The organism is Falsiroseomonas bella (genome assembly GCF_003173615.1).
In the GTDB taxonomy this organism is placed as follows: Bacteria; Pseudomonadota; Alphaproteobacteria; order Acetobacterales; family Acetobacteraceae; genus Falsiroseomonas; species Falsiroseomonas bella.
Genome location: NZ_QGNA01000008.1, coordinates 55,833 through 166,696, shown reverse-complemented (window position 1 = coordinate 166,696; position 110,864 = coordinate 55,833). Strand labels below are relative to the sequence as shown.

108 protein-coding genes (2 of these 108 cut by a window edge) are annotated in these 110,864 nt (G+C 71.9%); 38 read left to right on the top strand and 70 right to left on the bottom strand.

Annotated elements, in window-relative coordinates; genetic code table 11:
• On the bottom strand, positions 1-850 hold the beginning of the coding sequence (aroB, locus tag DFH01_RS26835; RefSeq protein ID WP_332903300.1) for a 3-dehydroquinate synthase. 878 nt of this gene lie to the left of the window's left edge; 850 of the gene's 1,728 nt are visible here — the first part of the coding sequence; its start codon is at positions 848-850; its stop codon lies off the left edge, out of view.
• A gap of 49 nt (positions 851-899) precedes the next feature.
• On the opposite strand from aroB, the gene DFH01_RS28575 reads away from it, so the two are divergent.
• The 5 genes from DFH01_RS28575 (at position 900) to DFH01_RS26815 (ending at position 5,152) form a co-directional block, all read left to right on the top strand.
• On the top strand, positions 900-1,049 hold the full coding sequence (locus DFH01_RS28575; protein ID WP_199231431.1) for a hypothetical protein: 150 nt from the start codon (positions 900-902) through the stop codon (positions 1,047-1,049).
• A 17-nt stretch (positions 1,050-1,066) separates the two neighbouring features.
• On the top strand, positions 1,067-1,957 hold the full coding sequence (locus DFH01_RS26830; RefSeq protein WP_109873609.1) for a site-specific tyrosine recombinase XerD: 891 nt from the start codon (positions 1,067-1,069) through the stop codon (positions 1,955-1,957).
• 302 nt (positions 1,958-2,259) lie between these two features.
• Complete coding sequence (locus DFH01_RS26825) at positions 2,260-2,991, top strand: gluconate 2-dehydrogenase subunit 3 family protein (RefSeq protein WP_109873608.1); 732 nt, start codon at positions 2,260-2,262, stop codon at positions 2,989-2,991.
• Positions 2,992-3,006: 15 nt separating this feature from the next.
• Positions 3,007-4,779, top strand: coding sequence for a GMC family oxidoreductase (locus DFH01_RS26820; protein WP_109873607.1), 1,773 nt, complete (start codon positions 3,007-3,009; stop codon positions 4,777-4,779).
• Positions 4,780-4,798: 19 nt separating this feature from the next.
• Positions 4,799-5,152 (top strand): c-type cytochrome, encoded by a 354-nt coding sequence (locus tag DFH01_RS26815; RefSeq protein ID WP_233256310.1) that lies wholly within the window; start codon positions 4,799-4,801, stop codon positions 5,150-5,152.
• 59 nt (positions 5,153-5,211) lie between these two features.
• Here the strand turns inward: DFH01_RS26815 and DFH01_RS26810 are convergent, their stop codons facing one another.
• Complete coding sequence (locus DFH01_RS26810) at positions 5,212-5,937, bottom strand: M48 family metallopeptidase (protein ID WP_109873632.1); 726 nt, start codon at positions 5,935-5,937, stop codon at positions 5,212-5,214.
• An 87-nt stretch (positions 5,938-6,024) separates the two neighbouring features.
• On the opposite strand from DFH01_RS26810, the gene DFH01_RS26805 reads away from it, so the two are divergent.
• Entirely contained in the window at positions 6,025-6,906 is an 882-nt protein-coding gene (locus DFH01_RS26805; RefSeq protein ID WP_158287921.1) for a DMT family transporter, read from the top strand.
• Here the strand turns inward: DFH01_RS26805 and DFH01_RS26800 are convergent.
• The 4 genes from DFH01_RS26800 to DFH01_RS26785 all read right to left on the bottom strand — a co-directional run bounded on the left by DFH01_RS26800 (position 6,896) and on the right by DFH01_RS26785 (position 9,371).
• Complete coding sequence (locus DFH01_RS26800; RefSeq protein ID WP_109873604.1) at positions 6,896-7,216, bottom strand: cupin domain-containing protein; 321 nt, start codon at positions 7,214-7,216, stop codon at positions 6,896-6,898. The two genes, DFH01_RS26805 and DFH01_RS26800, sit on opposite strands and share 11 nt — an antisense overlap.
• A gap of 62 nt (positions 7,217-7,278) precedes the next feature.
• On the bottom strand, positions 7,279-8,217 hold the full coding sequence (locus DFH01_RS26795; RefSeq protein ID WP_109873603.1) for a dihydrodipicolinate synthase family protein: 939 nt from the start codon (positions 8,215-8,217) through the stop codon (positions 7,279-7,281).
• Positions 8,214-8,726: a YcgN family cysteine cluster protein gene (locus DFH01_RS26790; protein WP_109873602.1), complete on the bottom strand. Its 513-nt coding sequence runs from the start codon at positions 8,724-8,726 to the stop codon at positions 8,214-8,216. Before DFH01_RS26790 ends, DFH01_RS26795 begins: the two co-directional genes overlap by 4 nt.
• A gap of 27 nt (positions 8,727-8,753) precedes the next feature.
• Positions 8,754-9,371, bottom strand: a complete 618-nt coding sequence (locus DFH01_RS26785; protein WP_109873601.1) for a phosphohydrolase — start codon at positions 9,369-9,371, stop codon at positions 8,754-8,756.
• Between the two features lie 83 nt (positions 9,372-9,454).
• Here DFH01_RS26785 and DFH01_RS28570 point away from each other — a divergent pair, with 83 nt between their 5' ends.
• The 4 genes from DFH01_RS28570 (at position 9,455) to DFH01_RS26765 (ending at position 18,045) form a co-directional block, all read left to right on the top strand.
• The gene (locus tag DFH01_RS28570) at positions 9,455-10,678 is read left to right on the top strand and encodes a metallophosphoesterase family protein (protein ID WP_199231430.1); all 1,224 of its coding nucleotides are present in this window, start codon (positions 9,455-9,457) and stop codon (positions 10,676-10,678) included.
• Positions 10,675-14,139, top strand: coding sequence for an AAA family ATPase (locus DFH01_RS26775; RefSeq protein ID WP_109873600.1), 3,465 nt, complete (start codon positions 10,675-10,677; stop codon positions 14,137-14,139). Before DFH01_RS28570 ends, DFH01_RS26775 begins: the two co-directional genes overlap by 4 nt.
• Positions 14,140-14,179: 40 nt before the next feature.
• Positions 14,180-15,712, top strand: coding sequence for a UxaA family hydrolase (locus DFH01_RS26770; RefSeq protein ID WP_109873599.1), 1,533 nt, complete (start codon positions 14,180-14,182; stop codon positions 15,710-15,712).
• Between the two features lie 131 nt (positions 15,713-15,843).
• On the top strand, positions 15,844-18,045 hold the full coding sequence (locus DFH01_RS26765) for an esterase-like activity of phytase family protein (RefSeq protein WP_109873598.1): 2,202 nt from the start codon (positions 15,844-15,846) through the stop codon (positions 18,043-18,045).
• Between the two features lie 53 nt (positions 18,046-18,098).
• Here the strand turns inward: DFH01_RS26765 and DFH01_RS26760 are convergent, their stop codons facing one another.
• The 8 genes from DFH01_RS26760 to DFH01_RS26725 are packed head-to-tail and all read right to left on the bottom strand — an operon-like array spanning position 18,099 to position 24,579.
• Positions 18,099-18,470, bottom strand: a complete 372-nt coding sequence (locus DFH01_RS26760) for a HesB/IscA family protein (RefSeq protein ID WP_109873597.1) — start codon at positions 18,468-18,470, stop codon at positions 18,099-18,101.
• Positions 18,471-18,486: 16 nt separating this feature from the next.
• The gene (locus tag DFH01_RS26755; RefSeq protein WP_109873631.1) at positions 18,487-18,903 is read right to left on the bottom strand and encodes an SUF system Fe-S cluster assembly protein; all 417 of its coding nucleotides are present in this window, start codon (positions 18,901-18,903) and stop codon (positions 18,487-18,489) included.
• Positions 18,863-19,336 (bottom strand): Fe-S cluster assembly sulfur transfer protein SufU, encoded by a 474-nt coding sequence (gene sufU / locus DFH01_RS26750; protein ID WP_109873596.1) that lies wholly within the window; start codon positions 19,334-19,336, stop codon positions 18,863-18,865. The genes DFH01_RS26755 and sufU overlap by 41 nt, the downstream gene beginning before the upstream one ends.
• Positions 19,333-20,571, bottom strand: coding sequence for an aminotransferase class V-fold PLP-dependent enzyme (locus DFH01_RS26745; protein WP_109873595.1), 1,239 nt, complete (start codon positions 20,569-20,571; stop codon positions 19,333-19,335). The genes sufU and DFH01_RS26745 overlap by 4 nt, the downstream gene beginning before the upstream one ends.
• Positions 20,571-21,866 carry a Fe-S cluster assembly protein SufD gene (gene sufD, locus DFH01_RS26740; protein WP_109873594.1) on the bottom strand — a complete coding sequence of 432 codons (1,296 nt, stop codon included), beginning with the start codon at positions 21,864-21,866 and terminating at the stop codon, positions 20,571-20,573. Before sufD ends, DFH01_RS26745 begins: the two co-directional genes overlap by 1 nt.
• Positions 21,863-22,609, bottom strand: a complete 747-nt coding sequence (gene sufC / locus DFH01_RS26735) for a Fe-S cluster assembly ATPase SufC (RefSeq protein ID WP_109873593.1) — start codon at positions 22,607-22,609, stop codon at positions 21,863-21,865. The genes sufD and sufC overlap by 4 nt, the downstream gene beginning before the upstream one ends.
• 15 nt (positions 22,610-22,624) lie before the next feature.
• Positions 22,625-24,124: a Fe-S cluster assembly protein SufB gene (gene sufB / locus DFH01_RS26730; RefSeq protein ID WP_109873592.1), complete on the bottom strand. Its 1,500-nt coding sequence runs from the start codon at positions 24,122-24,124 to the stop codon at positions 22,625-22,627.
• A 14-nt stretch (positions 24,125-24,138) separates the two neighbouring features.
• Positions 24,139-24,579: an SUF system Fe-S cluster assembly regulator gene (locus DFH01_RS26725; RefSeq protein WP_109873591.1), complete on the bottom strand. Its 441-nt coding sequence runs from the start codon at positions 24,577-24,579 to the stop codon at positions 24,139-24,141.
• Positions 24,580-24,739: 160 nt separating this feature from the next.
• Between DFH01_RS26725 and DFH01_RS26720 the strand changes: the two genes are divergently transcribed.
• Entirely contained in the window at positions 24,740-25,627 is an 888-nt protein-coding gene (locus tag DFH01_RS26720) for an alpha/beta fold hydrolase (RefSeq protein WP_109873590.1), read from the top strand.
• 37 nt (positions 25,628-25,664) lie between these two features.
• Here DFH01_RS26720 and DFH01_RS26715 read toward each other — a convergent pair whose 3' ends face one another.
• The gene (locus DFH01_RS26715) at positions 25,665-26,453 is read right to left on the bottom strand and encodes an SDR family NAD(P)-dependent oxidoreductase (RefSeq protein WP_109873589.1); all 789 of its coding nucleotides are present in this window, start codon (positions 26,451-26,453) and stop codon (positions 25,665-25,667) included.
• A gap of 353 nt (positions 26,454-26,806) precedes the next feature.
• Here DFH01_RS26715 and DFH01_RS26710 point away from each other — a divergent pair, with 353 nt between their 5' ends.
• Complete coding sequence (locus tag DFH01_RS26710) at positions 26,807-27,595, top strand: PEP-CTERM sorting domain-containing protein (protein WP_233256308.1); 789 nt, start codon at positions 26,807-26,809, stop codon at positions 27,593-27,595.
• A gap of 42 nt (positions 27,596-27,637) precedes the next feature.
• Here DFH01_RS26710 and DFH01_RS26705 read toward each other — a convergent pair whose 3' ends face one another.
• The 4 genes from DFH01_RS26705 to DFH01_RS26690 form a co-directional block, all read right to left on the bottom strand.
• Positions 27,638-28,375 (bottom strand): TlyA family RNA methyltransferase, encoded by a 738-nt coding sequence (locus tag DFH01_RS26705; RefSeq protein ID WP_109873588.1) that lies wholly within the window; start codon positions 28,373-28,375, stop codon positions 27,638-27,640.
• The gene (locus DFH01_RS26700; RefSeq protein WP_109873587.1) at positions 28,372-29,508 is read right to left on the bottom strand and encodes a mandelate racemase/muconate lactonizing enzyme family protein; all 1,137 of its coding nucleotides are present in this window, start codon (positions 29,506-29,508) and stop codon (positions 28,372-28,374) included. Before DFH01_RS26700 ends, DFH01_RS26705 begins: the two co-directional genes overlap by 4 nt.
• Positions 29,509-29,631: 123 nt before the next feature.
• On the bottom strand, positions 29,632-30,660 hold the full coding sequence (gene pdxA / locus DFH01_RS26695) for a 4-hydroxythreonine-4-phosphate dehydrogenase PdxA (protein ID WP_109873586.1): 1,029 nt from the start codon (positions 30,658-30,660) through the stop codon (positions 29,632-29,634).
• Positions 30,657-31,706: a four-carbon acid sugar kinase family protein gene (locus DFH01_RS26690; RefSeq protein ID WP_109873585.1), complete on the bottom strand. Its 1,050-nt coding sequence runs from the start codon at positions 31,704-31,706 to the stop codon at positions 30,657-30,659. The genes pdxA and DFH01_RS26690 overlap by 4 nt, the downstream gene beginning before the upstream one ends.
• A gap of 513 nt (positions 31,707-32,219) precedes the next feature.
• On the opposite strand from DFH01_RS26690, the gene DFH01_RS26685 reads away from it, so the two are divergent.
• Positions 32,220-40,496 carry a calcium-binding protein gene (locus tag DFH01_RS26685; RefSeq protein WP_109873584.1) on the top strand — a complete coding sequence of 2,759 codons (8,277 nt, stop codon included), beginning with the start codon at positions 32,220-32,222 and terminating at the stop codon, positions 40,494-40,496.
• A gap of 12 nt (positions 40,497-40,508) precedes the next feature.
• Here the strand turns inward: DFH01_RS26685 and dxs are convergent, their stop codons facing one another.
• The 6 genes from dxs to DFH01_RS26655 form a co-directional block, all read right to left on the bottom strand.
• A complete protein-coding gene (dxs, locus tag DFH01_RS26680; RefSeq protein WP_109873583.1) occupies positions 40,509-42,428 on the bottom strand; it encodes a 1-deoxy-D-xylulose-5-phosphate synthase in 1,920 nt (639 codons plus the stop codon).
• A gap of 2 nt (positions 42,429-42,430) precedes the next feature.
• Complete coding sequence (locus DFH01_RS26675; RefSeq protein WP_109873582.1) at positions 42,431-43,345, bottom strand: polyprenyl synthetase family protein; 915 nt, start codon at positions 43,343-43,345, stop codon at positions 42,431-42,433.
• The gene (locus DFH01_RS26670) at positions 43,345-43,596 is read right to left on the bottom strand and encodes an exodeoxyribonuclease VII small subunit (protein ID WP_109873629.1); all 252 of its coding nucleotides are present in this window, start codon (positions 43,594-43,596) and stop codon (positions 43,345-43,347) included. Before DFH01_RS26670 ends, DFH01_RS26675 begins: the two co-directional genes overlap by 1 nt.
• A 311-nt stretch (positions 43,597-43,907) precedes the next feature.
• The gene (locus DFH01_RS26665) at positions 43,908-44,177 is read right to left on the bottom strand and encodes a hypothetical protein (RefSeq protein ID WP_109873581.1); all 270 of its coding nucleotides are present in this window, start codon (positions 44,175-44,177) and stop codon (positions 43,908-43,910) included.
• Between the two features lie 83 nt (positions 44,178-44,260).
• Complete coding sequence (locus tag DFH01_RS26660; RefSeq protein WP_109873580.1) at positions 44,261-45,190, bottom strand: histone deacetylase family protein; 930 nt, start codon at positions 45,188-45,190, stop codon at positions 44,261-44,263.
• The gene (locus DFH01_RS26655) at positions 45,187-45,423 is read right to left on the bottom strand and encodes a sulfurtransferase TusA family protein (protein WP_109873579.1); all 237 of its coding nucleotides are present in this window, start codon (positions 45,421-45,423) and stop codon (positions 45,187-45,189) included. The genes DFH01_RS26660 and DFH01_RS26655 overlap by 4 nt, the downstream gene beginning before the upstream one ends.
• 76 nt (positions 45,424-45,499) lie before the next feature.
• Between DFH01_RS26655 and DFH01_RS26650 the strand changes: the two genes are divergently transcribed.
• Genes DFH01_RS26650 through DFH01_RS26635 form a run of 4 tightly spaced genes read left to right on the top strand, consistent with a single transcriptional unit; the run spans position 45,500 to position 48,356 of the window.
• On the top strand, positions 45,500-46,411 hold the full coding sequence (locus tag DFH01_RS26650; protein WP_109873578.1) for an ROK family protein: 912 nt from the start codon (positions 45,500-45,502) through the stop codon (positions 46,409-46,411).
• The gene (locus tag DFH01_RS26645) at positions 46,408-46,797 is read left to right on the top strand and encodes a hypothetical protein (RefSeq protein ID WP_146217157.1); all 390 of its coding nucleotides are present in this window, start codon (positions 46,408-46,410) and stop codon (positions 46,795-46,797) included. The genes DFH01_RS26650 and DFH01_RS26645 overlap by 4 nt, the downstream gene beginning before the upstream one ends.
• Before the next feature lies 1 nt (position 46,798).
• Entirely contained in the window at positions 46,799-47,083 is a 285-nt protein-coding gene (locus DFH01_RS26640; RefSeq protein WP_109873576.1) for a hypothetical protein, read from the top strand.
• Between the two features lies 1 nt (position 47,084).
• Entirely contained in the window at positions 47,085-48,356 is a 1,272-nt protein-coding gene (locus DFH01_RS26635) for a DNA polymerase IV (RefSeq protein WP_109873575.1), read from the top strand.
• On the opposite strand, the gene DFH01_RS26630 is transcribed toward DFH01_RS26635, so the two are convergent.
• The 11 genes from DFH01_RS26630 to DFH01_RS26585 all read right to left on the bottom strand — a co-directional run bounded on the left by DFH01_RS26630 (position 48,348) and on the right by DFH01_RS26585 (position 57,218).
• Positions 48,348-49,046 (bottom strand): tetratricopeptide repeat protein, encoded by a 699-nt coding sequence (locus tag DFH01_RS26630; RefSeq protein ID WP_109873574.1) that lies wholly within the window; start codon positions 49,044-49,046, stop codon positions 48,348-48,350. The two genes, DFH01_RS26635 and DFH01_RS26630, sit on opposite strands and share 9 nt — an antisense overlap.
• A complete protein-coding gene (locus DFH01_RS26625) occupies positions 49,043-49,969 on the bottom strand; it encodes a type II secretion system F family protein (RefSeq protein ID WP_109873573.1) in 927 nt (308 codons plus the stop codon). The genes DFH01_RS26630 and DFH01_RS26625 overlap by 4 nt, the downstream gene beginning before the upstream one ends.
• Positions 49,966-50,142 carry a hypothetical protein gene (locus tag DFH01_RS28365; protein WP_158287920.1) on the bottom strand — a complete coding sequence of 59 codons (177 nt, stop codon included), beginning with the start codon at positions 50,140-50,142 and terminating at the stop codon, positions 49,966-49,968. Before DFH01_RS28365 ends, DFH01_RS26625 begins: the two co-directional genes overlap by 4 nt.
• Complete coding sequence (locus tag DFH01_RS26620; RefSeq protein WP_109873572.1) at positions 50,139-51,083, bottom strand: type II secretion system F family protein; 945 nt, start codon at positions 51,081-51,083, stop codon at positions 50,139-50,141. Before DFH01_RS26620 ends, DFH01_RS28365 begins: the two co-directional genes overlap by 4 nt.
• A complete protein-coding gene (locus tag DFH01_RS26615) occupies positions 51,080-52,441 on the bottom strand; it encodes a TadA family conjugal transfer-associated ATPase (protein ID WP_109873571.1) in 1,362 nt (453 codons plus the stop codon). Before DFH01_RS26615 ends, DFH01_RS26620 begins: the two co-directional genes overlap by 4 nt.
• Positions 52,438-53,655: a CpaE/TadZ family protein gene (locus DFH01_RS26610; protein ID WP_109873570.1), complete on the bottom strand. Its 1,218-nt coding sequence runs from the start codon at positions 53,653-53,655 to the stop codon at positions 52,438-52,440. The genes DFH01_RS26615 and DFH01_RS26610 overlap by 4 nt, the downstream gene beginning before the upstream one ends.
• Positions 53,642-53,992, bottom strand: a complete 351-nt coding sequence (locus DFH01_RS26605; RefSeq protein ID WP_109873569.1) for a hypothetical protein — start codon at positions 53,990-53,992, stop codon at positions 53,642-53,644. The genes DFH01_RS26610 and DFH01_RS26605 overlap by 14 nt, the downstream gene beginning before the upstream one ends.
• Positions 53,993-54,006: 14 nt before the next feature.
• Positions 54,007-55,632 carry a type II and III secretion system protein family protein gene (locus DFH01_RS26600; protein WP_109873568.1) on the bottom strand — a complete coding sequence of 542 codons (1,626 nt, stop codon included), beginning with the start codon at positions 55,630-55,632 and terminating at the stop codon, positions 54,007-54,009.
• Positions 55,629-56,471, bottom strand: a complete 843-nt coding sequence (cpaB, locus tag DFH01_RS26595) for a Flp pilus assembly protein CpaB (RefSeq protein ID WP_109873567.1) — start codon at positions 56,469-56,471, stop codon at positions 55,629-55,631. The genes DFH01_RS26600 and cpaB overlap by 4 nt, the downstream gene beginning before the upstream one ends.
• A 4-nt stretch (positions 56,472-56,475) precedes the next feature.
• Positions 56,476-56,961 (bottom strand): A24 family peptidase, encoded by a 486-nt coding sequence (locus DFH01_RS26590; RefSeq protein WP_109873566.1) that lies wholly within the window; start codon positions 56,959-56,961, stop codon positions 56,476-56,478.
• 77 nt (positions 56,962-57,038) lie between these two features.
• Positions 57,039-57,218, bottom strand: coding sequence for a Flp family type IVb pilin (locus tag DFH01_RS26585; RefSeq protein WP_109873565.1), 180 nt, complete (start codon positions 57,216-57,218; stop codon positions 57,039-57,041).
• A gap of 464 nt (positions 57,219-57,682) precedes the next feature.
• On the opposite strand from DFH01_RS26585, the gene DFH01_RS26580 reads away from it, so the two are divergent.
• Positions 57,683-58,954 (top strand): pilus assembly protein TadG-related protein, encoded by a 1,272-nt coding sequence (locus DFH01_RS26580; protein ID WP_158287919.1) that lies wholly within the window; start codon positions 57,683-57,685, stop codon positions 58,952-58,954.
• A gap of 189 nt (positions 58,955-59,143) precedes the next feature.
• Here the strand turns inward: DFH01_RS26580 and DFH01_RS26575 are convergent, their stop codons facing one another.
• Positions 59,144-59,323, bottom strand: coding sequence for a Flp family type IVb pilin (locus tag DFH01_RS26575; protein WP_109873563.1), 180 nt, complete (start codon positions 59,321-59,323; stop codon positions 59,144-59,146).
• A gap of 354 nt (positions 59,324-59,677) precedes the next feature.
• Between DFH01_RS26575 and DFH01_RS26570 the strand changes: the two genes are divergently transcribed.
• The 7 genes from DFH01_RS26570 (at position 59,678) to DFH01_RS26540 (ending at position 65,492) form a co-directional block, all read left to right on the top strand.
• The gene (locus DFH01_RS26570) at positions 59,678-60,925 is read left to right on the top strand and encodes a pilus assembly protein TadG-related protein (RefSeq protein WP_158287918.1); all 1,248 of its coding nucleotides are present in this window, start codon (positions 59,678-59,680) and stop codon (positions 60,923-60,925) included.
• A 143-nt stretch (positions 60,926-61,068) separates the two neighbouring features.
• On the top strand, positions 61,069-62,379 hold the full coding sequence (locus tag DFH01_RS26565) for a Tad domain-containing protein (RefSeq protein WP_109873561.1): 1,311 nt from the start codon (positions 61,069-61,071) through the stop codon (positions 62,377-62,379).
• The gene (locus tag DFH01_RS26560) at positions 62,376-62,792 is read left to right on the top strand and encodes a TadE family protein (RefSeq protein WP_109873560.1); all 417 of its coding nucleotides are present in this window, start codon (positions 62,376-62,378) and stop codon (positions 62,790-62,792) included. Before DFH01_RS26565 ends, DFH01_RS26560 begins: the two co-directional genes overlap by 4 nt.
• Positions 62,770-63,150, top strand: coding sequence for a TadE/TadG family type IV pilus assembly protein (locus DFH01_RS26555; RefSeq protein WP_109873559.1), 381 nt, complete (start codon positions 62,770-62,772; stop codon positions 63,148-63,150). The genes DFH01_RS26560 and DFH01_RS26555 overlap by 23 nt, the downstream gene beginning before the upstream one ends.
• 50 nt (positions 63,151-63,200) lie before the next feature.
• A complete protein-coding gene (locus tag DFH01_RS26550; protein WP_158287917.1) occupies positions 63,201-63,935 on the top strand; it encodes a sensor histidine kinase in 735 nt (244 codons plus the stop codon).
• Between the two features lie 95 nt (positions 63,936-64,030).
• Entirely contained in the window at positions 64,031-64,759 is a 729-nt protein-coding gene (locus DFH01_RS26545) for a response regulator transcription factor (RefSeq protein WP_109873557.1), read from the top strand.
• Between the two features lie 22 nt (positions 64,760-64,781).
• Positions 64,782-65,492, top strand: a complete 711-nt coding sequence (locus DFH01_RS26540; protein WP_109873556.1) for a response regulator — start codon at positions 64,782-64,784, stop codon at positions 65,490-65,492.
• 51 nt (positions 65,493-65,543) lie between these two features.
• Here the strand turns inward: DFH01_RS26540 and DFH01_RS26535 are convergent, their stop codons facing one another.
• The 6 genes from DFH01_RS26535 to DFH01_RS26510 all read right to left on the bottom strand — a co-directional run bounded on the left by DFH01_RS26535 (position 65,544) and on the right by DFH01_RS26510 (position 73,535).
• Positions 65,544-68,759: a PAS domain S-box protein gene (locus DFH01_RS26535; protein ID WP_109873555.1), complete on the bottom strand. Its 3,216-nt coding sequence runs from the start codon at positions 68,757-68,759 to the stop codon at positions 65,544-65,546.
• Between the two features lie 185 nt (positions 68,760-68,944).
• Positions 68,945-70,075, bottom strand: a complete 1,131-nt coding sequence (locus tag DFH01_RS26530) for a DegT/DnrJ/EryC1/StrS family aminotransferase (RefSeq protein ID WP_109873554.1) — start codon at positions 70,073-70,075, stop codon at positions 68,945-68,947.
• A gap of 10 nt (positions 70,076-70,085) precedes the next feature.
• Positions 70,086-71,075, bottom strand: coding sequence for an NAD-dependent epimerase/dehydratase family protein (locus DFH01_RS26525; protein ID WP_109873553.1), 990 nt, complete (start codon positions 71,073-71,075; stop codon positions 70,086-70,088).
• A gap of 1 nt (position 71,076) precedes the next feature.
• Entirely contained in the window at positions 71,077-72,132 is a 1,056-nt protein-coding gene (rfbB, locus tag DFH01_RS26520) for a dTDP-glucose 4,6-dehydratase (RefSeq protein ID WP_109873552.1), read from the bottom strand.
• A gap of 78 nt (positions 72,133-72,210) precedes the next feature.
• Positions 72,211-73,137, bottom strand: a complete 927-nt coding sequence (locus tag DFH01_RS26515; protein ID WP_146217156.1) for a potassium channel family protein — start codon at positions 73,135-73,137, stop codon at positions 72,211-72,213.
• A 44-nt stretch (positions 73,138-73,181) separates the two neighbouring features.
• Positions 73,182-73,535 carry a RidA family protein gene (locus DFH01_RS26510; protein WP_109873550.1) on the bottom strand — a complete coding sequence of 118 codons (354 nt, stop codon included), beginning with the start codon at positions 73,533-73,535 and terminating at the stop codon, positions 73,182-73,184.
• A gap of 52 nt (positions 73,536-73,587) precedes the next feature.
• Between DFH01_RS26510 and DFH01_RS26505 the strand changes: the two genes are divergently transcribed.
• Positions 73,588-74,085 carry a YqhA family protein gene (locus DFH01_RS26505; RefSeq protein ID WP_158287916.1) on the top strand — a complete coding sequence of 166 codons (498 nt, stop codon included), beginning with the start codon at positions 73,588-73,590 and terminating at the stop codon, positions 74,083-74,085.
• Between the two features lie 12 nt (positions 74,086-74,097).
• On the opposite strand, the gene DFH01_RS26500 is transcribed toward DFH01_RS26505, so the two are convergent.
• From DFH01_RS26500 to DFH01_RS29095, 3 genes are all read right to left on the bottom strand, one after another.
• On the bottom strand, positions 74,098-74,964 hold the full coding sequence (locus tag DFH01_RS26500; RefSeq protein WP_109873548.1) for a metal ABC transporter permease: 867 nt from the start codon (positions 74,962-74,964) through the stop codon (positions 74,098-74,100).
• 145 nt (positions 74,965-75,109) lie between these two features.
• Positions 75,110-75,880, bottom strand: a complete 771-nt coding sequence (locus tag DFH01_RS26495; protein WP_233256307.1) for a metal ABC transporter ATP-binding protein — start codon at positions 75,878-75,880, stop codon at positions 75,110-75,112.
• Positions 75,877-76,002 (bottom strand): hypothetical protein, encoded by a 126-nt coding sequence (locus DFH01_RS29095; protein WP_269846298.1) that lies wholly within the window; start codon positions 76,000-76,002, stop codon positions 75,877-75,879. Before DFH01_RS29095 ends, DFH01_RS26495 begins: the two co-directional genes overlap by 4 nt.
• Positions 76,003-76,099: 97 nt before the next feature.
• Here DFH01_RS29095 and DFH01_RS26490 point away from each other — a divergent pair, with 97 nt between their 5' ends.
• From DFH01_RS26490 to DFH01_RS26470, 5 genes are all read left to right on the top strand, one after another.
• A complete protein-coding gene (locus tag DFH01_RS26490) occupies positions 76,100-77,395 on the top strand; it encodes a DUF445 domain-containing protein (RefSeq protein ID WP_109873547.1) in 1,296 nt (431 codons plus the stop codon).
• Between the two features lie 97 nt (positions 77,396-77,492).
• Positions 77,493-78,524: a permease gene (locus tag DFH01_RS26485; RefSeq protein WP_109873546.1), complete on the top strand. Its 1,032-nt coding sequence runs from the start codon at positions 77,493-77,495 to the stop codon at positions 78,522-78,524.
• Between the two features lie 13 nt (positions 78,525-78,537).
• On the top strand, positions 78,538-78,777 hold the full coding sequence (locus tag DFH01_RS26480; RefSeq protein WP_199231429.1) for a thioredoxin family protein: 240 nt from the start codon (positions 78,538-78,540) through the stop codon (positions 78,775-78,777).
• A 158-nt stretch (positions 78,778-78,935) separates the two neighbouring features.
• The gene (locus DFH01_RS26475; protein ID WP_109873544.1) at positions 78,936-80,162 is read left to right on the top strand and encodes a patatin-like phospholipase family protein; all 1,227 of its coding nucleotides are present in this window, start codon (positions 78,936-78,938) and stop codon (positions 80,160-80,162) included.
• Between the two features lie 37 nt (positions 80,163-80,199).
• Positions 80,200-82,635: an AsmA family protein gene (locus DFH01_RS26470; protein ID WP_158287915.1), complete on the top strand. Its 2,436-nt coding sequence runs from the start codon at positions 80,200-80,202 to the stop codon at positions 82,633-82,635.
• Positions 82,636-82,753: 118 nt separating this feature from the next.
• Here DFH01_RS26470 and DFH01_RS26465 read toward each other — a convergent pair whose 3' ends face one another.
• Complete coding sequence (locus DFH01_RS26465; RefSeq protein WP_109873542.1) at positions 82,754-83,230, bottom strand: nucleoside deaminase; 477 nt, start codon at positions 83,228-83,230, stop codon at positions 82,754-82,756.
• 61 nt (positions 83,231-83,291) lie between these two features.
• Between DFH01_RS26465 and DFH01_RS26460 the strand changes: the two genes are divergently transcribed.
• Positions 83,292-84,323: an LLM class flavin-dependent oxidoreductase gene (locus DFH01_RS26460; RefSeq protein ID WP_109873541.1), complete on the top strand. Its 1,032-nt coding sequence runs from the start codon at positions 83,292-83,294 to the stop codon at positions 84,321-84,323.
• A 78-nt stretch (positions 84,324-84,401) separates the two neighbouring features.
• Here the strand turns inward: DFH01_RS26460 and DFH01_RS26455 are convergent, their stop codons facing one another.
• The 7 genes from DFH01_RS26455 to DFH01_RS26425 all read right to left on the bottom strand — a co-directional run bounded on the left by DFH01_RS26455 (position 84,402) and on the right by DFH01_RS26425 (position 91,242).
• The gene (locus DFH01_RS26455) at positions 84,402-84,713 is read right to left on the bottom strand and encodes a hypothetical protein (RefSeq protein WP_109873540.1); all 312 of its coding nucleotides are present in this window, start codon (positions 84,711-84,713) and stop codon (positions 84,402-84,404) included.
• A 23-nt stretch (positions 84,714-84,736) separates the two neighbouring features.
• Positions 84,737-85,048, bottom strand: a complete 312-nt coding sequence (locus DFH01_RS26450; protein WP_233256306.1) for a hypothetical protein — start codon at positions 85,046-85,048, stop codon at positions 84,737-84,739.
• A 68-nt stretch (positions 85,049-85,116) separates the two neighbouring features.
• Positions 85,117-86,907: a single-stranded-DNA-specific exonuclease RecJ gene (gene recJ, locus DFH01_RS26445; RefSeq protein WP_109873539.1), complete on the bottom strand. Its 1,791-nt coding sequence runs from the start codon at positions 86,905-86,907 to the stop codon at positions 85,117-85,119.
• The gene (gene glpX, locus DFH01_RS26440; protein ID WP_109873538.1) at positions 86,904-87,902 is read right to left on the bottom strand and encodes a class II fructose-bisphosphatase; all 999 of its coding nucleotides are present in this window, start codon (positions 87,900-87,902) and stop codon (positions 86,904-86,906) included. Before glpX ends, recJ begins: the two co-directional genes overlap by 4 nt.
• A 17-nt stretch (positions 87,903-87,919) precedes the next feature.
• Positions 87,920-89,215: a homoserine dehydrogenase gene (locus DFH01_RS26435; RefSeq protein ID WP_109873537.1), complete on the bottom strand. Its 1,296-nt coding sequence runs from the start codon at positions 89,213-89,215 to the stop codon at positions 87,920-87,922.
• A gap of 163 nt (positions 89,216-89,378) precedes the next feature.
• Positions 89,379-90,599 carry an LL-diaminopimelate aminotransferase gene (locus DFH01_RS26430; RefSeq protein WP_109873536.1) on the bottom strand — a complete coding sequence of 407 codons (1,221 nt, stop codon included), beginning with the start codon at positions 90,597-90,599 and terminating at the stop codon, positions 89,379-89,381.
• 43 nt (positions 90,600-90,642) lie between these two features.
• On the bottom strand, positions 90,643-91,242 hold the full coding sequence (locus DFH01_RS26425) for a hypothetical protein (RefSeq protein ID WP_109873535.1): 600 nt from the start codon (positions 91,240-91,242) through the stop codon (positions 90,643-90,645).
• 206 nt (positions 91,243-91,448) lie between these two features.
• Here DFH01_RS26425 and DFH01_RS26420 point away from each other — a divergent pair, with 206 nt between their 5' ends.
• Complete coding sequence (locus DFH01_RS26420) at positions 91,449-93,263, top strand: PHA/PHB synthase family protein (RefSeq protein WP_199231428.1); 1,815 nt, start codon at positions 91,449-91,451, stop codon at positions 93,261-93,263.
• Here the strand turns inward: DFH01_RS26420 and DFH01_RS26415 are convergent.
• On the bottom strand, positions 93,236-94,894 hold the full coding sequence (locus DFH01_RS26415; protein WP_146217155.1) for a glycosyltransferase family protein: 1,659 nt from the start codon (positions 94,892-94,894) through the stop codon (positions 93,236-93,238). The genes DFH01_RS26420 and DFH01_RS26415 overlap by 28 nt on opposite strands.
• Positions 94,895-95,181: 287 nt before the next feature.
• Between DFH01_RS26415 and DFH01_RS26410 the strand changes: the two genes are divergently transcribed.
• Positions 95,182-95,919 (top strand): PEP-CTERM sorting domain-containing protein, encoded by a 738-nt coding sequence (locus DFH01_RS26410; protein ID WP_199231427.1) that lies wholly within the window; start codon positions 95,182-95,184, stop codon positions 95,917-95,919.
• An 81-nt stretch (positions 95,920-96,000) separates the two neighbouring features.
• On the opposite strand, the gene DFH01_RS26405 is transcribed toward DFH01_RS26410, so the two are convergent.
• The 9 genes from DFH01_RS26405 to rplM all read right to left on the bottom strand — a co-directional run bounded on the left by DFH01_RS26405 (position 96,001) and on the right by rplM (position 101,763).
• On the bottom strand, positions 96,001-96,651 hold the full coding sequence (locus DFH01_RS26405) for a hypothetical protein (protein ID WP_109873531.1): 651 nt from the start codon (positions 96,649-96,651) through the stop codon (positions 96,001-96,003).
• Between the two features lie 53 nt (positions 96,652-96,704).
• On the bottom strand, positions 96,705-97,265 hold the full coding sequence (locus DFH01_RS26400) for a hypothetical protein (RefSeq protein ID WP_233256305.1): 561 nt from the start codon (positions 97,263-97,265) through the stop codon (positions 96,705-96,707).
• On the bottom strand, positions 97,256-97,831 hold the full coding sequence (locus DFH01_RS26395) for a hypothetical protein (RefSeq protein WP_109873529.1): 576 nt from the start codon (positions 97,829-97,831) through the stop codon (positions 97,256-97,258). The genes DFH01_RS26400 and DFH01_RS26395 overlap by 10 nt, the downstream gene beginning before the upstream one ends.
• Before the next feature lie 50 nt (positions 97,832-97,881).
• The gene (locus DFH01_RS26390) at positions 97,882-98,451 is read right to left on the bottom strand and encodes a hypothetical protein (RefSeq protein WP_109873528.1); all 570 of its coding nucleotides are present in this window, start codon (positions 98,449-98,451) and stop codon (positions 97,882-97,884) included.
• Between the two features lie 130 nt (positions 98,452-98,581).
• Positions 98,582-99,133 carry a hypothetical protein gene (locus tag DFH01_RS26385; RefSeq protein ID WP_109873527.1) on the bottom strand — a complete coding sequence of 184 codons (552 nt, stop codon included), beginning with the start codon at positions 99,131-99,133 and terminating at the stop codon, positions 98,582-98,584.
• Complete coding sequence (locus DFH01_RS26380) at positions 99,130-99,678, bottom strand: gamma carbonic anhydrase family protein (RefSeq protein ID WP_109873526.1); 549 nt, start codon at positions 99,676-99,678, stop codon at positions 99,130-99,132. Before DFH01_RS26380 ends, DFH01_RS26385 begins: the two co-directional genes overlap by 4 nt.
• A 12-nt stretch (positions 99,679-99,690) precedes the next feature.
• A complete protein-coding gene (argC, locus tag DFH01_RS26375) occupies positions 99,691-100,653 on the bottom strand; it encodes an N-acetyl-gamma-glutamyl-phosphate reductase (RefSeq protein ID WP_109873525.1) in 963 nt (320 codons plus the stop codon).
• 131 nt (positions 100,654-100,784) lie between these two features.
• Positions 100,785-101,288, bottom strand: a complete 504-nt coding sequence (rpsI, locus tag DFH01_RS26370; protein WP_109873524.1) for a 30S ribosomal protein S9 — start codon at positions 101,286-101,288, stop codon at positions 100,785-100,787.
• Between the two features lie 4 nt (positions 101,289-101,292).
• Entirely contained in the window at positions 101,293-101,763 is a 471-nt protein-coding gene (gene rplM, locus DFH01_RS26365) for a 50S ribosomal protein L13 (RefSeq protein ID WP_109873523.1), read from the bottom strand.
• Between the two features lie 178 nt (positions 101,764-101,941).
• On the opposite strand from rplM, the gene DFH01_RS26360 reads away from it, so the two are divergent.
• From DFH01_RS26360 to DFH01_RS26345, 4 genes are read left to right on the top strand one after another with little or no spacing between them, the layout of a single operon-like run.
• On the top strand, positions 101,942-102,337 hold the full coding sequence (locus DFH01_RS26360; RefSeq protein ID WP_109873522.1) for a VOC family protein: 396 nt from the start codon (positions 101,942-101,944) through the stop codon (positions 102,335-102,337).
• A gap of 31 nt (positions 102,338-102,368) precedes the next feature.
• Positions 102,369-104,075: a dihydroxy-acid dehydratase gene (locus DFH01_RS26355; RefSeq protein WP_109873521.1), complete on the top strand. Its 1,707-nt coding sequence runs from the start codon at positions 102,369-102,371 to the stop codon at positions 104,073-104,075.
• 47 nt (positions 104,076-104,122) lie between these two features.
• Positions 104,123-105,301: a M20 aminoacylase family protein gene (locus DFH01_RS26350; protein WP_109873520.1), complete on the top strand. Its 1,179-nt coding sequence runs from the start codon at positions 104,123-104,125 to the stop codon at positions 105,299-105,301.
• A 5-nt stretch (positions 105,302-105,306) separates the two neighbouring features.
• Positions 105,307-105,966 (top strand): invasion associated locus B family protein, encoded by a 660-nt coding sequence (locus DFH01_RS26345; protein ID WP_146217154.1) that lies wholly within the window; start codon positions 105,307-105,309, stop codon positions 105,964-105,966.
• A gap of 110 nt (positions 105,967-106,076) precedes the next feature.
• Here DFH01_RS26345 and DFH01_RS26340 read toward each other — a convergent pair whose 3' ends face one another.
• From DFH01_RS26340 to DFH01_RS26315, 6 genes are all read right to left on the bottom strand, one after another.
• Positions 106,077-106,697, bottom strand: a complete 621-nt coding sequence (locus DFH01_RS26340; protein WP_109873518.1) for a MarC family protein — start codon at positions 106,695-106,697, stop codon at positions 106,077-106,079.
• Between the two features lie 152 nt (positions 106,698-106,849).
• Complete coding sequence (locus DFH01_RS26335; protein WP_109873517.1) at positions 106,850-107,662, bottom strand: aspartate dehydrogenase; 813 nt, start codon at positions 107,660-107,662, stop codon at positions 106,850-106,852.
• A 157-nt stretch (positions 107,663-107,819) separates the two neighbouring features.
• The gene (gene cynS / locus DFH01_RS26330; RefSeq protein WP_109873516.1) at positions 107,820-108,302 is read right to left on the bottom strand and encodes a cyanase; all 483 of its coding nucleotides are present in this window, start codon (positions 108,300-108,302) and stop codon (positions 107,820-107,822) included.
• A gap of 33 nt (positions 108,303-108,335) precedes the next feature.
• Positions 108,336-109,205 (bottom strand): ABC transporter ATP-binding protein, encoded by an 870-nt coding sequence (locus DFH01_RS26325; protein WP_109873515.1) that lies wholly within the window; start codon positions 109,203-109,205, stop codon positions 108,336-108,338.
• A 4-nt stretch (positions 109,206-109,209) separates the two neighbouring features.
• Positions 109,210-110,061, bottom strand: a complete 852-nt coding sequence (gene ntrB, locus DFH01_RS26320; RefSeq protein ID WP_109873514.1) for a nitrate ABC transporter permease — start codon at positions 110,059-110,061, stop codon at positions 109,210-109,212.
• A 7-nt stretch (positions 110,062-110,068) separates the two neighbouring features.
• A protein-coding gene (locus DFH01_RS26315) for a CmpA/NrtA family ABC transporter substrate-binding protein (protein ID WP_109873513.1) crosses the window boundary here: on the bottom strand, positions 110,069-110,864 show its 3' portion. The gene runs 572 nt beyond the window's last position; the window shows 796 of its 1,368 coding nt (coding positions 573-1,368); its start codon lies off the right edge, out of view; its stop codon occupies positions 110,069-110,071.

Genomic DNA, 110,864 nt, shown 5'->3' with positions numbered 1-110,864 from the left:
CGAAGCATTTCGTCTTCTCGCCCGGCGGCACCAGGTGCTCGGCCAGGATGGCGAAGCCGGCTTCCCGCAGGCCCTCGCGCAGCGCGGGCAGGTGCAGCGGCGCCACGTCGGAATCGCTGATGATCGCCACGCGCCGCGTCGGCAGCACCGGCGCCAGCAGCGCGCCCGCGCGTGCCAGCAGGCCCGTGCCCACCAGGATGTCGTAGCCGCGCTCGCCGAGCCCGACGGGCAGGGTCTGCGGCGCGCGATGCGCGGCGACGGCTTCGGCGACGCGGCGCGTCGTGACCTCGGGTGGTTCGTCGGTGCAGTCCACGATGATGTCGGCCTCGGCGAAAAGCGGGTGTCGCGCGGCGATCAGGCGCTCCAGCACCGCGCGCGGATCGGCGTTGAGGAACATCGGCCGGTGCTCGCGCCCGGCGACGCGGCGCAGCAGCGTCGGCAGGCCGCAGCGCAGCCAGACGGAGAGCGCGCCGGAGTCGCGCACCGCGGCGCGGGTGCGGGCATCGGCGAAGGCGCCGCCGCCGGTCGCCAGCACCAGGGGCGGGCCGGCCAGCAGCCGCGTGATCACGCGCCGCTCGCCGTCGCGGAAATAGGGCTCGCCGTAGCGGGCGAAGATTTCCGTGATGGGCAGGCCGGCCGCCGCCTCGATCTCGGCATCGGCGTCCACGAAGGGCAGGCCGAGCCGGGCCGCCAGCCGGCGCCCGATCGAGGATTTCCCGGCACCCGGCATGCCGACGAGCACGACCGCCCGCCGCGCCAGGGTCTCTGGGACCGCGGGGGGCGCGGGCAGGGGGCTGTCCAGGTCGGGCGGCGCCTCATCGGAGGCAACCAGGGCGGAGTTGCGTGACACGATCCCCAAGGCTAGCACAGCCCCAGCCCGACGAGGATCCGCCCCGCCGATGTTCCGCAACCCCGTGCTGCTGCTCGTCGCCGTCCTGCTTGGCGTGCTGCTGCTCGGGCTGCTCGTCATCGGCGCCTTCCCGCCCTCGGTCACGCCGCAGCCGACCGAGCGCGCGATTCCCGCCGAGCGCTTCGCGCCGCGCAACTAGGCCGCGGCCTGCTCGCGGTGGACCACCAGGTCGAGGCCTTCCTCGAGATGCTGGCCGCCGAGCGCGGCGCGGCGCGCAACACGCTCCACGCCTATCGCGCCGACCTCGAGGATTTCGCCGCCCATGCGCGCGCCCGCGGCGTGCCGCCCGCCGAGGCGCGTGCCGAGCTGGTGCAGGGCTATCTGCGGGCGCTCTCCGATGCCGGGCTGTCGGCGCGCACCGCGGCGCGGCGGCTCTCCGCGCTCCGGCAGTTCTTCCGCTTCCTGGTGCGGGAGGGCGCGCGCACCGACGACCCGACCGTGCTCGCGGAAAGCCCGAAGCTGCCCGCGAGCCTGCCGAAGGCGCTGAGCGAAGCGGAGGTGGAGGCGCTGCTCGAAGGCGCGGCGCGGCTGCCGCTGAAGCGCGGCCCGCTCGCCGTCGCGCTGGTGGAGCTGCTCTATTCCTCGGGGCTGCGCGTCAGCGAGCTCACCGCGCTGCATGCCGGCGCGCTGCGCGCCGATGCGCCGCTCGTCGCCGTGTTGGGCAAGGGCGGCAAGGAGAGGCTGGTGCCGATCTCGCTGCGCGCGCGCGAAGCCGCGCTCGCCGCGCGCGGCGAGCCGCGCAAGCCCTCACGCTGGCTGTTCCCCTCCCGCGCGGCGGAGGGCCACATCACACGCCAGGCGGTGGGCGCGGTGCTGAAGGACGCCGCACTCGCCGCCGGGCTCGATCCCGCGCGCGTCAGCCCGCATGTGCTGCGCCACAGCTTCGCGACGCATCTGCTCTCGCGCGGCGCCGACCTGCGCAGCCTGCAGATCCTGCTCGGCCATGCCGACATCGCGACGACGCAGATCTACACCAAGGTGCTGGACGAGCGGCTGCGGCGCGTGGTGGAGGAGCATCACCCGCTGGCCGGCGGCGCGACGGCCTGAGGACGACGTGCCGCGCTCGCGGCAGTGCAACATGTTGCTGCTGCAATCCGCCGGACAGGCGCTTTCGCGGGCCGTGCGGTTTCGCAAGGGCTTTGGTCACCGCGCATGGTCATGTTGCGTTGCAAACGCGTTCCGAAGCCGCATGGCAGCCGCGCCGCAAAATCATGTCGCCGCGACCTGCGCTTAGGTTCCGATACGAGCTGTCCGCACGACCCGTGACGGACGGGGAGGAACGCTTCGCGCCAGGCGTGAGCCGGCCTCGGTCGGCGTGACGATGGCGGCGCGTTCCGGGAGGAAAGCGCATGTCCAAGGACCCAGGTCTGCAACGCCGCGTCTTCCTGAAGGGAGCGGCGGCTGGCGGCGCGGCCGCCTCCACCATCGGCGCGGCGGCGCCCGCCGCGGCGCAGAGCGCCACGCCACCGCCATCCGCGGCGCCGCCGCCGCAGGCCGCCGCCGCGCCGGGCTACATGGTCCTCCGCCCCGAGGAGGCCGCCTTCGTCGAAGCGCTGGTGGACACGATGATCCCGGCCGACGAGCTCTCGCCCAAGGGCACCGACATCGGGATCAACGTCTTCATCGATCGTGCGCTGGCGTCCGGCTGGGGCAAGGGCGACCGGCTGTACCTCCAGGGCCCCTGGAAGGAAGGCACGCCGCAGCAGGGCTACCAGCTCTCGCTGACCCCCGCGCAGCTCTGGCGCGCCGGGATCGAGGCGACCAACGCGCATTGCGAGAAGGCGCATGGCAAGGCCTTCGACCAGCTCGACGCCGCGCAGCGCAACGCGGTGCTGACCGATCTCGACCGCGGCCGCGTCACTTTCGACAACGGGCTGTCGGCGCGCGCCTTCTGGTCCATGGCCTATCAGAACGTGATGGAGGGCATGTTCTCCGACCCGATCTATGGCGGGAACCAGGGGAAGGCCGGTTGGAAGCTGGTCGGCTTCCCCGGCGTGATCGAGAACAACCGCGGCCGCGTCGTCTCCAGCCGCGACAAGCGATTCGAGGCCGACCCGGTCTCGATCGCCGACATGTCGTGAGGGGAGGGGACGCAGATGGCACGCAGACTTCCTGACGTCGATGTCGTGATCGTCGGTCTCGGCTGGACCGGCGGCATCATGGCCAAGGAGCTCGCCGAGGCGGGGCTCAAGGTGGTCGCGCTGGAGCGCGGGCAGATGCGCACGCCGGAGGAGGACTTCACCGTCCCGCGCATCCGCGACGAGCTGCGCTTCGCGAACCGCACCGACCTGATGATGAACACGCAGCAGGACACGCTGACGATCCGCAACAACCCCGACCAGGAAGCGCTGCCGATGCGGCGCCTCGGCAGCTTCCTGCCCGGCGAGGGCGTGGGCGGCGCGGGCAGCCACTGGAACGGCGTGACCTGGCGCTGGGGCGACATGGAGCTGCAGATCCGCAGCCGCTACGAGGAGAAATACGGCAAGGCCTTCATCCCCGAGGACATGACGATCCAGGACTGGGGCGTCACCTATGCCGAGCTCGAGCCGTTCTACGACAAGTTCGAGAAGGTCGCCGGCGTCTCCGGCAAGGCCGGCAACCTGCGCGGGCGGAAGATCGCGGGCGGCAACGTCTTCGAGGATCCACGCGCCAACGAGTATCCTCTGCCGCCGCTCGAGGATCCGCTGTCGGGCGTGATGTTCGCCTCGGCGGCGAAGGAGATGGGCTACCACCCGCATCCGCGCCCCTCGGCCAATGCCTCGCAGCCCTATGTGAACCCGGACGGCGCGCGCATCGGCGCCTGCCAGTATTGCGGCTTCTGCGAGCGCTTCGGCTGCGAGAGCAACGCGAAGGGCAGCCCGAACATCACGGTGATCCCGGCGGCGATGCGCAGCCCGAACTTCACGCTCCGCACCAATGCCTGGGTGACGAAGGTCAACAAGGACAGCGATGGCCGCAAGGCCACCGGCGTGACCTATGTGAACCTGCTGAACGGCGAGGAGCTGGAGCAGCCGGCGGGCATGGTGATCCTGGCCGCCTACGGGCTGAACAACGCGGCGCTGCTGATGTGGTCCGGCATCGGGGAGGTCTACGACCCGCGCACCGGCCAGGGGCTGGTGGGCAAGAACTACTGCTACCAGACCGGCACCGGCGCGACGCTGTTCTTCGAGGACAAGTTCTTCAACCCCTTCATCGCCAGCGGCGCCTGGGGCCAGAACATCGACGACTTCAACACGAACTGGGAGTTCGACCGGCGTCCGCACAACTACATCGGCGGCAGCACCATCGCCGCCGGCGGCTCCAACGGCCGCCCGATCGGCTATCGTCCCGTGCCGGCGGGCACGCCGCGCTGGGGCACCGAATGGAAGCGCGCCACGCGGCAATGGTACCAGGGTGCCATGGGCATCGGCGCCTCCGGCAGCGTGATGCCGCACCGCGCCAACTTCCTCGACCTCGACCCCACCTACCGCAACGTCTTCGGCCAGCCCCTGATGCGCATGACCTTCGACTACAAGCCGAACGAGGTGCGGCTCACGGAGCACATCGCCGGCGTGATCAACCGGATCGCTGACACGATGGGCGCGAAGCACGTGAGCCGCGCGGGGCCGCGGCGCAGCTGGACCTCGGTGCCGTACCAGAGCACGCACAACACGGGCGGCACCATCATGGGCAGCAACCCGCGCGAGAGCGTGGTGAACAAGTATCTGCAGCACTGGCAGCTCAGCAACATGTTCATCCTCGGCGCCGGCGTCTTCCCGCACAACGCCGCCTACAACCCGACCGGCCCGGTCGGCGCGCTGGCCTATTGGGCGGCGGATGCGATCAGGACGAAGTACCTGCGCGCGCCCGGCCCGCTGGTGCAGGCCTGAGGCACGCATGATCGCGCGCATGACGATGGCCGCGGCCCTGGCATGGGCCGCGGCGGGCGGGGCGCAGGCGGCGGATGCACAACGCGGCCGCCAGCTCTTCGCCGCCTGCCAGGCCTGCCACACCGTGGATGGCGAGAACGGTGTCGGCCCCACGCTGAAGGGCGTGGTCGGACGCCGCGCCGGCACGGTGGAGGATTTCCGCTACTCGCCGGCGATGCGGCGCTCGACCGTGGTGTGGAACGCCGCCACGCTCGAGCGCTTCATGGCCGATCCGCAGCAGGTGGTGCGCGGCAACCGCATGCCCTTCGAAGGCGTGGCCGACGAGACGGACAGGGCCGACATCACCGCCTTCCTGGAGCAGGACGCGAAGTAGGCGGCGCGCCGGGTCCGATCCCCGGCGCTGCAGCCGCCCCGCCCGGTCGGCGAAGCCCGCTATCCCACGCGCAACAGCGCCGGCCCCTCTGCCCGCAGCCATTCCACGGCGGCCTCGCGATGCGGCGTGCGGCTTTCCACCAGCGCCCAGAACCGCGCCGAGTGGTTCAGCTCCCGCAGATGCGCGACCTCATGCGCCACGACGTAGTCCGTCACCCATTCGGGCGCCATGACCAGCCGCCAGGAGAAGGCGAGCGTGCCGTCGGGCGCGCAGCTGCCCCAGCGGCTGCGCGTGTCCTTCACGCGGATCGTGCGCGGCTTCACGCCGAGCGCCGCGGCATGCGGCGCGGCCAGCACGGCGATGCGGCGCTTCGCCTCGGCGCGCAGGAAATCCACCGTGCGGCGGCGCAGGAACTCGCGTGCGCCGGTGACGACGAGCTGCGCGCCTTCGAGGAAGGCACCGCCGCGCGCCCGCGGCTCGTGCCGGATCTCATGCGGCGCGCCGCCGAGCAGGAAGGATGCGCCCGGCGCGAACTCGATCGCCGGCGTCAGCGCCGCCAGGCGTTCCACCACCCAGGCCTCGTGCTCGCGGATCAGCGCGAGGCCGGCGCGACGGCCGCTACGCGGCGGCAGCGTCACCACCACCGCGCCCTCGCGCGGGCAGATGCGCAGCGAGACGCGGCGCGCCCGCGTGGAAGGACGCCAGCGCACCGGGATCTCCGTGGCAGGCGCCAGCGCGCCGCGCGCCGGTGGCAGGATCACGATTTCCGACTCGGGCAGCGGCATGCTGCCATCATCGCGCGACGCGCTCCCGTTCTGCAACGGCTTGACAGCGCGGCGCGCTTGCACGCGCTTGTCCGCATGCCGCGCCTGATGACGCATGTCCTCGCGATGCTGATCGTCGGCGCGATCTGGGCGCTGACGCCGGCGCTCGCCAAGCTCGCGATGCAGCAGGGCATGCGCCCGCTCGGCGTCGCCGCCGTCACCGCGGCGGTGGCGGCGGTGGTGCTGCTCGCGGCGGGCGCGGCGCGGGGGCAGCTTCCGCCGGTGGATCGCGCGCATCTGCTGCAATACGCGGCGGGCGGCACGATCGGGCTCGCGCTGGCGAATCTCTTCGCCTTCACCGGGCTGCAGCGCGCGCCGGCGGGGCTCTTCGCGTTGATGGTGCCGCTGTCCGGCCTGCTGACCGTGATGTTCTTCGCGCTGGCGCGGGTGGAGCGCGCGGGATTGTGGCGTTCGATCGGTGCGCTGGTCGGGATGTGCGGCGTGGGGCTGGCGATGGCGCCGGGTGCCGCGCTGCCCGACGCCGCGATGCTGCCCTGGGCCGCGCTGATGCTGCTCACGCCGCTGTGCTACGCGCTGGCCAACCTGCTGTCCGTGAAGCTTGCCACGCGCGGCACGCCGCCGTTGGCGCAGGCGGCGGGCACGGTGGTCTGCGCCACCGCTGCCGCCGCGCTGCTCGCCTGGCCGCTCGGCCATCTCGGCCTGCCGCCGACGCCGTTGCTCGCGGGGCTGCTGCTGATGCAGGGCGCCCTCACGGGCCTCGCGTACCTGCTCTACTTCCACCTGCTGGTGCATGCGGGTGGCGTGTTCACAAGCCAGATCGCCTATGTGATCACGCTGGCGGGGCTCTTCTGGGGCTTCCTGCTGTTCGGCGAAGTGCCGGGACCGCTCACGATCCCGGCCGCGCTGCTGATCTTCGGCGGCCTGGCGCTGGTGACCTTCGCGCCGAGGCCGCCGCCCTTCAGCCGCTGAAGTGCTTCATCTCGATCTCGACGAAGCTCAGCGGCGCGCTGCCGCCATTCACCACGTTGTGCTCCACGCCGAAGGGTCGCGCATAGGAGATGCCGGCCTTCAGATCGGCGGTCTGCGTCGCGCCGCCCGGCAGTTCCAGGTGCAGCCTGCCGTCGGTCACCGGCACGACCACATAGGCCATGCCATGCCGGTGCCAGCCGGTCTCCGCGCCGGGGTCGAAATCCCAGCGCGTGACGCGGACCTTGTCGTCATCCACCTGCACCGTGGCGATGGCCGGCGCGCGGCAGCGCAAAGGCTCGGCTTCTCGCATCGGATTCAGACCTCCGGTGCTCGCCTGCTGCGCAGGCTCCGCCCTGCGGTCATCCGATGCGCTCATTCCGCCGCGGCCTTCATCCCGAGGCCCGGCAGCGGCAGCGCGCCGGCGGCCTGCATCGCCTCCCACGCCTTCTGCCCCTGCTCGGCCGAGAGCGGCAGGTGCGGCGGGCGGATGGTGCGCCAGCCATCATGGCCGGTGGCGCGCGCGATGATCTCGCGCAGGCCCGGGATCAGCGGCACGGCGGTCGCCGCCTTGCGCGTGGCGTTCAGCACCGCCTGCGCCGCATCGGCCTCCGCACCCGTGCGCTTCTGGTAGACCACCTGGCCGAAGCGCGCATTCACGTTGGAGGCCGCGGTGATGCAGCCCGCGCCGCCATCGGCCAGGATGCGCTGCACGAACTCGTCGCTGCCCGAATAGACCTCGAACCCGTCCTTGGCGAAGTGGTCGATCATCGCCTTCATGTTGGCGTAGTCGCCGGAGGAATCCTTCACGCCCTTGATCACGCCGGGGAAGGCCTTCAGCAGCCGCCCGATCAGGTCCAGGCTGAAGGGCACCGCGCTCTGCTGCGGGAAGTGATAGAGATAGATCGCGATGCCGCCGCCGACGCGGTTCACCACCTCGCTGAACCAGGCGAACAGCCCGTCATCGCTCGGACCCTTGTAGTAGAAGGGCGGCAGCACCAGCACGCCGCGGCAGCCCTGGGCCTTGGCGTGCTTCGTCAGCTCCACCGTGTCGGTCAGGCTGGCGCAGCCGGTGCCGGGCATCAGCACGGAAGCCGGCACGCCGCGCGCCAGGATGCCTTCCAGGATCTCCTTGCGCTCGTCGAAGCCGAAGCTGTTCGCCTCGCCGGTCGTGCCGAGGATGCCGAGGCCGTTGCACCCATTCGCCAGCAGCCACTTGCAGTGCCCGGCGAAGCGGTCGAGGTCGGGCGAGAAATCGGGCTTCATCGCCGTCAGCGCGGCGGCGTTCACGCCGCCGAACAGCGCATCCTTCATGGTGTCTGGCTCCTTCCTTCGGTCTTGTTCGTGGATCGGTCGCTGCGCGGGCGCGCGGCGCGCGGCGTGCGGCCCGGCCAGGCGACCAGATGGTCTTCCAGCGGGCCCGCGTCGCGCTCGCGGATCGCCTTGCCGCGCACGCTGACGCCGGCCTGCACCACCGTCTCCGGATCGCCGGAGACCAGCGGATGCCACCAGGGCAGGTCCTGCCCCTCGGCCAGCAGCCGATAGGCGCAGGTGGGCGGCAGCCAGTCGATGCCGGCGAGCTTCTTCGGCGTCAGCTTCACGCAATCCGGCACGCGGGCGCGGCGGTTGGCGTAGTCGCTGCAACGCGCCGTGCCGAGGTCGAGCAGCCGGCACGCCACGTTCGTCCAGCCGAGCTCGCCCGTATCCTCGTCGCGCAGCTTGTGCAGGCAGCAGCGGCCGCAGCCGTCGCACAGGCTTTCCCACTCGGCGCGCGTCATCTCGCCGAGTGTCTTCGTCCGCCAGAAGGGCTCGCCCGCCGCCATGGCGCTTCTCTAGCCGCTGCGGCCGCCTCAGGCCAGCCGCGCCAGGGCGGCGAGGAAGCGCGCCGCCGCCACCTCCGGCGGCCAGGGCTCCCAGGGCGTGCCGCCGAACTCGGCGACCAGCGGATCGGTCTCCATCACGGCCGCGCGGATGCCGAGCGTCGCGCGCACCTCTGCCTGCGACCAGCCCGCGACATACACCGCCTCGGCCGCGGCCATGGCGATGTCGCATTTCTTGTGGAGCTTCTTCTCTTCCGCGCTCCAGGGCGGCAGCGCATATCGCGTCGCGACCACGCCGGCCAGGCTCTCCTGCAGCGCGCGGAACCCTTCGCCGAGGAAGGGCTTGAGCGGCGAGATGCAGTCGAAGTTGATCAGCCCCTCCTCGGCGTCGTGCAGCAATTCGCGCCGCAGTTGCGCGCGCGTCGCTGCCGGCTTCGCCGCGCGGCGCAGCGCCAGCACCGCCAGCGAATGCTGCGCGACGGAGAGCGGCGCCGGCCAGATGGAATGCCCGCCCCAGCGGAAGGTGCGCGCCAGCCCGGTGGCGAGGTCCTCGTCGGTCCAGTCGAAGGGCGTCGGCGCCAGCAGGTCGAGCCGGCGGCCGGAGGGCAGGCGTATCCAGGCGCGCGTCGCCTTCGTTGCAGTCGTCATGCGCGCCAGATGCCGCCCGCGCCCGGTGGCGTAAAGGGATGCCGGGCGTTGCCTCGGCCGCGCCGCCCCCGCATCCTGTTCCCATGAAGTTCCTGCACGCCGCCGACATCCACCTGGACAGTCCGCTTTCCGGCCTGCAGGCGCGCACCGACCGGCCGCCCGAGGAGCTCGGCCGCTGCACGCGGCTCGCCTTCGCCAATCTGGTGGACCTGGCGATCGAGGAGGATGTCGCCTTCCTCGTCATCGCGGGCGATCTCTATGACGGCGACTGGAAGGATTTCTCCACCGGCCTGTTCTTCGCGGCGGAGATGCAGCGCCTCGGCCGGCCGTGCTTCCTGCTGCGCGGCAACCATGACGCGCATTCGCAGATCACGCGACGTCTGAAGCTGCCGGCGAATGTGCGCGAGTTCTCCGCCCGCCGCCCGGAAAGCTTCGTGCTGCGCGATCTCGGCGTCGCGCTGCACGGCCAGTCCTTCCCCGACCGCGCGGTGCCGGAGGACCTCTCCGTCACCTATCCCGATCCTGTGGCCGGGTTGCTGAACATCGGCGTGCTGCACACCTCGGCCGACGATCCGGGGGAGCATGCCACCTACGCCCCCTGCACGCCGGACCGCCTGCGCGACAAGGGCTACGACTACTGGGCGCTCGGCCATGTCCATATGCGTCGCGTGCTGCACGAGCGCCCCTGGATCGTCTTCCCCGGCAACCTGCAGGGCCGCCACGCGAAGGAGACGGGCGCCAAGGGCTGCACCCTGGTCACGGCGGAGGAAGGCCGCATCGTCGCGGTGGAGCACCGAAGCCTTGATGTGCTGCGCTGGGCCGCGCTGGAGGTGGATGCGACGGAGGCCGAGGACTCCGAGCTCCTCGACCGCATCGCGGAGGCGGTGCGCGCCGCCCTCGCCGCCGCGGAGGAGCGGCCCCTGCTCGCGCGCCTCACCCTCACCGGAGAGACGGAGCTGCATGCCGGCCTGCCCGACCGGGCGGAGGAATTCGCCGCGCATGCCGCCGGCGCCGCCATCGAGGCCGGCGGCCGGCTCTGGATCGAGAAGCTGCAGCTGCGCACCCGCGCGCCGGCGCGGCTTGCCGCCGATGCGCTGGAGCCGCTGCGCCGCGCCTTCCTCGACGCCTTGGCGGACCGCGCCGTCGCCGATCCGTTGCGCGCGGAGCTGGAGGCGCTGCGCCAGCGCGTGCCTCAGCCCGCGCGGGCGGAAGCCGACATCCCGGCCGATGCGCTCGGCCTCGCGCGCCTTGGCGACGAGGCCTGGGATGCGGTGCTCACCGCGCTGGCGGCCGAGGGCGGGCGATGAGGCTGCTCGCCCTCGACCTGCTGCGCTACGGCCACCTGACGGATGTGCGCCTGCGCTTCGCGCCTTCGGCGGGGCTGCATGTGGTGCTCGGCGGCAACGAGGCGGGCAAGTCCACCGCGCTCTGCGCGATCGGCGACGCGTTGTTCGGCTTCCCCCACAGGACCGATTTCGCCTTCCTGCACGACAGCGCGCAGCTGCGCATCGGCTTCGAGCTTGCCGCGCGGGACGGCACGCGCGCCGCCTTCATCCGCCGCAAGGGGCGGCAGAACACGCTGCTCGACGCCGCCGAGGCGCCGCTGCCCGAGGCGGCGCTGCAGCGCTTCCTGGGCGGCGCCGGGCGCGACCTGTTCGAGACGGCCTTCGGCCTGAACGCCGCGACGCTCCGCGCAGGCGCCGCCTCGCTGATCGAAGGCGGCGGCGCGGCGGGCGAGGGGCTGCTCGCCGGCATGGGCCTGCCGCATCTGCGCCGCGCGCTCGAGCGGCTGGAGAAGGCCGCGGACGAGCTGCACGGCACGAAGCACCGCGTTCGCAGGCTCCCCGCCGCCGCCGAGGCCTGGCAGGCCGCGCAGCGCAACCTCGACCATGCCGCGGTGAAGCCCAAGGAATGGGCCGATGCGCAGGAGGCGCTGGAGCGCACCGCTCGCGACCAGGCGCGGATCGCCGCCGAGGCCGATGCCCTGAAGCGGGAGGAGCTGCGCCTGCGCCGCGCCCGCGCGGTGCGGCGCCCGCTGCTCGAACTCGCGCGGCTGCGGGCGGAGCTGGCGGAGACGGGCGATGCGCCCGCCCTGCCGCCGCAGGCCGGGGCGATGCTGGCGCGGATCACTGCGGATCTCGACAAGGCCGCGCAGGACGTGGCGCGGGAGGAGGCGGCGTTGGAGCGCCTGGCCGGCGAATGCGCGGCCCTGCCGCGCGATCCGGCGATCCTGGCGCTGCAGGATGCGGTGGATGCGCTCGCCCCCCTGCGCATGACGGCGCAGGGCGCGGAACAGGACCTGCCCGAGCTGCGCCGCCAGGCCGGGGCGCAGCGCGAGCGGATCGCGGCCGCCGCCGCGCGGCTGGGCCTGGATGCGACGCCGGAGGCCGTGCGCGAGAGGCTGCCGCAGGAGCGTGAGCGCCTTGCGGCGCAGCGGCTGATCCGCGGCCGCACCGCGCTGCAGACCAGGCTGCAGGCAGCGGTGGAGGCGCTGCACCTCGCGGAGCGCCGGCACGCGCGCGCCGTCGCCTCGCTGGCCGCTGCGGAGCTGCCCGCGCCCGCCGCCCCGCTGCGCCGCGCGATCGAGGCGGCGCGCGCGGAAGGGCGGTTGGACCAGGACTTGGCCAGGGCCGAACGCGACCTGGCGGAGGCGGCGCAGCGCGCGGCGGCGGCGCTCGCCGCGCTGGACAACTGGTCCGGCGACGCCGCGGCGCTCGCCTCCTGCCGCCTGCCGCTGCCGGCAATCTGCGAGGAGGCGGCCCGTCGGCTGGACGCTGCGGGCAGCGCCGCGGAAGCCGCGCGCCGGACGCTGGACGACATCGCGGCGGAGATCGCCACGCTGGAGGTCGACCTCGCCCGCCTCGCCGGCGCGGGCGTCGTGGCGACGCGCGAGACGGTCGCCGCGGCACGCGAGCGGCGCGACGCCGCCTGGCGGGACATCCGCCGCCGCCTTTCGGGCGAGCCCGCCGAGGCCGCGCCCCACACCTTCGAGGCGCTGCGGGACGAGGCGGACCGGCTGGCCGATGCGCGCGCCGACGATGCGCAGCGCGTGAACGCCTTCTCCGTGAAGTCCGAGCGCCTTGCCCAGCTGCGTGCAGCGCAGGCCGAGGCGATACGGGCGCAGGCGGCCGCCGCCGCCGCGCTGGCCGCGGCCGAGCACGACTGGCGCGCGCTCTGGGCGCACGCCGGCGTCACGGTGCTGTCGCCGCAGGCCATGCGCGAGTGGCGCGCGGAGCGCGACAAGGTGCTGGAGCTGCAGGCGCGCGCGGCCGCGCTGCGCCAGCACCGCGACGAGCTGCACGCGCGCCGCGACGCGGCCTGCGCGCTCCTGCAGGCGCACCTGCCCCCGCCGCATCCCCCCGCCCTCGCCGCGCTGCTCGCCGCGGCGGAGACCGCCTGCACCGCCCTTGAGGAGGCCGAGGCGGCGTATCGCCGCCTCCGCGAGGGCGCGACAAAGGCGGAGGAGGAGGCGGAAGCCGCGCGGACGCGGCACGAGGCCGCGGCCGCCGAGCACGATGCCGGCGCCGAGGCCTGGCGCCCCGCCGTCCGGCTGCTCGGCCTGCCCGACACGGCCGAGCCGGAGGAGGTGGAGACGGCCCTCTCGGCCTGGGGCGGCATCGCCGAAGCCGCCGCGGCCTGGCGCGACGCCGAGGCACGGATCGGGCAGATGGAAGGCGCCCTGGCCGCTCTCGCGCAGGCCGTCGCTGGGGTTGCGGAGCGGCTTGGCGAGGCCGCGCGCGGGGAGCCGCCGGCCGCGACGGCGGCGCGCCTCGCCCGCCGGCTGGAGGCGGCGCGCGCGCTGGAGATCCAGGCCGAGGCGCTGGGACGCCAGGCCGAGACCCGCCGCGCCGAGGCCGAGGCGGCGCGGGAGGCGCATCGCGCGGCCGAGGCCGAGCTCGCGCGGATGCACGCCCTTGCCGGCACCGCGGATCTGTCCGCGCTGAGCGCCGCAGTGGAGCGCGCGACGCGCCGCGCCGACCTGCAGGCTTGCATCGCCGCCGAGGACGCCAAGCTGCGCGAGCAGGGCGACGGCATCGCCGAGGCCGAGCTGCGCACCGAGCTGGATGGCTTCGACCCGGACCGCGCCGCGGCACGGCTGGCCGAGATCGAGGCGCGGCAACAGGAGCTGAACGAGGAGCGCACGCGCCTCGGCGGCGAGCGCCAGCGCGTGGAGGCGGCGATCGCGACGCTCGAGGCAGGGCGCGACGCGGCGGCCATCGCGCAGGATGCCCGCCAGGCGCTGGCCGACGCTCAGGCCGCCGCCGAGCGCTACGCCAGGCTGCACGTCGCGCGCACGCTGCTGAAGGCGGCGATCGAGCGGCTGCGCCAGGGCCAGCAGGGCCCGATGCTGCAGGCCGCCACGCGCCACTTCGCGCTGCTCACCGGCGGCCGCTACGCGCGGCTGGACACCGACGAGGACGCGGACCCGCCGGTGCTGCGGGCGCTGCACGCGGACGGCACCGCCTGCCCGATGCACCAGCTCAGCGAGGGGGCGCGCGACCAGCTCTACCTGGCGCTGCGCGTGGCGGCGTTGGAGATCCAGGCGGAGGCGGCGGAGCCGCTGCCCTTCATCGCCGATGACCTGCTGGCCAGCTTCGACGAGACCCGCGCGCTGGCGGCCCTGCGCCTGCTGGCCGGGCTGGGGCAGCGCGTACAGGTGATCCTCTTCACCCACCACGCCCATGTCGCGGAGCTTGCCGCCGGGGTGGCCGGCGCCGCCGTGCTGCGTCTGCCTTCCGATGCGGCGGCGGCCCTTCCGGCGGCCTGAGCCCCCGTCCTAGATTGTGCGGGAAGGAAGGAACGCCGCCATGGACGCCCGCACGCTGCCACCCGTGATCCGCCTCTCGCCCGAGGACGGCGTGGTCATCGCCCGCATCGCCATCCCCGAAGCCACGACCGTGGCGGAGGGCGTGACCACGAATCGCCGCATCCCACCCGGCCACAAGATCGCGACCCGCGCCCATGTGAAGGGCGAGGCGATCCGCCGCTACGGCCAGATCATCGGCTTCGCCACCGATGCGATCGCGCCCGGCGACTGGGTGCACACGCACAACTGCGCCATGGGCGACTTCGCCAAGGACTATGCCTGGGGCGTGGATGCCAGGCCGACGCCGATGATCACGCCGGCTGCGACCTTCATGGGGATCCGCCGCGCCGACGGCCGCGTCGCCACGCGCAACTACATCGGCATCGTGACAAGCGTGAACTGCAGCGCGCATGTCGCGGACCTGATCGCCGACGCCTTCAAGCGCAACCCCTTCACCGGCCAGGACCCGCTCGCCGAATTCCCGAACGTGGACGGCGTCGTCGCACTCACCCACAAGACCGGCTGCGGCATGACGATGGGCGAGCCGCTGCGCCTGCTCCGCCGCACCCTCGCGGGCTTCGCCCGGCACGTGAATTTTTCGCACGTCATCGCCATCGGCCTCGGCTGCGAGGTGAATCAGCTCGGCCCGATGCTGGAGGAGCAGAAGCTCGCCGGCCGGCTGCGCAACATGGACATCCAGGAGATGGGCGGCACGCGCAAGACGGTCGAAGCCGGCATCGCCTTCGTGAAGGAGGTGCTGGCCGAGGCCAACCGCGTGCAGCGCGAGCCCGTGCCTGCTTCCGAACTGATCGTCGCGCTGCAATGCGGCGGGTCGGACGGCTATTCGGGCATCACCGCGAACCCCGCACTCGGCGCGGCCTCCGACCTGGTGGTGCGCCACGGCGGCACGGTGATCCTGTCGGAGACGCCCGAGACCTACGGCGCCGAACATCTCCTCACCCGCCGCGCGGTGAGCCGCGAGGTCGGCGAGAAGCTGGTGGCGAAGATGCGCTGGTGGGAGGAATACACGGCGCGCGAGGGCGCCGAGATGAACGCCAACCCCTCGCCGGGCAACAAGGCGGGCGGTCTCACCACGATCCTGGAGAAGTCGCTCGGCGCCATGGCCAAGGGCGGCACCACGAACCTCACCGCCGTCTACGACTACGCCGAGCCGGTCACCGCCAAGGGCTTCACCTTCATGGACACGCCCGGCTACGACCCGGTCGGCGCCACGGGCCAGGTGGCGGGCGGCGCCAACCTGCTCTGCTTCACGACGGGCCGCGGCAGCGTCTTCGGCATGAAGCCCACGCCCTCCATCAAGCTCGCCACCAACACCGCGATGTATGAGCGCATGGTGGACGACATGGACGTGAATTGCGGCACCATCCTCACGGGCGAGGAGAGTGTCGCGCAATGCGGCGAGCGCATCTTCCAGCTCATGCTGCGGGTTGCCAGCGGCGAACGGACGAAGAGCGAGGGCTACGATTTCGGCAGCTCCGAATTCGCACCCTGGACCCTTGGCGCCACGATGTAGCGCGATGGCGCCGCTCCAGTCGCGTTACGAAACCGAGGCGTCCCGGTGAAGCTTTTCTGACAGCGTTCCGCGCCCGTTGCGGCGCGACCGCTGCGGCGTCTAGCTCCGCCCCGCATCACCGGGGTTCCTCCATGCGATCGAGCTTGCGCATCGCCTTTCTCGCGAGCGTCTTCGCGCTGCCTGCCTCGGCGCAGGCGCCGCAGGTCTTCCACCGCATCGCCACGATCGAGGCGCAGCGCATGCTGCCCGCGGATCGCGACCGCGCCCGCCGCTCCATCGCGGAGATCGTCGCCGCCACGCCGGACGGAAACACGCTGGTCTATGTGGATGGTGACCAGCGCGGAATCGGCTTCGTGGACATCACCGATCCCGCCGCGCCCCGTCCCGCCGGCTTCGTGCCGCTGGAAGGCGACCCGACCTCCGTCACGGTGCGCGGCGGCCAGGCCTTCGCCGTCGCGGACACCTCGCCCGACAAGGCCAATCCCTCCGGCATCGTCGCCGTCGTGGACATCGCCGCGCGCCGCGTCACGCAAAGCTGCGCGCTCGGCGGCCAGCCGGATTCGACGGCAATGAGCCGCGACGGCCGCTTCCTCGCCGTGGTGATCGAGAACGAGCGCAACGAGCAGCTGAACCGTGGCGCCATCCCGCAGCTGCCGCCGGGCAACCTCACCATCATCCCGACCACGCCGCAGGGCCTGGACTGCAACGCGCTGCGCCGCGTGGATCTGACCGGCCTCGCGGAGGTCGCACCGACCGACCCCGAACCGGAATTCGTGGACATCAACGGCCGTGGCGAAGCCGTGGTGACGCTGCAGGAGAACAACCACATCGCGATCGTGGACCTCGCCTCCGGCCGGGTGACCGCGCATTTCCCCGCCGGCCGCGTCACGCTGGCGCAGGTGGACGGCAGGCGCGACGGCGTGATCCGCCCGACCCAGACGCTCGAGAACCTCGTGCGCGAGCCGGATGCCGTGCGCTGGCTGGATGATGACCGCTTCGTCACCGCGAACGAGGGCGACATGGTCACCGGCAGCCGCGGCTTCACCATCTTCCGCCGCGACGGCGCGGTGGAGTGGGATTCCGGCAACCTGCTCGAGCATCTCGCGATCCGCATCGGCCACTATCCGGAAGCGCGCAGCGGTGCCCGCGGCAACGAGCCCGAAGGCATCGAGGTCGGCACCTTCAACGGCCAGCGGCTGATCTTCGTCGGCTCCGAGCGCGCCTCCGTCGTCTCCGTCTGGCGCGACGAGGGGCCGGGCCGCGCGCCGAGCTTCCTGCAGGTGCTGCCCGCCGGCGCCGGGCCGGAAGGCCTGCTCGCGGTTCCCGCGCGCGGCCTGTTCGTCGCGGCCGCCGAGGCGGACAGTCCGGAGACCGGGCTGCGCTCCGCGCTCAGCCTGTACCGGCTCGGCGACGGCCCCGCGCGCTACCCGACGATCGAGTCCATGCACGGCCCCGATGGCGCGCCGATCCCCTGGGGCGCGCTGTCCGGCCTGGCCGCCGACCGCAGCGCGCCGGGCCGGCTCTTCGCCGTGACGGACAGCTACTACGCCGAGGCGCAGATCCTGACCGTGGACGCGACGCAGACGCCGGCCCGCATCACCGCCTCCTCCACGGTCACGCGTGACGGCCAGCCTGCCCGCAACCTCGACATCGAGGGCGTTGCGACGCGCGCAGGCGGCGGCTTCTGGCTCGCGTCGGAGGGCAATCCGGAGCGCGAGCAGAACAGGACACAGAACCTGCTGCTGCGCGTCTCCGCCTCCGGTGCGATCGAGCAGGAGATCGCGCTGCCCGAAGCGCTTGCGGTGCCCGCGACCCGCTTCGGCTTGGAGGGCGTGACCGTGACCGGCGAAGGCGCCGAGGAGACGGTGTGGATCGCCGTGCAGCGCGAATGGCGCGACGATCCGCGCGGCCATGCCAAGCTGCTGCGCTACCGCGTGGCCACCGGCGAATGGGGCGTGCTGCACTACCCGCTCGGCACGACGCCGGCGGGCTGGATGGGACTTTCGGAAATCACCGCGGTCGCCCCCGACCGTTTCATCGTGATCGAGCGTAACAACCAGTGGGGCGGGGCCGCGATCAAGCGCCTCTACGAGGTCTCGGTTGCCGGGCTGACGCCCGCGGCGCCGGGCGCGGCGCAGGTGCCCGTGGTCGCGAAGCGCCTGCTGCGCGACGTCGTGCCGGATCTCGCGGCGACCGGCGGCATCGTGCTGGAGAAGCTGGAGGGCTTCACGGTGGACGCGGCCGGCGATGCCTTCGCCGTGACCGACAATGACGGGGTGCAGGGCACCTCGGGCGAGACGCAGTTCCTTCGGCTGGGCCGGCTGACGCGCTGAGCGTCACCGCGCCGGAGGATCTGGCGCACGAAGGAAGCTTCGTGCGCCCCGCGTCAGACGTGGAAGCTCTCGCCGCAGCCGCAGCGGCCCTTCTCGTTCGGGTTGGTGAAGGTGAAGCCGGCCGACATCTGCTTCACCTCGTAGTCCATCACCGTGCCGATCAGGAACAGAGAGGCCTTGCGGTCCACCAGCACCGTCACGCCCTTGTCCGTCACGGTCTCGTCGCCCGGTCCCGCGGCGTCCACCCAGGTCAGGTCGTAGGACAGGCCGGAGCAGCCCTTCGTCTTCACGCCGATGCGCAGCAGCCTGCCCTGCTCGCCCTTCTCATAGAGGCCGCGCAGCCTTTCGGCCGCCGCGTCGGACAGTTGCATCAGCGGCGGCAGCGCGCGCTTCGGGCGGACAGGCGGGTCGGCGGTCGTGCTCATCGTCTCCGCTCCCTCATCAGTACATGTTCAGCGCGAGGCGCGCGTCCTCGCTCATCCGGCTCTGGTCCCAGGGCGGGTCCCAGACGACCTCGACGGTGACGTCCGTCACGCCGGGCACGGCGCGCACCGCTTCCTCCACCTGGCTCGGCAGTTCCTGCGCCGAGGGGCAGGAGGGCGTGGTGAGTGTCATTTCGACCTTCACATGCCCGCTGTCCTCGATCTCGATCGCGTAGATCAGGCCGAGCTCGTAGATGTCCACCGGGATTTCGGGGTCGAACACCGTCTTGATCACGGCGATCACGCCATCCTCGGAGACGCGCGGCGCCGGCGGCTCCGTCGCGCCTTCCGGTGTCCAGGCGCCGTGCACCGGTTCGGGCGGCGCGGTGGGCGTCTCACTCACTGCTTGCCTCCTTCGCCCCGTCGAGGGCGGCATTCAGCGTGTGCCAGGCGAGCGTCGCGCATTTCACGCGGCTCGGGAATTCGTGCACGCCGGAGAGCGGCGTCAGCCGCTCCATGTCGTCGGCGATGTCGCCGCCGCAATGCGGGCAGGTGCCCGTCATCGCCAGTTCGCGGAAGGCCTCGCCCATCTGCTTCGCCTGGGCCGGCGTCTTGCCCTTCACCGTCTCCGTCATCAGCGAGGCCGACGCCATGGAGATGGCGCAGCCGCGCCCCTGGAAGGCGGCATCTTCGATGTGGCCGTCCGGCGCGGTCTTCAGGAACAGCTCCATCCGGTCGCCGCACATCGGGTTGTCGCCGCGCGCCGTCAGCGTCGCGTCGTCCAGCCGCCGAAAATTCCGCGGCTTGCGGCCGTGATCGAGGATGACTTCCTGGTAGAGGTCGCGCAGGTCGCCAAAAAGGTCGGTCATCGGAAGAACTCCCGCGCCTGCCGCAGCGCCTCCGCCAGCAGGTCCACCTCCTCCGGCGTCGTGTAGAGCCCGAAGGAGGCGCGGCAGGTGCTCTCCACACCGAAGCGTTCATGCAGCGGCTCCGCGCAATGGCGACCGGAGCGAACCGCGATGCCGGCGCGATCGAGCAGCGTGGCGATGTCATGCGCATGCGCGGTGTCGAGCGCGAAGGCGAAGACGCCGCCACGATCCTGCGCGCGGCCGAGCAGCGTCAGCCCCTCGATATGCGGCAGCGTCGCCATCGCGCGATCCACCAGCGCGCGCTCATGCGCCTCGATCGCCGCCATGCCGATGGACTGCACATAGTCTATCGCGGCGTGCAGGCCGATGGCCTCCACGATCGGCGGCGTGCCGGCCTCGAATTTTGCGGGTATCGGCGCCCATATCGACTTCTCGAACGTGACTTCCGAGATCATGTCGCCGCCGCCGAGGAAGGGCGGCATCGCTTCCAGCAGCGCGGCCTTCGCGTAGAGCACGCCGATGCCCGTCGGACCGTACAGCTTGTGCCCGGTGAAGACGTAGAAATCCGCGTCCAGCGCCTGCACGTCCACGCGCCGGTGCACCGCGGCCTGGCTGCCGTCGAACAGCACCTTCGCGCCGGCCTCATGCGCCATGCGCGCGATGCGCTCGGCCGGCGTCACGGTGCCGAGCACGTTCGACATGTGCGTCACCGCGACCAGCCCGACCCTGCCATCCGCCAGCTTGGCCGCGAGGTCGTCCATGTCCAACTCGCCCGCATCGGTGATGCGGCAGACGCGCAGCTCGATGCCGTGCGCGTCGCGCGCCATCTGCCACGGCACGATGTTGGCGTGGTGCTCCATCTCGCTTATCACCACCGCCTGGCCGGGCTTCAGCACGCCGCGGCCGTAGCTGTGCGCGACGAGGTTGATCGCTTCGGTGCTGGACTTGGTGAAGACGATCTCCCGCACGTCGCCGGCGTTGAGGAAGCGCGCCACCGCGCCACGCGCGGCCTCGTACGCCTCCGTCGCCACTTCGCTCATGTGGTAGGCGCCGCGATGGACGTTGGCGTACGCCGTCTCCATCATGCGCACCATCGCGCCGATCACCGCGCGGGGCTTCTGCGCCGAAGCGCCACTGTCGAGGAAGGTGAAGGGCTTGCCGCGCACCCGCTCCGACAGGATCGGGAAGTCGTCCCGGATCCGCCGCAGGTCGAGCGCGGGGATATGCCCGTCCATCACGCAGCCACGCCCTGGCGCTGCCACCAGCCGGCGACGCCCTGTTCCAGCGCAGTGCGGATCGGCTCGTCCGCCACGGCTTCCACGGCTTCGGTCAGGAAGGCTTCCACCAGCATCGCCTTGGCCTGCGCCTCCGGAATGCCGCGGCTGCGCAGGAAGAACAGGTGGTCGGCATCCAGCTCGCCCACCGTCGCGCCGTGGCTGCACTTCACGTCGTCGGCGTAGATCTCGAGCTGGGGCTTGCTGTCGATCTCCGCATCCGGGCTCAGTAGCAGCGCCTGGTTCATCTGGTAGCCGTCCGTCTTCTGCGCGACCTGGTGGACGTGGATCTTGCCCTGGAACACGCCGCGCGAACGGCCGGCCAGCACCGTCTTGTAGGTCTGGCGGCTGCTGCAATCCGGTGCGGCGTGATCGAGCGAGGTGGTGGTGTCCACATGCTGCCCGTCGCCGGCCATCTGCACGCCGTTCATGTGCGCTTCCGCCTTCGGGCCGGTCAGCGCCACATGGATCTCGTTGCGCGCCAGCTTCGCGCCGGCGTTCAGCGTGAAGTTGTCATAGGTGCCGCCCGCGGCCACGCGCGCATAGACGGTCGAGAGGAATATGCCCTCATGCCCTTCCTGCTGCAGCCGCCCATGCGCGAGCCGCGCGCCCTCCGCCACCTCGATCTCGAAGACCGGGTTGTGCAGGTAGCGCGCGGCGACGGGGCCGGTCGCGGTCTCGATGATCGTCAGCGACGCACCGACGCCGAGCCGCACCAGGTGGCGCGGATGGAAGGCGGGCGCGCGCTCGCTCTCGGCTGCGAGGGAGAGGATCTCCAGCGTGCCGGCCGCGACGCCGGCGGCGACCTCCACCACCAGCCCGTCCTCGAACAGCATGGTGTTCAGCGCGGCCAGCGGCTCGTTCTCCGGTCGCGCCAGCGCGCCGATGCGCCCTTCCAGCCGCGGCAGCGCCGCGCCCAGGCTCTCCACCTGCAAGGCCACGCCGTCCAGCGTCGAGAGATCGGGCCGGAAGCGGCCATCCACGAAGACCGCGCGCGGATGCGCGGTCGGCGGCAGGGCAGGGGCGTCGTCCACGCTGGTCAGCGGCTCGCCGAAGGCGGCACCGGTGACGGCGGCGAGGTCGGTGTATTTCCATGCCTCCATCCGGCGCGTCGGGAAGCCCTTCGCGCGGAACGCATCCGCCGCCTTGTCGCGCAGCGCTTCCACCCAGGCCACGCGCGCACCCGGCAGGCGCGTTCGAAGCCCCTCGTAGCGGCCGAGGAAGGCCGCCGCGCCGGTCGTCGCCACCGCCGTCATGCCGCCGCCTGGACGCCCGCGTAGCCCGCGGCCTCCAGCTCCTCCGCGAGTTCCGGCCCGCCGCTCTTGATGATCCGTCCCGCCGAGAGGACATGCACGCGGTCCGGCACGATGTGGTTCAGCAGCCGCTGGTAGTGCGTGATCACCAGCGCGGAGAAATCCGAACCGCGCAGGCTGTTCACCGTATCCGCCACCAGCTTCAGAGCGTCGATGTCGAGGCCGGAATCGGTCTCGTCCAGCACCGCGAATTTCGGCGCGAGCAGGGCGAGCTGCAGCATCTCGTTACGCTTCTTCTCGCCGCCGGAGAAGCCGACATTCACCGGCCGCTTCAGCATCTCCTCCGGCATGTTCAGCACCTTCATGCGGGCGCGCGCCAGCTTCAGGAACTGCATCGCGTCGATCTCGGCCTCGCCGCGCGCGCGGCGGATGGCGTTGAGCGCGGTGCGCAGGAAGTTGGCGTTGCCGACGCCCGGCAGCTCCACCGGCGCCTGGAAGGCCAGGAACATGCCCGCGACAGCGCGCTCCTCCGGCTCCATCGCCAGCAGGTCCACGCCGTTGAAGGTCACGGAGCCTTCCGTCACCTCATAGCCCTCGCGCCCCGCCAGCACGTAGCTCAGCGTAGACTTGCCCGAGCCGTTCGGGCCCATGATGGCGTGCACCTCGCCCGAGGGGATCTCGAGCGTCAGCCCGTTCAGGATCTGCTTGCCCTCGACGGTGGCGTGCAGGTTCTCGATCTTGAGCATGGTTCCCACGTGTCCTTAGCCGACCGAGCCTTCGAGGCTGATGGCCAGCAGCTTCTGCGCTTCCACCGCGAATTCCATCGGCAGTTCCTTCAGCACTTCCCGCGCGAAGCCGTTGACGATCATGCCCACGGCCTCCTCCTCGTTGAGGCCGCGCTGGCGGCAGTAGAAGAGCTGGTCCTCGGCGATGCGGCTGGTGGTCGCCTCATGCTCCACCTTCGCCGTCATGCAGCGGTTCTCGATATAGGGCACGGTGTGCGCGCCGCACTTGTCGCCGATGAGCAGGCTGTCGCACTGCGTGAAGTTGCGCGCGCCATGCGCCTTCGGGCTGATCTTTACCAGGCCCCGATAGGTGTTCTGCCCCTTTCCCGCGCTGATGCCCTTGGAGACGATGGTGCTGCGCGTGTTCTTCCCGATATGGAACATCTTGGTTCCCGTATCGGCCTGCTGGTGGTTGTTGGTGATGGCGACCGAGTAGAACTCGCCCACGCTGTCGTCGCCCTGCAGGATGCAGGAGGGATATTTCCAGGTGATGGCGCTGCCCGTCTCCACCTGCGTCCAGCTGATCTTGCTGCGCGCGCCGCGGCAGGCGCCGCGCTTCGTGACGAAGTTGTAGATGCCGCCGCGGCCTTCGCTGTCGCCCGGATACCAGTTCTGCACGGTGGAGTACTTGATCGTCGCGTCGTCCAGCGCGACCAGCTCCACCACCGCCGCATGCAACTGGTTCTCGTCGCGCATCGGCGCCGTGCAGCCTTCCAGATAGGAGACGTGGCTGCGCTCGTCGGCGATGATCAGCGTGCGCTCGAACTGGCCGGTGCTCTTCGCATTGATGCGGAAATAGGTGGACAGCTCCATCGGGCAGCGCACGCCCTTCGGGATGTAGACGAAGCTGCCATCCGTGAAGACGGCACTGTTCAGCGCCGCATAGAAGTTGTCGCCCTGCGGCACAACGGAGCCGAGATACTGCTTCACCAGCTCGGGGTACTCCTGCACCGCCTCGCTGATCGAGCAGAAGATGATGCCCTCCTTCGCCAGCCGCTCCTTGTAGGAGGTCGCGACGGAGACGCTGTCGAACACCGCGTCCACCGCCACCGGCATGCGGCCGGAGTCGGACGGGCTGTCGCCCGCGCCCTCCACGCCCGCAAGGATCGCCTGCTCCTTCAGCGGGATGCCGAGCTTCGCATAGGTGCGCAGCAGCTCGGGATCCACCTCGTCCAGCGACTTCGGCTTCACCTTCTGCACGGGCGCGGCGTAGTAGTAGGCGTCCTGGTAGTCGATCGGCGGATACTTCACCGCCGCCCAGGTCGGCTCCTCCATCTTCTGCCACATCGCGAAGGCCTTCAGCCGCCATTCCAGCAGCCAGGCCGGCTCGTTCTTCTTCGCGCTGATGAAGCGGACGATGTCCTCGTTCAGCCCCTTCGGGGCGAACTCCATCTCGATGTCCGTCTCGAACCCCCATTTGTAGCCGGAGTCGGTGACGGACTGGACGGTCTCGAGCGTCTCGGTGACGGCTGGCATTGTTCTTCCGTTCCCTACTCGGCGGCCGCGATGGCGGGCGGCGCGAATATCGGCTTCGGGGTTGCGATCTCGGCGACGGTGATGCCGGAGAGCGCATCGCGGATCGCGGCGTTCACCGGGTCCCAGCGGCCGCGCACGGGGCAGACATGCTCCGCCTCGCACAGGCCGAAGCCGCCATCCACGCAGGCGGTCAACGCGATCGGGCCGTCTATGGCGACGATAACGTCCGAAAGCGGGACCTCGGCGAGCGGCCGCAGCAGCCGGTAGCCGCCGCGCGGTCCGCGCTGGCCCTCGACAAGCCCGGCTTGCGACAGCATCTTCAGCACCTTCGCGACGGTCGGCTCGGCAACGCCCGTCCCGGCCGAAAGACCCGGCGCGGTCTGCACCCCGCCCTCCGCCTCCAGCCGGCTCAGCACCACCACCGCGTAATCCGTCAGCTTAGAGACCCGCAGCACGCGGACCCTCCCGCCCTGTCAAAGCGGACCAACCCGGTCCAGATTGCTAGATGCGCCCGCCCCCACGGAACGTCAAGGACCGTCGGGCACCGACGCGGCCCTTCTTGCCGCCCCGCCGCGCGCCCGCCATGGTGCCGCCCGCCACAGGACGGGGGAGAGCATGCCGACGGTCCGCACCGACGATGGGGTCAACCTGCACTATGAGGAAGCCGGCACCGGCACGCCCATGGTGTTCGTGCACGAATATGCCGGCGACCATCGCAGCTGGGAGATGCAGCTGCGCTTCTTCGCCCGCCGCTACCGCTGCATCGCCTTCGCCGCCCGCGGCTATCCGCCCTCCGACGTGCCCTCCGACCCCGAGAAGTACAGCCAGGACCGTGCCACCGACGACATCGCCGCGGTGATCAAGGGGCTGAACCTCGGCAAGGCTCATGTGGTCGGCCTCTCCATGGGCGGCTTCGCGACGCTGCATATGGGCCTGCGCCACCCAGATCTCTGCCGCAGCCTGGTTGCCGCCGGCGTCGGCTATGGCGCCGCCCCCGGCAAGATGGCGCAGTTCCACGCCGAGACGGACGCCGCCATCGCCCGCATCCGGTCGGAGACGATGGCCGTGTTCGGCAAGACCTACGGCCGCGGCCCGACGCGCCTGGTCTTCGAGGAGAAGGATCCGCGCGGCTATGCCGAATTCGTGCAGCAGCTCTGCGAGCACAGCACGGAAGGCTCCGCGCTGACGATGAACGGCGTGCAGCGCCGCCGCCCCAACCTGTTCGACCTCAAGGACGGGTTCTCGAAGATGACGGTGCCGACGCTGATCATCGCCGGCGACGAGGACGACCCGACGCTGGAGGCCAGCATCTATCTCAAGCGCACCATCATGAGCTCGGCGCTGCTGGTGATGCCGAAATGCGGCCACACCATGAACCTCGAGGACCCGGACGCCTTCAACCGCGCGGTGCTCGACTTCGTGACGCAGGTGGATGGCGGCGCCTGGCGCAACCGCATCCCCGCGAGCCTCGCCGGCGGCATCATCGCGGCGAAGGAGAAGTGATTTTCGGGGCGGGCGGGGTGCGCCCCGCCCGGCCCGCTCACAGCGCGGCCCAGCCGCCATCCACCGGCAGGTCCACGCCGGTGATCTGCCGCGACACGTCGCTGGCCATGAACAGGCAGGCATTCGCCACGTCCACGTCGTTCGTCACGCGTCCGAGTGCGTAGTCGGCCGCGTGGCGGCGCGCCGCCTCCTCCTCGGTGATCCCCAGGCGCTGCGCCATCTCGCGGCAGACCTTCTCGCGGAAGCGCGGGCCGTCCACCATGCCGGGCGCGACATTGTTGACGTTGATGTTGTGCGGACCGAGTTCCAGCGCGAAGCTCTTGGTGATCCCGCGCAGCCCCCACTTCGACGCGCTGTAGGCCAGCCGCCCGGCGCGGCCGCGCATGCCGAAGGTGCCGCCGACATTCACGATCTTGCCCCAACGCTGCGCCACCATCATCGGCGCGAAGGCGCGGATCGTGTTGAAACAGCCGCGCATGTTGAGCTCGATGATCTCGTCGTACTCGGCCTGCGTCGTGGTCAGCCCGGTCTTGCCGATCGGCCCCGATCCGCCCGCGACATTCACCAGGATGTCCACCGTGCCGAAGCGCGCCTTCGCCTGCTCGGCGGCCGCGAAGCAGGCGGCGTCGGAGGTGATGTCGGTGCCGACCACGATCACATCGGTGACCTTCGCCACCTCCTCCGCCACCGGCCCGATCGCCGCGGTGTCGCGGCCGACCAGCACCAGCTTGCAGCCTTCGGCCGCGAAGGCGCGGGTGATGGCGGCGCCCATGCCCTTGGCGGGGCCGGTGATGGCGGCGACGCGGCCGCGGAGCATCAGGTCCATGGAGTCGAGATTCCGGTCTGTCGGTATCCGCTTCGCGCGCCCGGCGGCGGGAGGCAAGTGGGTTGCAGCCCGCGACGGTCGGCCGCGGGGCACGCCGTGGGAACCGGCCGGATCCATGGGCGGATGCGGAACAATGCCCTGCTCTCGATGAAGCTGCTCCGGCATCAGGTTCGGCGGCAAGATCGGGAGCGTGCCCGATCCCGCCTCCCTGGCGCTGATCGGCCGGTCCAGCCCCCTCTCTCGGCCCCTGCGCATGTTTGACATTGTAGGCGTAATAGTTGCGTAATAGGTCGCACAAGCGGTGCAGCCCTGCTCGACCGCCAGACAGGTCAACGGAAGCAGCGGGAGGCCCGATGCGCAGCTTGTTTTCCACTCTACCCGCAGTCGCAGTCGCCGCTGCGCTCTGCGCGGCGGTGCCGGCGCGGGCGGATCACATCGTCGTTGATGAATATTGGAGACCGCCGCCCGAAGCCCAGGACTTCTCCCTCGATATCCGGGTCGGTTGGTTCGCGCCGGTGACCCCTGGCAATCCGGTGTCGATCGAGTTCAAGCTCACTCTTACCACAGTCGATCCCTACACCACTCCCACCATGAATCCACGCATCGAGGTCAGTTCGAATGGACAGACTGTCGTTGCGGACGAGGTTAGCTGGATCGGCGACCATTACAAAACGACCTATCTGCTCGCCGCACCTTTGATCTTTAACACTCCTGGCCTTTTCAATGTAAATTGGAAATGGTCTGGGACTGTATTTTTAGACTATTTCCAAGAAGCCTACATAGGCTCAGATTTTCGTCGGGTTGAGACTGAGGTTACGGAACTTGTCTATTACGAATATACACAAGAGGAGTGTGATCTTTATGGGTTGTGCGGTGGTTTTTGGGAGGAAGAAACTTACACGGTCGTTGAGATTGTCGAAGTTCCTATCTATGACATTGAGAATTTGTGGGTCTCCAACTATCTGTTAGGTGAGAGCAGGAGCTTCACGCTGCTCGTCGATCCGATCACCGGCGGCGGCCTGAATCTGGGTGGCACGAACGGCGAGGTCGCTGTTGGCGTCCCCGAGCCCGCCTCCCTGGCCCTGTTCGGCGCCGGGCTGCTGGGCCTCTTCGGCCTGCGCCGGCGCGCCCCGGCGGCGTAAGCCCGACAACCTGTCGGAAGACCTGACAGTCGCGCGGACGGCTCAGCCCCGCCGCGCGGCGATCAGGAATTCCCGGTTCCCCTCGGGGCCGAGGATCGGGCTGGCCTCGATGCCGATGACCTGCCAGCCCGGCAACGCCGACCACCAGGCGCGGATCTCGTTGCAGACGCGCCCATGCACCGCGGGCTCGCGCACCACGCCACCCTTGGCGACGGCAGGCCCCACCTCGAATTGCGGCTTGATCAGCGCCACCGCCCAGGCGCCGGGCGCCGCCAGCGCGAGCGGCGCCGGCAGCACGGTGCGCTGCCCGATGAAGCTGGCGTCGCAGACGATGGCCTGCACCGGCTCCGGGACCTGCGTCGCATCCAGGTAGCGCGCGTTCACGCGCTCCTTCACCACCACGCGCGGGTCGTTGCGCAGCGTCCAGGCCAGCTGCCCGTGGCCGACATCCACCGCATAGACCTTCGCCGCGCCGTGGTGCAGCAGCACGTCGGTGAAGCCGCCGGTCGAGGCGCCGACATCGAGGCAGACGAGGCCCTTCGGCGAGAGCCCAAAATGCGCCAGCGCATGCGCCAGCTTCACGCCGCCGCGCGACACCCAGGGATGGTCCTGCCCGCGCACCTCCAGCGGCTGGTCGGGCTTGATCGCATCGCCCGCCTTGGCCACGCGCTGCTCCCCGCTGAACACCAGCCCCGCCAGGATCAGCGCCTGCGCCCGCGCGCGGGATTCGACCAGCCCGCGCTCGACGAGCGCGACATCGGCGCGCTGTTTCGGCGTCACGCCGCGAACCGCTTCAGCGCCGCGCGATCCACCGTAACGCCAAGCCCCGGCGCCTCCGGCACGCGCACGCGCCCTTCGGCCGAGACCGGCGGCATGCTGGTGACCGCGTCGCGCACCGGATGCGGCGAGCGGTCGAGTTCCAGAAGCGGCGGGCGCGGGAACAGGCCCGGCGGGTTGTCCGGGATCACCGCGAGCAGATGCAACGAGGCCGCGAGCGTCACGCCCGTGCCCCAGACATGCGGGTTCACGCGCACTCCGAAGGCGCTCGCCATGTCCGCGATCTTCTTCAGTTCCGAGATGCCGCCGCAGGCAGCGACATCCGGCTGCAGGATGTCCACGGAACGGCGCGTGATCATCTCCGCAAAACCCCAGCGCGCGAAGCTCGCCTCGCCGCCCGCCACCGGCAGCGGCTGGCGCGCCTTCACCTCCAGGTAGCCCGCGATGTCCTCCGGCGGCACCGGCTCCTCGAACCAGCCGATGTCGCAATCGGCCACCGCATTGCCATAGGCGATCGCCGCTGGCGCGTCATAGGCGTGGTTGCAATCCACCAGCAGCCCGCAGTCCCGCCCGATGGCGTTGCGGAAATCCTTCGTCAGCGCGATGTCCTGCTTCAGCCCCCAGCCGGTCTTCAGCTTCAGCGACCGGAAGCCTTCCGAGCGGCGCTGCCCGGCTTCCTCCACCAGGTAATGCAGGTGGTCGTCGCGCTCGCGGCGGTAGAAGCCCGTCGCATAGGCCTCGATCTCCATCCGCAGCGGCCCGCCGAGCAGCCGGTGCACCGGCAGCCCCAGCGCCTGCCCCGCGATGTCCCACAGCGCGATGTCGATGGCGCTGATCGCCTCCACCACCAGCCCGCGCTGCCCGTGGTCGCGCAGCCGGTTGTACAGCGCCTGCCAGATCGCCTCCCGCGCCATGGCGTCCTGCCCGATCACCAGCGGGGCCAGCCACGCGACGATGGGCGCGGTCAGTTCCGGCGGCCCGAAGGCCTCGCCCCAGCCGGTGATGCCGTCCTCGGTCGTGATCTCCACCAGCATCGCGCCGCGCCTGCGGTACCAGGCCTGCGAATAGGCGAAGGGTTCCGACAGTTCCGCCATCAGCACATGGGGCGCGACGGCGCGAACGGTGGTGCCGGGCATGCTCGTCTCCTGGGGGAGGACGCCGTCCTCCACCGTCAGTCTTGCACCGTCGCCGCCCTTCGCGGCAAGGCGCCGGCCGTCACGCGCAACCCGCGCCGCGCATCGGGCCGCCCGCGATGCCGGTCACGCAGCGCCACCGGCGGCGAGCATCGCCGCATACTCGATCGCCTCCACCATGCTCGACGCCGCGGCGATGCCGCGCCCGGCGATGTCGAAGGCGGTGCCGTGGTCCACGCTGGTGCGGATGATCGGCAGGCCGAGCGTGACGTTGACGCCGTTGAGCCCGGTCCAGCGCCCGCTCTCGCGATCCACCTTGAAGCCCAGCAGCTTCACCGGGATGTGGCCCTGGTCGTGGTACATGGCGATCACCGCGTCGAACTGGCCCGCCGCCGCCTTGACGAAGACCGTGTCGCCGGGATGCGGGCCGGTCACGTCCTCCCCGCGCGCCCGGTACTCGGCGATGACGGGCACGTTCACGCGGTCGTCCTCCTCGCCGAACAACCCGCCCTCGCCGGCATGCGGGTTCAGCGCGGCGACGGCGATGCGCGGCCGCGCGATGCCGAGGCGGCGCAGCGCATCCAGCGTCAGGTCCAGCGTGCGGCGCAGGCGTTCCGGCGTCAGCAGCGCGGGCACGCGCGCCAGCGCCACATGCGTCGTCACATGCACCACGCGCAGGTCGCCATGCGCCAGCATCATCCGGCTGTCGCGCGCCCTGGTCAGCGCGGCCAGCAGCTCCGTGTGGCCGGGATGCGCGATGCCGGCGCCGTTCAGCGCCTCCTTGCTGATCGGCGCCGTGGCGATGGCCGCCGCCTCGCCGCGCATCGCCATGCCGACCGCCGCGACGATGGCCGCATGCGCCTGGCGCCCGCCCTCGGCCGCCGCCACGCCGAAGGTCGTCGGCGCCTCCGGCCGCGTCGCCGCCACCACCTCCACGCGCGGCCACACGCCGCCCGTGCCGAAGGGCACGAGTTCCGAGCCGAGCCCGAGCGCTGCGTTGGTCCGCGCGAATTCCTCGACCGTGCCGACCGCGACGGGCCGCAGGGCGCCGGCCGCGACGCGCGGCGCCAGGTCGGCGATGGCCTTCAGCACGACCTCCGGCCCGATGCCGGCGGGATCGCCCATGGTGACGGCGATGACAGGCGATTCAGTCATGCGACGACGCGCTTCCCTTGCAGCAGGTCACGGAACAGCCCCCGGTCGTCGAAGGCGCCGGAGGAGGAAATCAGCGGCGTGCCGTCCCACGGCCCGCCACGCAGCCGGGACAGCGGCAGCCCGGTCCGTACCTCGCCCGCGACATCGAGCGCCATGACGCCGAGCGCAAGACACAGGTCGCGCAGCGACCGCCCGCCCACCACGCCGAGCAGTGGCGGCGGCGGCAGGCCCGCGAAGGTCTCGGCGAGGCCACGCCATATCGCGCCCGGCGCGTCGCCCGCCGCCTGAAGTGACAGCGCCGCGCCCTGGCCGTCGCCGAGCGCCGCGGCGGCGCGCCGCGCCGCCTCGCCGGCCTGCGCGACGGAAGCCGGCCGAAGCACCGCCTGCCCGAGCCCCGGCAGCATCGCCGCCGCGCGCGCATGCCGGCTGCCGCAGAGCAGCAGCAGCGGCCCCGCCGGCGGATGCGCGGCGCGGCCCGGCCCCGCCAGCGCGCGCGCCAGCCCGCCCGATCCCGCCCAGAGCACCGGCTGCGGCAGATCGGCACGGGCCAGCGCCGCGAGATCCGCCTCCGTCTCCACGTCGCAGAGCCAGGCGCCGGCCCCGCCGGGCACCTCGCCCGCGGCGAGGCGTCGCGGCCGCAGCCCTGCTGCCGGAAGCAGCGCGCCGAGATCCGGGCCGGCCGTGCCATCGGCCAGCAGCAGCCGCCCCTCGCGCATGCGCCGCCCCTGGCCCGGAAAGGCCGGCGCGATCACCAAGCTGGAGAAGCCGCCCGCCGCACTGGCCGCCAGCTCCGCCGCGACATGGCCGCGCAGCAGGCTGTCGAGCTTGCGGAAGGCAGGCCGCCCGCCCGCCAGCCAGGGCGCGAGCGCGGAAGCGCGGCTCCTCGCGGCATTGGCCGGGCCATCGCGCGTGTCGGCGTCCAGCGCGCCGGCATCCGGCGGCGTCTCCAGCGCCACGGGAAGCGCATGCCCGGCCGAGGCTGCGAAGGGCGCCGTCGCGTCCAGCGCGCCCGTCAGGTCGTCGGCGAGCAGGCGCAGGCGGCTCATGCCGGGGCTTCCCTCGCCCGGCGCGCGGCCGGGATGCGGACAGGCGAGGAGGCGGCGATCGGCGCGGTGGCCGTCGGATCAGCCGGGACGCGCTCACCACCGGGTGGCAGCCGCGGCTCCGCGCTGAACATGCCCCGCTTCCTCCTGCCGCGATGACCGGCGCCCCGCTCGGTCCCGCGTGACTGTGCGCGACTGCGCGCGAATTTGGCAAACGGCTTCGTCCCGTCCGCCGCCTTGCGGTGCGGAGGAACGCCCCCTTGCAGTCCGACAGTCATTCCCGCATTCACAGGCGATCAGGCGACCCTCGGCGGCCGGAAATCGCTGCACTGCAAAATCGAAGCTGAAATCCTGCGGGATCCGTCAAGCAGATCGATCGCGCGGCGGCGGATTCTTCCGTTCCCAGACTGGGCGACCCGTCCCGAGGCTTGATCGCGCCTCGCATCTGTATCAATATCGCCCGGCAAACGATGCTGGGCTCCCGCATCGGCATTTCATCACATTGTCGGTTCCCTTATGACAATACTGTCCTTCAGCGCGAGCGATTTCTCCACCTGGGCGTTGGGTGCGCCCACCGATCTCAATTTCCGGTGGGACGCCTTCCGCATCGCGCTGGACCAGGATGTCAGCGTGCCCGTGCTCGGCGTGCCGGGCGCCACCATCACCCTCGACGGCAACATCAGCGGCCATGCCGGGCTCTTCGCGGAGCTGCAGCTCGGCCTCGGTGCCGCCAGCATCGAATACGGCGTGGCGCTGGATGCGCCCTCGGACGCGTTGTTCCTGAACGTGCCCGTCGCCTTCGACACAGCGGGCTTCAGCGTGCTCGGCGGCGCGATGCAGACGGAGGGGCCGGACCCGGCTGGCGGCTTCTTCCGCCTCGGCCTCGACTGGGAGCTCGCCGCCGCGCTGACCGGCGTGCGCCTCGACATCCCGCTCGAATGGGCGGGCGTGAACGATCCCTCCGCCGCGATCGAGGGTGTCGGCTTCTCCACCGGGCCGCGGACGCAGGACCTGTTCCGCATCGATGGCGGCGACCTCGATCCGCTCTACGCCTCGCTGATCCCGGGCCTGCTCGGCGGCACGCTGCAACTGCCCTCGCGCGTGGACACCGGGACCTCCGCGCTGGTCGCCGACGACGACCTGCCCGATCTCGTCTCGGAAGGCGCCTCGGCGGTGCCCTTCGCCGACATCCAGCTCGACCTGGATGGCGCGATCAGCCAGCTGCTCGCCTCGCTCGGCCTGCCGATCCAGCTCGAGGGCGACCTCACCATCGACACCGGCATCTTCCGGCTCGAGCTCGGCTACACCATCCTCAGCGCCGCCGCGGCGCTCGCGCTGAAGTTCGGCCAGCGCTTCACCTTCGACGCCAGCCATGTGGATGTCCGGCTGGAGACCGAATTCGGCGACGTCGTCACCGGCCGTCTCGGCGATGATTTCGACATCCCGACGCCCGATGGCGGCTGGGGCACGATGGCGGTGGAGGCGACCTACAGCCTGGTCGGCAGCTTCCGCAACCAGTCGGGCATGGTCGCCTCCGCGCGCATCGACCATGAGTGGTTCGCCGGCAATGCCGAGCTCACCGTCTTCGGCCAGACCGCCGAAGGCGACCCGCAGAACAATGGCGGCGGCTTCGAGTTCGGCCCGCTGTTCCGCGGCAGCTTCCCCTCGGCGGAAGGCTGGGACTTCGCGAAGTTCTACCTCTACGACGACGCGTTCTCGGTGGAGGCCGCCTTCGCCCCGCTGACCGAGACCTACGTCGTCAACTGGGAGAATTTCTGGGAAGGCACGCCGGACGCCGACATCCGCACCCTCACGCCGCACCAGGTGGAGATGGATGCGCTGGGCGGTAACGACGCGATCACGGGCAATGCGCTCGACAACGCCGTCACGCTCGGCGGCGGCGACGACAGCGCGAGCGGCGCGGAGGGCGATGATTCGCTTTCCGGGGGCGAGGGGGCGGACACGCTGGAAGGCGGCCCCGGCGACGACACGCTGGATGGCGGGCCGGGCAGCGACCGCGCCCTGTTCCAGGGCGGCGGCGACGTCGTCGTCACGCTGGACGCGAATGGCGATGGCGGCGCGACCGATGGCCTCGGCGGCCTCGACGCGCTGCTCGGCATCGAGGAGATCGAGACCGGGGACGGCAACGACATCATCCTGCTCGCCGGCACCGGGACGAACCGCGTCGTCTCCGGCGGCGGCGACGATCTCGTCGCGACCGGCGCCGGCCATGACGAGGTGCGCGCCGGCGCCGGCAACGACACCGCGTCGCTCGACGAAGGCAATGACTGGGCGATCGGCGAAGCCGGCGCGGACAGCCTGGACGGCGCGGCCGGCAACGACACGCTGAACGGCGGCGCGGAGGCCGACACCCTCGCAGGCGGCGAGGGCGACGACAGGCTGCTCGGCGAGGATGGCGGCGACGTGCTGCTCGGCGCCGCGGGCGCCGACACGCTGGCGGGCGGTGCGGGCGCGGACCTGCTGGAGGGCGATGCCGGCGCCGACACGATCGATGGCGGCGACGGCGCCGACACGCTCGCGGGCGGCGAGGATGCCGACCTGCTCTCCTTCCTCTCGCTCTCCTCCGGCGTCACGCTGAACCTGGGCGCGGAGACGGTGGAGGGCGCGGGCGGCGCCGTGGTGGCCCCCGGCACGGCGCGCGATGCGAACGGCGCGGTGGATCTCGTCTCCGGCTTCGAGAGCGTGCAGGGCAGCGATCACGACGACCTGCTCGTCGGCGGCACCACGGAAGCGCTGGAGGGCGGCCTCGGCGCCGACACGCTGGTGGGCGGCAGCGGCGCGCATGAGATGCGCGGCGGCGCCGGCAACGACACCTTCGTGGTGCGCCGCGCCGACCAGGTCGTGATCGAGACCGGCCTGGCGGGCGACCACGACCACGTCATCAGCCATGTGGACTTCTCGCTGCTCGCGACGCCGACGGTCGAGGACCTGACGCTGGTCGGCGCGGCGCGCCTCGGCACCGGCAACGCGCTCGCCAACCGGCTGACCGGCACGGATGCGGCCGACACGCTGGAGGGTGCCAACGGCGCCGACAGCTTCTTCGGCGGCGCGGGCGACGACGTGTTCCTGGCCGATGGCGGCGACGACCTCTTCGTGGAACTGCCGGGCGGCGGCCGCGACACGCTGCGCCTCGTCGCCGGCAGCGCGGCGCCGACCACCTTCGACGGTGCGCTGAACGGCGCGGCGGAGATTGAGGATTTCGTTCTCGTCGTCACCGGCGCGCGCAACCTGCTCGGCAATGCGCGGGACAACCTGATCACCGACAATGCGTCGAACAACCGCCTGGAGGGGCGCGAGGGCAACGACACGCTCTCCACCACGGCGGGGCTCGACACGGTGCATGGCGGCCCGGGCAGCGACCGGCTCGTTGTGGATTACGGGAACGCGACGGGCAGCGTGTTCCTCGGTACCGGCAACGGCGATTTCGGCGCCGATGCGGTGAATGGTGGCTTCGCCGGCCGCGTCTTCCAGGATTTCGGCCGCTTCACGAGCTTCACGGGCATCGAGAGCTTCTCACTCGCCACGGGCAGCGGCGCGGACAACATCCGCACCGGCGACGGCGGGGACAGCATCAGCAGCGGCGGCGGCAACGACACGATCAACAGCGGCACCGGTGCCGACACGGTGGATGCCGCTGCCGGCAGCGACTACCTGGCGGCGACCGTCGAAGGCGGAGACGCGGCACGCGCGCTCGATCTCGCCAGCGACGAATGGCAGGACCTCGGCTCGCTGCAGATGCGCGACGTGGAGGGCGTGAACCTGCGCTGGCTTGGCGACGGCGCGCGCGACATCACCACCTCGGCCAGCGTCGTGTACAACGACGTCATCACCACCTTCGGCGGCAACGACACCTTCCGCGGCGGCGTCGGCCTGGACAGCTGGGCGGCGGGCGCGGGCGAAGACCTGCTGGTGCTGGACTATGGCAACGCGACGGGCAGCGTCTTCCTCGGCACCGGCAATGGCGACTTCGCAGCGGACACGGTCAGCGGCGGCTACGCGGGCCGCGTGTTCCAGGATTTCGGCCGCCACACCTCCTTCAGCGGCGTGGATCGCTTCCACCTGACCACCGGCAGCGGCGCGGACAACATCCGCACCGGGAACGGCGCGGACAGCATCAGCAGCGGCGGCGGCAACGACACGATCAACCCGCTGACGGGCGCCGACACGGTGGATGCCGCCGCCGGCAGCGACTACCTGGCGGCCACCGTCGAGGGCGGCGAGGCCGCACGCAGCCTCGATCTGCACAGCGACGATTGGCAGGATCTCGGCTCGCTGCAGATGCGGGACGTGGAGGGCGTGAACCTGCGCTGGATCGGCAGCGGCGCGCGCGACATCACCACCTCGACCAGCGTCGTGTTCAACGACGTCATCACCACCTTCGGCGGCAACGACACCTTCCGCGGTGGCGTGGGCGAGGACAGCTGGGCGGCAGGCGCAGGCGACGACCTTCTGGTGCTGGACTACGGCAGCGCGACGGGCAGCGTCCTCCTTGGCACCGGCAATGGCGACTTCGCGGCGGATGCCACGAATGGCGGCTATGCCGGCCGTGTCTTCCAGGATTTCGGCCGCTACACCTTCTTCAGCGGCGTCGAGCGTGTCCACCTGACCACCGGCAGCGGCGCGGACAACATCCGCACCGGGAACGGCGCCGACAGCATCGGCACGGGCGTGGGCAACGACACGGTGAATGTCGGCACCGGCGAAGACACGGTGGATGCCGGCCTCGGCAGCGATTACCTCGCCGCCACGGTCGAGGGCGGAGAGGCGGCGCGCAGCCTCGATCTGCACAGCGACGAATGGCAGGACCTCGGCTCGCTGCAGATGCGCGACGTGGAGGGCGTGAACCTGCGCTGGCTCGGGAACGGCGCGCGGGACATCACGACATCTGCCACCGTCGGCTTCAACGACATCATCACGACCTTTGGCGGCGACGACACCTTCCGCGGCGGCGTCGGCCTGGACAGCTGGGCGGCGGGCGCGGGCGAAGATCTGCTGGTGCTGGACTACGCCAGCGCGACGGGCGCTGTCTTCCTCGGCACCGGCAATGGCGACTTCGCAGCGGACACGGTCAGCGGCGGCTACGCGGGCCGCGTGTTCCAGGATTTCGGCCGCCACACCTCCTTCAGCGGCGTGGATCGCTTCCACCTGACCACCGGCAGCGGTGCGGACAACATCCGCACCGGCATCGGCGCCGACAGCATCAGCAGCGGCGGCGGCAACGACACGATCAACCCGCTGACGGGCGCCGACACCGTGGACGCCGCCGCCGGCAGCGACTACCTGGCGGCCACCGTCGAGGGCGGCGAGGCCGCACGCAGCCTCGATCTGCACAGCGACGATTGGCAGGATCTCGGCTCGCTGCAGATGCGCGACGTGGAGGGCGTGAACCTGCGCTGGATCGGCAGCGGGTCGCGCGACATCACCACCTCCGCGACGGTCGGCTTCAACGACGTCATCACCACCTTCGGCGGCAACGATACCTTCCGCGGTGGCGTGGGCGAGGACAGCTGGGCGGCCGGCGAGGGCGACGACCTTCTGGTGCTGGACTACGGCAGCGCGACCGGCAGCGTCTTCCTCGGAACCGGCAATGGCGACTTCGCGGCGGATGCCACGAATGGCGGCTATGCCGGCCGTGTCTTCCAGGATTTCGGCCGCTACACTTTCTTCAGCGGCGTGGATCGCTTCCACCTCGCCACCGGCAGCGGTGCGGACAACATCCGCACCGGCATCGGCGCGGACAGCATCAGCAGCGGCAGCGGTAACGACACCATCAACCCGCTGACGGGCGCCGACACCGTGGACGCCGCCGCCGGCAGCGACTACCTGGCGGCCACCGTCGAGGGCGGCGAGGCCGCACGCAGCCTCGATCTGCACAGCGACGAATGGCAGGATCTCGGCTCGCTGCAGATGCGGGACGTGGAGGGCGTGACCCTGCGCTGGCTCGGCAGCGGGTCGCGCGACATCACCACCTCGGCCAGCGTCGTGTTCAACGACGTCATCACCACCTTCGGCGGCGACGACACCTTCCGTGGCGGCGTGGGCGAGGACAGCTGGGCGGCCGGCGAGGGCGACGACCTTCTGGTGCTGGACTACGGCAGCGCGACCGGCAGCGTCTTCCTCGGAACCGGCAATGGCGACTTCGCGGCGGATGCCACGAATGGCGGCTATGCCGGCCGTGTCTTCCAGGATTTCGGCCGCTACACTTTCTTCAGCGGCGTGGATCGCTTCCACCTCGCCACCGGCAGCGGTGCGGACAACATCCGCACCGGCATCGGCGCGGACAGCATCAGCAGCGGCAGCGGTAACGACACCATCAACCCGCTGACGGGCGCCGACACCGTGGACGCCGCCGCCGGCAGCGACTACCTGGCGGCCACCGTCGAGGGCGGCGAGGCTGGGCGCAGCCTCGATCTGCACAGCGACGAATGGCAGGATCTCGGCTCGCTGCAGATGCGGGACGTGGAGGGCGTGACCCTGCGCTGGCTCGGCAGCGGGTCGCGCGACATCACCACCTCCGCGACGGTCGGCTTCAACGACGTCATCACCACCTTCGGTGGCGACGACACCTTCCGTGGCGGCGTGGGCGAGGACAGCTGGGCGGCCGGCGAGGGCGACGACCTGCTGGTGCTGGACTATGGCAACGCGACGGGCAGCGTCTTCCTCGGCACCGGCAATGGCGACTTCGCGGCGGACACGGTCAGCGGTGGCTCCGCCGGCCGCGTCTTCCAGGATTTCGGGCGCTACACCTCCTTCAGCGGCGTGGATCGCTTCTACCTGACCACCGGCAGCGGTGCGGACAACATCCGCACCGGCAGCGGCGCCGACAGCATCAGCACCGGCGCGGGCAACGACACGGTGAATGCCGGCGCGGGCGACGACCTCGTGGACCTCGGCAGCGGCGGCGGCAGCGCCCAGGGTGGCGACGGCCTAGACACGCTGGTCGTCTCGCTCTCCGCCGAGACGGCGGCGCTGGTGCTCGATGCCGCGAACGGGCAGATCCGGCGCGGCGCCACTATCCAGGTCACCTTCTCAGGCTTCGAACGGTTGGAGGTCGCCGGTGGGCTCGGCGCCGATATCCTCGCCGGTGGCCTCGACAACGACCGGCTCGATGGCGGCGGCGAGTCCGACACGCTGAGCGGCGATTCAGGCTCCGACACGCTGCTGGGCGGCGCGGGCGATGACCGCCTCGCGGGCGGCAACGGCAGCGACCGGCTCGAGGGTGGCGACGGCTTCGACACGGCCGTCTTCGGCGGCACGCAGGCCGACTACGCGATCTCCCTTCTCGCCGGCGGCGGGCTGTTGGTGACGGACCTTCGCGTCGGATCGCCGGAGGGCGCGGATACGCTGCTTGGTATCGACGTGATCGTCTTCGCGGACACGCTGATCGGCACCAACTGGCCCACCGCGGGCGACGATGCGCTCGAAGGCACCGCTGCGGCCGACACCATCGATGCGCTGGCTGGCCACGACGCGGTGCTCGGCCTCGCTGGCAACGACCGCCTCGTCGGCAACGACGGCGACGACACGCTCTCCGGCGGCGCCGACAATGACAGCCTCATCGGCGGCAACGGCCATGACAGCCTGGATGGCGGCACGGGCGCCGACAGCATGCTGGGCGGCGCCGGCAACGACCGCTACGTCGTGGACGACGCCGCCGACCGCATCGCCGAGACGCGCACCGGCGGCGCCGACACCGTGCATTCCTCCATCACCTGGACCCTCGGAGCGCATCAGGAGGACCTGGTGCTGACCGGCGACGCCGCCATCGACGGCACCGGCAACAACCTCAACAACGTCGTCACCGGCAACGGCGCCGCGAATGTCCTGCTCGGCGGCGGCCGCGCGGACACGCTGATCGGCGGCGGCGGCGACGACCTCTACCTGATCGACGCGACCGACACGCTGATCGAGCAGGCGGGCGGCGGCAACGACACCGTTGTCGCCAACGCCACCTTCGCGCTGCCCGACCATATCGAGGTGCTGCGATTCAACGGCGGCGCCAATGTGCGCGGCGACGGCAATGCCGAGGACAACTTCATGCTCGGCAATGTCGGCAACAACCGCCTGCTCGGCTACGACGGCAACGACACGCTGAACGGCGGCCTCGGCAACGATACCCTGCAGGGCGGCGAGGGCGCAGACAGCCTGGTCGGCGGCGAGGGCGTGGACCGTCTCGACGGCGGCAATGGCGACGACACCTATGTCGTCGCGGATTCGGATGTGGTGATCGAACTTCCGAATGCCGGCATCGACACGGTGCTGAGCGCGATCAGCTACATCCTGCCCAATGCCGTGGAAAACCTGTCGCTGCTCGGCGCCGGCGACCTGACCGCGATCGGCAACGCGCTCGACAACGTGCTGACCGGCAATGCCGGTGCGAACCTGCTGCGCGGCCTGGGCGGCGACGACCGGCTCTCCGGCGGCCAGGCCGGCGACACGCTGGAAGGTGGGGTGGGCGCGGACACGCTGACGGGCAGCGGCGGCCTCGACCAGTTCCTGTGGCTCAGCCCGCTGGAAGGTGGCGACACGCTGGTGGATTTCCGCGCAGGCGAGGACAAGCTCGCCTTCCAGGCAAGCGGCTTCGGCGGCCTGGTGTCGGTCACGTTGTCGCAGGATGCGCCGGTCGGCGGCGTGGCGCAGTTCGTCTACACCAGGGCGACCGGCGTGCTGGCGTGGGATGCGGATGGCGATGGCGCGAGCGGCGGCATCGCCATCGCCACGCTGTCCAACAGGCCGTCCCTGGCCGCGGCGGACTTCGTTATCGTCGCGTAGCAGGCCCGGGCGTCACGCCCGCGCCGGCTGCGCCACGGGCTTGCCGAGCGCGGCCTTTGCCGCGGCCACGATGTGCTTGGCGTTCAGCCCCGCCCAGTCGTACTGCACCTTCGGCGCTGCATGATCCAGGAAGCGGTCGGGCAGCGTCATCGGGCGGAACTTCAGCCCGGCATCCAGCAGCCCCTGCCAGGCGAGGTGCTGCGCCACCAAGCCGCCGAAGCCGCCGACGCTGCCTTCCTCGATGGTGATCAGCACCTCGTGCTCCCGCGCCAGCCGCTCCACCAGCGTCGTATCGAGCGGCTTGGCGAAGCGCGCATCGGCGACGGTCGCGGAAAGCCCCTGCGTGGCCAGCTCGTCGGCCGCCTTCATCGCCTCGGCCAGCCGCGTGCCGTAGGACAGGATCGCGATGCTCGTGCCCTCCCGCAGCACGCGCCCGCGCCCGATCTCGAGCGGCGTGCCGCGCGCCGGCACGGCGATGCCCGTGCCCTCGCCGCGCGGATAGCGGAACGCCACCGGCGCATCGTCGATGGCCGCCGCGGTGGCGACGATATGCGCGAGTTCCGCCTCGTCCGCCGCGGCCATCAGCACGATGCCTGGCAGGCAGCCGAGATAGGCGATGTCGAAGCTGCCCGCATGCGTCGCGCCATCCGCGCCGACCAGCCCCGCGCGGTCCATCGCGAAGCGCACCGGCAGGCCCTGCAGCACCACGTCATGCACCACCTGATCATAGGCGCGCTGCAGGAAGGTGGAGTAGATCGCGCAGAAAGGCTTGAGCCCTTCCGTCGCCATGCCGGCGGCGAAGGTCACCGCATGCTGCTCCGCGATGCCCACGTCGAAGCAGCGCGTCGGGAAGCGCTTGGCGAACAGGTCGAGACTGGTGCCGGAGGGCATCGCGGCATTCACCGCCACGATCCGCTCATCCGCCTCCGCCTCCGCGATCAGCGCCTGCGCAAAAACCTTCTGATAGGCGGGCGGGCCGGGCGGGGCCTTCTGCTGCTCGCCGGTGATGACGTTGAACTTCTGGACGCCATGATACTTGTCCGCGCTCGCCTCGGCCGGCGCGTAGCCCTTGCCCTTCTGCGTGACCACATGCAGCAGGATCGGCTGCACGTCGTCCTCCGCGTCGCGCAGGTTGCGCAGGATCGGCAGCAGGTGGTCCAAATCGTGCCCGTCGATCGGGCCGACATAGTAGAAGCCCATCTCCTCGAACAGCGTGCCGCCGGTCAGCAACCCGCGCGCGAATTCCTCCGCCTTGCGCGCCGTGCGCTCGATCGGGCGCGGGAAGCGCTTGGCCAGCTTGGCCATCATCTCGCGCACGTTCAGGAAGGGGCGCGAAGACACCACCTTCGACAGATAGGCGCTCATCGCGCCCACCGGCGGCGCGATGGACATGTCGTTGTCGTTCAGGATGACGATCAGCCGCGACTTCAGCGCGCCCGCATTGTTCATCGCCTCATAGGCCATGCCGGCGGACATCGAGCCGTCGCCGATCACCGCGATGACGTTGCGCGTATCCCCCTTCAGGTCGCGCGCCACCGCCATGCCGAGCCCGGCGCTGATCGACGTCGAGGAATGCGCCGCGCCGAAGGGGTCGTATTCGCTCTCGCTCCGCCGCGTGAAGCCGGAAAGCCCGCCTTCCTGCCGCAGCGTGCGGATGCGGTCGCGCCGCCCCGTCAGGATCTTGTGCGGATAGGCCTGGTGGCCGACATCCCAGATCAGCCGGTCGCGCGGCGTCTCGAAGATCGCGTGGATCGCGACCGTCAGCTCCACCACCCCGAGCGAGGCGCCGAGATGCCCGCCCGTCACCGAGACGGCGTCGATCGTCTCCGCCCGCAATTCGGCCGCGAGCTGCTTGAGCTGCTCCGCCGAGAAGTTGCGCAGATCGGCCGGGACGCGGACGCGGTCCAGCAGCGGCGTGGCGGGAGGTGCCATGGTCAACTCTTCCTTTGCACCGTGTAGGCGGCGAGCGCGCGCAGCAGATCTGCGCGCTCCCCGAAACTGTCGAGATGGTTGATCGCCTGCTCCGAAAGCCGCTCGGCCTGCAGCCGCGCACGCTCGAGCCCGAGCAGCGAGACGAGCGTGGCCTTGCCGGCCTCGGCATCCTTGCCGGTGCGCTTGCCGGTCTGCTCGGCGGTGGCCGTCGCGTCCAGCAGGTCGTCGGCGATCTGGAAGGCCGCGCCCAGGTCGCGCCCATAGGCCGCCAGCGCGTGGCGCTGCGCCGAGGGCGCCTTGCCCAGGATCGCGCCGGCCTCGGCCGAGAACTCGATCAGCCGCCCGGTCTTGAGCAACTGCAGCCGCCCGATCGCCGGCTCGTCCAGCGGCGCCTCGGCCTCCTCGGCCAGCATGTCCAGCATCTGCCCGCCGCACATGCCCCGCGCGCCCGCGGCCCGCGCCAGGCAGCGCACCAGCTCGGCGCGTACGGCGGGGTCGGAATGCGTGTCCTCCTCGGCCAGCACCTCGAAGGCGCGGGCCTGCAGCGCGTCGCCGGCCAGGATCGCGGTTGCCTCGTCGAAGGCGCGATGCGCGGTGGGCTTGCCGCGGCGGAGGTCGTCGTCGTCCATCGCCGGCAGGTCGTCATGCACCAGCGAATAGGCGTGCAGGATCTCGATGGCGGCCGCCACGCGCAGCGCCGCGGCGCGGGAGACGCTGAACTGCCGCGCCCCTTCCAGCACCAGGAAGCCGCGCATCCGCTTGCCGCCGCCGATGGAGGCATAGCGCATCGCCTCGAACAGCCGCGCCTCGGGGCCTTCCGGCCGCGGCAGAAGGGTGTCGAGCGCCGCCTCGATCTCCGCCGCGGCGGCGGGAAGGGCGGTGGACAGGGCGTCGGGCGGGGCGAGGGTTTCGGACATCAGCCGGCGTCCCGCAATGTCGGGCCGGCGGCCGAATCGACAATGGCCTGGACCTTCTGCTCGGCCTCGGCCAGCAGGGTCTCGCAATGGCGGCGCAGCGCGGCGCCGCGCTCATATTGCGCCACGGCCTTCTCGAGCTTGCCCTGCCCGCCTTCCAGCTCCCGGACGATGCCCTCGAGTTCCTGCAAGGCTTCCTCGAAGGACAAACCGTCAATCGGACGAGACGCTTCGGCGCCTGGAGTGTCAACCATCCTTGACATGATGCACCATCCCGGTCGGCTGGCAAGGAAAATGCGGGCCGTCCGGCGTCGAGCCGGCACAGCGATGACAGGGGATAGGGTGCATGGCGGGCGGGGACAACCAGGGCGCAAGGCAATTGATTTGCGCGAGGGCGGGTGCCGGACACACCCCGGCCAGCGGTGGCTGATCAGGGCCGAGGCGTTCGGCCGCGATAACGGGCCCGGGACACAGGCACGCCCCGATCACGACGCTCCCGCGACGCAACGCTGCCGCGGGATCGGACCGCCGCCTACGCCGGTCAGGCTTGCACGTCGTGGAGAGGTCAGCTGACCGTGGCGCTGCCCTGTTGCCAGCCATCGACCCCGCTGACGACGGTTACGACGCCCGTGGGGTAGGGGAGACCCTGGAGGTCGCGGCGCGAGACCCGAACCGTCGCCTTCGGGGGATGCTCGGCGATCTGAACAAGGGCGTTCAGGGCACGCCAGGCGGTGCCGGTCCAGATCTCCGCGTTGCCACTGCGGGTTTCGAAGATCTCCGCGCCCTGGGTCTTCGCCACCACGCGAATATCGCCCGGCTGGGGATTCGGAGCCATGTGATCGCCTCCTGCCGAAGAGGGAAGCGAAAGGGTCCCCCCTGCCGTCCGATCACGGCAAGCGTATTCGGGAACAGAACGGCTTAGGAACGCATCAGTGCCCGCACATGCGTGGCCGCCGAGCTTGCCAGGGCGTCAAGGTCGTAGCCGCCCTCCAGCAGGCTCACGAGCCTGCCGCCGCAATGCCGGTCCGCCAGATGGCACAGCTCCTCGGTGAGCCAGGCGAAATCGGCCTCCCGCACCCGAAGCTGGGCCAGCGGGTCGCGCGCATGGGCGTCGAACCCGGCCGAGATCACCAGCAGCTCCGGCGCGAAGCGATCGAGCGCCGGCAGCAGGATGTCCCGCCACGCCGCCCGAAACGCCGCGCCATCGGCACCGGGCGGCAGCGGCGCGTTCACGATGTTCCCCACCCCCGTCTCATTCGCCTCGCCGGTGCCGGGATAGCAGGGCGACTGATGGGAGCTGGCGTAGAACAGGGTGCCGTCGGCCTCGAAGCAGGCCTGGGTGCCGTTGCCGTGATGCACGTCGAAATCCACCACCGCGACCCGCGTCAGCCCATGCGCCGCCTGGGCGTGGCGCGCGGCGACGGCGGCATTGGCGAACAGGCAGAAGCCCATCGGCCGGCCGGGCTCGGCATGGTGGCCCGGCGGGCGGGTGGCGCAGAACACGCGCCGCACCTCGCCCCGGCAGACCGCGTCCACCCCCGCGACGGCGGCCCCCGCGGCGCGCAGCGCCGCCTCGGCGCTGCCCCAGTTCATCGCCGTGTCGGCATCGAGCTGCACGATGTCGTCCGGCTCCGGCCGGATGCCGAGGATCGCGTCCACATACTGCGCCGGATGCACGCGGGTGAGCTGCTCGACAGTCGCTTCCGGCGCCTCGTCCCGGATCAGGTCCGAGAATTCCTCGCTGTCCAGCGCGCGCAGCACGGCGCGCAGCCGGTCCGGGCATTCCGGATGATGCGGCCCCATGTCGTGGTGCAGGCAGGCCCGGTGGGAAAAGAGCAATACGCTCACGCCGGCTCCTCCCGCTTCTTCAGCGTGAACCGGAACACGCCGTTCTCCTCGCTGAAGGCGACCAGCGCGTGCCCGGTCTCCTGCGTATAGGCCCGAAAGTCCTTGACGCTCGCCGGATCGGTGGCGAGCACCGTAAGCCTTGCCCCGGCCGGAAGGCTGCGCAGCGCCTTGTTTGCCTTCAGCACCGGCAGCGGGCAGGTCAGCCCCTGCACGTCGAGCAGCGTGTCACTCATCCCGCGAATCCAGCACCGCCGCCGCGGCGGGGCAAGGCGCTTGCGGGCGGCGGGCCGGCGGCGCAACTGTCCCGCCATGACGTCCAAGCCCGGAACCGCAGCCGCATGGCGGCTCGGCATCGATCTCGGCGGCACCAAGATCGAGGTGGCCGCGCTCGACCCCGCCGGCGCCGTCCGCCTGCGCCGGCGCGTCGCCACGCCCCGCGACTACGACGCCGGCATCGCGGCCATCGCCGGCCTGGTCGAGGGCGCCGAGGCCGAACTCGGCGGGCGGGGCACCGTCGGCATCGGAATACCCGGCAGTGAGAACCCAGAAACGCGCCTGATCCGCGGCGCCAATTCCACCTGGCTGAACGGCAAGCCGCTCGGCGCCGACCTCGCCGCCCGGCTCGACCGCCCCGTCCGGCTGTCCAACGACGCCAACTGCCTGGCGATGAGCGAGGCGGCGGATGGCGCCGGCGCCGGTTACGGCAGCGTCTTCGCGGTGATCCTCGGCACCGGCTGCGGCGGCGGGCTGGTGGTGAACGGGCGGCTGGTCGGCGGGCGGAACCACGTGGCCGGCGAATGGGGCCACAACCCGCTGCCCTGGATGAGCGCCGCCGAGCATCCCGGCCCGCGCTGCTGGTGCGGCCAGCATGGGTGTCTCGAAACCTTCCTCTCCGGCCCGGCGCTCGCCGCCGACGCCGACGGTCCGGAGGCGCGCGACGCCAGCGGGCTTCCCGCCCGCGCCGCTTCCGGCGACTCCGCCGCGCAGGCCGCGCTGGATCGCCACGCCGATCGCCTGGCGCGTGCCCTGGCCGCCGTGGTGAACATCCTGGACCCCGATGTCTTCGTGCTCGGCGGAGGCCTGTCCAACATGGCGCATCTCTACGAGGCGCTGCCGCGGCTGATCCCCCGCCACGTCTTCTCCGACGCCTTCTCCACGCCGATCCGGCGGGCGATGCATGGCGACAGTTCCGGCGTCTTCGGCGCAGCGCGGCTGTGGTGACGACCCGTCTTCCCTACCGCGCTGGTCTGGCCTTCGGCGCGGTCGCCTTCCTCGCCGGCGCGGTGCTCGGTCCGCTGCGCGAACTGGCGCTGGCACCCCGGCTCGGCGGTCTCGCCGCCGCCTGGATCGAGGCCGCGGCGATGGCCTTCCTGCTCTGGCTCGCCGCCCGCGCTACGGTGCAACCCGGTTCCAGCCTGCGCGATCGCGCGCTGATCGCCGCGCTCGCGCTGACCATCGTGCTGCTGGCCGAGGCGGCGCTCTCCTGGATCTTCGCCGCCACAGGCCTCGCCGCCGCACGCGCCCCGCGCGGCGCCGCCGAGCAGGTTCCCGGCCTTGTGCTGCTGCTCTGGCTCGTCGCGCTCCCCTTCCTGCGCCGGACGACCTGACATGGCGGCCGCCATCGCCGACATCCTGATGGGCGGCGCCGTGCTGCTGATGCTGGTGGCGATGTGGCGCGTGCTGCGGGCCGGAACTGCGGCGTTCCGAGCGATGCGCGCGGGCCATGCCGGCCCCTGGCTGATCTGGGATCCGCTGCGCTTCCACGATCGCGCGAGCGCCCCGCCCGCCGCGCAACCGCATCTCGATGCCTTTCGCGCCCACATACGCCGCGCGCTGCCTTTCATCGCGCTGTCCCTCGCGCTCGGCATCCCGGCCGCGATTCTGGCGGGCTGAGATGCCCGCGCTCTGCCGCGACTGCGACCACGCCGCGGCGGCAGCCTTCGCCGCCTGCCCCGCCTGCGGATCGCGCCGCGCAGTCGCGCATCCCGAGCTGTTCGCCCTCGCCGTCGCACATGTGGATTGCGACGCCTTCTACGCCTCAGTGGAGAAGCGCGACCGGCCGGACCTGCTGACGAAGCCCGTCATCGTCGGCGGTGGCAGGCGCGGCGTGGTCGCCGCCGCCTGCTACGTCGCGCGCACCCGCGGCGTGAAAAGCGCCATGCCGATGTTCAAGGCGCTCGCCGCCTGTCCGGACGCCGTGGTCATCAAGCCGGACATGCAGAAATACGTCGCCGTCGCGCGCCACGTGCGCGCGCTGATGGAGGCGCTGACGCCGCTTGTCCAACCGCTCTCGATCGACGAGGCCGCGCTCGACCTCTCGGGCACCGCGGCGCTGCACAAGGCGCCGCCCGCGGTGGTGCTGGCGCGCTTCGCCCGCCAGGTAGAGCGCGAGGCCGGCATCACCGTCTCCATCGGCCTTGCGCGCAACCGCCTTCTGGCGAAGCTCGCGGCCGAGCGCGACAAGCCGCGCGGCTTCGCCGTGCTGGGCAGTGAGGCGGCGGAATGGCTCGCCGACAAGCCGGTGGGCCTGCTGCCCGGCATCGGCCCGGCCTTCGCGAAGAAGCTGCAAGCGGCCGGCTTCACCCGCCTCGGCCAGCTCGCCGCGCTGGACCCGCGCGAGGCCGCGCGCCGCTTCGGGGAGGACGGGCCGGCGCTGGCCGCCCGAGCCCGCGGCGAGGATTCCCGGCGCGTCTCCCCCGATCGCGAGACGAAATCCATCTCCGCCGAGACCACCTTCGACACCGACCTGCGCAGCGTCGAGGAGCTGGAGCGCCCGCTGTGGCGCCTCTGCGAGAAGCTGTCGCGCCGCCTGAAGGAGAAGGAGCTGGCCGCCGGCGGCGTCGTGCTGAAGCTCAAGACCGCGGGCTTCGAGACGCGGAGCCGCCATGCCCGCCTCGCGCGCCCCACGCGCCTGCCGGAGACGCTGTTCCGCGCCGTTCAGCCCCTGCTGGCGAAGGAGGCGACGGGAAGCGCCTTCCGCCTGATCGGCATCGGCGCGCAGCCCCTCGCGCCGGGCGATGCCGCGGACCTGCCCGACCTCGCCGATCCCGATGCGGCGCGGCGCGCGGCGAAGTGGCAGGCGGTGGATGCGCTCCGCGCGCGCTTCGGCGCGGAGGCGGTGGTCAGCGGCCGCGGCCTGCCGCGGAAGGGCCCGGGCTCAGCCTAGCCCCGCGCAGGGATCCCCGCCCGCCGCGCCGCGCAGCGTCGCGAAGCCCGGCGCCGCGCCGCGGATCTGCCCGATCCAGCCGGACGTCGCCAGGCTGCGCGGCGTGGTGTCCAGCACCGCCGCCGCACCTTCCGTGCAGCCCGTCAGCATCAGCGACAGCGCGAGGTTGCCGGTGATCACCGGGTTCTGCGGATCGGCCGCGCGCGCCGCGCGATAGGCCGCGCGCGCTTCCGCATGCCGGCCGAGCATGTCGAGCGCGATGCCGCGCCCGTTCAGCGCCTTCGCATCGCTGCGCGACCAGCGCAGGATGTCGTCGAACAGCGCCAGCGCCTGCTCCGCCTGCCCGACCTCGAGCAGCACGCGTGCCTCGGTCTCCATCAGCAGCGTGTCGCGCGGGTTGCGGCGCCGCGCCTCCGCCAGCACGTCGCGCGCACGCTCGGGGTCGCCGGACTGCAGCAGCATCTTGCTGTAGCGGGAGGCGACCTCGACATCGCCGGGATGCGCCTGGTAGGCGCTGGCATAGACCTGCAGCGCCATCGCGGTGTTGCCGCCGCGCTCGGCGGCGGTCGCCACGCGCAGCTGCCGCTGCACGTCCGGCGAGGCGGAGGAATAGGCTGCGTTCTGCCCCCCGCCCCCGCAGGCGGACAGCAGCAGGGCGGCGAGCAGGGGCGGGGCGAGGCGGCGCATCATTGCATGGCTCCGATCGCGTCGAAGAGCTGGAGGATGGAAGGGCCGACCAGAACGAGGAACAGCGGCGGCAGGATGAAGAGGATCAGCGGCAGCACCAGCAGCGCCGGAAGCCGCGCCGCCTTCTCCTCCATGCGGATCAGGCGCGCCTGGCGCTCGTCGGCGGCCAGCGCGCGCAGCGCGGTCCCGAGCGGCGTGCCGTAGCGCATCGCCTGGGAGAGCGTGGCGGCGACACGGCGCAGCCCGTCCACCTCGGCGCGCTCCGCGAAGCGCTCCATGGCGGAGCTGCGATCCGGCATCAGCCGCATCTCCTGTGAGAGCAGCGCGAATTCCAGGGACATCGCCGGGTTGGCGCGGCGGAGGTCGTTCGCCACGCGGTCGATCGCGCTCTCGAGGCCGAGGCCCGCCTCGGCGCAGACCACCAGCAGGTCCAGCGTGTCCGCCATGCCGCGGTTCAGCGCCGCGACGCGCCGCTTGCGCAGCTGCGACAGGATCATGTTCGGCGCCAGCACGCCGGCCGCGGCGCCCATCAGCAGCGGCAGCAGGATGTTCCCGCCGCCGCCGCGCGCGGTGTACCAGGTCAGCGCCGCGGCCGGGCCGGCGACCAGGAACAGCAGCTTCATCGCCACCAGGAGCGGCGCGGCCATCGTCATCGGCACGCCGAGCGGCACCAGCGTGCGCTCCACCTGCACGCGGTCCTGCTGCGAGGCCATGAAGCGGACGATGCCGCTGACATCCAGCAGCCGCAGCATCGAGGCGCCGATGCTCGCCAGGCTGCGGCGCGGTGCCGTCTCCGGCGTCACGCCGATCGCCGCGCGCTTCACCCGCTCCGCCATGCGGTGCTCGGTCAGCTCGTTGGCGGCCAGCGCCACGGCCAGCACGGCGAGCAGCCCGGCGGCGAGGAGGCCCGCGACCAGCGGGCTCATCGCGACTTCCGCCTGAGGCAGGCAAGCGCCTTCAGCCGCCAGCGGCGCTGCGCGGCGCGGGCGGCGCGCTGCTGCGCCGTGCCGCCATCGGCCTCCGGCACCAGGATGGCCGCGCGCGCCGATCGGGCGGCGGGCGCGTGGCGAGGATCGGGGCGCTTGCAGACAGGCGTCATTCCGAGGTGCTCCGCTTGATCATGGACCGGATCGTGAGCAGGCCGAGGGTCAGCAGCACCAGGGCCATGGTCAGCAGGTTGTTGCCGCGCGGATCGACGAACAGCGCGTCGAGATAGCCCGGCTTGATGAAGGAGACGGCGGCGCCCGCGAAGGGCGGCAGCGCCACCAGGATGCCGGCGGAGGCCTTTGCCTGGCCGGCCAGGGCCTGCGCCTTGGCCGCCATCGCCACGCGCTTGCGCACGATGTCGGCGATGTTGTCCAGCGCCTCGGCCAGGCTGCCGCCGGTCTGCGACTGCAGCCCGATGACCACGGACAGGAACGCGTACTCGCGCAGGTTCGTGCGCTCGTAGATGCCCCACAGGGCCTTTTCGAGCGGCGTGCCGATCGCCGTCTCGCCCAGCAGTCGCTGGAATTCCGCGCGCGTCGGATCCGGCATCTCGCGCGCCACGCTGCGCACGGCCTCGCCCACCGGCAGGCCGGCGCGCACCGCGCGCACCATCAGGCCGATCGCGTCGGGGATCTGCTTGAACGCCTCCTCCCGGTGCTTGCCGAGTTCCCAGAGGAAGATCATGCGCAGCGAGCCGACCGCGGCGATGACGCCGAGCATCACGGCGGGAAGCCCGGGGACCACCATCGTTGCGCCCCAGGCCGCGAGGCCGCCGACGGTGCCGGAGAGCACCAGCACGATCGGCAGCGGCATGCGCCGGTTCGCCAGCACGCCGGGCGCCACGCCGACCCAGCTCGAGAGCCGCCCGCCGAGCCCGCCCCGCGCCATGGGCCGCGCGATCACCGACTGCTCCGGCACGGCGCGCCGAACCTGCCGCGCGCCGTATTGGTCGGTCAGCCTCTCCTTCAGCCGGCGGTCGTCGCGGTTGCTGAACAGCAATGCCAGCGCCGCGAGCAGCAGCACCACCGCGGCAGCCGCCAGCAGCGGGCTCACGCCACGATCTCCATCGCCTGGGCGAAGGCACCGTCCAGCCCGTAGTAGCGCAGCTTGTTCATGAAGCCCGGCCGCACGCGGGAGGAGGCCCAGCGCCCCATCAGGTTGCCCTGCGCGTCCTCGCCCTCGTATTCGAAGGTGAACAGGTCGTTCAGCGTGATCACGTCGCCTTCCAGGCCGCAGACCTCCGTCACCTGCAGCACGCGGCGCTTGCCGTCGCGCATGCGCTCCAGCTGCACGATCAGGTCCACCGCGCTGACGATCTGCGTGCGGATCGCGCGCAGCGGCAGGCTGACCGTGCCCATCTGCACCATGTTCTCGATGCGGGTGATGCCGTCGCGCGCGTTGTTCGCGTGGATCGTGCAGAAGCTGCCGTCATGGCCGGTGTTCATGGCCTGCAGCATGTCGAAGGCCTCGGCGCCGCGGACCTCGCCGACGATGATGCGGTCGGGGCGCATGCGCAGCGCGTTCTTGATCAGGTCGCGCTGGGTGATCTCGCCGCGGCCCTCGAGGTTCATCGGCCGCGTCTCCAGCCGCACCACGTGGGGCTGCTGCAGCTGCAGCTCCGCCGCGTCCTCGATCGTGACGATGCGCTCGCCATGGTCGATCATGCGGCTCATCGCGTTCATCATCGTGGTCTTGCCCGAGCCCGTGCCGCCCGAGACGACGATGTTGAGCCGGCAGCGCGAGGCGATCTCCAGCACGCGCGCGATGGAGGGCGAGAGGCTGCCGAGCTCCACCATGCCCTGAAGGTCCACCTTCCGCTTGGCGAACTTGCGGATGGAGATGCAGGGGCCGTCGAGCGCCAGCGGCGGGAACACCACGTTCACGCGGCTTCCGTCCGGCAGGCGGCAGTCCACCAGCGGGCTCGATTCATCGACGCGCCGGCCGACGGAGGCCGCCATCTTCTGCGCGATCGAGGCCACATGCGCGGCGTTGCGGAAGTTCAGCGTCACCTGCTGCAGCTTGCCGCGCTTCTCGATGAAGATGTGTTCCGGCCCGTTGATCATGATGTCGCTGATGCCGTCGTCGCGCAGCAGCTCCTCGATCGGGCCGAAGCCGAGCATGTCGTCCACCAGCTCCTGCGCCAGCAGCGCCTGGTCGGTGGCCGAGATCTCGATGCGCTGGGTGCCGGCGACCTCGTGCACCAGCCGCTCCAGCTGGTCGCGCACGCGCGCCACCGGCATCTCCACCGCGGCGCGCGGGTCGATGCGCTCCATCACCTGGGTGCGCAGCGCCTGCAGCGGCGCCGGCTCGGCCGGCTTGGCCGCGGCCGGCGCGGGCGCCGGCGCCTCGCGCTCCGGCACCGGCGGCGGCGGACGCAGCGCGGCTTCGGTGCGGCGGCCGAACGCCTTCATGCGCGCCGCAGCCAGCCGAACAGGCCGCCGCGCCGCCGCACGGCGGCGGTGCCCGAGACCTCGCGCACCAGCGGCACCAGCGCACGCTTCAGCGCCGGGCAGGCGGCCGTCGCCGGCTGGCCCAGGTTCAGCGCGCGCAGGATCTGCTTCGGCTGCCAGGGCAGCACGCATTCCGGCCGGCCGCCGAGCCCTTCCTCGACAAGCGGCAGCGACAGCCCGCCGGGAATGCCGAGACGGTTCAGCACGAGCAGCGGATGCGAGCCCGTGCCCTGGGCCAGCACCATCCGCTTCAGCGCCAGCGCATCGCGCACGCCCGCGACATCCGGCCCGAAGGTGATCAGCACCTGGCGGGACGCCGCCAGCACCGCCTTCTCGACCGCGCCGGGCGGCGAGCGCAGGTCCACGACGATGGTGTTGAAGCGGTGCCGCAGCAGCTCCAGCAGGCGCTTCACGCTCTCCGCGCTCGCGGTCGGCGCGGCGTCGATCGGCTCCTCGGCGGCGATCACGCGCACCCGGTCGCCCACCGGAATCGCCGCCCGCTCCAGGAACAGCGCGTCCACCCGGTCGGGATGCTCCAGCGCGATGCGCAGCCCGCTGCTTGGCTTCACGCCGAGCGAGAGCCCGATGGTCCCGCCGCGCAGATGCAGGTCCACGAGCGCCACATGGCTGCGGCTCGCCGCCGAAAGCTCGAGCGCGAGGTTGGCCGCGACCGTCGTCGCGCCGGCGCCGCCGCGCGCATTCAGCACGGAGACGACGCGCCCGCCGCGCCCGGTCGCCTCGCGCTCCACCACCGCGCCCGCGATGGCCGGGCCGAACAGCCGCGCGACATGGTCGCGGGTCAGCGGCTTGTAGATGTATTCGTGCACGCCGAGGTCGTGCGTCAGGCGCCGATACAGCGGCAGCTCGTCGCGGTCGCCCACCACCAGCACGCGCACATCGGGCTCGCAGACCGCGGCCAGCGCCTCGAGCTCCGGCGTCGGGTCCTCGAGGCCGGCGACGTCCACGATGAGCACCTTCGGCGTCGGCTCGCGCTCCATGGCGCGGATCGCAGCCGCCACGCCGCCGCGGCGCACCACCAGCTCCGAGATGAGCGGCCCGAGGCCGCCACGCAGCGCCGCCTCGCTCTGCTCGTCGGCGATGAAGGCGAGGACCTCGACGCGGTCGCTCGCCGTGGAGTCGGTCCCGCTGCGGGACGCCAGGCTAGTTGCGGACATATTGGCCAGACAGCGGCGGCAAGGCCGGTATCCCCCTCACTGGTTGCCCCGCGGCGCCGCCGGCGCCACCGCCGCCGCCGCCATTCTCCCCGCCCTGGCCCGAGGCCGAGGGCGCACCGAGCCGCGCGGCCGCGATCGCCGCCGCCTCGCCGCGCGCGGCGGTCGCAGGCGCCTGGCCGCGCTGCAGGTCGGCCGGGTTCGCGATCATCGCGCGCAGGTTCGCGTCGTTGGCGCCGGTCGCCTGCCAGGTGCCGGGCCGCGTGAAGGGCTCGGGATCCGTGCAGGCGCCGGCGGCGAGCGCCAGCGGCAGCCAGATCAGGAAGGAGGGCTTTCGCATGGGCATCTCCGAGGTCACTCGAACCGGAAGCCGAGGCCCGGCGGGATGGGCGCGCCCGGCGGCACGGCGGAGACCTGCCGCTGCATCAGGATGCGCTCCAGGCTGGTCGCCGGGCGGAAGTTGTCGGTGGGCGCGGCCAGCGCGGTCGGGTTCGAGACCGGCTGCACGAGATAGGGCGTGACGATGATCACCAGCTCCGTCTCGCGCCGCTGGAAGCGGTCGGAGCGGAACAGCGCGCCGAGCACCGGGATGTCGGTCAGCCCGTTGACGCCTTCGGTCAGCTGAGCCGTGTTCCGCTGCAGAAGTCCCGCGATCGCGAAGCTCTGCCCGCTGCCCAGTTCGATCGTCGTCTCGGCGCGGCGCACCGACAGCGCCGGGATGCGGATGGTGCCGCCGGCCAGCGGCAGGCTGATCGCGCCCTGCTCGCTGAGCTCGCTCACCTCCGGGCGCACGCGCAGCGTCAGGCGGTCGTTGCCCAGGACGATGGGCACGAAGGCGAGGCTCACGCCGAAGGTCTTGAACTCGATGGTCACGCTGTTGTTGCCGTCCGCGCCGCTGCCCGCGACGGGGATCGGGAACTCGCCGCCGGCGAGGAAGCTCGCCACCTCGCCCGACTGCGCCGTCAGGTTCGGCTCGGCCAGGATGGAGACCAGGTTGTCGGCCGCCAGCGCATCGATGATGCCGTTGATGTCGTTCGTGCCGTCGTTGAAGCGAAGCCCGAGGCGCTGGGGCGAGGCGCCGGCCACGCCGCTGCCGATCGCGCCCCCGATCACGGCGTTGAGCGGCCCGGCCGCCGCGCCGGAGGCGATGCCGTAGGCCCAGTTGCCCGGATTGCCGAGCGCCGCCCAGTTGAAGCCGAACTGCCGCGTCAGGTCGCGCGAGATCTCCGCCACGCGCACCCGGATGTTCACCTGGATGGCGGAGAGCACGCCGATCTCGTTGACGATCTCGGTGTCGGCATTCGCCATGCCGCGCGCGATCGCCTCGATCCGCCGCGCCTCGGCGGCGGTGGAGACGGTGCCGGAGAGCACCAGCGCGCGGCCCGCGGCGCGCACCTGCACCCGCCCCGGCCCGCTCATCAGCGAGCGGATCTGCGATTCGATCTGCCGCGGGTTCAGCGGCCGCGCGGCGGGTGCGGCGGCGCGCTCGCCGCCCGGGCCGCGCTCGCCCTGCACGCGCCCGCCATAGACGGTCACGTCGTATTCGGCGACCGGGCGGCCGACGTCGTTGGTCGCGACCACCGTCGTGCGGCCGTTGTCCACCGCCATGATGAACACGCTGGTCGGCGAGGAAGGCTGCACCCGGGCCACGCGCGGGTCGGCGGCGATCACCGTGGTCGCCGCGCCCGGCAGCGTCAGCAGCCGGCCGGTGCCGGCCTCGAGCCGCAGCGGCACAGGTGCGGCCGGCGCCGGCGTCGCGGCGGGCTCGGCCGCGGTGCGGTCCTGCAGCGGGCGCAGCGGCGCCTGCGCGAAGTTGCGCGGCGGGATCGCCGGCGGGATCGTCGCCTGCGCCGGAACCGCGCCGAGCGGCGTCGCCGCCAACGCCTCGGGGCGCAGCGAGGGCACCTGGGCGGCGGCCGGGGCCGGCGCGAGCAACGGCGCCAGCGCGAGGGCGAGCAGGGGGATGGAAAGCGGCCTCACCGGAAGGTGACCTCCTGCGTGTCGTTGCCCTGGATCACCCGCATGCGGGCCGGCGTCGGGTTGTCGGGATTGCCGAGCGCGTTGGAGACGTCGCCGCCGAACACCGGCATGGCCGTGCGCAGCGTCTTCTCCTCGTCGAGCGCGGCGCGCACCGTCACGGCCAGGCGGCCGAGCTGCTCGGCCACCGCGACGCGCTCCGCCGCCTCCGGCGAGACCTCGAGGGTCACGGTGCGGGCCACGCGCTGCTGGCCGAGGGCGTTGGCCTGGTTGCCCTGCGTGATCTGCTGGTCGATGGCGATCACGCGCAGGCCGGTCTCGACGGTCTCCGCGATGACGCGGCGGGAGGCAGGCGCCTCGGCCGCGTTCAGCGTCTGCACCAGCACGAGGTCCACCAGGTCGCCCGGCGCCACCAGGCCGCCGGCGCCGGTCACCGCATCCACGCCTATGCTGATCGCACGATAGCCCTGGCGCAGAACCGCGGCGAGGAAGCCCCGCTCGCCGGGATGCATCACGTCGTCCCGCGTCAGCGGCGCGCCGGGCGGGACGAAGCGGCGCACCAGCGCGCCACGGAAATCCGCGATGGAGGAGGCGGTCGCCAGCAGGCTGTCCACCGGCGGCGTCGGCACCTCGACGATCGAGATATCCGCCTCGTTCAGCAGCGTGCCGGAGGGCAGCGGGCGCGCCGCGGCAAGGACGCGCGCGGTGGCGGGCGGCGGCGGCGGCGCCGGCGCGGCCTCTGCGTTGATCGTCGGCGCGGGCGGATGGCCGCGCATCGCGACGCCGCCGAGGCCGCCGGCGGCGAGCAGGAGAAGGACGATGGCCAGTCGGCGCCAGGTCATGGGTCTATGCTCCGAGGCCCGCCGCGACGGTGCCGGCGGCGATGGCAAGCGCGTAGGGAAGGGGGCCGCGACGGGCGATGCGGTTCGCCTCCACCACCGCCACGCGCATCGGCAGCGCGGCGTTGGGGCGGAGCGCGGGGCGCGGCATCACGCGCGACATGGCGAGGTAGGCGATCCCGAGGGCGCCGCCGGCAAGGCCGATGGCGAAGAGCAGGTCGGGCATCGCGGAAGGGGCCGTGCCCACGGCCAGGGCCGCGATCAGCTTGACGTCGCCGCCGCCGATGAACCCGCGGGCATGCAGGAAGAGGAAGCCGCCGCCGATGACGAAGGCCATGGCGAGGGAGGAGAGGGCCGCCGTGGGCCCCTCGATCAGCCGGAAGGCGATGCCCAGCGCGAGCAGGGCGAGGCTGCACCAGTCGGGAATGGTGCGCGTGGCGAGGTCCGACCAGGCGGCGAAGGCGAGGATGGCCGTCGTGACGAGCAGCAGCATCGCGATCGTCTCTTGGCGGGAGGGAAGAAGGTGGAGCCGCGGCGGCGGCGGGCCGTCCGCCGCGGCTCCGAGCCTGATCAGGCCGGGACCTTGGCCGAGATGCTGTCGAACACGTCGGTGAACAGCGTGCCCAGCGGGGTGGCCAGGGCGGCGACCGCCACCACGACGACGGCGCCGAGCACGCCGTACTCGATCGCGGAGATGCCGCGCTTGTCACCGAGGAGGCGCTGGGCGGAAACGATCAGAAGGTCACGCATTTGGATAACTCCCCTCTTGAGGATCACGGTTGCGGGTCTGGCGGACCCTGCGGAGTGGTCCGCCGGGCCGGATCGTCGTCCACGCCGGGGAACCGGAGCAGCGCGTCCGGGGAGATCATTTATCCGTGCGGCGCAACGAGGCAATCGTTAAATGGCCGCAGAGGGTCCATTCCTACAATTCCGAACAGCCAATTTACAAGCATCCACGCAGGCAGACAGAAGAATTCGTCCGGCCTCGAATGATGTCTGCTCACCGGTGCGGTTTGTATTTACGCCGGCCGACATCGTGATTTTGTGGCGCCTGTTTCTTACAATGTAAGCTTCGCGCCCGCACAAAACCTGACAATTCGAAGGTTGTCTGAAGATCGTGAGCGAGGCACCATACATCGTCAATTCACACGAACAGTCTCAAAAACGGGGCAATGACGATGCTGGACGGAGCTCTTCGGGCAAATCTCACCAGATTGCGCAAGGACCGCCGCGGCCTTACCACGATCAGTTTCGCCGCCGGCGCGGTCATGGTGTTCGGCGCCCTCGCCGTCGCGACCGACAGCGGCGTCTGGTACGCCGCGCGGCGCGGGGCGCAGTCGGCAGCCGATTCCGCCGCCGCGGCAGGCGCCGTCACCCTCGCCATGCGCGGCGCCGGCCAGGTCCAGACCGTCGCGCGCGACGTCGCCGCCCGCAACGGCTTCGCCGCGGACGCCAGCACCACGATCGAGGTCAACGTCCCCCCGACCAGCGGCCCCAACCGCGCCACGCCCGGCGCCGTCGAGGTCATCGTCCGCCAGACGCAGTCGCTCGGCGCCTCCGGCTTCTTCCTCTCCACCCCGCCGACCGTGCGCGGCCGCAGCGTGGGCATCCTGCGCAGCAACGCCGATGTCTGCGTCCTGGCCCTGACCGGCCAGCTCGCCTTCTCCGGCGGCGCCAATGTCAGCACGCCAGGCTGCATGCTGGCCTCCAACCGGCCCGCCGATGTCGGCGTCACCGTCTCGGGCGGCGGCAGCGTCGAGGCCTATGGCATCACCACCGTCGGCTCCTGCCAGAATTGCAGCGGCAGCGGCATAAGCCTCACCCAGCCCGCGGCCGAGTGGCAGGTGCCCGCGAGCAATCCCTTCGCCGCGCTCGACGACAAGATCCTGCCGGCCTTCGGCAACGGCACCTGCATCGATCCGGGCAACAACCCGACGAGCCTGCTGCCCTATGAGCGGAACGGGCGCCGCGCCTATTGCAAGGACATCAAGCTCAACGCCAATGCCACGCTGACGCTCGAGCCCGGCACCTATTACCTGCACAACGCCTCGCTGGTGATCCAGAGTGGGCGGGTGAACTGCCCGACCTGCACGGGGGGCGCCGGCGTCACCTTCGTGCTGACCGGCGACGCATCGAAGGTCGGCGGCATCGACATCAGCGCGAATGCGGTCGTGCGCCTTCAGGCGCCGACCACGGCGGCCGACCCGGACTACAGCGGCGTGCTGTTCTACCGCGACCCGCGCGCCACCAACGGGCTCGGCGGCGGCAACCCGGCGGTGCGCGTCAATGGTGGGGCGCAGCTTTCCCTGGCTGGGGGGATGTATTTCCCGAATGCCGATGTGCGCTTCAACGGCAACAGCAGCGCAACGGGCTGCAGCATCCTCGTGGCCGCCGCGATCGAGTTCGGCGGCAGCGCCACCGCCTCCCAGTGCTCGAGGACGGGGACCGCCGTGCCGCAGGCACGCGTCGTCGCCTTCGCGAACTGACCATGCATGGCGGCAGGCGCCGGCGCGGCGCGACGGGGTTCCGCGCCACCCGGGCGGGGATGGCGCCGCAGCGCGCCGAAGCCTGGAGCCGCTTCGCGGTTCCGCCGGACTGGCGGCGGCTGCTCCAGCTTCATCGCCTTCTGGAGGATGGCCGCCCGATCGGCTTCTTCGCCCCGATCCTGCCCTGCCTTACGACGGCACCTTCGACAGCATCGTGTCGTAGATGTCCGTCAGCAGCGTATCGAGCGGACCGGTCAGCCCGGCCACCGCCACGACCACGAAGGCCGCGAGGATCCCATACTCGATGGCCTTGAGCCCGCGCCGGTCGGCCAGCAGGCGACGGAGCGGCGCACCGGCCATCGCGATCATCGCAGTCTCCTCGAACGGACGCGTTGCTGCCGGCGCTGCGCTGTAGCCAGAAGCGGCCGGCGGGAGCCTTCGCGCCTGTCCAGCGGCGGAGACAACCGAGACGAGTCTTAAGGCCTTGCGCAGGAACGTTGCAAACGCGAACTGCGGCGATCCGCGGAATTCCTACAAAATCGAACAAGCGCAGGCGCCTTCCTCCCGCCGCGTCGTGCCGAAAGCCAATCGTTACCATTTCAAACGCGTTCATCTTTCCCGTGCCGGCATAACTGCCTCATGTCGGCATCAAAACATCAGCGCGAAACAATATTTTCTCGCCTTGCGCGGTCGCTGCCGCGCGACCGGCGGGGCGTCACGACCATGGCCTTCGCCGGAACCGCCGTGGTGCTGTTCGGCGCGGTGGCCATCGCCGCCGATGCCGGCGTCTGGTACTCCGCACGGCGCGGCGCGCAGAACGCCGCCGATGTCGCCGCCGCCGCGGCGGCAACCTCCCTCGCCATGTCCGGCGCCGCGCCGGCCCGCACCGCCGGCCTCGACGTGGCCGCGCGCAACGGCTTCCCGAACCTGGCGCCGACCAGCGTCGCGGTGAACATCCCGCCCAGCAGCGGTGCGAATAGCACCAACCCCTCCGCCGTCGAGGTGATCGTCCGCCAGCAGCAGAGCCTCGGCGCGGCCGGCTTCTTCCTCAGTGCCGCGCCCACCGTGCAGGGCCGTAGCGTCGCCTCGTTGCGCGACGCCAGCAATGTCTGCGTGCTGGCGCTGACCGGCACCCTCTCCTTCGGCGGCAATTCCGTGGTGGATGCGCCGAACTGCGTGCTCGCCTCGAATCGGCGGAGCCTCGCCGGCGTCGAGACCAACGGCAACAGCTTCGACGTGATCGCCTTCAGCCTCAGCACCGTCGGCAGCTGCCCGAACTGCACCAGCAGCCGCTTCCAGCTCACCCAGCGCGCCGCGGAATGGCAGGTGCCTGTGGAGAACCCCTTCGCCCACCTGGATGCGAAGCTGCTGCCCATCTTCAACGCCGGCACCTGCCTCGACCCGGGCAACAACCCGACCTCGCTCGCCCCCTACGAGACCAATGGCCGCCGCGCCTATTGCGACGACATCCGGCTCAGCGGCAACCGCACCCTGACGCTGAGCCCCGGCACCTACTACCTGAACAACGCCTCGCTTTCGCTGCAGGGCGGCACCTTGCGCTGCCCCACCTGCACCGGCGACAGCGGCGTCACCATCGTGCTGACCGGCAGCCCGGGCTCGATCGGCGACATCACCATCAACGGCAACGCCAATGTGGAGAACCTGCGCGCGCCGAACGCACCCGCGGACCCCGACTTCCGCGGCGTGCTGCTGTTCCGCGACGGCCGGGCCACCAACACCGGCAGCAACGGCAACCCGCCCGTGCGAATCAATGGCGGGGCCAACCTGACCCTGATGGGCGGGATGTATTTCCCGAACGCCCATTCCCGCTTCAACGGCACGGCCGGCACCGCGCTCTGCGGCGTGCTGGTCGGCGCCTCCTTCGAGTTCACCGGCAATGCGGGCGTCGCGCGCTGCGGCGAGGTGGGCACGCGCGTGCCGCAGACCCGCATCGTGGTCGTCGCCGAATGAGGCCCGCCGCGGCCCATCCCGCCGCCCTGCAAGCAATCCGGCGGCGCGGACGGGACATTTCCTGACAAGTTCGAACGCGCATCGTTAATCGAATGGCAGCATACCTGTGTTCGACAAAAGACAGGCGTGTTGTCAGGCCAGCCATGACGTCGTTCACCCCCCGGACGCTTCTTCGCAGCCTTCGCGCCGACCGCCGGGGCGTCAGCTCCCTCGCCTTCGCGGCCGCCGCCGTCGGCTTCTTCGGTGCCGTGGCGATCGCCGCCGATGCGGGGGTCTGGTACTCCGCGCGGCGCGGCGCCCAGAACGCGGCCGATGCCGGATCGGCGATCGCCGCCGTGGCGCTCTCCATGTCAGGCGCCACGCAGGCCCGCACCGCCGCGCTCGACGTCGCCTCGCGCAACGGCTTTCCCAATGTCGCGCCGACGACCGTCGCGGTGAATATTCCCCCGAGCTCGGGTCCGAATGTCGGCAACGCCACGGCGGTCGAGGTGGTGATCCGCCAGCAGCAGGGCCTCGGCGCCGCGGGCTTCTTCCTCTCCACCCCGCCGATCGTGCAGGGCCGCAGCGTCGCCTCCCTGCGCGAGGCCTCGAATGTCTGCATCCTGGCGCTGAACGGCCAGCTCTGGGCCGGCGGCAACACGGCGGTGAACACGCCGAACTGCGTGCTCGCTTCCAACCGCCGCAGCATCCCCAGCGCGGAGATCGTCGGCAACAGCCTCTCGATCAACGCCTTCAGCATCTCGACGGTCACGACCTGCCTGAACTGCGAGAACGGCAACGTCGTCCTCGCCCAGCGCTTCCGCGAATACCAGCCGCCGACGCTCGACCCCTACACCGCACTGAACACGAAGGTCATGCCGCGCGCGAGCAACGGCTGCACCAACCGCGGCGGCGGCAACAACCGCAACCTCACACCCTTCGAGAAGAACAACCGCGAGGTCTATTGCGGCGACATCCGCATCAACGGCGGCGAGGTCGTCACGGTCGAGCCGGGCACCTACTACCTCTTCAACGGCTCGCTCTTCGTGATGGGCGGCGGCTCCCTCACCTGCCCCACCTGCACGAACGGCGAGGGCGTCGTCTTCGTCTTCACCGGCGACCCGGCCTCGATCGGCGGCGTGCAGATCGCCGGCAATTCCACGGTGAACATCCGCGCCGCCCGGCTGCCGAAGGATCCCGACTACGCCGGCATCCTGTTCTACCGCGACATTCGCGCCACCACGAACAACATCAACAACCCGGCGGTGGACATCGCCGGCACGGCCGGCATCAACCTGGCCGGCGGGATGTATTTCCCGAGCAGCCATGTCCGCTTCATCGGCACCAGCGGCACCGTCGCCTGCAGCGTGCTGGTCGCGAACTCGATCGACTTCCAGGGCACCTCGGACGTCACCGGCTGCGCCGAGACCGGCACGCGCGTGCCGCAGACACGCATGGTGGTGGTTTCCGAATGAGGCGCATCCTCGGCCTCCGCCGCCGCGCCGGCACCGCCTCCATCGAACTGGCCCTGCTGGTGCCGGTGCTGGCGGCCGTGCTGGTGGGCATGTTCGACTGGGGGCTGGCGATCGAGCAGCGCATCCGGCTGCAGACCGCGGCCCGCGCCGGCGCGCAGCAGGCGCTGCGCACCCCGGCCGACACGGCGGCGATCACCGCGGCGGTGCGCGCGGCCGCGCCCGACTTCGCCTCCCTGTCCATCAACCCGAGCCCGATCTGGTGCGAATGCGGCACCACCGCCACGGCCTGCACCAGCGCCTGCGAAGGCGGGCTCGCGCGCTTCGTGCGCGTCTCCGTCAGCCATCCCTTCTCGCCGATCACCCCGGCGGGCCCAACGAGTGTCTCGGCCAATGTCACGCTCCGTCTCCAATAGGGCGCGGCGCGGCAGCGTCTCGCTGGACTTCGCCGCCATCGCGGCGACGCTGGTGATCGCCCTGATCGCCTGCGTGGATGTCGGCCGCTACGTGGCCACGCGCACGGCGCTGCGCGCCGCGGTGGGCGAGGTCGCCCGCGCCGCCATGACGGACGCCGCGATCACCGGCTCGGAAACGCCCAAGGCGCTCGCGCTCGCCCGCGTCTCGCTGCTCGACCCCGCGCAACTGACCATCCAGGTCAACCGCGCGGCGACGACGGTGACGGTGCAGGCCTCCTACACCTTCAGCTTCATCAGTCCCTTCTTCGGCGCGGAGAAGGATCGCAGACTGGCCGCGTCCGTCACCACCCCGATCTGATGCGGCGTTCGGAGGACAGGGTGGCAGGATACGAGAGACCGGGGGCGCTGATGCAGCGGGAGACACCCGAAGGCGGCAGCTGGATGAATGTGCCGGCCGATCCCGGCGCGCCGCTCGACTCCGCGGCGGCGCTGGCCGGTGCGGTGGCGCATGACCTCGGCAACATGCTGACCGTCGTGCTCGGCAATGCCGAGCTGCTGGTCGAGGGCCTGGCGGACCGGCCGGAGCTGCTGGAATTCGCCACCCTGATCCTCGGCGCGGCGCAGCGCGGCACGGAGCTGACGGCGCGGCTCGACCGCTTCGCCCGCCCTCTCCGGGAGGCCGCCGGCCCGACCGATGCCGCCGCCGCGCTGCAGGCCTTCGGCCGCCGCCTCGCCTACAGCCTGCCGCCGGAGATCCGCCTCGACCTGGCGATCGCCCCGGACCTGCCCGCGATCGCGCTCGCCGAGCCCGCGCTGGTCGGCATCCTGGACGAGCTGGTCTCCAATGCGCTGGCCGCGATGCGCGGCAAGGGGTGCCTGCAGATCCGGGCCGAGAATCATTTTCTTTCGCACAAATCTCCACGGATCGTCATTGTCGTGCAGGACGACGGGCCCGGCATGGCGCGCGAGACACTACGCCGCGCCACAACCGCCCGCTTCACCGCCGGGGTCGCGGGACACAAGACCGCCATTGGACTTGCACTCGCAATGCGTGTAGTGCTGGCCGCAGGGGGACGACTGCAGATTGCATCCAACCCGGGCGAGGGCACGCGTGTGAGTCTGGATCTTCCATCAATATCATGAGGATGAGGACGAATGGCTCGCTCTTACCCCTTGATCACGCGCGCGTGTAATGTAAGGTTGCATTGGTTAACAGAAATGCACATGTTCGTAGCGCCATGAACACCTCCGGATCCGTCCTGGTCGTGGAAGACGACGCCCAGGTCGCCTCGACCATCGCCGGCGCCCTTGAGCGGGATGGCTGGCGCACCGAAACCGTGATGTCCCTCGCCGAGGCGCGCGAGCGGCTGGAAGCCAGCCGCCCGCGCATCATCGTGGTGGACATCGGGCTGCCGGACGGCAGCGGCATGGCCTTCGTGCGGGAAGCCGCCGGCCAGCCCGATCTCGGCATCGTCGTGGTCACCGGCCGCAGCGAGGAGGTGGACCGCGTGGTCGGCCTCGAGCTCGGCGCCGACGACTACGTGACGAAGCCCTTCTCCCTGCGGGAGGTCACCGCCCGCGTGCGGGCGCTGTCCCGGCGCATGGACAGCCGCGAGGCCTCCGCCGCCGGCGGCGCCCCGCCCGCGCCCGCCGAAGCCGGCCCGGCCGGCTGGCAGATCGGCGACGTCCTGCTCGATCCGCTGCGTCTGAAGGTGATCGCCGCGGACGGCACCGAGGTCCGCCTGACCGGCGGCGAGGCCGGCCTCCTCAAGCTCCTGCTCGAGGCGCCCGACCGCACCGCCGAGCGCGAGACCATCGCCGAGCGCGTGCTCGGCCATCGCCTGATGCCGCACCAGCGCGGCGTGGACCAGCTCGCCTCGATGCTGCGGCGCAAGCTCGCCGCCGCCTCGGAGCAGCGGATCCAGGTGCTGGCCCTGCGCGGGCGCGGCTATCGCCTGGTTGCCTGAACGGGCGGAGGATGGCGCCACGATGATCCGGCAGGCTGAGAAATCCGCGCCTCGGCTGCCGGGCATCCTCGTCGTGGACGACGAGCGCCAGATCGTCGATCTGCTCACCCGCTACCTGGCGCAGCACGGCTATCGCGCCCTCGGCGCCTATTCGGCCGCCGAGGCGCGCGAGCGCGTGCTGGCGGATCCGCGGATCGCGGTGATGATCACCGATGTCCGCATGCCCGGCGAATCCGGCCTCGCGCTCTCCGAGGAACTGATCCGCCATCGCCCGGACGCCGCCGCGCTCGAGGTCGTGCTCATCACCGGCGCCGGCATCGGCGAGCATGCGCCCGCCGTGCTTGCCGCGCAGGGCTTCGAGATCCTGCGCAAGCCGTTCCGGCCGAGCGAGATGGTCGCCGCCGTCGCGCGCGCGCTCGCCACCAGCGAGCAGCGGCGCCGCGCCGCCCCGGCCGGCGAGCCCGCCCTGGCTGGCTTCGCCGAGGAGCAGATGGCCGCGCCCTCCCCGCCGCCCGCCGGGCTGCGCGCGCCGCTGATGCCGATCATCGCCGCAGCCGAGGCGCTGGTGGAGGCATCCGCCCCCGACGAGGCCGAGACCCGCGAACAGGTCCGCCGCATCCATGCCGCCGCGCTTCGCCTGCTCGCCATGATCGACGAGAGCGAGGCCTCCTCAGACCATGCCGGCGGCATGCGCGATGCCCCGCCTTCCCGGGGCGCCGGCGCGGCCGGATAGCGCGGCGCTCGCCGCCTCGCATCCGCGGGTCGCGGCCCCGGCCTTCCGCCTTCAGCCCGCGTCCATCGTCGCCGCCCGCGTCGCGGCCTCTGCCAATGCGCGCCCGACGGCATCGCGGAAGCGCCTGATGTCGTAGGGCTTGCTCAGGATCTCGAGCGCCGCCTGGTCCGGCGCGCGCTGGCCGAATTGCTGCTCCGCATAGCCCGAGGTGCAGACCACCGCGAGGCCGGGCTGCAGCCGCCGCGCCGTCTCCGCCAGCTCGAGCCCGTCCATCTCGCCGCCGAGCACCACATCGGTGAACAGCAGGTCGAAGCGGAAGCCGGAGCCGAGGATCTCGAGCGCCTCCGCCGCGCCCTGCACCGCTACGGGCTGCATGCCGACCTGCCGGCACAGCCGCACCGCGGCCTTGCGGACATCCGGCTGGTCCTCCACGACCAGCACGTCGAGCCCCGCCGGCAGCGTCGCCGGCGCCTCGCCCTGGAGCCCCGCCGGCCCCGCCGCGGCACCCTCCGCCACGACCGGCAGGTAGAGGGTGAAGCAGGTGCCCTTGCCGGGCTCGCTGCTGACCGTCACATGCCCGCCGGACTGCTTCGCGAAGCCCAGCACCATGCTGAGGCCGAGCCCGGTGCCCTGGCCGGGCGACTTCGTGGTGAAGAAGGGCTCGAAGATCCGCGCCCTGATCTCCGGCGGCATCCCCGTGCCCCGGTCGGTCACCGCGACCATGGCATACTGCCCCGGCGCCAGCCCGTCCTCCTCGCCGAGCTCGCCCGCGCGCACCGCGACCAGCCGCGTCTCGACCACGATCGGGCCGCCGCCCGGCATCGCGTCCCGCGCATTGACCAGCAGGTTCAGCAGCGCCGCCTCCAGCTGCGCCGGATCGGCCGACACCTGGGGCGTCGGCCCGGCGATGAGCCGCAGCGGATAGCGCTCGCCCAGGGTGCGCTGGATCAGCTCGATCAGCCCCGGCAGCATCTCGTGCAGGTCGAGCGGCTGGGGCCGCAGCGGCTGCCGCCGCGCATAGGAGAGCAGCTGGCTGGTCAGCCGCATGCCGCGCTCCAGCGCGCCGCGCGCGGCCTCGATCAGGTCGGGCGCGGTGCGGCCCTCATGCGCCTCGTCGGCCGCCATCTCCAGGCTGACGGAGGCGACGGTCAGCAGGTTGTTGAAGTCATGCGCGATGCCGCCGGTGATCTGGCCGAGCGAGTTCAGCCGGTCCGCCTGGCGCAGCGCCGCCTCCGCCTCGCGCTGGGCGGTCACGTCCTGCACGTAGCCGAGCACGGAATCCGTCCCGCCCGCCGGGTCGCTCTCCCAGCGGCCTTCGGCGCGGCAATGCACCAGCCGTCCGTCCGGGCGCCGCACGCGGAACTCGAAGGCGCCGGGCTGGCCGGTGCGCACGATCCGCGTCAGCGCGTCGCTGACCGTCGCGCGGTCCTCCGGCACCACCAGCGCGAGCGCGGCGGGTCCCGCCGGCACCGGCGCCGCCGGATCGGTGCCGAGGATCGCATGCACCTCCTCCGACCAGGAGACCTGCTGCAGATCCGCCTGCCAGCGCCAGGTGCCGAGCCGCGCGAGCCGCTGCGTCTGGCGCAGCTCCACCGCCTGGCGCTGCAGCGCCGCGCGGGAAAGGCGCAGGTCGCGCTCGAAGCGGGTGCGCGCCGTGACGTCCAGCGCCGCCACCAGCACCGCGCGCCGCCCGGCGAATTCGGTCAGGTGCAGGCTGATCTCGACGATCTTCTCCTCGCCCCGCGCCGTCAGGTGGCGCCAGGGGCCGGAGGCGCCGCGCGTCCGCCGCAGCTGGGCCGAGGCGGCGCGCGCCGCGGCGCGGTCCTCCTCCGGGCGGATGTCGAGGATGGTCATGCGCAGGAACTGCTCGCGCGACCAGCCGTAATCCTCGATCGCCGCGTCGTTGACGCTGAGGAAGGCCAGCGTCTCCTGGTCGTAGATCCACATCGGGATCGGGTTGCGCTCGAACAGGCTGCGGAAGGCGGCCTCGCTCTCCGCCAGGCGCAGCGTCGCCTCGTGCTCCCGCGTGATGTCGCGCACCATGGAGACGAGGTGCGTGCAGCGCCCCGCGGAATCGAAGACCGGGGCGATGTGCAGGTCCACCCAGACCTGGCTGCCGTCCTTGCGGCGGAACGCCGCCTCCTGCCGCATGCGCTGCTTCTGGCGCAGCGCGTCGGCGATCGCGCTCCAATCCGCGCCGTCCGCGCCGTTGCCCTGCAGCAGCCGCGGCGCGCGCCCCACCAGCTCGGTCGCGGAGAAGCCGGTCAGCGCCTCGAAGGCGGGGTTCACATGCACGATGCGCCCCTCGTCCGGCGCCGCCTCGGTGATCAGCACCGCCTCCGAGCTCGCCTCGACGACGCGGCGGTGCAGCACCGTCCGCTCCTCGTCGCGCAGCATCTGCAAGAGCGGCCGCAGCGTCGCGGCGGCATCCCGCACCAGGTCGAGCAGGTCCGGCCCTGGCGCCGGGCAGCCCAGCAGCAGCACGCAGCGCTCATCCGCGATGCGCACCGGCGTCGCCACCAGCGTCATGGGTGGGCTGCCCGCCGCCTCGCGCAGCAGGGCGTGCCGTATGCCTGAGCCCGGAACCTCCAGCTGGCGCTGCCGCCCGCCGACGATCGCCGCGCCGAGCAGCGGGTCGGCGATGCCGATCGGCGCCGCCCGGATCGCATCCAGCAGGCCCGGCCCGCCCAGCGCCGGGGACGCGTGGCCGCCGACGAGCTGCAGCGTCGCCCCGTCCGCGCCGAGCCGGTGCAGCGTGCAGAGCAGCCCCCCGGTGGCGCCGCAGAGCGCCTCCGCCGTCGCCTCGATCGCCGCCTCGTAGCCGGGCGCCTCGACCGCCAGCGCCTTCAGCCGGTCGGCCAGCAGGCTCCAGGCAAGCCGGCTCGCCTCCGGCTGGGTGTCCGGCAGGCCCTCGCAGGACGCGGCGGCGAGTGCCGCGAGGTCCCGCAGCGTGCCGGCCTCGTCCGGGGCGAGGTCGCGGCGCGGCCGGCGGTCCAGCACGAACAGCATGCCGAGCTCGCGCCCGTCGGACGCCACCACGGGCGCGCTGGCGCGGAAGGCGAAATCGGTGACGGCGACCTCGGCGGGGGATTCGCTGGCGCGCAGCCCATGGGTCGCGCCGAACACCTTGCCCTCGGCATCCTGCAGCCGCAGCACGGCGGCCGGGGTGCCGAGCATCCGCGCGGCCATGCGGACGATCCGGCGGCCGGCATCCTCAGGCGCACCCGCCAGCCTCGGCTCGATCGGCTCGGCTGCGGCGCCACCCATTCCTCGCCCCACTCCTCCCCCGCGGCCGCAGCCGGGTGCCAGGCGGGCAGCAACGCGTCACGCGCGACGGCGCGACGTCATCTCACCCGTCACGCGAAAGTTAGCACGTGGGCTCGCAGAAACGGAAGCGTCCGGCGCACGGGCGCACGCGGGCGATGCGCCGGGCCGGGCCGGTGCGCGCCGGGTCAGAGCCGGCGCAGCGCCCCGCAGACCTGCTCCACCTGCGCGTCGGTCAGCTCGGGGAACATCGGCAGGCTCATCACCTCGCCCGCCGCACGCGCCGTTTCGGCGCAGCCGGCGGGCCCGAGCGGCGTGCGGCCGGCATAGGCCGGCTGCAGATGCACCGGCTGCGGGTAGTGGATCGCGGTCGCGATGCCCTCCGCGCGCAGCCGCGCCATCACGGCGGCGCGGTCCGGCGCGCGCAGCACGTACTGGTGGAAGACATGGCCCGCATCCGCGCGCCGCGCCGGCGGGGCCAGGCTGCTGCCGGAAAGAGCCGCGTCATAGGCCGCCGCGATCGCCTGGCGCCGCGCGATGCCGGCATCGAGCGCCGTCAGCTTCACCCGCAGGATTGCCGCCTGCAGCTCGTCCAGCCGGGAGTTCACGCCGACATCGCTGCTGATGTAGCGCTCCTTCCAGCCATACTGCCGGATCGCGCCGATGCGGTCGGCGAGGTCCGCGTCATCGGTGGTCAGCACGCCGGCATCGCCCAGCGCGCCGAGGTTCTTCGTCGGATACAGCGAGTAGCAGGCGACCCGGCCAAGGTTGCCGACCTTCGTCCCGCCGAGCGTCGCGCCATGCGCCTGGCTGCAATCCTCGATCACCGCCACGCCATGCGCCGCCGCCGCCTTCAGCATCGGCGCGAGGTCGCAGGCCTGGCCGTAGAGATGCACGGGGATGATGGCGCGGATCGGCGGCAGGCCCGGCGGCGGGTCCTCCAGCACGGCCACCAGCTCGTCCGGGTCCATCGTGTAGGTGTCGGGGTCGATGTCCACCAGCAGCGGCGTCGCGCCCACCATCTCGATGGCGGCAACCGTCGCGACCGCGGTGTGGGAGACGGTGACGACCGTCGCCCCCGGCCCGATGCCCAGGCCCCGCATCGCCAGCGTCAGCGCATCCGTCCCGTTGGCGCAGCCGATGGCGCGCGCGGCACCCTGCCACGTGGCGTATTCGCGCTCGAAGGCCTCGCCTTCCTTGCCGAGGATGTACCAGCCGGAGGCGAGAGCGCGCGCCACGGCGGCGTCGATCTCCGCCTTCTGCGCGCGATACCCCGCGCCGGGATCGGCCTGCGGGACGGTGATGGTGGTGGCGTTCATCGGAGAACCCTCAGGCGATGTATTCGGCCAGCCGCGGCCGGTACCAGTCCAGCGACCGCCGCAGCCCCTCGTCCAGCTCCACCCGCGGCCACCAGCCGGTGGCGGCGCGGAAGGCGCGGTCGTCGGCGGCGAAGCTGCCGATGTCGATCGGCGCGCGGTCGGCCGGAAATTCCTTGATCTCGTAGCGGCCGGCGCCGCCATTCGCCGCGATCAGCCGATCGGCCAGATCCTTCAGCGACAGCGGCGGCGAGCCGCCGAGGTTGAAGGCGCGCCCGCCCACCTGCGGCTCATGTGCATGCTGCGCGGCGCGCAGGAAGGCGTCCACCACGTCGTCCAGATAGGCCAGGTCGCGCAGCTGCTCGCCGCCCCACACCTCGAAGGGCTCGCCTTCCAGCACGCGGCGGATCCAGATCCCCAGGAAGGTCTGCCGCGCATCCTTGATGCGCAGCCGCGGCCCATAGCAGTTGGTCAGCCGCAGCGAGACCACCGGGCGGTGATGCACCCGGTTCTCCAGCAGCCAGTACTGCTCGCCCGCCCATTTGGACACGCCGTTGGCATCCGGCGGATTGACGGTGTGCTTCTCGTCCACCGGCAGGTATTGCGGGCGGCCGTAGAACTGGCGTGTCGAGGCATGCACCACCACCGCCTTCGGCGCCGCCTCCCGCAGCACGCCGATCAGCCGCACCTGCGCGACGGCGTTGATCGCGATGTCGGCCACCGGGTCGCGCTGCCCGCCCATATGGCTGGTCTGCGCCGCCATGTTGAACAGCACGTCGATGCCCTGGCAAAGCGAATGCAGCTCGGCGTCGCGGATGTCGCCGCGCACCAGCATCACGTTGCTGCCTTCGAGGTTCAGCGGACTCGCCCCGCCATCCGGCACCATCGCATCCAGCGCCACCACGCGCGCGCCCTGCGCGGCCAGGGCATGGCAGATCCCGCTGCCGAGGAACCCGGCGCCGCCCGTCACCAGAACGCGCTTGCCGCGCCAGTCGCCCTGCATGTCAGTGCTTCCCCAGCCGCTCGCCGGCATAGCGCCTTTCGCGGATCGGCTTCCACCACGCCTCGTGATCCAGATACCAGCGCAACGTCTTCTCGAGCCCCGCCTCGAAATCGTGCTTCGCGCGCCAGCCCAGCGCCGCCTCGGCGCGGGAGGGATCCATCGCGTAGCGGAAATCGTGCCCGGGGCGGTCCTTCACGAAGGTGATCAGCCGCTCCCGCGGTCCGGCGGGATCGGGACGCAGGCGGTCCAGCACCGCGCAGATCGTCTTCACCACCTGCAGGTTCGTGCGTTCCTGCCGCGGCCCGATACAATAGGTCCCGCCCGGCTGCGCGGCGCCGAGTGCCGCCTTGCACAGCGCCTCCGCATGGTCGTCCACGAAGATCCAGTCCCGCACATTCGATCCGTCGCCATAGACGGGCAGCGCCTTGCCCTCCAGCGCGTTCAGCGCGACCAGCGGGATCAGCTTCTCCGGGAATTGCCAGGGGCCGTAGTTGTTCGTGGTGTTCGTCACGAAAGTCGGCAGGCCGTAGGTGTGCTGCCACGCCCGCACCAGGTGGTCCGACGCCGCCTTCGACGCGGAGTAGGGGCTGCGCGGATCATAGGGCGTCGCCTCGTGGAAGGGCGGGTCGCCGTGATGCAGCGCGCCGAACACCTCATCCGTCGAGACGTGGTGGAACCTGAATTCATCTTTCGCTGGGGCGTCGAGCGCGGACCAATGCGCGCGCGCCGCTTCCAGCAGCACCTGCGTGCCGACGACATTGGTGCGGATGAATTCGGCCGGCCCGTCGATCGAGCGGTCCACATGGCTCTCGGCGGCCAGGTGCATCACCACCTGCGGCCGCCATTCCGCGAAGGCCGCGCGCATCGCCTCGGGGTCGCAGATGTCGGCGCGCAGATGCACATGCCGCCGGTGCCCGCGCGCCTCTTCCAGCGCATCGTGGCTGGCCGCGTAGGTCTCCTTGTCCACATTGACCACGACATGGTCGGTGGTGCGGATCAGATGTCGGACGACGGCCGAGCCGATGAAGCCCAGGCCGCCGGTGATCAGGATGTGCATCGCGTCGTCCAGCCCGGCTTCAATCTCGGCGCGGATTGCGGCGGAAGCGCGACCGGCCGGGGGCGGCGGGATGGTCGCTCATTCGCCGGGCGGAGAATGCCCCGGCTCGTCCTCCCGGTCGAGACGCGCGCCCCGCTCCGGCCGGGTCCGACGTGCGCGCAGGATCTCCGCCACGCCGAACAGCAGCAGCAACTGCCCCGCCACGACCTCCAGGCTGGCCAGCACGCGGATGCCGTCGTCATGCGGCTGGATGTCGCCATACCCCACGGTGGACAGCGTCGCGACGGAGAAATGCAGCGAGTCCGCATAGCTGATGCGGATCGGCCCGGCCGGCCCGTTGAACAGCGGCCGCGCCGACAGCTCGTCCGCGATCCGATAGGCCGAGGCGAAGCCGACCACCAGCAGCGCATACATCAGCAGGAAGGCGACGGCGGGCACCACCAGGAAGCGCGCGCGGGCGCCGATCTCGTGCACGATCAGCGAGACATCCACCATCAGCCGTATCACGTCGCGCACCGCAAAGGCGGCGATGCCGGCCACGCCCGCCATGGCGGCCAGCAGCGCCACCGCCTGGAGGTCTGGCGGCAGCCGGTTGATCGGCAGGACGAAGCAGGCCAGCGCCACCAGGCTGGAGGAGAGCAGCCAGCGCGAGGCATGCGGCAGGTGGTCCAGCTCATGCGCCGTCTGCTGCGCCGCCACCGCGTCCAGCTCGCGGTGATGCCGGAGCACCATCGCCACGAAGGCCAGCACCGGCAGCAGGAAGCCCAGCGCGCGCGACCAGGGCAGCGCATCCGGGAACTGCGCGTGGCCGAGCACGACGAAGAGGCTGGCATAGATCGCGAGCCCCGCCGTCATGCCGAAGGCGAAGTGCAGGCCGCGCGGGAACAGCCAGTAGACCACGCCGAGCGCGAGGGCGGCCGCGCCGATCACGGCGAAGGGGAACATGTGCCCCTGGTCGCCCACCCCCCAGGCCACGACGACGGAGAGCGCCAGCGTGAACCCCATCGCCCGCATCCAGCCGGGCGGCAGCGGCCGGCGCCCCGGCCGCGTCATCGCGGCGCCAGCGCCACGCCAGTGATCTCCACCTTCCAGGCCGGGTCCACCAGCGGCGCCTCGATCGTCATCCGCGCCGGCTTGTGGCCGGGATCGAGCCAGGCGTCCCAGGCGCGGTTCATCGCCGGCGCGTCGCGGATGTCGGCCAGCACCACCGTCACGCTCATCAGCGCGCGCTTGTCGGTGCCGGCCTCGGCCAGCAGCGCGTCGATCTGGCGCAGGATGTCGGCGGTCTGGCCCTCCGCATCGGCGGTCGCGTCATCCGCGACCTGCCCGGCGAGCCACACCAGCCCGCCCCCCACCACCGCGCCGGACAGGCGCGCCTCCTCGGCGATTCGGCGGATCGTCATGCTTCCCTCCGGTTGCGGCTCACGGCTATTGGATCGCTTCCGGGAGACTGACATGCTGACGATCATCGACAAGACCATCCTCGCCAGCCGTTGGCTGCTGGCGGTGTTCTTCCTCGGCCTCGCCGCCGCGCTCGCGGTCTATGCCGTCCGCTTCCTGTTCAAGCTGTGGAAGTTCGCCGTCGGCGTGCTGACCACCGAGGACACGAAGCACCTGATCGAGCTGCTGCACCTGCTGGATTCGGCGCTCGTCGCCTCGCTGGTCATCATGGTCGCGCTGTCTTCCTACGACAGCCTGGTTTCCCGCCTGACCACCGACGAGAACGAGCGCAAGACCTCCTGGGTCTCCACGATCGATCCCGGCAACCTGAAGGTGAAGCTGGCGACCGCGCTGGTCGCGATCTCCTCCATCCACATCCTGCAGATCTTCATGGAACTCGACCAGTACGACGACCGCAGCGTCTTCTGGGCGCTGTTCCTGCACGGATCCTTCCTGGCCGGCGTCGTCGTGCTCGGGCTGCTCGACAAGCTGCAGGGCAAGGGCGCGAAGTAGCGCGCGCGGCCCTCAGCCGGCCAGGTGCGGCCGGCGGAGCAGCCGCGCGAGCAGCCCGTCCACCGGCCCCGCCACCACCGACACCGCCCAGAGCAGCCCGGCCGTCAGCACGATGGCCGGGCCGGAGGGCAGGTCGAGGTGATAGGACACCAGCAGCCCCGCATAGGCCGAGAGCGCAGCGATCCCAACGGCCGCATAGGCGAGGCCGGACAGCTCCCGCGACCAGTGCCGCGCCGCGACCGCGGGCAGCATCATCAGCCCGACCGCCATCAGCGTGCCCATCGCCTGGAAGGCCGCGAGCACGTTCAGCACGACAAGCCCCAGGAACAGCATGTGCCACAGCCCGCCATGCGCACCCTCGGCCTGCGCGAAGGCCGGGTCGAAGGTCTCGAGCGCCAGCGGCCGCCAGGCCAGCGCCAGGGCCGGCAGGGTGATCGTGGCGACGCCCGCCATCAGCAGTAGCGCCGCATCATCGACGCCCAGCACCTGGCCGAACAGCAGATGCGTGAGGTCCCCGGTGTCGCCGCGCAGCGAGACCATCGTCACGCCGAGCGCGAGTGCGATCAGGTAGAGGGCCGTCAGCGACGCATCCTCCCGCCCGCCCGTCGCGCGCGAGAGCGCCCCGGCGCCGAGCGCCACGATCAGCCCGGCGACGAGTCCGCCGAGCGACATCGCCGGCACCGAAAGCCCCGCGATCAGGAAGCCCGCCGCGATCCCCGGCGTGACGCCATGCGCCAGCACCTCCGCCGTCAGGCTGGTCCGCCGCAGCATCAGGAACACCCCGAGCGGCGGCGCCGCGACCGCCAGCGCCAGGCACCCCACCAGCGCGCGGCGCATAAAGCCGAATTCAAGGAAGGGGCCGAGCAGGGCGTCAATCATGGGCAGCGCGCGCTGCCCCCACCCAACCCTCCCCCGCACTGCGGGGGAGGGCTGATGCTCCCTCCCCCGCAGTGCGGGGGAGGGTCGGGGTGGGGGCCAGACCGACCGTCCAATCCGCGGGCCTCGACAGCCCGCAACGCGAAAATCACGCCGCCTCAGCCGTGCAGGCCGGCGCCGCCTCGTCCCACGCCTCGGCCATCATCCGCGCCTTCAGCCGGTTCGCCGCGCTCAGCACTTCCGCGGTCGGTCCGAAGGCCACCTTCTCGCGCGCCAGCAGCAGGCAATCCGGGAATGCCTCCCGAACCAGATCCAGGTCGTGCAGCACCGCCACCACGGTCCGCCCTTCGCCATGCCAGCGCTTCACCATCGCCAGCAGGTCCGCGGCGGTGCGCGCATCCACGGCATTGAACGGCTCGTCAAGCAGGATCAACGCGGCATCCTGCACCAGCAGCCGCGCAAACAGCAGGCGCTGGAACTGCCCCGCCGACATGGCACCCACCGGCCGCCCGCCGAAGCCGCCGAGCCCCACCGCCTCCAGCGCCGCCTCGGCCCGCGCCTTGTCCGCGGCCGAGGCCGCCCGGAAGGCGCCGAGCCGCGACCACATCCCCTGCAGCACCACGTCGCGGCAGAGGATCGGGAAGGCGCGGTCCATCCCCGCCTGCTGCGGCAGCAGCGCCAGCCGCGCCGGCCGCCCATCGGCATGGGTCGCACTGATCCGGCCCTCGTCGGCCTTGTGCAGCCCCGCGATGGCCCGCAGCAGCGTCGTCTTGCCCGCCCCGTTCGGCCCGACGATCGCCGTCAGGCTGCCCGGCGCGAAGCGGGCCGAGAGGTGATGCACCGCCGGATGCCGGCGATAGGTCGCCGTCAGATGGTCGATGCGGAGTTCCGGGCCCGGCATCATCGCTTGGCCCGTCATCCCTGGCTCATCGCCCAGGCCACCGCCGCCCACAGCACCGCCAGCACGCCGGCCGCCAGCATCAGGCGTGCGCCGGCGCCGGCGGAAAGCTCGAGCGGGTCGGAAGGCAGGAAGCGTCGCATGGTGACCGTATAACGTAGCATCCCTATAGCCGGATGCCGGGGGCGGAGGGAAGGGGCGGCTGGGCAAAGCCCCCGGCGCCGCCTAACTCGAAGGGCGATGCGCGGCGAACCCGATCTCCTCCCCCCTCCCGCCGATCCCGACGCGCAGCTGCGCCGGGCCCTGACCCGCCAGCGTGCCGTCGCGACCGGGCTGCTGGTCGGCATGGGCGGGCTGCTGGTCGGCTCCTACTGGCTGCCGCCCGGCTACTGGACGGACATGCTGCAGGCCTCCGCCAAGGCCGGCGTGGTCGGCGGCATCGCCGACTGGTTCGCGGTCACGGCGCTGTTCCGCCACCCCCTCGGCCTGCCCATTCCCCACACCGCCATCATCCCCAACCAGAAGGAGCGCCTGGGCGGCGGCCTCGGCCGCTTCGTGGCGAATCACGTCTTCACCGAGGCCGAGGTGCGCCGCGTCCTCGCCCGCCTCGACCTCGGCAAGATCCTCCGCGACTTCCTCGCCGATCCCGAGGCCGTGCGGCCCGCCGCGGTGGCGCTGGCCGGCGCCATGCCGAAGGTGCTGGGCAGCCTGGAGGACGGCCGCGCGCGCCGCCTGCTCACGCGCCTGGTGCCGCGCCTCGCCGGCGGCCCGGGCTCGGCCAAGGTGGTCGCCCGCGCGCTCACCGCCCTGATCGAGGGCGGCCGCCACCAGGAGGTCTTCGGCCTCGCCGTCGGCCAGCTCAAGGCCGTGCTGACCGCCAAGGAGGACCAGCTCAAGACCGCGATCGAGGCCCGCGTCCGCGCCGAGGGCGGCAGCCTGGTCGGCTGGATCGCCGGCGCCGCCATCGCGCGCCGCGTCCTCGGCGCCCTGAACCACGAGCTGGACCGCGTCGAGCCCGGCGATTCCGACCTCCGCCGCGCCTTCGAGGAATGGGTGCGCGCCGAGATCACCCGCATGGAGCAGGACCCCGAACGCGCCGCCGCCATCGGCCGCGCCGTGCGGGAGGCGCTGTCCCATCCCGCCGTCGCCGCCTGGCTCGGCGACATCTGGGCGCGGCTGCGCGCCGCAATGGAAGCCGACGCCGCCAACCCCTCCGGCCGCACGGTGCAGGCGCTGGAGGGCATGCTCGGCAACCTGGGTAATGTCCTCGCCGAGGACCCGGCCGCGCGCGAGCGCCTGAACCGCGCGGCGGAGCGCGTGCTGCTAGCCCTGCTGCCCAATGCCCGCGCGCAGCTTTCCGATTTCATCGCCGGCGTCGTCCGCAACTGGGACACCGCGACGGTGACCGAGAAGATCGAGCTGCGCGTGGGGAAGGACCTGCAATATGTCCGCATCAACGGCACGCTGGTCGGCTTCCTGGTGGGCGGCGCGCTCTTCGCGCTGCTGACGGCGCTGTTCGGTCGCATCGCGGTGTGACGCGGCCGCCGCAGGCGGTTGCGGCGGATCAATGCCCGGCACGGCGCGCGACGCCATGGTGGCTGCGTCTGCCAGCCCCCTTGCGGAACACCTTGCCATGACCCCGCGCAGCCAGCGCGCCGCCGTTGACCCCGAGCTGCTTTGGCTGCTTGCGGTGCCGGTCTGGATCGCCGCCTACGCCAGCCTGGTGCCGCTGGCGGACCTGCTCTTCGGGCTGACACCGTTGATGCGCGACACGCGGCTCGGCGAGGCGGTGTGGTTCTTCCTCTACGACGTGCCGAAAGTGCTGCTGCTGCTCACCGGTGTCGTCTTCGCCATGGGCATCCTGCGCAGCTTCTTCTCGCCGGAGCGGACGCGCGTCCTGCTCGCGGGCCGGCGGGAGGGCGTCGGCAATGTGGCTGCGGCGGGGCTCGGCATCGTCACGCCCTTCTGCTCCTGCTCGGCGGTGCCGCTTTTCATCGGTTTCGTCTCCGCAGGAGTCCCGCTCGGCGTGACCTTCTCCTTCCTGGTGGCGGCGCCGATGGTGAACGAGGTCGCGCTCGGCCTTCTGCTCGCGCTGTTCGGCTGGAAGATAGCGGCGCTCTATCTCGTCCTCGGCCTTGCAGTGGCCATCGGCGCCGGCGTCGTGCTCGGGCGGCTGCGTCCCGAGCGCTGGGTGGAGCCCTGGGTGCTCGCCCAGCGCGCCGCCCCCGACCTCGCGGAGGAAGCCCTCGCCTGGCCCGCCCGCATCCGCCTCGGCCGCGACGCGGTTGTGGAGATCGTCGGCAAGGTCTGGCCCTGGATCATCGCCGGCATCGCGGTCGGCGCCGGGATCCATGGCTACATGCCGGAGGATCTGCTGGCCTCCTTCATGGGGCGGGAGGCCTGGTGGTCGGTGCCGCTCGCCGTGCTGCTCGGCGTGCCGATGTATTCCAACGCCGCAGGCGTGATCCCGGTGGTCGAGGCGCTGCTGGGCAAGGGCGCCGCCCTCGGCACCGTGCTCGCCTTCATGATGTCGGTCGTCGCGCTGTCGCTGCCGGAGGTGCTGATCCTTCGCCGCGTGCTGCGGCCGCAGCTGATCGCCGCCTTCGTCGGCGTGGTCGCCGCCGGCATCCTGCTGGTCGGCTATGTCTTCAACCTGGTCCTGTGAAGCGGAGAGCGCCGTGAAGATCCAGATCCTCGGCACCGGCTGCGCGAAGTGCCAGAAGCTCGCCCAGGTCGCCGAGCAGGCGGCGGGCGAACTCGGCCTCGCCTACGAGATGGAGAAGGTGACGGACCCGATGCGCATGGCGCAGATGGGCGTGATGCGCACCCCGGCGCTGGCGGTGGACGGCGTGGTGAAGCTCTCCGGGCGCGTGCCGGAGGCCGCGGAGCTGAAGCTGCTGCTCGGCGCACCGCGATAGCCCGGGCGCACCCCACGCTTGGCGCCGCCCGGTACGTCCCCTTGATGTGCCGAGCGTGCCATCCATGTCCCGAAGCGCATGGCAGTTCTCCCGGCGGTTCCCGCGGGTCGCCGGCGCACGTAGAAGATGGCCAAGCCCACACACATCCGGTGACAGACATGCCCGACAGCCGTCGCCCCTCCAATGCCTCGCGGCGCCGGCTTCTGGGTGTCTCGCTGGGGATCGGCTCGGCCGCGCTCCTGCCCGGCTGCGCGATCCCGCCGCGGCTCGCCGCCGTGCCGGCCGACCGGTCCAGGCACGCGCGCGTCCTCGGCCTGCCCAATGAACGCTTCCGGATCGCCACGCCTGAGGGCCAGGCCGCATTCGACCGGGAGGTCGTTGACGCGCTCGTCCGCCGCCGCCGGGCGCTGAACCTGCCCGAGGGCGCGATGGTGCCCGCCTTGAACCTGCTCGCCGTCTCCGGCGGCGGGGAGAACGGCGCATTCGGGGCGGGACTGCTGAACGGCTGGACGGAGCATGGCACGCGGCCGGTCTTCGACCTGGCGACCGGCGTCTCCACCGGCGCGCTGACCGCGCCCTTCGCCTTTCTCGGCCCTGACTGGGACGGCCCGCTGCGCGACGTCTACACCTCCATCACCCCGGAGCGCGTGCTGCGCCGCCGCCGCATCACCGCGGCGATCTTCGACGACGCGCTGGCGGACACCTCGCCGCTGTTCGAGACCATCTCCCACTACCTGAACGAGCGCATGCTTGCCGCCATCGCGCAGGGCCACCAGGAAGGCAGGCTGCTGCTGATCGGCACCGCGGATATCGACGCGCAGACCCCGGTCGTCTGGAATGTCGGCGCCATCGCGGCCAGCGGCCATCCGCGCGCCCTCGACACCGTCCGCCGCATCCTGCTCGCCTCCGCCGCCATTCCCGGCGCCTTCCCGCCGGTGATGTTCGACGTGACCATCGACGGCGAGGCGCATCAGGAGATGCATGTCGATGGCGGCACCTTCGCGCAGGCCTTCCTCTATCCCAGCGCCGTGACCAGTGCCCGCCGCGCGGCGATCGCGCGTCGCCAGCGGGTGCAGCCGGCGCGCGCCTGGATCATCCGCAACGGCCGGCTGGACTCCGACTGGGCGTCGGTGGACCGCCGCAGCATCAGCATCGCGGCCCGCGCCGTCTCCACCATGATCGCGGCGAGCGGCTTCAACGACGCCGTGCGGCTCTACTTCTTCGCGCAGCGCGACGGCATCGACTACAACCTGGCCTATATCGACCAGGGCTTCACGCAGACGCTGGAGACCCCCTTCGAGCCGACCTACATGCGCGCGCTCTACGCCTATGGCTACGACCAGGCACGGTCGGGATTCGAATGGGCGAAGACCCCGCCGCTCTGACCCTGGCCGCCACGCCGCGCCGCGGTTCGGCGACGCAATGAGGCGCTGGGCACGCCTGCTCCTGTTCGGCGCGGCCGGCGTGGCGCTGCTCTTCGGCGGCATGTCGGCGGCCCTGCAGCTCGCCATCTCGCACGGCGCCTTCACCGCGCAGCTCGACGCTGCGCTGGAACGCGCGATCGGGCGCGCGGTCACGCATGGCGAGGTCTTCGTGCGGTTCGGGCTGCGGCCGCGCATCGCGCTGTCGGATGCGACCATAGCCAACATCGAGGGCGGATCGGAGGCCGATTTCGCCCGCATCGGCCGCCTGGAGGTGACGCTCGCCCCGCTGCCGCTGCTGTCCCGGCAGGTGGAGATCCACAGCCTTCTGCTGGCCGATGCCGACATCCTGCTGGAACGCGACGCGGCGGGACGCCCCAACTGGATCTTCGGGCGCGACCGCGCCGCGGCGCCCTCCGAGGCCCCGGCAGGCGGCCTCCGCATCGCGGAACTCGAGATCGAATCCTCCCGCATCCGCCTGCCCGGCTCGCCGCTCCACCGGATCGAGATCGACACCCTCACGCTTGCCCGCGACGATCCCGACGACCCCCTGCTGCTCGACGGCCGCATCCGCCTGAACGGCGAGGCGCTCTCGATCGAGGCAAGCCTCGGCGCGGCGGCGGATGGCGCGCTGCCGCTGTCGGCCAGGGTGACGGGGCAGGGATTGCGGCTCAACCTCCGCGGCACCTGGCCGCGCGGCACCGACCAGCCTGCCTGGTCGCTGGCGCTGGACGCGAAGGCGGAGCCGGGGACGATCCGGCGGCTCGCGCGCAGCTTCGCCGAGCGCGAGCTGCCGCTTGCGCCCGGGCCGGTGGCGGTCACCGCGCAGCTCGGTCCCGGCAGTCCCTTCCCGACCGTGTCGGACCTCAAGGTCCGGGTCGGCGCGACGGATGCCGGCCCGATCCTGGCGGGCCTGCGCCTGTCGCGGGCGGAGCTGCGCGCCGCCTCCTTCGAGGATCCCGTCGCCGTCTCGGCGCAGGGCCGCCGGGCCGGCGCCGAGCTCAACCTGGTCCTGGCGCTGCCCTCGCTGCGCACCATGCTGGAGGCGCCGGCGGACGAGCCCTGGCCCGTCGAGGCGACCATCAACGCCGGCCCGTCGCGCCTGACGCTTGCGGGCGCTGTGCGGCGCGACGCGGGGCTGGGGCCGGCGGAGTTCCAGGCGCGGCTCGTCACGCCCGACCTGGCGCGCGCCGGGCAGGCCTTCGGCGTCGCGCTGCCCCGCCTCACCGGCGTCACGGCCTCGGCGCGGCTGTCCGGCCTCGCCACGCGCGAAGTGCGGCTCGCCGCGCTGTCCGTCACCGCGCAGCCGCTGGAAGGGCAGGGGGAGCTGACCATCGGCTTCGCATCCCGCCCCAGCCTGCGCGGCCGCTTCGCGATGCGCCGGCTCGACCTCGATGCCTTCGGCGCCGACGCGCCGCGCCGCCCCGGCCAGCCGGCGCAGCGGCTGATCCCGGACATCGCCCTGCCCGTTGAGGCGCTGCGCGGCCTGGATGCTGCGCTGACCCTCTCCGCCGCCACGCTGCGGGTCGGCGGCGTGACCTGGCGTGACGCGTCCACGGCGGTCGCGCTCGCGAATGGCAGGCTGGTGCTCGACCCGCTCGTCGCCACTTCGCCCGGCGGCGTGCTGGGCGGGCGCTTCACGCTGGACGCCGCCGCGGCGCCACCGGCGGCGGCGCTCCGCATCGACAGCCGCGGCCGCGGGCTCGACCTGGTGGCGCTGCGCCGCGCCTTCGGCATCCCCGCGGCCTTCGAAGGCCATGCGGACCTCGCGCTCGACCTGCGCGGTCGCGGCGCGACCCTGCCGGCGCTCGCCGCGACGCTCTCCGGCGAGGCCGGCATCGCGATGGTCGGCGGCCGATTCACCGGCGCCACCGCGCTGTCCATCGGCCCCGACCTGTCGCGCGCGCTGCTGCCGCGCGGCACGCCTTCGGGCGGGCTCGGCCTGCGCTGCTTCGCGCTGCGCCTCTCGGCCGATGACGGCGTTGCGCAGAGCCAGGCGCTTCTGGCGGAGGGCGAGTTCGGCCGCGTGGATGGCAGCCTGGCCCTCAACCTGAGGAACGAGACGCTGGCGGCGCGTCTGCTGCCCGATATCCGCGTGATGGGGCTGACCATCCGCACGCCGGTGACGGTGGGCGGCACCTTCGCGGCGCCGCGCGTCGGGGTGGAGCCCGGCGCGGCGCTGGCGCAGGTGGTGGGCGACACGGTGGCGAACCGGCTGTGGCGCAGCAGCACCGCGGAATTCCTGCGCGGCACGACCGGCAGCACCCCGCCCGGCGGGGATTGCGCATCGGCGCTGACGCTCGCCCGGCTGGGCAGGGCCGGGCGCCTGCCGGAACCCGCCCCGGTGCCGATCCCGCTGGTCCCGCGCGAGGTCCAGGGCATCGCGCAGGACGTGGTGCGCGGCTTCGGCGGGCTTCTGGGCGGCCGGCGGCGTTAGAGCAGATCGCGTTCAGATGGAATCATCTGAACGCGTGAAGATGCTCGCCAAACAAAGGCTGGAGCATGATGCGTGAACGCATGTGAACGCAGCATGCTCTAGCGCGGGCGTTGGCCGCTCAGTAGGCGACCTTGTCCGCCTTCCCCGCCCAGGCCCCGAACACGTCCAGCGCCTCGGCGGCCAGCAGCCGCCGCATCGGCAGCGTCCGCGCCTCCACCGGCTTCGGCACCTCGTCGTAGAGGAACTGGTCGTCGAAGCCGATCGCGGCCGCGTCCTCGCGCGCATTGCCGAACACCACCGCGTCCAGCCGCGCCCAATAGGCCGCCGCCAGGCACATCGGGCAGGGCTCGCAGCTCGTGTAGAGCACCGCGCCGCGCAGGTCGAAGCGGCCGAGCGCGGCGCAGGCGCGGCGGATCGCCACCACCTCGGCATGGGCCGTCGGGTCGTTGGTGGAGGTCACCTGGTTCCACCCCTCCGCCACGACCCGGCCCTCCGCCACCACCACCGCGCCGAAGGGGCCGCCCGCGCCCGCCTCCATGCCGCGGCGCGACAGCGCGATGGCATGGCGCATGAAGCCTTCATCCTGTGCGGTCATCGGCGGCCCCGGCTCGACGGGGCCGTTCGCCGGCCCCAATTTCGGGTCTGGAGGTACCGGCATGAAGCTCGCCCTGTCCATCCTCGACCAGTCCAGCGTCGCCTCCGGCCGCACCCCGCCCGAGGCGATCCGGGAGACGCTGGCCCTTGCGCAGCGCGCCGACGCCTGGGGCTATCGCCGCTACTGGCTGGCCGAGCACCACAACAGCGCCAGCCACGCCGGCACCGCGCCCGAGATTCTTGTGAGTGCCATCGCTGCGACCACCCAGCGCATCCGGGTCGGCACGGCGGGCGTGATGCTGCCGCATTATTCCGCGCTGAAGGTCGCCGAGCAGTTCAAGGTTCTCGAAGCCATCGTGCCCGGCCGCATCGACCTCGGCGTCGGCCGCGCGCCGGGCAGCGACGGCCGCACCGCCTTCGCCCTCAACCCGAACGCCAACGAGGCCGCGGACCGCTTCCCGCAGCAGGTGCAGGAGCTGATGGGCTGGCTCGGCGACGGTCTGCCGGTGAACCACCCTTTCGCCCGCGTCTCCGCCCAGCCCGAGGGGCCGACGCGGCCGGAGGTCTGGATCCTCGGCAGTTCCGATTTCGGCGCGCAACTCGCCGCCTATCTCGGCCTGCCCTATTGCTTCGCCCACTTCATCACCGATGGCCGCGGCAGCGAGGAGGCGCTGGCCCTCTACCGCCAGGGATTCCGCCCCCATCCCGGCCAGGCCGGGCGCCTCACGGAGCCGCACGCCGCCGTCGCCGTCTTCGCCCTGACCGCGCCGACCGAGGCCGAGGCCTGGCGCCTGTTCCGCTCGCGCGAGCTGTGGCGCCTCTCCCGCGACCGCGGGATCTACCCGCCGCTGCCGAGCGTGGAGGAGGCGGAACGCTACGACTACAGCCCGGAGGAACTGGCACAAGTAGAGCGCATGCGCGCCCGCGCGATCGTCGGCGCGCCGGAGCAGGTGATCGCGAAGCTGCAGGCCGTGGCCGAGGCGCATGGCGCCGCCGAGGTGGCGGTCCTGACCCCCTGCCACGACGCGACCGCGCGCCAGGCCAGCTTCCGGTTGCTGGCGGAGGCCAACGAGGCCCTGCCCGCGGCGGCGTGACCGGCTCTCCCTCCCCCGTTTACGGGGGAGGGTCGGGGTGGGGGCCGCGCATGCTACGGAAGGCGAGGCCCGCCCGCCCTACGAAGGAAACCGCTCCGGCCGCCTCACATGCCGCCGTCGCGCCGCCACGCGCGCAAAAACCTCCACCACCACCGGCAGCACCAGGAGCGGCAGCGTCGCCAGCGCAAGCATCCCGAAGGCCGCGCCCCATTCCCGCCCGCCGAGCATCAGCGCCACCCCCGCCAGCGTCCAGGTTCCCGCATTGACGCCGACGCAGGCGACCAGCAGCCGGCGCAGCCGCCTCTGCCGCTGCGCCCGCGCCTCGCCCGCATCCGCCTCGGTCCAGGCCCCGCCGGCGGGGCCGACGTCATACAGCCTGGTCTCATCCACCTCGAAGAGAGGCGGACGGTCCGTCAGCGGCGGATGACCACGAAGTGGACGGGCTGGCCATGCTTCCGCGCGCGGCGCAGCCGCCACCAGATCGAGCCTGCGCCGACCGCCGCGGCGACGATGAGCACCGGCAGCGCGAGCGCGGCGAACATGATCGCGACCGCCGCCAGCACCAGCCCGCCGGCAGCCAGCGCGACCAGCACGGCGATGCCGCCGACGCGCGCCAGGATACGGTCCAGCGTACCGGCTGGCTTCGGCGCGGCATCCCGGAACTCGCCCTCGGGCGTCATGTCGAGCACGGGCGGGCGCCGCCCAGGAGCCATCGGGTCGTCCATGCCGCAGATGTTGCCCGCCCCGGCCCCGGCTTCAAGTACGGCCGGGCCGGCGTGACGAACCGTTACGATCAGCCCACCGGCGCCGCATCCACCACATGCAGCCCCGCGCTGACCGAATCGTTCCAGCTCTCGGCCCGCAAATGCCCCGCCAGGTGCAGCACGCCGCCGCCGAGCAGCGCCTGCGCCAGCGGCCCGTCCTTGGCGCGGAAGCAGATCGCCTTCAGCCGCGGCCCGCCGCCCTCGCCTTCCAGGAAGCAGCGCACCGCCGCCCCCTCCTTGCCCACGCGGTCGGCGCGCACCACGCGGGCGCGGTTCAGCACGAAGACCGGCTCCTCGTTGCCCGCGCCGAAGGGCGCGAGGCGGGCCACATCCTGCGCCATCGCCACCGTCGCCCCCTGCACCGCCAGCGTCCCCTCCACCGTCAGATCGGCAGCGGAGGGCAGGGACGCTGCGTGGGAGAGCCGCTCGTCCAGGAAGGCCTGCACCTCCGCCCCGCGCGCCTCGCGATAGGAGAAGCCGGCCGCCATCGGATGCCCGCCGCCGGTCTCCAGCAGCCCCGCCTGGCGCGCCGCGATGATCGCGGAGCCGAGATCCACGCCCGGCACCGACCGCCCCGACCCCTTGGCCAGCCCCGCCGCCAGACCCGCCACGCAGGCCGGCCGGTTGAATTTTTCCTTGATCCGCCCCGCGACGATGCCGACCACGCCGGGGTGCCAGCCCTCGCCGGAGACGAGGAGCACGGGGTGGCCGCGATCCGCCTGGCGCTGCGCCGCCTCGAAGGCGGCGGTCAGCACATCGGCCTCCACCTCCTGCCGCCGGCGGTTCACCGCATCCAGCGTCGCCGCCATCGCCCGCGCCTCGACCGGGTCGTCCTCGACCAGCAGCCTCAGGCCGAGATCGCTCTCCGCGATGCGGCCGGACGCATTGATCCGCGGCCCGAGCAGGAAGCCGAGGGTATGCGCGCTCGGCGCATCCTTCGCCTGCGCCACCTCCAGCAGGGCAGCGATGCCCGCGCGCCCGCGCCGCGCCATCACGCGCAACCCTTGCGCGACCAGCGCGCGGTTCAGCCCGGTCAGCGGCATCACGTCGCACACCGTCGCCAGGGCGACGAGATCGAGAAAGTTCTTGAGGTCGGGCTCCTCCCGCCCCGCGAAGAAGCCGCGCCGGCGCAACTCCCGCTGCAGCGCGACGGCGCCGAGGAACGCCACGCCCGCGGCGCAAAGGTGCTTGAGCCCGCTCGTGCAATCCAGCCGGTTCGGATTGACCGCCGCATGCACCGCCGGCAGCGCGCCCTCCGCCTTGTGGTGGTCCAGGATCACCACCTCCGCGCGCCCCTCCGCGGCGGCCAGCGCCTCGACCGCCGCGATGCCGCAATCCACCGTGACGATCAGGGTCGCGCCGCGCTCGCACAGCGTGCGGATCGCGGCGGGGTTCGGGCCGTAGCCCTCGTTGATGCGGTCCGGCACGTAATGTGCCACGCGGCAGCCGAGCTCGCGCAGCAGCCGCACCATCAGCGCGCCCGCGCAGGCGCCGTCCACGTCGTAGTCGCCGAACACCGCGACGGCTTCCTGGCGCTGCACCGCATCGGCCAGCCGCGCCGCCGCGCGGTCCATGTCGCGCAGGCAGGACGGGTCGGGCAGCAGCGCGCGCAGCGTCGGTTCCAGGAAATGCGGCGCGTCCTCGATGCCGACGCCGCGCGCCGCCAGCAGCCGGCCGACGATTTCCGGCAGGCCGAGCCGCTGTGCGATGCCGAGCCCGATGCGCGGCTCCGCCCCGCGCCAGATCCAGCGCCGCCCCGTGGCGGAGCGCGCGACGCCGAGGACCGGGCCGTCCGTATCGAGCTCCGCCGCGAGACTCACGCCACGAACGCGCTGGGCTTCAGGGCGAAGTTGTGATGTCCCTCGACATACCGCACCGTGCCCGACTTCGAGCGCATGACGATCGAATGCGTCACCGCGCCCGATCCGAAATGCCGCACGCCGCGCAGCATCGGGCCGGTGGTCACGCCGGTCGCCGCGAACATCACGTCGCCCTTCGCCATCTCCTCCAGCGTGTAGACATGGTTCGGGTCAGTGACGCCCATCTCCTTGCCGCGCGCGATCTGCTCCTCGTTCTCGAACAGCAGGCGCCCCTGCATCTGCCCGCCGATGCAGCGCAGCGCCGCGGCCGCCAGCACGCCCTCCGGCGCGCCGCCCGAGCCCATGTAGATGTCCACGCCCGTATCCGGCTGGGAGACGGCGACGACGCCCGAGACATCGCCATCCGGGATCATCATGATCCGCGCGCCGGCCGCGCGGCAGCGCTTCACGATCTCCTTGTGGCGGTCGCGATCCAGCAGGCAGACCACCAGGTCGGTCACGCTGCGCTGCTTCGCCTTCGCCAGCTCCCGCAGGTTCTCCTCGACGCTCGCATCGATGTTCACCACGCCCGCCGGCAGGCCGGGCCCGACCGCGAGCTTGTCCATGTAGATGTCGGGCGCGTGCAGGAAGCCGCCCTTCTGCGCCAGCGCGACACAGGCCATGGCGTTCGGCCCGCCCTTCGCCGTGATGGTGGTGCCCTCCAGCGGGTCCACCGCGATGTCCACCTCCGGCCCGCCGCCGGCCTTGGCGTAGATGCCGACCTTCTCGCCGATGTAGAGCATCGGCGCCTCGTCCATCTCGCCCTCGCCGATCACCACGGTGCCGGAGATGGCGACGGTGTCGAAGGCCTTGCGCATCGCCTCCACCGCCGCGCCGTCCGCGGCGTTCTTGTCGCCTCGGCCCATCCAGCGGGAGGCGGCGAGCGCCGCCGCCTCCGTCACGCGGACAAGCTCCAGCGCCAGGTTGCGATCGACATGCACGCTGCTGTCGGCCATGGCCGTCTCTCCCGGTACTACTGCAGGTTCTCGATACGGATCAGCGCCGGCGCTTCCACCACCGTCTCCAGCGCCGCGATGCGCGCAAGGGCGGCGCGCATCTGCGCCTCCTCGCAGTCATGCGTGGTCACCACCACCGGCACCGCCTCGCCCGGCGCGCGGCCGCGCTGCAGCATGGATTCCATGCTGACATGGTGGTCGCGCAGGATGGCGGTGACGTCGGCGATCACGCCCGGCCGGTCCAGCACCATCAGCCGCAGGTAATAGGCGCCGACGCGCTTCTCCATCGGGATCGAGGGCAGCGCCGAAAGCGCGCCATCCGCCACGCCCCAGACCGGCGTGCGCCGGTTGCGCGCGATATCGATCAGGTCCGCGCAGATCGCGCTTGCGGTCGGCCCGCCGCCCGCCCCGCGCCCTTCCAGCACCACGCGGCCGCAGAAATCGCCCTCCGCCACCACGGCGTTGAACACCCCGTCCACCCGCGCGATCGGATGCGAGACCGGCACCATGCAGGGATGCACGCGCGTCTCGATTCCGCCATCCGTGCGCCGCGCGATGCCGAGCAGCTTGATCCGGTAGCCGAGCTCCTCGGCCAGCTTGATGTCCAGCGCCGAGACGCTGCGGATCCCCTCGACATGCACCGAGGCGAAATCCACCGGCCGCCCGAAGGCGAGTGCCGCCAGGATCGCCAGCTTGTGCGCCGCGTCGATGCCGTCCACGTCGAAGGTCGGGTCAGCCTCCGCATAGCCCAGCTTCTGCGCTTCGCTCAGCGCTTCGGCGAATTCGCGCCCGCGCTCTCGCATCTGCGTCAGGATGTAGTTGCAGGTGCCGTTCAGGATGCCGAGCACGCGCGAGAGGTCGTTCGCCGCCAGCCCTTCCCGCACCGCCTTGATCGCCGGGATGCCGCCCGCGACCGCCGCCTCGAACATCAGCGGCACGTTCTTCCGGTCGGCAAGCCGCGCGATCTCCGCGCCATGCACGGCGAGCAGCGCCTTGTTCGCGGTGACCACCGGCTTGCCAGCGGACAGCGCGGCGCGCACCAGGTCGGCCGCCGGGCCTTCCGTGCCGCCGATCGTCTCCACGACCACGTCCACATTCGGATCGGCCGCGAGCGCCGTCGCATCCTCGTACCAGCGCAGGCCGGAGAGCGAGACGCCGCGATCCTTGGTGCGGTCGCGCGAGGAGACCGCGGTGACCGCGATCGGCCGCCCGGCCCGCGCCGCGACGGTCTCGGCATTGTCCCGCAACAGCGCCAGCACGCCCGTGCCGACGGTGCCAAGGCCGGCGACGCCGATGGCGAGAGGTTTTGTCATGCGGCGTCTCCGAGGTTGCGCGGCCCCCACCCGCCCTCGCTGCGCTCGGGCACCCTCCCCCGCTCACGCGGGAGAGGGATCGTCAGCGCGCCCGGCTCCCTCTCCCGCGTGAGCGGGGGAGGGTTGGGGTGGGGGGCGGGCGGTACAGTCAGGGCATCAGCCTTCACGCGGCGTCGACTTCCATCCCATCCACCGGCCCGGCATTGTCGGCGGCCAGGAAGGTCCGGATGCCGCGCAGCGCCTGGCGGATGCGGTGCTCGTTCTCGACGAGGGCGATGCGCACATGGTCGTCGCCATGCTCGCCGAAGCCGAGGCCCGGCGCCACCGCGACCTTCGCCTTCTCCAGCAGCAGCTTGGAAAAGCCGACGGAGCCCAGATGCCGGAAGCGGTCCGGGATCGGCGCCCAGAGGAACATCGATCCATCCGGCGCCGGCACGTCCCAGCCGGCCGATCTCAGCCCCTTCACCAGCACGTCGCGCCGCTTGCGGTATTCCACGCGCATCGCGGCCACGCAGTCCTGCGGCCCGTTCAGCGCGGCGACGGCCGCCACCTGGATCGGTGTGAAGGCGCCGTAGTCGAGATAGGACTTCACCCGCGCCAGGGCGGAGATCAGCCGCGGATTGCCCGCCGCGAAGCCCATGCGCCAGCCGGCCATGTTGTAGGTCTTGGACATGGAGGTGAACTCCACCGTCACATCCTTCGCGCCCGGGATCTCCAGCACCGAAGGCGGGGGGTTCGCCTCGTCGAAATAGAGCTCGGCGTAAGCGAGGTCCGACAGGATGAAGAGCTCGTGCCGCCGCGCCATCGCGACCAGCTCGCGGTAGAACTCCCGGCTGGCCAGCAGCGCCGTCGGGTTCGAGGGGAAGTTGACGATCAGCGCCGTCGGCTTCGGCACGGAATGCCGCACCGCGCGATCGATCGCCGCCAGCATCGCGTCGTCCGGCGTGTAGGGGATGGAGCGCGCGGAGGCACCCGCGATGATGAAGCCGAACTGGTGGATCGGGTAGGACGGGTTCGGCACCAGGATGGTGTCGCCCGGCGAGGAGATCGCCTGCGCCAGGTTCGCCAGTCCCTCCTTGGAGCCGAGCGTGGCGACCACCTCCGTCTCCGGGTCGAGCTTCACCCCGAAGCGGCGCGCATAGTAGCCGGCGAGTGCCTTGCGCAGCCCGGGGATGCCCTTCGACATCGAATAGCGATGCGTGCGGGGGTCCTGCACCGCCTCGACCAGCTTGGCGACGATGTGCGGCGGCGTCGGGCTGTCCGGGTTGCCCATGCCGAGGTCCACGATGTCCTCGCCGGCCCCGCGCGCCTTCGCCTTCGCGCCGTTCACCTCGGCGAAGACATAGGGCGGCAGGCGCCGGATGCGGTGGAACTCCTCGGTCATCGTCGTCGGTCCGTTTGATTCGCGGGGAAGATAGCCGACCCGCTCAGCCGCCGCGAGGCGCGAGCAGGTCGCGCGAGGGCGGGGGCGGCGGGGCGGGCGCCAGCAGGTCGCGGGAGGGCGGCGGCGGCACCGCGGGCGCGAGCAACTCCGGCGCTGGGGCGGGCGGCGGCGCGGCGGTGGGCTCCGGCGCTCGCGCAGGCGGCGGGGCAGGGGAGGGCAGTGCGGCCGGCTCCGGCGCCCGGGGCGTTCCGGCCGGCGGGGCGGGGATGGGCTGCGCCGCCGGCGCGGCGGGCAGCGCCTCCGGCTCCAGCCGGATCGGCGGCACGGCGGCCAGCCGGGGCGGAGCCGGCGGCGCGCCCTCGCCGGCGGGGAAGGCCGCGCCCCCGCCGGGCTCCAGCGGCGTGCGCGACCGTGCCCGGTCGGCCGCCAGGTCGGCCGAAAGGCCCTGCCGCGTCTCGGCGCTCGGCGGCTCCGGGCGGGGCGGCACGCTCGACAGGTTCGGCCACTCGCCGTCCAGGCCGGGCGGCGGCTCCCGCCCTTCCAGATGCGTCCGGAAGAACAGGTTCGACAGCCCCGGCCGCGGATCGAGCTCCGAGATGCGTTCCGTGCAGGCCGGAAGCGCCAGGATGGCGGCCAGCACCATCCCCCGGCGCGCTTGATCCAGCGCCCGCCACACCCTAGCCTTTTGGCGTCTGCCGTGGCCTTCGACGCGCGGGATCATCGCTGCCCTTTTCCGTGCAGGAGCGAGGGTTAGCCCGAACCGCAAGCGGGCGGAAGCATCGCAGCGGCGTAACACGGACAGGCCGTCACCCGAACGGGTGGCAGGACAGGTTGAGGGCTGGAGTGCGGATGTCGCAGGACCCGACCACCGAGGACAAGACCAGCTTCCGCCTGCCCGACCCGGCGGTGGTGAGCCGCACCATGGCCGACGTGGCCGAGCGCGGGCAGCGCATCGTCACCGACTTCCTGAAGCGCCAGGGCGCGGATGGCGCCGCCGCGCCGGGGCCGGACCCGCTCAACATCGGCTCCGCCTTCATGGAGATGACGACGCGGCTGATGACCAATCCGGCGCGGCTGATGCAGGCGCAGATCGGCTTCTGGCAGGACTACCTGACGCTCTGGCAGAACACCGCCCGGCGCATGATGGGAGAGGCGCCGAAATCCGTCATCGAGGAGCCCAAGACCGACCGCCGCTTCAAGGACGATGCCTGGCGCGAGAACGAGGTCTTCGACTTCATCCGCCAGTCCTACCTGCTCTCCGCCCGCTTCTTCACCAACGTGGTGCAGCACACCGACGGGCTCGACCAGAAGACGGCGCAGAAGGTGGATTTCTACACGCGCCAGTTCGTGGACGCGATGAGCCCGTCCAACTTCCTGATGACCAATCCGGAAGTGCTGCGCCGAACGGCGGAGACGGGCGGCGAGAACCTGCTCAAGGGCCTCTCCAACCTTCTTTCCGACCTCGAGCGCGGCAAGGGCCAGCTGCGCATCCGCATGACCGACGAGACCAAGTTCAAGGTCGGCGAGAACATCGCGGTGACGCCGGGCAAGGTGGTGTACCGCAACGCGCTGATGGAGCTGATCCAGTACCAGCCGACGACGGAGAGCGTCTTCAAGCGCCCGCTGCTGATCATCCCGCCCTGGATCAACAAGTTCTACATCCTCGACCTCCGCCCCAAGAACAGCTTCATCCGCTGGGCCGTCGAGCAGGGGCACACCGTCTTCGTCGTGTCCTGGGTCAATCCGGACGAAAAACTCGCCGAGAAGGGCTTCGACGACTACATGCGCGAAGGCCCCTACGCCGCGCTCGACGCCATCGAGCAGGCGACGGGGGAGAAGGCGGTGAACGTCATCGGCTACTGCCTCGGCGGCACGCTTCTGGCCTGCACCCTGGCCCACATGCAGGCGAAGAAGGACACGCGCATCAAGTCCGCGACCTTCTTCACCACCATGCTCGACTTCGCCGAGGCCGGCGAGCTCGGCGTCTTCATCGACGAGGAGCAGCTGCAGTCCCTCGAGGACAAGATGAACAAGCGCGGCTTCCTCGAAGGGTCGGAGATGGCGACCACCTTCAACATGCTGCGCGCCAACGACCTGATCTGGTCCTTCGTGGTGAACAACTACCTGCTGGGGCAGGAGCCCTTCCCCTTCGACCTGCTCTACTGGAACGACGACAGCACGCGCATGCCCGCGCGCATGCACAGCTTCTACCTGCGCCGGATGTACCAGGAGAACGACCTGGTGAAGCCCGGCGGCATCGAGCTGGACGGCGTTCCCCTCGACCTCCGCAAGATCAAGCTGCCGACCTACATCCTCTCGACGCGGGAGGACCACATCGCGCCCTGGAAGAGCACCTACCGCGCGACGCAGCTCTATGCCGGCAAGATCCGCTTCGTCCTTGCCGCATCGGGCCACATCGCCGGCGTGGTGAACCCGCCCGAGGCCGGGAAATACAGCCACTGGGTCGGCGAGGACCTGCCGCCCGACCCGGACGCCTGGTTCAAGGGCGCGACGGAACTCTCGGGCTCCTGGTGGCCCGACTGGCAGCGCTGGATCGCCAGCCAGGACAAGGCCCAGGTCCCCGCCCGCATCCCCGGCGCCGGCGCCCTGCCGCCGCTATGCGACGCGCCCGGCGACTACGTGAAGGTCCAGGCGCGGGATTGACCGCCGCCCGAGCGCCCCGGGTTGGGGGCGCGGAGGCAATGCACGACGATCTCGTTGTTGCCCTGACCGAAGGCGTGGCGCTCCACCGCGAAGCGTGCTTCCCAAGCCGCGATCTGCGCGCGCATCGGGGGCGAGGACGCCGGCGTGCGCTGCACCAGGATGACGCTGGCCGGCAGGGATTCCACCATCCGGCCGAATTCCGCCGCCGACAGGAAGGTGATCCCGGACCGCGGCGCGTGCAGCGCGAAGAAGGGGTTCCGTCGGAAATCCTCCTCCTCGGGCAGCTGCACCACCATCAGCGGCCGCCTTTCGGCAGGCGCGTAGTGCGGCCAGCCGAGCAGCGTCCAGGCGTGGCCCGTGAAGACCGGCCCGGCGCAGCGCGCCTCGTCCTGCAGGAACCGGACGACGGCGCGATAGTCGGGCCGGAGCGTGTTCGCGAATGTGGCCGAGGCCGGCCGGTACAGCTGCATCCCAAGGCCGAGCGCCAGCACACCGGCGGCCAGCGCGCCGGTTCCGGCGCGCCAGGCCAGGCCGGGCCGGGCCAGTATCCCCATCGCGACCAGGACCGCCATCGGCAGCAGGAGGATGACGGCGACGCGGGGCAGCAGGACGGGCCGCCCGAGGCTCGCCGCGAGAAGGGCGGCGACATAGAGCATCGGCACGGCCAGCAGCACCGTGATCGCCGCCCGGTCGCGCAGGCGCGCCGCCCCGATGGCGGCGAGGCCGAGCAGCAGTGCCAGCAGCGCAACGCGCAGCCAGCCCGGCAATTCGAACATCGCCATCCCGGGACCGAGCGGAATCGCGAAGCTCTGCACCTTCCAGACCGAGAGCGGCGGGATCCACGCGATGTTGCCGGAGTTGCGCTGCGCCACGAACACCAGGAACTGCGGCCCAGAGATCGCCGCGATGACCGCGCCGGCCGCGGCCGCGGGCGCAAGGTCCGCGAGCCGCGCGGCGCGGCGTGACAGCAGCGCGCCGGCAAGCGCGGCGCCGAGCGCGGCGGTGAAGAACAGGGCCGTGGCATGGGTGTGGATCGCGGCCACGCTGCCCAGCACGACCAGCGCGAAGGGCGCCGCCAGAGGCCGGGCTCCGCGGCCTCCATGCACCGGGGCGCCCGCGACGCGGCGCACCCAGAGGAAGACGCCGAGCAGCGCAGCGGCCTCGAACAGCGGCGCCAGGGCGACCGGCCGCGCCTCGACGCCATGCCAGACGCAAAGGGGCCAGACGGCCAGCAGCGCCGCGGCGCCCAGCCCGGCGGCGGGCCCCGCCACCTGCCGGCCCAGCCAGCCCGCCATCCCGACGAGCGCCACGGAAGCAAGGGCGGAGGGCAGGCGCAGCGCGGAATCCCCGCCTCCGGCGATCGCGCTCCAGATGTGCAGGAGGGAGTAGTAGAGGGGTGGATTGGTCTCGATCCGCCTTCCCTCTCCCCAGAGGAAGGCCTGGCCCTGCTCGATCCAGTAGCGCGTGAACGCCTCGTCCAGCGACAGCGAGGAATGATCGAGCAGCTGGAGGCGCAGCAGCAGCGCCACCGCCATGATGGAGGGCAGGGCGAGCAGGCGGCGCCATTCCCGCTGCCTGAGGGGCCAGGCATCGGGTCGATGCGGCCCGACATTCCATGCCATCCCGCTCACGAACCGATTTGGCGGACTCGGTCGAAGCGCGTCAATATTGCGACAATGGCAACCCTGAGTATGGACGCTTCGCCTTACGCGACAACGCCGGGCGGATTACGCGGCGGGCTGTCGGCAGAATTGACACCGCTCGCCCGACTGCCTGTCGGTGAAGTTTACACTCAACAACATTATAGAAAACTTACGTAGCAGATTCATAGATATAGAAGATGGCATGCGGCATGCATAGCCCGTTATGTTGCCGTCCCGAAAAGATTGCAACGATTGGAACGACGAGGAAGAAAGTCATGTTAGATTCGAAGCGATTCGCTCGCGCCCTCTGGGCGCTCGGGCTCGTTGTCGGCTCGGCCGCATGGTCATCGGCCCAGGCGGGGCTCGAGATCCGCAGCTGGGTCGGTACCCACGAATTCGGTGCCGAACCCGGCCAGAGCATCCCGACGGGGATCCAGGGCTACGTCAACGGCGCCCTCTACACGACGCATACCGGCTACTACAAGTTCACCTACGGCCCGCCGCCGCCCGTCGGCCTGCCCTCGCCGCCCGCCACGGGCCACGGCACCGCGATCTTCAAGAACGAATTCCGTGAGCCGATCGGCGGCGGCGGCGACAGCTTCTGCAACAACCCCGGCATCGCGGGATGCGGCGGCATCGCCAGCGTCGTCGGCGCCACCTTCACCCGCTATTACGCGGCGAACACGCTGATCCCCTTCGAGTTCTTCTTCCACCAGGACGTCGGCAACCATCTGCTGGCCAATGGCGCCACCTCGACGGCGAACGGCGCCTATCTCGTGCAGATCGGCACCGGCACGGCGCGCAATGCCGGCCCCGGATCGCTGGCGCTGATCGGCCTGACGGACAACACGGTTACCCTCGGCACGAACGGCAGCGTCATCGGCGACCACGACTTCCAGGACCTGACCCTGTCGATCACGCAGCTCCCGGTGCCCGAGCCGATGTCCCTGGCGCTGTTCGGAATGGGCCTGGCCGGACTTGGCTTGGCCCAACGTCGCGCGCGGCGCGCCTGAGTTGTCGCCGCCGACCGTGCCGGGGAGGCACTGTCGGTATACTTTACAATGGGGCGGCATCGCTCGGTGCCGCCCCACCCCTCAGCGCATCGTCCCCGGTATCTGCGCCCCGGTCAGCGAATTGAGGAACGGCGCATCCGGGTCGAGCGCGCCGGTCACCCCGCCCAGCTGCATGCGTGCCATCCGCGCCACCTCATCCCGCGCCAGGGCGCTGGCGATCCGCGCCTGCGGCAGCGGGCCGGGCGCGGCCAGCCGCGCGATCGCCGGCGCGCCGCCGGGCATGAAGGCAGCGGGCGCCAACGCCGCCGCCGCCCGCTGCGTGTCGTTCTCCCGCAGCGCCAGCGAGGCCTGGCCGAGCGCCACCGCCACCGTCTCGGGCGCGGCCGTCTCGGGGATCCCGATCGCCTGGCGCCACTCGGTCCGCGCGGTGCGCAACTCGGTGACGGTCGCGGCCGAAACCGGCGCCCAGCGCGGGTTCCGCCGGAACGCCTCGGCCACCAGCTCCATCTGCCCGATCGCGCGCGCCGCCTCCGCCGGGCGCCCGTTCAACGAGGCGCCCCCATCCGAGAAGGCGGCCGCCGCCTCCGCGATCATCGCCGGCACCGGATCGGCGCTGGCGACGCCGAGGCCGGGGGGGATGCGCGCGAACTCGGGCGGCTGGCGCATCTCCGCGCAGGCCGCCAGCAAGGCGACGGGCAGCAGGGCGATCATCAGGAATGCGGGGCGGCGCATCCGCGTCTCCTTCGGACAGCGCCGGCAGCGATAGCCGAGGCGCGGCGCGGCGCCTACTCCGGATCGGACCGCATGATCTCCAGCATCTGCTGGTCGGCGAAGTGGGTGGCCGCGGCAGCGCGGGGCATCAGCGGCATCGGATCGAGGCGCGTCAGCACGGCCTCCCCGCCCGCGGCTGCGACCGGCGCCAGCGCCGCTGCCGCCTCATCCCGCCTGTCCCGCTCCAGCGCCGAGGCGGCGGCGGCGAAGGCCATCGTCACGGCGGCCGTGGTCGCCTCCGGGCGGACGCCGAGCGCGCCGCGCACCTCCCGCTCCGCCTCGCGCAGCGTGAAGAACAGGGTGGGATTGGCCCCGGTCCACCACTGGTCCTGCTGCAGCGCCACGCTCATCCAGGCGAGCTGCGCCACCGCCCGCGCCGCATCCGCCGGATGCCCGGCCAGGCGGGCCGGATCGGCGAAGGCGGCCGCGGCGCTGAGCACCGCCTGGCGCGCCGGGTCCGCGGCGCTCGCCTGCGGCTGGAGAGGCACCGGCGGCACCGGCTCGGGCGGCGCGGCGCAGGCGCCGAGCAGCAGCACCAGCCCGGCCGCCCACGCCCCGGCCCGGTTCAGAACCACCACCGTCCCCTCCTGCCGTCGTCATCCATCCGGCGCATTCCGGCCTGCGCCTGCGCCAGCGCGAAGGCGGCGCGCGGCAGGACGGGGAAGGCAGCCAGCCGCGCCAGCATCGGCTCGACGCCCGGCGCGCCCACGAGCGTTCCGAGCCGCGCCGTGGCGCCGGCCCGGTCCCCCGCGCGCAGCGCCGCCGCGGCCCCGAGCAGCGCATCCACCGCTGCCTGGGGCGGCACCATGGGCGGGATCCCGAAAGCGGCGCGGGCTTCCGCGCGCCCGTCCTGCAGCAGCGGCACCACCAGCGGGTAGAGCCCGATCCAGCGCTGGTCCGTGGCGAGCTCCACGGTGAGGAATTCCAGCCGCCCCAGCGCCTCCGCCCCCGCCGCGGGATCGCCCGCGATGGTGTCCGGCCGGGCGAAGACATAGGCGGCCGACAGGATCGCCCCTCGCGTCGGATCGCCGAGCCCCTGCGGCGCGGCGCTCTCGGGCAGGGTCACCGGCGCCGGGCCGGGCGGCGGCGTGCCGCAGGCCGCGAGCATCAAGGGCAGCAGCAGCGCAATACGGCGCAGCATGACGGTCTTCCCTCCGGCGCGGGGTCGCCGCGCCGTCCAGGCCGCGCGGGTCAGCGCCGCGGCGGCGTCCTCTCGTTCATCTGCGCCAAGCCGCTGACCGCCGCCGAGGTTCCGGCCGCCGCCTGCGGGATCCGCGGCAGCGCCGAGAGCAGCGAAGCGGCACGCGCCGCGCCGTCCGCCCCGGTGACCGCGGCCAGCGCGGTCTGCGCGCCCGGCGGGTCGTTGGCGCGATAGGCCGCGGCCGCCGCGTCGAAGGCGTTGACCGCCGCCTGCGGGCTGGTGTCGGGCCGCACGCCGAAGGCCTCGCGCACCGCGTCCCGCCCCTGGCGGACGGATCCCGCCACCGTCGGCGGCATGCCGATGAAGCGCTGGTCGTTCGAAAGCTCCGGCGTCAGCCATTCGAGCTGGGAGATCGCCTCCGCCACCGCGATCGGGCGGCCCTGCACGCTGGCCGGATTGCCGAACACCGCGGCGGTGTTGTTGATCGCCGTCCGCGCCGGATCGGTGATGATGCTGGCAAGCGAGGCCGGCAGGTTCGGCGTCGGCACCGAGGCTGTCGGCCCGGTCTGCGCGCAACCGGCGAGAAGCGAGAGCCCGATCAGGGCGGCGAGGGTCCGCATGGAGCGTGTCTCCGTGGCGAGGGCGCCGGCGAGCCCGAAGCGCCCGCGCGGAGCCTCAGGCTAGGCCCCCGCAACCGCAGGCGGAAAGGCACAAACCGTATCCACTTCGTGTGCGTTCCGCCCGACGCGCTCAGCGATTGGCGCCGCCGCCCGACTCGCGGCTGAGCATCGCGCGCGCCTCGCGCAGCGCGCGCCGCAGCGGCTGCGGCGTCTCCAGCGCCGCCAGCGCCGTCGCCGGGTCGGCGTTGCGCTGGGCGACCGGCGCCAGCGCCGCGGCGGCCCCCGCCTGGTCGCCGCGGCGGAAGGCGGCCGCGGCGGCGAGCAGCGCATCCTGCGCCTGCTGCGGCGTCGCCTCGGCAGTCAGGCCGATCGCCTGGCGCAGCGCCGCCCGGCCCTCGCGCAGCAGCCGCGTCACCCAGGGGCCGTCGGCGAAGCGCCCGCCGTCCTGGAAGGCCGTCGCGGCATTCTCCACCATCGCGGCCGCGAAGGCGGCGGCGGCCGGATCGCCGCGCAGCGCGCGCTCCCGGTCGAGGAAGGCATGCGCCGCGCTCTCCGTCGCGAAGCGCGCCGGATCGCCCGCGCCGCGCATCACCTCGGGCGGCAGCTCGGCCACGGGCTCCACGGTCATCCGCTCGCAGGCGGCCAGCAGCAGCGGCAGCAGCAGCAGGCCACGGCGGATCACGCCAGGCTCGCGCGGTGTCGCTTCGCGAGTTCCACGTAGTGCACCGCGGTGCGGTCGAAGCGCGCGCGCTCCTCCGCCGTCATCACGCGCACGAGCTTCGCGGGGTTGCCCATCCACAGCTCGTTCGGCCCGATGATCTTGCCCGGCGGCAGCAGCCCGCCCGCGCCGAGCATCCCGCCTTCCTCGATCACCGCGCGGTCCAGAACCGTCGCGCCCATGCCGACGAAGGCGCGGTTCTTCAGCGTGCAGGCGTGCACGATGCAGGCATGCCCGATCGTGACGTCGTCGCCGATGATCAGCGGCTCCGCGCCGGCGTTGAGGTGCAGGATGGAGCCGTCCTGCACATTGGTGCGCGCGCCGATGCGCATGATGTTGGTGTCGCCGCGCAGCACGCAGTGGTACCAGATCGAGGTCTCCGCCCCGATCTCGACATCGCCGACGACGACGGCGGTCGGCGCCACCCAGGCCTCGGGGTGGATGCGCGGGAACTGGCCCTCGAAGGGCAGGATGGGGCCGCGCGCGGCCCTGGGATGCAGGTCGTCCATGTGGTCGTTCCCCTATTCGGCGGCGAGCGGCAGCGCCGGCGCGACATCCAGGCCGAGCATCAGCCCGATGTTCTGCACCGCGGCCCCCGACGCGCCCTTGCCCAGGTTGTCGAGCTTCGCGACCAGCACCGCCTGGCCGTGCTTCTCGTTGCCGTAGACGCGCAGCTCCAGCCTGTTGGAGCCGTTGAGCTCCTCCGGCGCCAGCCGTGCCTTGCCGTCCGCCGGCTGCACGCTGACCCAGGCGGAGCGCGCATAGGCCTCCTGCAGCGCCGCCTCCAGATCGGCGGGCTTCGGATTGCCGTTCAGCAGCGACAGGTGCAGTGGCAGGCTCACCAGCATGCCCTGCGCGAAGTCGCCGACGCTCGGCACGAAGAGCGGCCGGCGCGTCAGCCCGCCATAGGTCTGCATCTCCGGCAGGTGCTTGTGCTCCAGCGAGAGCCCGTAGAGGAAGAACGGGGCTGCGGTGCGCGCCGGCTCGAACTCCGCGATCATCGCCTTGCCGCCGCCCGAATAGCCGGAGACGGCGTTGATCGTGACCGGATAGTCGCGCGGCAGGATGCCGGCCTCGACCAGCGGGCGGATCAGCGCGATGGCGCCCGTGGGGTAGCAGCCCGGGTTCGCCACCCGCGGCGCCGCGGCAATGGCCGCTTCCTGCGCCGCGTTCAACTCGGCGAAGCCGTAGACCCAATCGGGATGCACGCGATGCGCGGTGGAGGCGTCGAGCAGCTTCGGCGCCGCATCGCCGAGCTCCGCCGCCATCGCCGCCGCTTCCTTCGCGGCGTCGTCGGGCAGGCAGAGCACGACCAGGTCCACCTCCGCCATCAGCGCGCGCTTGGCCGCGGGGTCCTTGCGCTGCTCGGCGGCGATGGAGCGCAGCGCGATGCCGGGGAATCGCGCCAGGCGGTCGCGGATCTGCAGCCCGGTCGTGCCGGACTCGCCGTCGATGAAGACGCTCGGGATGGGGCCCTTGGCCATGATACGGCTCCTTTCGCCGCGAGATGGGGCCGGATTCCGACCCCGGAAAGCAAGAGGGGCGGGCCCTTGCGGACCCGCCCCCCGGATGAACCAGCCATGCAGGCCGGGCGTGACGCCCGGTCCGCTGGGCGTCAGCGCTTGGAGAACTGGAACGAACGTCGCGCCTTCGGCTTGCCGTACTTCTTGCGCTCCACCGCGCGCGGGTCGCGGGTGAGGAAGCCGGCCTTCTTGAGCAGCGGGCGCAGCCCCGGCTCGTAGTAGGTCAGCGCGCGGGAGATGCCGTGGCGCAGCGCGCCGGCCTGGCCCGAAAGGCCGCCGCCGACGACGGTCGCGTAGACGTCGAACTGCTGGTAGCGGTCCGTCACCAGGAAGGGCTGCGAGATCAGCATGCGCAGCACCGGCCGGGCGAAATACTTCGACAGCGTCTTGCCGTTGATCTCCATCTCGCCCTTGCCGGGCTTCACCCAGACGCGGGCAATGGCGTTCTTGCGGCGGCCGGTCGCGTAGGAACGGCCCTGGGCGTCACGCTTCGGCTCGCGCGGGGCTTCGGCCTGGGCGGCGGCGGGGCCACCGGCCGCGCTCACCATGTCCTTCAGCTCGGCCAGCGAGCCGCTGCGGGAAGTCTGCTCGCTCATCGAATTACGCCACCTTGTTCTTGCGGTTCATCGCGCCGACGTCGAGCGCGGCCGGGGTGTTGCCGCCATGCGGATGCTCGGGCCCGGCATAGACGTGCAGGTTCTTCATCTGCCGCCGGCCGAGCGGGCCGCGCGTGATCATCCGCTCCACCGCCTTCTCGATCACGCGCTCGGGGTGGGCGCTCTCGATCCGCTCGCGGAAGCTGCGGCCCTTGATGCCGCCGGCATAGCCGGTGTGCCAGTAGAACACCGCCTGCTCCGCCTTCTGGCCCGTCACGCGGACCTTCCGGGCGTTGATCACGACGACATGGTCGCCGCAATCCACATGCGGGGTGAACTGCGCCTTGTGCTTGCCGCGCAGCCGGTTGGCGACGATCGAGGCAAGGCGGCCCAGCACGAGGCCTTCCGCGTCGATCAGCACCCAGTTCTTGCTGACCTCCGCCGGCTTGATGGAGGTGGTCTGTCTCGTCAGCATCTTCTTACAGTGATCCGAAACGGGGTTCGGCGGGCCGTATCGCGGGGAAGGGCCGGAAAGTCAAGCGTTACCGCGATTTCGCGCCTGTGGTATCCTGATACCGCCACGCCCCGGCAACTTCGCAGGATCTGCAAAGCCCCGCCATGCCAGGACCGTCCCGCATCACGGGAGATCCGCCATGTTCAGCCATGTCACCCTCGGCACCAACGACCTGCCGCGCGCCATCGCCTTCTACGACCGCATCCTGGCCCTGCTCGGCATCGCCCGGCAGGAGAGCGACCTGGAGAAGGGGTATGCCGGCTATGCCGCGGCGCCGGAGACCACGCCGCAGATCTGGCTCATGCGCCCGATCGACGGCCGCCTCGCCCGCGTCGGCAATGGCGTGACCGTCGCCTTCGAAGCGCCGGACCGCGCCACGGTGGATGCCGTCCATGCCGCCATCCTCGCCGCCGGCGGCCGGGACGAGGGTGGACCGGGCCTGCGGCCGCACTACCATGCCGACTACTACGGCGCCTATGCGCGCGACCTCGACGGAAACAAGCTCTGCTGCGTCTGCCACCGCCCCCCGGCGTGATGGCGGCGGGGCGGAAGGGAGAATCGCCCCGATGACCACCGGCACGCCCCGCAAGCTTGGCCTCGCCAACCGCTCCTCCAACTACGGGGACCGGGAATTCGCCCTCTATCTCCGGCGCAGCTTCGCCAAGTCCATGGGCTACTCCCAGGCCATGCTGGACAAGCCGGTGGTCGGCATCGCCGACACGGCCAGCGACTACAACAACTGCCACCGCACCGTCCCCGAGCTGCTGGAGGCGGTGAAGCGCGGCGTGCTGGCGGCCGGCGGCCTGCCGCTGGCCTTCCCGACCGTCTCGCTCTGCGAGCCCTCGCTGAACCCCTGCTCCATGCACTACCGCAACCTGATGGCGCTCGACACGGAGGCGATGCTGGCCGCCCAGCCGATGGACGCGGCCGTGCTGATCGGCGGCTGCGACAAGACCGTGCCGGCCCAGCTCATGGCCGCCGTCAGCGCCGGCACGCCCTCCGTGATGCTGGTCACGGGCCCGATGCTCGCCCAGGCCTTCGAGGGCGAGCGCCTCTCCGCCTGCACCGATTGCCGCCGCTACTGGGCGAAATACCGCGCCGGCGAGGTGACGGAAGACAAGATCGCGACCATCGAAGGAAAACTCGCCACCACCGCCGGCACCTGCGGCGTGATGGGCACCGCCAGCACCATGGCCTGCATCGCCGCCGTGCTGGGCTTCATGCCGCTCGACGCCGCCAGCGCCCCCGCCGTGCATGCCGACCGCCTGCGCATCGCCGAGGAAGCCGGTGCCCAGGCCGTGCGGCTGATCCAGAAGCCGATGCCGCCCGCGGCGCTGGTCACGGTGGAGAGCGTCGAGAACGCGATGCGCGTGCTGCTCTCCCTCGGCGGCTCCACCAACGCCGTCGTGCACCTGGCGGCCATCGCCGGCCGCGCCGGCGTCACGCTCGACCTCGCGCGGCTCGATGCGCTGTCCGAGACGACGCCCGTTCTGGTGGACCTCAAGCCCACCGGCGAAGGCTACATGGAGGACTTTCATGCAGCGGGCGGGATGCGGGCTCTGCTCTGGGAGTTGCGGGACCTGCTGCACCTGGACACCCCCGACCTCGACGGCACCCCGCTGCGCGCCCGGATCGGCGACGGGTCGCATTTCGTGGACCGCAAGATCATCCGTGCGCGCGAGACGCCGATCAGCCCGGTCGGCGGCATCGTGATCCTGCGCGGCTCCCTCGCGCCCGACGGCGCCATCCTCAAGCGCAGCGCCGCCACGCCCGCCCTGTTCGAGACGGAGGCGCGCTGCGTCGTCTTCGACGGGCTCGAGGACCTGGCGAACCGCATCGACGACCCGGCGCTGGATGTCACGCCGCAGGACATCCTGGTGCTGAAGGGCGCCGGCCCGCGCAGCCCCGCCGGCATGCCGGAAGCCGGCTACCTGCCCATCCCGAAGAAGCTGGCGCGGGCGGGCGTGAAGGACATGGTCCGCATCAGCGACTGCCGCATGTCCGGCACCGCTTTCGGCACCATCGTGCTGCATGTGGCACCCGAGGCCGCGGTGGGCGGCCCGCTCGCTCTGGCCGAGACCGGCGACCGCATCCGCCTGTCCGTCAAGGACCGCCGCCTCGACCTGCTGGTGGACGAGGCGACCCTCGCCGCCCGCCGCGCCGCCTGGCAGCCGGCCCCCGCCCCGGCCCGCGGCTGGGACCGGCTGGTGCATGAGCAGGTGACCCAGGCCCCGCTCGGCGCCGACCTCGCCTTCCTCCGCCCGCCGGGCTAGACCGGCACAGCCCGCCGCTCGCCACGCACGTCGGAGACTGGTCGCCCATGCCCGTGATCAACCGCATCGCCGAGTTCCACCCGGAGATGACCGCCTGGCGGCGGGACTTCCACCAGCACCCCGAGCTCGGCTTCGATGAAGTCCGCACCGCCGGCATCGTCGCCGCGAAACTGAAGGAATTCGGCTGCGACGAGGTGCATACCGGCATCGCGAAGACCGGCGTGGTCGGCGTGATCCGCGGCAACGGCAACTCCGGCCGCGCCATCGGCTTCCGCGCCGACATGGACGCGCTGCCGCTGCAGGAACTCACCGGCCTGCCGCACGCCTCCACCATCCCCGGCAGGATGCATGCCTGCGGCCATGACGGGCACACCACCATGCTGCTCGGCGCCGCGAAGTACCTTGCGGAAACGCGCAACTTCGACGGCACCGTCTACCTCGTCTTCCAGCCCGCCGAGGAGAATCTCGCGGGCGGCGAGGTGATGGTGAAGGAAGGCCTGTTCGAGCGCTTCCCGATGGAGCGCATCTTCGGCATGCACAACTGGCCCGGCGCGCCCGCCGGCACCTTCCTGCACGCGCCGGGGCCGGTGATGGCCGCGGTCGCGAACCTCGAGGCCACCATCACCGGCCGCGGCGCGCATGGCGCGATGCCGCATAACGGCGTGGACCCGATCCTGATCGCATCGCACATCGTCGCCGCGCTGCAGAGCGTGGTGGCGCGCAACGTCAATCCGCTGGAAGCCGGCGTGATCACCATCGCCCACTTCACCGGCGGCCACACCTTCAACGTGATCCCCGAAAGCGTCCATCTGCAGGGGACCGCGCGCTGGTTCCTGCCCGAGGTCGGCAACCTGCTGGAGCGCCGCTTCAAGGAGATCGTCACCGGCATCGCCATCGCGATGGGCGGCAGCGCCGAATGCAGCTTCGCCCGCGCCTATCCCGCCACGGTGAACGAGCCGGAAAGCACCGAGATCGCCGCCCGCGCCGCGCGCAGCGTCACCGGCGAGGCTCGCACCCGCCCGCTGCCCCAGCCCACCATGGGTGGCGAGGATTTCTCCTTCATGCTGGAGAAGAAGGCGGGCGCCTACCTGTTCCTCGGCGGCGGCAAGGGGCCCGAGGACGCAATGGTCCACCACCCGAAATACGACTTCAACGACGAGATCCTGCCGGTCGGCGCGAGCTGGTTCGCGACCCTCGCCGAGCAGATCATGCCGCGGCGGGGCTGACCTTGATGCGGGGCGCATCCATCCGCGCGGCGTCCGCAGCGTCCGCGGCGGCGCTGTTGCTGCTGCTCGCGCAGCCGGTCTGGGCGCAGCAGCGCGCCCAGGCGCCCGCCGCCGCGCCGCCCGCCGCCCCGGCGGCGCCGGCCGCGCCCGGCACCACGCAGACCCAGCGCGAGGCCTGGCAGATCGCCTGCGGCGAGCCGGGCGAGGGCGGCCTCCGCCCCTGCCAGCTCTCGGCCCGCATCCTCGTGCAGCCGCAGAACCGGGTGGTTGCGCGCATCGTCCTCACCCGCCAGCCCGCGACGCGCTCGCTCGGCCTGGTCTTCCAGGTGCCGCACGGCGTGCTGCTGCCCGCGGGCATGAGCTGGCAGATCGACAATGGCGAGGTGCAGCGCATCGCCTTCCAGACCTCCGACGCCGAGGGCGTCTTCGCCGGAATTCCCGTCACGGACGACCTGCTCGCCGCATTGCGCCGCGCGAACGTGCTGCGCCTGTCCTTCGCCACGGCGGCGCAGCGCGAGACGGTCAGCATGCCGGTGCCGATGACGCAGTTCGCGGAAGGCGTGGACCAGTTCTTCGCCTCCGAGCGGCGCCCGGCCGATCCGCAGGTCGTCCCCGCCCCGCCGCCCCCCGCGCCACCCGCGCCGACGCCGCCCGCGCGGCGCTGATACAAGCGCAAAAAGTTCCGACCTGCGGCCCGCCGCTTATGCGGCGCAGCCAAGCGAAGCGCCGGCGATTGAGCGACGAAGGTGAAACCCTCGTCCGCCTGGCATGAGGATCACGTCGCGAAGCTCTGCCTGACGCCGTCCAGCGCGATCTGCGCCGCCAGCGCCGCGAGCAGCACGCCGAGCACGCGGCCGATCACATGCCCGCCGGTGCGCCCCAGCAGCTTCGCGACCTGCCCCGCCGCCAGCAGGCAGACCAGCGTCAGCAGCAGCACCGCGACCAGCGCGGCCATCACGGCGGCGAACTGCATCGGGTCGCCGCGCGCCTGCTCGCGCATCAGCACCATGCTGGTCATGCCGCCCGGCCCGGCCAGCAGCGGGATCGCCAGCGGGAAGACCGAGACGTCGTGCTGCTCGGCGCCCGCCTTCTGCTCTTCCGGCGTGGCGCGCAGGAAGGTCTGGCCCATCACCATGTCGGCCGCCAGCAGGAAAAGCAGAAGGCCGCCCGCCACCTTCATCGCCGGCAGCCCGATGCCGAGCGCCCGCAGCAGCCAGCCCCCGAGCAGCGCGAAGACCAGCAGCACCACGGCCGCGATCACCGTCGCGCGGATCGCCTGGCGTCGCCGCTCGGCCGCGGTGTTGTTGGTCGTCATGCTGGCGAAGATCACCGCGGTCCCGAAGGGATCCACGATCACCAGCAGCGCAACCAGCGTGAAGCCGAAGGTCTCGAGCATGGTCCAGGAGCCTCCCTCCCCCGCTTGCGGGGCAGGGATGGGGTGGGGGCCGCGACGCCACGGGCAGACGCGGCCATGCCCGCACCCTAGCCGTCCCCGGCACGCGCGACAGGCGACCGGCGCCGCCTGGGACGCCCCGCCAAGCGGCGGGCCTAGCTGCCGACCTTCAGCGTGCTGGTCAGGCCGCGCAGGCAAGCCAGGATGGACAGCGGCGTGATCTTGCCGGTGCGGGGATTCTCCTCCGACGGCACATTCTCGATCGTCATGGTCAGCCGCGCCGCCGCGGCCTCGACGCGGATGGTGTGGGTGTTGCGCGTCACATGCGGGTCCGCCCAGATCTCGATCATGGTGCGCTGCGGGCCGATGCCGGCCAGCGCGAGCGCCGCCGCCACGTTCACGTTCGCAGGAAAACCCTGCGCGGCGTCATAGGCGTTGCCCTTGAACACCAGCGTCTTCTCGTCCTTCACCGCCAGCACGTCGATGCCGTGCTGCTCGAGATAGGGCGCGCCGACCAGACCGCGCGGCGGCTTGCGCGTCTCGATGGTGACGGAGGCGACCTCGCCCTCCGCCGCTGCGCGCACCGCATCGAGGCCAAGCAGCGCGCCCGTCGGCACGATGATCCGCGCGCCGGTCTTCCGCGCTTCCTCCACCAGATGCATCCGCGGCAGCAGCGCGCCGCAGGAGGAAGGGACGAAGATCCGCCCGCGCGCGATCGCGGCCTTCGCGACCTCCTCGAAGATGGCGGCCGGCGCGGCCTCCACCACGATGTCGGCCTCGGCCAGGCCGGCGATGTCCACGATGGCGGGCCTGTTGCGGAAGCCCGCCAGGTTGGCCTGCGCCTTGGCGTGGTCGCGCGCGGCGACGGCGACGAGCTTCAACCCGTCCACGCCGGCATCGAGCGCGCGCGCCAGATGCAGGCCAATGGCGCCGAGCCCGGCGATTCCAACAGTGAGGGTGCGTGCCATGCGATCCGTCCTGCGCTGCGTCCGGCAGGTCGGTCACGCCCCAACCCGACCCTCTCCCGCATCGCGGGGGAGGGTGGCCGCGCAGCGGCCGGGTGGGGGCACGACCATCCTGCCCATTCGCCGGGCCGGTTAGCACGCCCCCCCGCCCGCCGGGAGACTACTCCTCCTTGAAGCCGTAGGCCGGGATGCCCTGCTCGGCGCCATAGTATTTGTAGGGCAGGAACTTGCCGGTCATCTCGATCTTCACCCGGTCGCCCTTCTCATGCGCCATGCGCTCGAAGTGGAAGTCGAAGTCGATCGCCGACATGATGCCGTCGCCGAACTCCTCCTCGATCAGCGCCTTCCAGGCCGGGCCGTTGACCATCACCATCTCGTAGAAGCGGTAGATCAGCGGGTCGGTCGGCGGCATCGCCGTGCCGCGATAGGGCACCTCGTTCAGCATCCGCTCCTCGACCTCCGTCAGGCCGAACAGCGTCGCGGCCTTGGCGGCGAGCGGCTTCACCAGCTTCATCTGGCCGAGCAGCGCGCCGACGATCAGCGTGTCGGACACGCCGCCGATCTCGCCGCAGATGTATTTCCAGGTCCAGTTCCTCTCGCGCTTGATGTCGAGGATCTTTTCCGTGAGTTGGGCGCGCGTCATGGCGTGCATCTCCCTGCGTCGGTGGTGGGGTTTTCACGCCGCCGCCCGAGGGGGCGGCGGCGTGATCTGCGGCGCGGCGGGGCGAACCTCCGGCACGGCCTTCGGGTCCCAGCCGGCGGGCTGCTTGCCCGCCAGCGTGCGGCTGCGCGTGATCAGGAAATCCAGGATATGGTCGCGCAGCTCGTGATAGCCCGGCATGTGGTGCAGGTTCGCGCGGTCGCGCGGCCGCGGCAGCGTGTTCACCACCACCTCCGCCAGCCGCGCATCGGGCCCGTTGGTCATCAGCAGGATGCGGTCCGCCAGCAGGATCGCCTCGTCCACGTCATGCGTGATCATGAAGGCGGTCTGGTCCGCCTCCGTCACCAGGCGGGACACCTCCTCCTGCAGCGCGCCGCGCGTCAGCGCGTCGAGCGCGGAGAAGGGCTCGTCCATCAGCAGCATCTTCGGCGCGATCGCCAGCGCGCGCGCGATGCCCACGCGCTGCTTCATCCCGCCCGAGAGCTGCGCCGGCTTCTTCTGGGCCGCATGGCCAAGGCCGACCTTCTCCAGCGCCGCTTGCGCCGCCTCGCGCAGCTTCGCCTTGGGCCAGGACGGGTGACGGCAGGACAGCGCGAAGGCGACGTTCTGCTCCGCCGTCATCCACGGCATCAGCGCATGGCCCTGGAAGATTACGGCGCGGTCGAGCGAAGGGCCGGAGATCTCCTGCCCGTCCACGATCACCACGCCGTCCGACGGTGCTTCGAGCCCCGCCAGGATGTTCAGCACCGTCGTCTTGCCGCAGCCCGAATGCCCGACCAGGCAGACGAACTCGCCGCGGTTCACGCTGAACCAGAGGTCCTCGAAGATGGTCGCGCCCGGATAGCGCCGCGCGATGCCCTCGACGGAAACATAGGCGTTGCTCATCGCGTCACTCCGCCCAGGCCACGGCGCGGGCGAGCACGCCGAGCAGCCGGTCCAGCAGCAGGCCGACGATGCCGATCAGCAGGATCGCGATCACGATGTCGGCGAGCGAGAGGTTGTTCCACTGGTTCCACACCCAGTAGCCGATGCCCGTGCCGCCAACGAGCATCTCCGCCGCCACGATCACCAGCCAGGCGATGCCGATGGAGATGCGCATCCCCGTCAGGATGGTCGGCGCGGCGGCCGGCAGGATGACCTTCCACGCCGTCTTCAGCCTGCCCGCCTCCAGCGTGCGCGCCACGTTCAGCCATTCCTTCCGCGTGCTCGACACGCCGAAGGCGGTGTTGAGCAGCATCGGCCAGACCGAGCAGATGAAGATGACGAAGATGGAGGAGATCGAGCTGTCCTTGATCGTGTAGAGCGCGAGCGGCATCCAGGCGAGCGGCGAGACCGGCCGCAGCACCTGGATGAAGGGATTGAGCGCGGCACTCAGCAGCGGCGACATGCCGATGAGAAATCCCAGCGGAATGGCGACCGCGGCAGCCAGAAGAAAACCCGCCGCGACGCGGGCCAGCGAATAGGCCAGCTGGATGCCGATGCCCTGGTCGTTCGGCCCGGCGATGTAGAAGGGGTCGCGCACCAGTTCCCAGAGCCTGGCCGCGATCTCGGACGGCATCGGGAAGCCCGTCTGCCCGCCCTGCGCCGCCGCCGCGCCGAGCAGCGCGGCGTATTCGGGATCGAGCGCCGCGCCCCCGCCGCTGCCGCCGGATCGCGCGGAGAACTCCCAGGCGCCGAGGAAGGCGGCGAGCAGCGCAAGCGACAGCAGCGCCGCCCGCGCATTCGTCACACGGGAAGACATGGCCGGCTCAGGACGTCCGGATGCCGCGCTCGGTCCAGGGCGCCGGGTTCGCGGGGTCGAAGGTGCGGCCCATCAGCGTGAAGGACTGCACCGTCGTCGCCGGCACCGCCTGGCCCAGCGCGCGCATCGCGTTCGCGGCGTCGGTGGCGAGGAACACCTGCTCCGCCACCTGCCGGTAGTCCACGTCGCGGTTCAGCTGACCCCAGCGGCGCATCTGCGTCATGATCCACATCGCCATGGAGTGCCAGGGGAAGGGATCGAAGCCGATGCGGTCGGGCACGCGCTGCACGCGGCCGAGGCCATCGGCGAAGGTGCCGGTCAGCACCTGCTCCACCACGGTCTGCGGCTGGTTCAGGTAGTTCTGGCCGGAGATCGCCGCCGCCACCTCGCGCCGGTTGGCGGCATTCTGCGAATAGCCCGTCGCCTCCACGATGGCGCGCAGCAGAGCGTGGAAGGTGTTCGGCGTGTCCGTGATCATGCTGCGCGGCACGGCGAAGGCGCAGCACGGATGCCCGTCCCACAGCTCCTTGGTCAGGATGTGGATGAAGCCGACGCCGTCGAACACGGCGCGCTGGTTGAAGGGATCGGGGCCGAGATAGCCGTCGATGTTGTCGGCGCGCAGGTTGGCGACCATCTCCGGCGGCGGCACGGAGCGGATCTGCACGTCGCGGTCCGGGTCGATGCCGTGCTCCGCCAGGTAGTGGCGGAGCAGGTAGTTGTGCATCGAGTAGTCGAAGGGCACGGCGAAGCGGAAGCCCTTCCAGTCGCGCGGGTTGCGCTTCTCGCGGTGCTTGTTCGCCAGC

Excerpts from the sequence above, each read along its gene's own strand:
- DFH01_RS26565 (WP_109873561.1), top strand. The coding sequence starts at position 61,069 with ATGACGTCGTTCACCCCCCGGACGCTTCTTCGCAGCCTTCGCGCCGAC.
- DFH01_RS26425 (WP_109873535.1), bottom strand. The coding sequence starts at position 91,242 with ATGGTGCTGGCCGCCATCCTGGCGCTTCCGGCCTGCACGGAACGCATC.
- DFH01_RS26360 (WP_109873522.1), top strand. The coding sequence starts at position 101,942 with ATGTTCAGCCATGTCACCCTCGGCACCAACGACCTGCCGCGCGCCATC.
- sufD (WP_109873594.1), bottom strand. The coding sequence starts at position 21,866 with ATGACGGCGGTGGCGACGACCGGCGCGGCGGCCTTCCTCGGCCGCTAC.
- rplM (WP_109873523.1), bottom strand. The coding sequence starts at position 101,763 with ATGCTGACGAGACAGACCACCTCCATCAAGCCGGCGGAGGTCAGCAAG.
- DFH01_RS26670 (WP_109873629.1), bottom strand. The coding sequence starts at position 43,596 with ATGGTTGACACTCCAGGCGCCGAAGCGTCTCGTCCGATTGACGGTTTG.
- DFH01_RS26495 (WP_233256307.1), bottom strand. The coding sequence starts at position 75,880 with ATGACGGGCCAAGCGATGATGCCGGGCCCGGAACTCCGCATCGACCAT.
- DFH01_RS26435 (WP_109873537.1), bottom strand. The coding sequence starts at position 89,215 with ATGACAAAACCTCTCGCCATCGGCGTCGCCGGCCTTGGCACCGTCGGC.
- DFH01_RS26760 (WP_109873597.1), bottom strand. The coding sequence starts at position 18,470 with ATGAGCACGACCGCCGACCCGCCTGTCCGCCCGAAGCGCGCGCTGCCG.
- DFH01_RS26505 (WP_158287916.1), top strand. The coding sequence starts at position 73,588 with ATGCTGACGATCATCGACAAGACCATCCTCGCCAGCCGTTGGCTGCTG.
- DFH01_RS28365 (WP_158287920.1), bottom strand. The coding sequence starts at position 50,142 with ATGACGCCTGTCTGCAAGCGCCCCGATCCTCGCCACGCGCCCGCCGCC.
- rpsI (WP_109873524.1), bottom strand. The coding sequence starts at position 101,288 with ATGAGCGAGCAGACTTCCCGCAGCGGCTCGCTGGCCGAGCTGAAGGAC.
- DFH01_RS26765 (WP_109873598.1), top strand. The coding sequence starts at position 15,844 with ATGCGATCGAGCTTGCGCATCGCCTTTCTCGCGAGCGTCTTCGCGCTG.
- DFH01_RS26820 (WP_109873607.1), top strand. The coding sequence starts at position 3,007 with ATGGCACGCAGACTTCCTGACGTCGATGTCGTGATCGTCGGTCTCGGC.
- DFH01_RS26745 (WP_109873595.1), bottom strand. The coding sequence starts at position 20,571 with ATGGACGGGCATATCCCCGCGCTCGACCTGCGGCGGATCCGGGACGAC.
- DFH01_RS26590 (WP_109873566.1), bottom strand. The coding sequence starts at position 56,961 with ATGCTGCTGCTCGTCACGACGGCCATCCTCGCCTTCGCCGCCTGGTCG.
- DFH01_RS26650 (WP_109873578.1), top strand. The coding sequence starts at position 45,500 with ATGACGTCCAAGCCCGGAACCGCAGCCGCATGGCGGCTCGGCATCGAT.
- DFH01_RS26335 (WP_109873517.1), bottom strand. The coding sequence starts at position 107,662 with ATGGCACGCACCCTCACTGTTGGAATCGCCGGGCTCGGCGCCATTGGC.
- DFH01_RS26395 (WP_109873529.1), bottom strand. The coding sequence starts at position 97,831 with ATGCTGCGCCGTATTGCGCTGCTGCTGCCCTTGATGCTCGCGGCCTGC.
- argC (WP_109873525.1), bottom strand. The coding sequence starts at position 100,653 with ATGGCCAAGGGCCCCATCCCGAGCGTCTTCATCGACGGCGAGTCCGGC.
- DFH01_RS26380 (WP_109873526.1), bottom strand. The coding sequence starts at position 99,678 with ATGGACGACCTGCATCCCAGGGCCGCGCGCGGCCCCATCCTGCCCTTC.
- DFH01_RS26570 (WP_158287918.1), top strand. The coding sequence starts at position 59,678 with ATGGCCTTCGCCGGAACCGCCGTGGTGCTGTTCGGCGCGGTGGCCATC.
- DFH01_RS26675 (WP_109873582.1), bottom strand. The coding sequence starts at position 43,345 with ATGTCCGAAACCCTCGCCCCGCCCGACGCCCTGTCCACCGCCCTTCCC.
- DFH01_RS26795 (WP_109873603.1), bottom strand. The coding sequence starts at position 8,217 with ATGAAGGATGCGCTGTTCGGCGGCGTGAACGCCGCCGCGCTGACGGCG.
- DFH01_RS26825 (WP_109873608.1), top strand. The coding sequence starts at position 2,260 with ATGTCCAAGGACCCAGGTCTGCAACGCCGCGTCTTCCTGAAGGGAGCG.
- DFH01_RS26755 (WP_109873631.1), bottom strand. The coding sequence starts at position 18,903 with ATGCCGCCCTCGACGGGGCGAAGGAGGCAAGCAGTGAGTGAGACGCCC.
- DFH01_RS26390 (WP_109873528.1), bottom strand. The coding sequence starts at position 98,451 with ATGCGGACCCTCGCCGCCCTGATCGGGCTCTCGCTTCTCGCCGGTTGC.
- DFH01_RS26420 (WP_199231428.1), top strand. The coding sequence starts at position 91,449 with ATGTCGCAGGACCCGACCACCGAGGACAAGACCAGCTTCCGCCTGCCC.
- rfbB (WP_109873552.1), bottom strand. The coding sequence starts at position 72,132 with ATGCACATCCTGATCACCGGCGGCCTGGGCTTCATCGGCTCGGCCGTC.
- DFH01_RS26550 (WP_158287917.1), top strand. The coding sequence starts at position 63,201 with ATGCAGCGGGAGACACCCGAAGGCGGCAGCTGGATGAATGTGCCGGCC.
- DFH01_RS26615 (WP_109873571.1), bottom strand. The coding sequence starts at position 52,441 with ATGAAGGCGTTCGGCCGCCGCACCGAAGCCGCGCTGCGTCCGCCGCCG.
- sufU (WP_109873596.1), bottom strand. The coding sequence starts at position 19,336 with ATGACCGACCTTTTTGGCGACCTGCGCGACCTCTACCAGGAAGTCATC.
- DFH01_RS26655 (WP_109873579.1), bottom strand. The coding sequence starts at position 45,423 with ATGAGTGACACGCTGCTCGACGTGCAGGGGCTGACCTGCCCGCTGCCG.
- DFH01_RS26810 (WP_109873632.1), bottom strand. The coding sequence starts at position 5,937 with ATGCCGCTGCCCGAGTCGGAAATCGTGATCCTGCCACCGGCGCGCGGC.
- glpX (WP_109873538.1), bottom strand. The coding sequence starts at position 87,902 with ATGGCCGACAGCAGCGTGCATGTCGATCGCAACCTGGCGCTGGAGCTT.
- cpaB (WP_109873567.1), bottom strand. The coding sequence starts at position 56,471 with ATGACCTGGCGCCGACTGGCCATCGTCCTTCTCCTGCTCGCCGCCGGC.
- DFH01_RS26790 (WP_109873602.1), bottom strand. The coding sequence starts at position 8,726 with ATGGCGGCGGGCGAGCCCTTCTGGCGGACGAAGACACTCGGCGAGATG.
- DFH01_RS26460 (WP_109873541.1), top strand. The coding sequence starts at position 83,292 with ATGAAGCTCGCCCTGTCCATCCTCGACCAGTCCAGCGTCGCCTCCGGC.
- DFH01_RS26510 (WP_109873550.1), bottom strand. The coding sequence starts at position 73,535 with ATGACGATCCGCCGAATCGCCGAGGAGGCGCGCCTGTCCGGCGCGGTG.
- DFH01_RS26475 (WP_109873544.1), top strand. The coding sequence starts at position 78,936 with ATGCCCGACAGCCGTCGCCCCTCCAATGCCTCGCGGCGCCGGCTTCTG.
- DFH01_RS29095 (WP_269846298.1), bottom strand. The coding sequence starts at position 76,002 with ATGCGACGCTTCCTGCCTTCCGACCCGCTCGAGCTTTCCGCCGGCGCC.
- DFH01_RS26530 (WP_109873554.1), bottom strand. The coding sequence starts at position 70,075 with ATGAACGCCACCACCATCACCGTCCCGCAGGCCGATCCCGGCGCGGGG.
- DFH01_RS26340 (WP_109873518.1), bottom strand. The coding sequence starts at position 106,697 with ATGCTCGAGACCTTCGGCTTCACGCTGGTTGCGCTGCTGGTGATCGTG.
- DFH01_RS26710 (WP_233256308.1), top strand. The coding sequence starts at position 26,807 with ATGCGCAGCTTGTTTTCCACTCTACCCGCAGTCGCAGTCGCCGCTGCG.
- DFH01_RS26575 (WP_109873563.1), bottom strand. The coding sequence starts at position 59,323 with ATGATCGCGATGGCCGGTGCGCCGCTCCGTCGCCTGCTGGCCGACCGG.
- DFH01_RS26775 (WP_109873600.1), top strand. The coding sequence starts at position 10,675 with ATGAGGCTGCTCGCCCTCGACCTGCTGCGCTACGGCCACCTGACGGAT.
- ntrB (WP_109873514.1), bottom strand. The coding sequence starts at position 110,061 with ATGTCTTCCCGTGTGACGAATGCGCGGGCGGCGCTGCTGTCGCTTGCG.
- DFH01_RS26430 (WP_109873536.1), bottom strand. The coding sequence starts at position 90,599 with ATGACCGAGGAGTTCCACCGCATCCGGCGCCTGCCGCCCTATGTCTTC.
- DFH01_RS26535 (WP_109873555.1), bottom strand. The coding sequence starts at position 68,759 with ATGGGTGGCGCCGCAGCCGAGCCGATCGAGCCGAGGCTGGCGGGTGCG.
- DFH01_RS26325 (WP_109873515.1), bottom strand. The coding sequence starts at position 109,205 with ATGAGCAACGCCTATGTTTCCGTCGAGGGCATCGCGCGGCGCTATCCG.
- sufB (WP_109873592.1), bottom strand. The coding sequence starts at position 24,124 with ATGCCAGCCGTCACCGAGACGCTCGAGACCGTCCAGTCCGTCACCGAC.
- DFH01_RS26700 (WP_109873587.1), bottom strand. The coding sequence starts at position 29,508 with ATGCCCGGCACCACCGTTCGCGCCGTCGCGCCCCATGTGCTGATGGCG.
- DFH01_RS26770 (WP_109873599.1), top strand. The coding sequence starts at position 14,180 with ATGGACGCCCGCACGCTGCCACCCGTGATCCGCCTCTCGCCCGAGGAC.
- DFH01_RS26525 (WP_109873553.1), bottom strand. The coding sequence starts at position 71,075 with ATGCAGGGCGACTGGCGCGGCAAGCGCGTTCTGGTGACGGGCGGCGCC.
- DFH01_RS26490 (WP_109873547.1), top strand. The coding sequence starts at position 76,100 with ATGCGCGGCGAACCCGATCTCCTCCCCCCTCCCGCCGATCCCGACGCG.
- DFH01_RS26625 (WP_109873573.1), bottom strand. The coding sequence starts at position 49,969 with ATGAGCCCGCTGGTCGCGGGCCTCCTCGCCGCCGGGCTGCTCGCCGTG.
- DFH01_RS26540 (WP_109873556.1), top strand. The coding sequence starts at position 64,782 with ATGATCCGGCAGGCTGAGAAATCCGCGCCTCGGCTGCCGGGCATCCTC.
- DFH01_RS26605 (WP_109873569.1), bottom strand. The coding sequence starts at position 53,992 with ATGCGAAAGCCCTCCTTCCTGATCTGGCTGCCGCTGGCGCTCGCCGCC.
- DFH01_RS26350 (WP_109873520.1), top strand. The coding sequence starts at position 104,123 with ATGCCCGTGATCAACCGCATCGCCGAGTTCCACCCGGAGATGACCGCC.
- DFH01_RS26685 (WP_109873584.1), top strand. The coding sequence starts at position 32,220 with ATGACAATACTGTCCTTCAGCGCGAGCGATTTCTCCACCTGGGCGTTG.
- DFH01_RS26715 (WP_109873589.1), bottom strand. The coding sequence starts at position 26,453 with ATGGACCTGATGCTCCGCGGCCGCGTCGCCGCCATCACCGGCCCCGCC.
- DFH01_RS26585 (WP_109873565.1), bottom strand. The coding sequence starts at position 57,218 with ATGCGTGACCTTCTGATCGTTTCCGCCCAGCGCCTCCTCGGTGACAAG.
- pdxA (WP_109873586.1), bottom strand. The coding sequence starts at position 30,660 with ATGACTGAATCGCCTGTCATCGCCGTCACCATGGGCGATCCCGCCGGC.
- DFH01_RS28575 (WP_199231431.1), top strand. The coding sequence starts at position 900 with ATGTTCCGCAACCCCGTGCTGCTGCTCGTCGCCGTCCTGCTTGGCGTG.
- dxs (WP_109873583.1), bottom strand. The coding sequence starts at position 42,428 with ATGGCACCTCCCGCCACGCCGCTGCTGGACCGCGTCCGCGTCCCGGCC.
- DFH01_RS26345 (WP_146217154.1), top strand. The coding sequence starts at position 105,307 with ATGCGGGGCGCATCCATCCGCGCGGCGTCCGCAGCGTCCGCGGCGGCG.
- DFH01_RS26405 (WP_109873531.1), bottom strand. The coding sequence starts at position 96,651 with ATGCGCCGCCCCGCATTCCTGATGATCGCCCTGCTGCCCGTCGCCTTG.
- cynS (WP_109873516.1), bottom strand. The coding sequence starts at position 108,302 with ATGACGCGCGCCCAACTCACGGAAAAGATCCTCGACATCAAGCGCGAG.
- DFH01_RS26470 (WP_158287915.1), top strand. The coding sequence starts at position 80,200 with ATGAGGCGCTGGGCACGCCTGCTCCTGTTCGGCGCGGCCGGCGTGGCG.
- DFH01_RS26665 (WP_109873581.1), bottom strand. The coding sequence starts at position 44,177 with ATGGCTCCGAATCCCCAGCCGGGCGATATTCGCGTGGTGGCGAAGACC.
- DFH01_RS26815 (WP_233256310.1), top strand. The coding sequence starts at position 4,799 with ATGACGATGGCCGCGGCCCTGGCATGGGCCGCGGCGGGCGGGGCGCAG.
- DFH01_RS26355 (WP_109873521.1), top strand. The coding sequence starts at position 102,369 with ATGACCACCGGCACGCCCCGCAAGCTTGGCCTCGCCAACCGCTCCTCC.
- DFH01_RS26690 (WP_109873585.1), bottom strand. The coding sequence starts at position 31,706 with ATGAGCCGCCTGCGCCTGCTCGCCGACGACCTGACGGGCGCGCTGGAC.
- sufC (WP_109873593.1), bottom strand. The coding sequence starts at position 22,609 with ATGCTCAAGATCGAGAACCTGCACGCCACCGTCGAGGGCAAGCAGATC.
- DFH01_RS26465 (WP_109873542.1), bottom strand. The coding sequence starts at position 83,230 with ATGACCGCACAGGATGAAGGCTTCATGCGCCATGCCATCGCGCTGTCG.
- DFH01_RS26800 (WP_109873604.1), bottom strand. The coding sequence starts at position 7,216 with ATGCGAGAAGCCGAGCCTTTGCGCTGCCGCGCGCCGGCCATCGCCACG.
- DFH01_RS26450 (WP_233256306.1), bottom strand. The coding sequence starts at position 85,048 with ATGGACGACCCGATGGCTCCTGGGCGGCGCCCGCCCGTGCTCGACATG.
- DFH01_RS28570 (WP_199231430.1), top strand. The coding sequence starts at position 9,455 with ATGAAGTTCCTGCACGCCGCCGACATCCACCTGGACAGTCCGCTTTCC.
- DFH01_RS26485 (WP_109873546.1), top strand. The coding sequence starts at position 77,493 with ATGACCCCGCGCAGCCAGCGCGCCGCCGTTGACCCCGAGCTGCTTTGG.
- DFH01_RS26635 (WP_109873575.1), top strand. The coding sequence starts at position 47,085 with ATGCCCGCGCTCTGCCGCGACTGCGACCACGCCGCGGCGGCAGCCTTC.
- DFH01_RS26640 (WP_109873576.1), top strand. The coding sequence starts at position 46,799 with ATGGCGGCCGCCATCGCCGACATCCTGATGGGCGGCGCCGTGCTGCTG.
- DFH01_RS26610 (WP_109873570.1), bottom strand. The coding sequence starts at position 53,655 with ATGTCCGCAACTAGCCTGGCGTCCCGCAGCGGGACCGACTCCACGGCG.
- DFH01_RS26500 (WP_109873548.1), bottom strand. The coding sequence starts at position 74,964 with ATGATTGACGCCCTGCTCGGCCCCTTCCTTGAATTCGGCTTTATGCGC.
- DFH01_RS26560 (WP_109873560.1), top strand. The coding sequence starts at position 62,376 with ATGAGGCGCATCCTCGGCCTCCGCCGCCGCGCCGGCACCGCCTCCATC.
- DFH01_RS26545 (WP_109873557.1), top strand. The coding sequence starts at position 64,031 with ATGAACACCTCCGGATCCGTCCTGGTCGTGGAAGACGACGCCCAGGTC.
- DFH01_RS26515 (WP_146217156.1), bottom strand. The coding sequence starts at position 73,137 with ATGGGGTTCACGCTGGCGCTCTCCGTCGTCGTGGCCTGGGGGGTGGGC.
- DFH01_RS26720 (WP_109873590.1), top strand. The coding sequence starts at position 24,740 with ATGCCGACGGTCCGCACCGACGATGGGGTCAACCTGCACTATGAGGAA.
- DFH01_RS26630 (WP_109873574.1), bottom strand. The coding sequence starts at position 49,046 with ATGATGCGCCGCCTCGCCCCGCCCCTGCTCGCCGCCCTGCTGCTGTCC.
- DFH01_RS26555 (WP_109873559.1), top strand. The coding sequence starts at position 62,770 with ATGTCACGCTCCGTCTCCAATAGGGCGCGGCGCGGCAGCGTCTCGCTG.
- DFH01_RS26805 (WP_158287921.1), top strand. The coding sequence starts at position 6,025 with ATGACGCATGTCCTCGCGATGCTGATCGTCGGCGCGATCTGGGCGCTG.
- DFH01_RS26785 (WP_109873601.1), bottom strand. The coding sequence starts at position 9,371 with ATGACGACTGCAACGAAGGCGACGCGCGCCTGGATACGCCTGCCCTCC.
- DFH01_RS26410 (WP_199231427.1), top strand. The coding sequence starts at position 95,182 with ATGTTAGATTCGAAGCGATTCGCTCGCGCCCTCTGGGCGCTCGGGCTC.